Origin of the sequence: Phytoamicus setariae (genome assembly GCF_016722925.1) — a bacterium.
Taxonomy (GTDB): domain Bacteria; phylum Pseudomonadota; class Alphaproteobacteria; order Rhizobiales; family Rhizobiaceae; genus Rhizobium_E; species Rhizobium_E setariae.
Genome location: NZ_JAEQNC010000005.1, coordinates 1 through 112,381, shown reverse-complemented (window position 1 = coordinate 112,381; position 112,381 = coordinate 1). Strand labels below are relative to the sequence as shown.

Annotated in this window: 109 protein-coding genes, 2 tRNA genes and 1 pseudogene (1 of these 112 cut by a window edge); 50 read left to right on the top strand and 62 right to left on the bottom strand. The window is 59.3% G+C overall.

Annotated elements, in window-relative coordinates; genetic code table 11:
• From JJB09_RS10380 to JJB09_RS10350, 7 genes are all read left to right on the top strand, one after another.
• Window positions 1-609, top strand: the 3' portion of a protein-coding gene (locus JJB09_RS10380; RefSeq protein ID WP_201657154.1) for a mandelate racemase/muconate lactonizing enzyme family protein. The gene continues 513 nt to the left of window position 1, outside the view; 609 of the gene's 1,122 nt are visible here — the last part of the coding sequence; the start codon falls outside the window, past its left edge; its stop codon occupies window positions 607-609.
• Window positions 610-939, top strand: coding sequence for an L-rhamnose mutarotase (locus tag JJB09_RS10375; protein WP_201657151.1), 330 nt, complete (start codon window positions 610-612; stop codon window positions 937-939).
• Between the two features lie 149 nt (window positions 940-1,088).
• Window positions 1,089-2,156 carry a Gfo/Idh/MocA family protein gene (locus JJB09_RS10370; RefSeq protein ID WP_201657148.1) on the top strand — a complete coding sequence of 356 codons (1,068 nt, stop codon included), beginning with the start codon at window positions 1,089-1,091 and terminating at the stop codon, window positions 2,154-2,156.
• 1 nt (window position 2,157) lies between these two features.
• Window positions 2,158-2,610, top strand: a complete 453-nt coding sequence (locus JJB09_RS10365) for a MaoC/PaaZ C-terminal domain-containing protein (RefSeq protein ID WP_201657145.1) — start codon at window positions 2,158-2,160, stop codon at window positions 2,608-2,610.
• Between the two features lie 79 nt (window positions 2,611-2,689).
• On the top strand, window positions 2,690-3,424 hold the full coding sequence (locus tag JJB09_RS10360; RefSeq protein WP_201657143.1) for an SDR family oxidoreductase: 735 nt from the start codon (window positions 2,690-2,692) through the stop codon (window positions 3,422-3,424).
• Between the two features lie 26 nt (window positions 3,425-3,450).
• Entirely contained in the window at window positions 3,451-4,296 is an 846-nt protein-coding gene (locus JJB09_RS10355) for a fumarylacetoacetate hydrolase family protein (protein ID WP_201657140.1), read from the top strand.
• A gap of 29 nt (window positions 4,297-4,325) precedes the next feature.
• Entirely contained in the window at window positions 4,326-5,603 is a 1,278-nt protein-coding gene (locus JJB09_RS10350) for an L-fuconate dehydratase (protein ID WP_201657137.1), read from the top strand.
• Between the two features lie 110 nt (window positions 5,604-5,713).
• On the opposite strand, the gene JJB09_RS10345 is transcribed toward JJB09_RS10350, so the two are convergent.
• The 9 genes from JJB09_RS10345 to JJB09_RS10305 all read right to left on the bottom strand — a co-directional run bounded on the left by JJB09_RS10345 (window position 5,714) and on the right by JJB09_RS10305 (window position 14,951).
• On the bottom strand, window positions 5,714-6,097 hold the full coding sequence (locus JJB09_RS10345) for a YciI family protein (RefSeq protein ID WP_201657134.1): 384 nt from the start codon (window positions 6,095-6,097) through the stop codon (window positions 5,714-5,716).
• A gap of 373 nt (window positions 6,098-6,470) precedes the next feature.
• Entirely contained in the window at window positions 6,471-8,192 is a 1,722-nt protein-coding gene (locus tag JJB09_RS10340; protein ID WP_201657131.1) for an ABC transporter substrate-binding protein, read from the bottom strand.
• A gap of 76 nt (window positions 8,193-8,268) precedes the next feature.
• The gene (locus JJB09_RS10335) at window positions 8,269-8,550 is read right to left on the bottom strand and encodes a DUF2160 domain-containing protein (protein WP_201657128.1); all 282 of its coding nucleotides are present in this window, start codon (window positions 8,548-8,550) and stop codon (window positions 8,269-8,271) included.
• A gap of 15 nt (window positions 8,551-8,565) precedes the next feature.
• A complete protein-coding gene (locus JJB09_RS10330; RefSeq protein ID WP_201657125.1) occupies window positions 8,566-9,381 on the bottom strand; it encodes a carbohydrate ABC transporter permease in 816 nt (271 codons plus the stop codon).
• Between the two features lie 10 nt (window positions 9,382-9,391).
• Window positions 9,392-10,258: a carbohydrate ABC transporter permease gene (locus tag JJB09_RS10325; protein ID WP_201657122.1), complete on the bottom strand. Its 867-nt coding sequence runs from the start codon at window positions 10,256-10,258 to the stop codon at window positions 9,392-9,394.
• 2 nt (window positions 10,259-10,260) lie between these two features.
• A complete protein-coding gene (locus JJB09_RS10320; RefSeq protein ID WP_201657119.1) occupies window positions 10,261-11,331 on the bottom strand; it encodes an ABC transporter ATP-binding protein in 1,071 nt (356 codons plus the stop codon).
• A gap of 16 nt (window positions 11,332-11,347) precedes the next feature.
• A complete protein-coding gene (locus JJB09_RS10315) occupies window positions 11,348-12,430 on the bottom strand; it encodes an ABC transporter ATP-binding protein (protein ID WP_201657116.1) in 1,083 nt (360 codons plus the stop codon).
• A 61-nt stretch (window positions 12,431-12,491) separates the two neighbouring features.
• Window positions 12,492-14,018, bottom strand: coding sequence for a glycerol-3-phosphate dehydrogenase (glpD, locus tag JJB09_RS10310; RefSeq protein WP_201657113.1), 1,527 nt, complete (start codon window positions 14,016-14,018; stop codon window positions 12,492-12,494).
• A 162-nt stretch (window positions 14,019-14,180) separates the two neighbouring features.
• On the bottom strand, window positions 14,181-14,951 hold the full coding sequence (locus tag JJB09_RS10305) for a DeoR/GlpR family DNA-binding transcription regulator (RefSeq protein ID WP_201657110.1): 771 nt from the start codon (window positions 14,949-14,951) through the stop codon (window positions 14,181-14,183).
• A 164-nt stretch (window positions 14,952-15,115) separates the two neighbouring features.
• Here JJB09_RS10305 and JJB09_RS10300 point away from each other — a divergent pair, with 164 nt between their 5' ends.
• A complete protein-coding gene (locus JJB09_RS10300) occupies window positions 15,116-16,048 on the top strand; it encodes a UDP-glucuronic acid decarboxylase family protein (RefSeq protein ID WP_201657107.1) in 933 nt (310 codons plus the stop codon).
• A gap of 58 nt (window positions 16,049-16,106) precedes the next feature.
• Here the strand turns inward: JJB09_RS10300 and JJB09_RS10295 are convergent, their stop codons facing one another.
• A complete protein-coding gene (locus JJB09_RS10295) occupies window positions 16,107-17,120 on the bottom strand; it encodes an NAD(P)-dependent oxidoreductase (RefSeq protein ID WP_201657104.1) in 1,014 nt (337 codons plus the stop codon).
• Between the two features lie 126 nt (window positions 17,121-17,246).
• On the opposite strand from JJB09_RS10295, the gene JJB09_RS10290 reads away from it, so the two are divergent.
• Window positions 17,247-17,876, top strand: a complete 630-nt coding sequence (locus tag JJB09_RS10290; RefSeq protein ID WP_201657101.1) for an AAA family ATPase — start codon at window positions 17,247-17,249, stop codon at window positions 17,874-17,876.
• 74 nt (window positions 17,877-17,950) lie between these two features.
• Here JJB09_RS10290 and JJB09_RS10285 read toward each other — a convergent pair whose 3' ends face one another.
• Together JJB09_RS10285 and JJB09_RS10280 are read right to left on the bottom strand one after the other, a co-directional pair.
• Complete coding sequence (locus JJB09_RS10285) at window positions 17,951-18,160, bottom strand: cold-shock protein (RefSeq protein ID WP_201657098.1); 210 nt, start codon at window positions 18,158-18,160, stop codon at window positions 17,951-17,953.
• A gap of 289 nt (window positions 18,161-18,449) precedes the next feature.
• A complete protein-coding gene (locus tag JJB09_RS10280; protein ID WP_201657095.1) occupies window positions 18,450-19,469 on the bottom strand; it encodes an aldo/keto reductase in 1,020 nt (339 codons plus the stop codon).
• 178 nt (window positions 19,470-19,647) lie between these two features.
• On the opposite strand from JJB09_RS10280, the gene JJB09_RS10275 reads away from it, so the two are divergent.
• From JJB09_RS10275 to JJB09_RS10260, 4 genes are all read left to right on the top strand, one after another.
• Complete coding sequence (locus JJB09_RS10275) at window positions 19,648-20,454, top strand: BtpA/SgcQ family protein (RefSeq protein ID WP_281431823.1); 807 nt, start codon at window positions 19,648-19,650, stop codon at window positions 20,452-20,454.
• A gap of 13 nt (window positions 20,455-20,467) precedes the next feature.
• Window positions 20,468-21,571, top strand: a complete 1,104-nt coding sequence (locus tag JJB09_RS10270; protein ID WP_201657090.1) for a M42 family metallopeptidase — start codon at window positions 20,468-20,470, stop codon at window positions 21,569-21,571.
• Window positions 21,568-23,064, top strand: coding sequence for an FGGY-family carbohydrate kinase (locus tag JJB09_RS10265; RefSeq protein ID WP_201657087.1), 1,497 nt, complete (start codon window positions 21,568-21,570; stop codon window positions 23,062-23,064). Before JJB09_RS10270 ends, JJB09_RS10265 begins: the two co-directional genes overlap by 4 nt.
• Before the next feature lie 165 nt (window positions 23,065-23,229).
• Entirely contained in the window at window positions 23,230-24,651 is a 1,422-nt protein-coding gene (locus JJB09_RS10260; RefSeq protein WP_201657084.1) for a peptidoglycan-binding protein, read from the top strand.
• 73 nt (window positions 24,652-24,724) lie between these two features.
• Here the strand turns inward: JJB09_RS10260 and JJB09_RS10255 are convergent, their stop codons facing one another.
• From JJB09_RS10255 to JJB09_RS10245, 3 genes are all read right to left on the bottom strand, one after another.
• Entirely contained in the window at window positions 24,725-25,633 is a 909-nt protein-coding gene (locus tag JJB09_RS10255; protein WP_201657913.1) for an ABC transporter permease subunit, read from the bottom strand.
• Window positions 25,634-25,684: 51 nt separating this feature from the next.
• Entirely contained in the window at window positions 25,685-26,809 is a 1,125-nt protein-coding gene (locus tag JJB09_RS10250; protein WP_425523705.1) for a carbohydrate ABC transporter permease, read from the bottom strand.
• A gap of 124 nt (window positions 26,810-26,933) precedes the next feature.
• Window positions 26,934-28,538, bottom strand: a complete 1,605-nt coding sequence (locus JJB09_RS10245; protein WP_210341709.1) for an extracellular solute-binding protein — start codon at window positions 28,536-28,538, stop codon at window positions 26,934-26,936.
• Window positions 28,539-29,053: 515 nt separating this feature from the next.
• On the opposite strand from JJB09_RS10245, the gene JJB09_RS10240 reads away from it, so the two are divergent.
• From JJB09_RS10240 to rbsK, 3 genes are read left to right on the top strand one after another with little or no spacing between them, the layout of a single operon-like run.
• The gene (locus JJB09_RS10240; protein WP_201657078.1) at window positions 29,054-30,115 is read left to right on the top strand and encodes an ABC transporter ATP-binding protein; all 1,062 of its coding nucleotides are present in this window, start codon (window positions 29,054-29,056) and stop codon (window positions 30,113-30,115) included.
• 54 nt (window positions 30,116-30,169) lie between these two features.
• Window positions 30,170-30,625, top strand: coding sequence for an RbsD/FucU family protein (locus tag JJB09_RS10235; RefSeq protein ID WP_201657075.1), 456 nt, complete (start codon window positions 30,170-30,172; stop codon window positions 30,623-30,625).
• A gap of 12 nt (window positions 30,626-30,637) precedes the next feature.
• On the top strand, window positions 30,638-31,561 hold the full coding sequence (gene rbsK, locus JJB09_RS10230; protein ID WP_201657072.1) for a ribokinase: 924 nt from the start codon (window positions 30,638-30,640) through the stop codon (window positions 31,559-31,561).
• Window positions 31,562-31,751: 190 nt separating this feature from the next.
• Here rbsK and JJB09_RS10225 read toward each other — a convergent pair whose 3' ends face one another.
• The gene (locus tag JJB09_RS10225; protein WP_201657069.1) at window positions 31,752-32,393 is read right to left on the bottom strand and encodes a calcium-binding protein; all 642 of its coding nucleotides are present in this window, start codon (window positions 32,391-32,393) and stop codon (window positions 31,752-31,754) included.
• Window positions 32,394-32,816: 423 nt separating this feature from the next.
• Window positions 32,817-33,161 (bottom strand): flagellar export protein FliJ, encoded by a 345-nt coding sequence (locus JJB09_RS10220; protein ID WP_201657907.1) that lies wholly within the window; start codon window positions 33,159-33,161, stop codon window positions 32,817-32,819.
• A 443-nt stretch (window positions 33,162-33,604) separates the two neighbouring features.
• Between JJB09_RS10220 and ctrA the strand changes: the two genes are divergently transcribed.
• The gene (gene ctrA / locus JJB09_RS10215; RefSeq protein WP_201657066.1) at window positions 33,605-34,306 is read left to right on the top strand and encodes a response regulator transcription factor CtrA; all 702 of its coding nucleotides are present in this window, start codon (window positions 33,605-33,607) and stop codon (window positions 34,304-34,306) included.
• Between the two features lie 76 nt (window positions 34,307-34,382).
• On the opposite strand, the gene JJB09_RS10210 is transcribed toward ctrA, so the two are convergent.
• Window positions 34,383-34,835: a MarR family winged helix-turn-helix transcriptional regulator gene (locus tag JJB09_RS10210; protein ID WP_201657063.1), complete on the bottom strand. Its 453-nt coding sequence runs from the start codon at window positions 34,833-34,835 to the stop codon at window positions 34,383-34,385.
• Window positions 34,836-35,027: 192 nt separating this feature from the next.
• Between JJB09_RS10210 and JJB09_RS10205 the strand changes: the two genes are divergently transcribed.
• Window positions 35,028-35,753: an alpha/beta fold hydrolase gene (locus JJB09_RS10205; RefSeq protein WP_246748677.1), complete on the top strand. Its 726-nt coding sequence runs from the start codon at window positions 35,028-35,030 to the stop codon at window positions 35,751-35,753.
• Window positions 35,754-35,869: 116 nt separating this feature from the next.
• Here the strand turns inward: JJB09_RS10205 and JJB09_RS10200 are convergent, their stop codons facing one another.
• The gene (locus JJB09_RS10200; protein ID WP_201657057.1) at window positions 35,870-36,238 is read right to left on the bottom strand and encodes a response regulator; all 369 of its coding nucleotides are present in this window, start codon (window positions 36,236-36,238) and stop codon (window positions 35,870-35,872) included.
• Window positions 36,239-36,374: 136 nt separating this feature from the next.
• A complete protein-coding gene (chpT, locus tag JJB09_RS10195) occupies window positions 36,375-37,025 on the bottom strand; it encodes a histidine phosphotransferase ChpT (RefSeq protein ID WP_201657054.1) in 651 nt (216 codons plus the stop codon).
• Between the two features lie 318 nt (window positions 37,026-37,343).
• Between chpT and JJB09_RS10190 the strand changes: the two genes are divergently transcribed.
• Window positions 37,344-37,859, top strand: a complete 516-nt coding sequence (locus JJB09_RS10190) for a DUF1134 domain-containing protein (protein WP_246748676.1) — start codon at window positions 37,344-37,346, stop codon at window positions 37,857-37,859.
• A 241-nt stretch (window positions 37,860-38,100) separates the two neighbouring features.
• Window positions 38,101-39,276, top strand: coding sequence for a hypothetical protein (locus JJB09_RS10185; RefSeq protein WP_201657048.1), 1,176 nt, complete (start codon window positions 38,101-38,103; stop codon window positions 39,274-39,276).
• A 30-nt stretch (window positions 39,277-39,306) separates the two neighbouring features.
• Here JJB09_RS10185 and JJB09_RS10180 read toward each other — a convergent pair whose 3' ends face one another.
• On the bottom strand, window positions 39,307-40,194 hold the full coding sequence (locus JJB09_RS10180; RefSeq protein WP_201657045.1) for a LysR family transcriptional regulator ArgP: 888 nt from the start codon (window positions 40,192-40,194) through the stop codon (window positions 39,307-39,309).
• A gap of 225 nt (window positions 40,195-40,419) precedes the next feature.
• Here JJB09_RS10180 and JJB09_RS10175 point away from each other — a divergent pair, with 225 nt between their 5' ends.
• A complete protein-coding gene (locus JJB09_RS10175) occupies window positions 40,420-40,761 on the top strand; it encodes a hypothetical protein (protein ID WP_201657042.1) in 342 nt (113 codons plus the stop codon).
• A 21-nt stretch (window positions 40,762-40,782) separates the two neighbouring features.
• Here JJB09_RS10175 and JJB09_RS10170 read toward each other — a convergent pair whose 3' ends face one another.
• Together JJB09_RS10170 and JJB09_RS10165 are read right to left on the bottom strand one after the other, a co-directional pair.
• Window positions 40,783-41,616, bottom strand: a complete 834-nt coding sequence (locus tag JJB09_RS10170; RefSeq protein ID WP_201657039.1) for a TrmH family RNA methyltransferase — start codon at window positions 41,614-41,616, stop codon at window positions 40,783-40,785.
• Between the two features lie 5 nt (window positions 41,617-41,621).
• Window positions 41,622-42,005 (bottom strand): hypothetical protein, encoded by a 384-nt coding sequence (locus JJB09_RS10165; protein WP_201657036.1) that lies wholly within the window; start codon window positions 42,003-42,005, stop codon window positions 41,622-41,624.
• Between the two features lie 28 nt (window positions 42,006-42,033).
• On the opposite strand from JJB09_RS10165, the gene JJB09_RS10160 reads away from it, so the two are divergent.
• Both JJB09_RS10160 and rpoH read left to right on the top strand, forming a co-directional pair.
• Complete coding sequence (locus JJB09_RS10160; protein WP_246748662.1) at window positions 42,034-43,056, top strand: RluA family pseudouridine synthase; 1,023 nt, start codon at window positions 42,034-42,036, stop codon at window positions 43,054-43,056.
• Between the two features lie 159 nt (window positions 43,057-43,215).
• A complete protein-coding gene (rpoH, locus tag JJB09_RS10155) occupies window positions 43,216-44,121 on the top strand; it encodes an RNA polymerase sigma factor RpoH (protein WP_201657030.1) in 906 nt (301 codons plus the stop codon).
• Window positions 44,122-44,236: 115 nt separating this feature from the next.
• On the opposite strand, the gene JJB09_RS10150 is transcribed toward rpoH, so the two are convergent.
• The 12 genes from JJB09_RS10150 to JJB09_RS10095 form a co-directional block, all read right to left on the bottom strand.
• The gene (locus JJB09_RS10150; RefSeq protein ID WP_201657029.1) at window positions 44,237-46,105 is read right to left on the bottom strand and encodes a calcium-binding protein; all 1,869 of its coding nucleotides are present in this window, start codon (window positions 46,103-46,105) and stop codon (window positions 44,237-44,239) included.
• Window positions 46,106-46,317: 212 nt separating this feature from the next.
• Window positions 46,318-47,274, bottom strand: a complete 957-nt coding sequence (locus tag JJB09_RS10145; RefSeq protein WP_201657027.1) for an AraC family transcriptional regulator — start codon at window positions 47,272-47,274, stop codon at window positions 46,318-46,320.
• Window positions 47,275-47,475: 201 nt separating this feature from the next.
• Window positions 47,476-47,551, bottom strand: a tRNA-Phe gene (locus JJB09_RS10140).
• A 153-nt stretch (window positions 47,552-47,704) separates the two neighbouring features.
• On the bottom strand, window positions 47,705-47,917 hold the full coding sequence (gene yacG / locus JJB09_RS10135) for a DNA gyrase inhibitor YacG (RefSeq protein WP_246748661.1): 213 nt from the start codon (window positions 47,915-47,917) through the stop codon (window positions 47,705-47,707).
• Between the two features lie 2 nt (window positions 47,918-47,919).
• The gene (locus JJB09_RS10130) at window positions 47,920-48,537 is read right to left on the bottom strand and encodes a Maf-like protein (protein ID WP_210341703.1); all 618 of its coding nucleotides are present in this window, start codon (window positions 48,535-48,537) and stop codon (window positions 47,920-47,922) included.
• 30 nt (window positions 48,538-48,567) lie between these two features.
• The gene (gene infA, locus JJB09_RS10125; RefSeq protein ID WP_003545338.1) at window positions 48,568-48,786 is read right to left on the bottom strand and encodes a translation initiation factor IF-1; all 219 of its coding nucleotides are present in this window, start codon (window positions 48,784-48,786) and stop codon (window positions 48,568-48,570) included.
• Window positions 48,787-48,940: 154 nt separating this feature from the next.
• Window positions 48,941-49,411, bottom strand: coding sequence for an arsenate-mycothiol transferase ArsC (locus tag JJB09_RS10120; RefSeq protein ID WP_201657023.1), 471 nt, complete (start codon window positions 49,409-49,411; stop codon window positions 48,941-48,943).
• Between the two features lie 5 nt (window positions 49,412-49,416).
• Window positions 49,417-49,893, bottom strand: coding sequence for a UPF0262 family protein (locus tag JJB09_RS10115; protein ID WP_201657021.1), 477 nt, complete (start codon window positions 49,891-49,893; stop codon window positions 49,417-49,419).
• 4 nt (window positions 49,894-49,897) lie between these two features.
• A complete protein-coding gene (gene hisD / locus JJB09_RS10110; RefSeq protein WP_201657020.1) occupies window positions 49,898-51,196 on the bottom strand; it encodes a histidinol dehydrogenase in 1,299 nt (432 codons plus the stop codon).
• A gap of 27 nt (window positions 51,197-51,223) precedes the next feature.
• On the bottom strand, window positions 51,224-51,661 hold the full coding sequence (locus tag JJB09_RS10105) for a DUF2948 family protein (RefSeq protein ID WP_201657018.1): 438 nt from the start codon (window positions 51,659-51,661) through the stop codon (window positions 51,224-51,226).
• 111 nt (window positions 51,662-51,772) lie between these two features.
• A complete protein-coding gene (gene murA / locus JJB09_RS10100) occupies window positions 51,773-53,065 on the bottom strand; it encodes a UDP-N-acetylglucosamine 1-carboxyvinyltransferase (RefSeq protein ID WP_201657016.1) in 1,293 nt (430 codons plus the stop codon).
• A 131-nt stretch (window positions 53,066-53,196) separates the two neighbouring features.
• The gene (locus tag JJB09_RS10095) at window positions 53,197-53,421 is read right to left on the bottom strand and encodes a hypothetical protein (protein ID WP_201657013.1); all 225 of its coding nucleotides are present in this window, start codon (window positions 53,419-53,421) and stop codon (window positions 53,197-53,199) included.
• Window positions 53,422-53,609: 188 nt separating this feature from the next.
• Between JJB09_RS10095 and JJB09_RS10090 the strand changes: the two genes are divergently transcribed.
• Window positions 53,610-53,684, top strand: a tRNA-Thr gene (locus JJB09_RS10090).
• 173 nt (window positions 53,685-53,857) lie between these two features.
• On the opposite strand, the gene JJB09_RS10085 is transcribed toward JJB09_RS10090, so the two are convergent.
• Window positions 53,858-53,995 carry a hypothetical protein gene (locus JJB09_RS10085; protein ID WP_201657010.1) on the bottom strand — a complete coding sequence of 46 codons (138 nt, stop codon included), beginning with the start codon at window positions 53,993-53,995 and terminating at the stop codon, window positions 53,858-53,860.
• A 47-nt stretch (window positions 53,996-54,042) separates the two neighbouring features.
• A complete protein-coding gene (locus tag JJB09_RS10080) occupies window positions 54,043-54,564 on the bottom strand; it encodes a DUF6428 family protein (RefSeq protein WP_201657008.1) in 522 nt (173 codons plus the stop codon).
• Window positions 54,565-54,606: 42 nt separating this feature from the next.
• Between JJB09_RS10080 and JJB09_RS10075 the strand changes: the two genes are divergently transcribed.
• The 8 genes and pseudogenes from JJB09_RS10075 (at window position 54,607) to JJB09_RS10040 (ending at window position 61,138) form a co-directional block, all read left to right on the top strand.
• Window positions 54,607-54,963 (top strand): ArsR/SmtB family transcription factor, encoded by a 357-nt coding sequence (locus tag JJB09_RS10075; RefSeq protein ID WP_201657005.1) that lies wholly within the window; start codon window positions 54,607-54,609, stop codon window positions 54,961-54,963.
• On the top strand, window positions 54,960-55,400 hold the full coding sequence (gene arsN2, locus JJB09_RS10070) for an arsenic resistance N-acetyltransferase ArsN2 (protein WP_343229008.1): 441 nt from the start codon (window positions 54,960-54,962) through the stop codon (window positions 55,398-55,400). Before JJB09_RS10075 ends, arsN2 begins: the two co-directional genes overlap by 4 nt.
• A gap of 2 nt (window positions 55,401-55,402) precedes the next feature.
• Window positions 55,403-56,461 carry an ACR3 family arsenite efflux transporter gene (arsB, locus tag JJB09_RS10065; RefSeq protein WP_201657002.1) on the top strand — a complete coding sequence of 353 codons (1,059 nt, stop codon included), beginning with the start codon at window positions 55,403-55,405 and terminating at the stop codon, window positions 56,459-56,461.
• A gap of 3 nt (window positions 56,462-56,464) precedes the next feature.
• Window positions 56,465-56,890 carry an arsenate reductase (glutaredoxin) gene (gene arsC, locus JJB09_RS10060; RefSeq protein ID WP_201656999.1) on the top strand — a complete coding sequence of 142 codons (426 nt, stop codon included), beginning with the start codon at window positions 56,465-56,467 and terminating at the stop codon, window positions 56,888-56,890.
• Between the two features lie 38 nt (window positions 56,891-56,928).
• Window positions 56,929-57,081, top strand: a pseudogene (locus JJB09_RS10055) (arsenical resistance protein ArsH); the annotation flags it as partial.
• Window positions 57,078-58,289, top strand: coding sequence for an arsenite efflux MFS transporter ArsK (gene arsK / locus JJB09_RS10050; RefSeq protein WP_201656996.1), 1,212 nt, complete (start codon window positions 57,078-57,080; stop codon window positions 58,287-58,289). The pseudogene JJB09_RS10055 and the gene arsK, both read left to right, overlap by 4 nt.
• 357 nt (window positions 58,290-58,646) lie before the next feature.
• Window positions 58,647-59,582: a Hint domain-containing protein gene (locus JJB09_RS10045; protein ID WP_343229007.1), complete on the top strand. Its 936-nt coding sequence runs from the start codon at window positions 58,647-58,649 to the stop codon at window positions 59,580-59,582.
• 299 nt (window positions 59,583-59,881) lie between these two features.
• On the top strand, window positions 59,882-61,138 hold the full coding sequence (locus JJB09_RS10040; protein ID WP_425523704.1) for an alpha/beta hydrolase: 1,257 nt from the start codon (window positions 59,882-59,884) through the stop codon (window positions 61,136-61,138).
• A 58-nt stretch (window positions 61,139-61,196) separates the two neighbouring features.
• Here JJB09_RS10040 and JJB09_RS10035 read toward each other — a convergent pair whose 3' ends face one another.
• The 12 genes from JJB09_RS10035 to JJB09_RS09980 all read right to left on the bottom strand — a co-directional run bounded on the left by JJB09_RS10035 (window position 61,197) and on the right by JJB09_RS09980 (window position 74,578).
• A complete protein-coding gene (locus tag JJB09_RS10035; protein ID WP_201656991.1) occupies window positions 61,197-62,300 on the bottom strand; it encodes a M24 family metallopeptidase in 1,104 nt (367 codons plus the stop codon).
• Between the two features lie 15 nt (window positions 62,301-62,315).
• Window positions 62,316-63,131, bottom strand: coding sequence for an aspartate/glutamate racemase family protein (locus JJB09_RS10030; protein ID WP_201656988.1), 816 nt, complete (start codon window positions 63,129-63,131; stop codon window positions 62,316-62,318).
• A 13-nt stretch (window positions 63,132-63,144) separates the two neighbouring features.
• Complete coding sequence (locus JJB09_RS10025) at window positions 63,145-64,161, bottom strand: zinc-dependent alcohol dehydrogenase family protein (protein WP_201656985.1); 1,017 nt, start codon at window positions 64,159-64,161, stop codon at window positions 63,145-63,147.
• A gap of 133 nt (window positions 64,162-64,294) precedes the next feature.
• Complete coding sequence (locus JJB09_RS10020) at window positions 64,295-65,956, bottom strand: hydantoinase B/oxoprolinase family protein (protein WP_201656982.1); 1,662 nt, start codon at window positions 65,954-65,956, stop codon at window positions 64,295-64,297.
• Between the two features lie 12 nt (window positions 65,957-65,968).
• On the bottom strand, window positions 65,969-68,041 hold the full coding sequence (locus JJB09_RS10015; RefSeq protein WP_201656979.1) for a hydantoinase/oxoprolinase family protein: 2,073 nt from the start codon (window positions 68,039-68,041) through the stop codon (window positions 65,969-65,971).
• Window positions 68,038-68,538, bottom strand: coding sequence for a GAF domain-containing protein (locus tag JJB09_RS10010; protein ID WP_246748660.1), 501 nt, complete (start codon window positions 68,536-68,538; stop codon window positions 68,038-68,040). Before JJB09_RS10010 ends, JJB09_RS10015 begins: the two co-directional genes overlap by 4 nt.
• Complete coding sequence (locus JJB09_RS10005) at window positions 68,531-69,343, bottom strand: ATP-binding cassette domain-containing protein (RefSeq protein WP_201656973.1); 813 nt, start codon at window positions 69,341-69,343, stop codon at window positions 68,531-68,533. The genes JJB09_RS10010 and JJB09_RS10005 overlap by 8 nt, the downstream gene beginning before the upstream one ends.
• The gene (locus tag JJB09_RS10000) at window positions 69,340-70,230 is read right to left on the bottom strand and encodes an ABC transporter ATP-binding protein (protein ID WP_201656970.1); all 891 of its coding nucleotides are present in this window, start codon (window positions 70,228-70,230) and stop codon (window positions 69,340-69,342) included. Before JJB09_RS10000 ends, JJB09_RS10005 begins: the two co-directional genes overlap by 4 nt.
• On the bottom strand, window positions 70,227-71,060 hold the full coding sequence (locus tag JJB09_RS09995; RefSeq protein WP_201656967.1) for an ABC transporter permease: 834 nt from the start codon (window positions 71,058-71,060) through the stop codon (window positions 70,227-70,229). The genes JJB09_RS10000 and JJB09_RS09995 overlap by 4 nt, the downstream gene beginning before the upstream one ends.
• Window positions 71,057-72,082, bottom strand: a complete 1,026-nt coding sequence (locus JJB09_RS09990; protein ID WP_201656963.1) for an ABC transporter permease — start codon at window positions 72,080-72,082, stop codon at window positions 71,057-71,059. The genes JJB09_RS09995 and JJB09_RS09990 overlap by 4 nt, the downstream gene beginning before the upstream one ends.
• 217 nt (window positions 72,083-72,299) lie before the next feature.
• Window positions 72,300-73,886, bottom strand: a complete 1,587-nt coding sequence (locus JJB09_RS09985) for an ABC transporter substrate-binding protein (RefSeq protein WP_201656960.1) — start codon at window positions 73,884-73,886, stop codon at window positions 72,300-72,302.
• Complete coding sequence (locus tag JJB09_RS09980; RefSeq protein WP_201656957.1) at window positions 73,883-74,578, bottom strand: cupin domain-containing protein; 696 nt, start codon at window positions 74,576-74,578, stop codon at window positions 73,883-73,885. The genes JJB09_RS09985 and JJB09_RS09980 overlap by 4 nt, the downstream gene beginning before the upstream one ends.
• A gap of 202 nt (window positions 74,579-74,780) precedes the next feature.
• Here JJB09_RS09980 and JJB09_RS09975 point away from each other — a divergent pair, with 202 nt between their 5' ends.
• Window positions 74,781-75,050: a DUF4189 domain-containing protein gene (locus JJB09_RS09975; RefSeq protein ID WP_201656954.1), complete on the top strand. Its 270-nt coding sequence runs from the start codon at window positions 74,781-74,783 to the stop codon at window positions 75,048-75,050.
• Between the two features lie 31 nt (window positions 75,051-75,081).
• On the opposite strand, the gene JJB09_RS09970 is transcribed toward JJB09_RS09975, so the two are convergent.
• The 5 genes from JJB09_RS09970 to cyoA are packed head-to-tail and all read right to left on the bottom strand — an operon-like array spanning window position 75,082 to window position 80,134.
• Window positions 75,082-75,828, bottom strand: coding sequence for an SURF1 family protein (locus tag JJB09_RS09970; protein ID WP_201656951.1), 747 nt, complete (start codon window positions 75,826-75,828; stop codon window positions 75,082-75,084).
• Window positions 75,829-75,874: 46 nt separating this feature from the next.
• Window positions 75,875-76,276 carry a cytochrome o ubiquinol oxidase subunit IV gene (gene cyoD / locus JJB09_RS09965; protein WP_201656948.1) on the bottom strand — a complete coding sequence of 134 codons (402 nt, stop codon included), beginning with the start codon at window positions 76,274-76,276 and terminating at the stop codon, window positions 75,875-75,877.
• Window positions 76,273-76,896 carry a cytochrome o ubiquinol oxidase subunit III gene (gene cyoC / locus JJB09_RS09960; protein ID WP_201656945.1) on the bottom strand — a complete coding sequence of 208 codons (624 nt, stop codon included), beginning with the start codon at window positions 76,894-76,896 and terminating at the stop codon, window positions 76,273-76,275. Before cyoC ends, cyoD begins: the two co-directional genes overlap by 4 nt.
• A complete protein-coding gene (gene cyoB / locus JJB09_RS09955; protein ID WP_201656942.1) occupies window positions 76,893-78,902 on the bottom strand; it encodes a cytochrome o ubiquinol oxidase subunit I in 2,010 nt (669 codons plus the stop codon). The genes cyoC and cyoB overlap by 4 nt, the downstream gene beginning before the upstream one ends.
• Before the next feature lie 59 nt (window positions 78,903-78,961).
• Window positions 78,962-80,134, bottom strand: a complete 1,173-nt coding sequence (cyoA, locus tag JJB09_RS09950; protein ID WP_201656939.1) for a ubiquinol oxidase subunit II — start codon at window positions 80,132-80,134, stop codon at window positions 78,962-78,964.
• Between the two features lie 386 nt (window positions 80,135-80,520).
• Between cyoA and JJB09_RS09945 the strand changes: the two genes are divergently transcribed.
• A complete protein-coding gene (locus JJB09_RS09945; RefSeq protein ID WP_201656936.1) occupies window positions 80,521-81,870 on the top strand; it encodes an MFS transporter in 1,350 nt (449 codons plus the stop codon).
• Window positions 81,871-81,956: 86 nt separating this feature from the next.
• Here the strand turns inward: JJB09_RS09945 and JJB09_RS09940 are convergent, their stop codons facing one another.
• The 3 genes from JJB09_RS09940 to JJB09_RS09930 all read right to left on the bottom strand — a co-directional run bounded on the left by JJB09_RS09940 (window position 81,957) and on the right by JJB09_RS09930 (window position 86,284).
• Window positions 81,957-82,625 (bottom strand): HAD family hydrolase, encoded by a 669-nt coding sequence (locus tag JJB09_RS09940; RefSeq protein WP_201656933.1) that lies wholly within the window; start codon window positions 82,623-82,625, stop codon window positions 81,957-81,959.
• Window positions 82,626-82,697: 72 nt separating this feature from the next.
• The gene (locus JJB09_RS09935) at window positions 82,698-84,929 is read right to left on the bottom strand and encodes a hypothetical protein (protein WP_201656930.1); all 2,232 of its coding nucleotides are present in this window, start codon (window positions 84,927-84,929) and stop codon (window positions 82,698-82,700) included.
• 56 nt (window positions 84,930-84,985) lie between these two features.
• Window positions 84,986-86,284 (bottom strand): adenylosuccinate synthase, encoded by a 1,299-nt coding sequence (locus tag JJB09_RS09930; RefSeq protein WP_201656927.1) that lies wholly within the window; start codon window positions 86,282-86,284, stop codon window positions 84,986-84,988.
• A gap of 179 nt (window positions 86,285-86,463) precedes the next feature.
• Between JJB09_RS09930 and JJB09_RS09925 the strand changes: the two genes are divergently transcribed.
• The gene (locus JJB09_RS09925; RefSeq protein ID WP_201656924.1) at window positions 86,464-87,357 is read left to right on the top strand and encodes a DMT family transporter; all 894 of its coding nucleotides are present in this window, start codon (window positions 86,464-86,466) and stop codon (window positions 87,355-87,357) included.
• Between the two features lie 29 nt (window positions 87,358-87,386).
• On the opposite strand, the gene galE is transcribed toward JJB09_RS09925, so the two are convergent.
• Window positions 87,387-88,379, bottom strand: a complete 993-nt coding sequence (galE, locus tag JJB09_RS09920) for a UDP-glucose 4-epimerase GalE (RefSeq protein ID WP_201656921.1) — start codon at window positions 88,377-88,379, stop codon at window positions 87,387-87,389.
• 154 nt (window positions 88,380-88,533) lie between these two features.
• Here galE and JJB09_RS09915 point away from each other — a divergent pair, with 154 nt between their 5' ends.
• The 4 genes from JJB09_RS09915 (at window position 88,534) to JJB09_RS09900 (ending at window position 95,062) form a co-directional block, all read left to right on the top strand.
• On the top strand, window positions 88,534-89,400 hold the full coding sequence (locus JJB09_RS09915) for a uracil-DNA glycosylase (protein ID WP_201656918.1): 867 nt from the start codon (window positions 88,534-88,536) through the stop codon (window positions 89,398-89,400).
• Window positions 89,401-90,050: 650 nt separating this feature from the next.
• A complete protein-coding gene (locus JJB09_RS09910; RefSeq protein ID WP_246748658.1) occupies window positions 90,051-91,268 on the top strand; it encodes a polysaccharide biosynthesis/export family protein in 1,218 nt (405 codons plus the stop codon).
• 38 nt (window positions 91,269-91,306) lie between these two features.
• Window positions 91,307-93,331, top strand: coding sequence for a capsular polysaccharide biosynthesis protein (locus tag JJB09_RS09905; RefSeq protein ID WP_201656915.1), 2,025 nt, complete (start codon window positions 91,307-91,309; stop codon window positions 93,329-93,331).
• A 306-nt stretch (window positions 93,332-93,637) separates the two neighbouring features.
• A complete protein-coding gene (locus JJB09_RS09900) occupies window positions 93,638-95,062 on the top strand; it encodes a capsular biosynthesis protein (protein WP_201656912.1) in 1,425 nt (474 codons plus the stop codon).
• An 87-nt stretch (window positions 95,063-95,149) separates the two neighbouring features.
• On the opposite strand, the gene cysQ is transcribed toward JJB09_RS09900, so the two are convergent.
• Genes cysQ through cysD form a run of 3 tightly spaced genes read right to left on the bottom strand, consistent with a single transcriptional unit; the run spans window position 95,150 to window position 98,730 of the window.
• Window positions 95,150-95,929, bottom strand: a complete 780-nt coding sequence (gene cysQ, locus JJB09_RS09895) for a 3'(2'),5'-bisphosphate nucleotidase CysQ (RefSeq protein ID WP_201656909.1) — start codon at window positions 95,927-95,929, stop codon at window positions 95,150-95,152.
• Window positions 95,930-95,936: 7 nt separating this feature from the next.
• Entirely contained in the window at window positions 95,937-97,829 is a 1,893-nt protein-coding gene (gene nodQ, locus JJB09_RS09890; RefSeq protein ID WP_246748657.1) for a bifunctional sulfate adenylyltransferase/adenylyl-sulfate kinase NodQ, read from the bottom strand.
• 1 nt (window position 97,830) lies between these two features.
• Entirely contained in the window at window positions 97,831-98,730 is a 900-nt protein-coding gene (gene cysD, locus JJB09_RS09885) for a sulfate adenylyltransferase subunit CysD (RefSeq protein ID WP_201656906.1), read from the bottom strand.
• A 349-nt stretch (window positions 98,731-99,079) separates the two neighbouring features.
• Here cysD and JJB09_RS09880 point away from each other — a divergent pair, with 349 nt between their 5' ends.
• From JJB09_RS09880 to JJB09_RS09865, 4 genes are read left to right on the top strand one after another with little or no spacing between them, the layout of a single operon-like run.
• Complete coding sequence (locus JJB09_RS09880) at window positions 99,080-100,330, top strand: sarcosine oxidase subunit beta family protein (RefSeq protein ID WP_201656904.1); 1,251 nt, start codon at window positions 99,080-99,082, stop codon at window positions 100,328-100,330.
• 14 nt (window positions 100,331-100,344) lie between these two features.
• Window positions 100,345-100,623, top strand: a complete 279-nt coding sequence (locus JJB09_RS09875; RefSeq protein WP_201656901.1) for a sarcosine oxidase subunit delta — start codon at window positions 100,345-100,347, stop codon at window positions 100,621-100,623.
• Entirely contained in the window at window positions 100,620-103,577 is a 2,958-nt protein-coding gene (locus JJB09_RS09870) for a sarcosine oxidase subunit alpha family protein (protein WP_201656898.1), read from the top strand. The genes JJB09_RS09875 and JJB09_RS09870 overlap by 4 nt, the downstream gene beginning before the upstream one ends.
• An 11-nt stretch (window positions 103,578-103,588) precedes the next feature.
• Entirely contained in the window at window positions 103,589-104,122 is a 534-nt protein-coding gene (locus JJB09_RS09865; RefSeq protein ID WP_201656895.1) for a sarcosine oxidase subunit gamma, read from the top strand.
• Here JJB09_RS09865 and JJB09_RS09860 read toward each other — a convergent pair whose 3' ends face one another.
• Window positions 104,123-105,325 (bottom strand): multidrug effflux MFS transporter, encoded by a 1,203-nt coding sequence (locus tag JJB09_RS09860; protein WP_201656893.1) that lies wholly within the window; start codon window positions 105,323-105,325, stop codon window positions 104,123-104,125. It abuts the gene before it with no gap.
• Between the two features lie 128 nt (window positions 105,326-105,453).
• Between JJB09_RS09860 and JJB09_RS09855 the strand changes: the two genes are divergently transcribed.
• The 7 genes from JJB09_RS09855 to JJB09_RS09825 all read left to right on the top strand — a co-directional run bounded on the left by JJB09_RS09855 (window position 105,454) and on the right by JJB09_RS09825 (window position 112,115).
• Window positions 105,454-106,089 carry a TetR/AcrR family transcriptional regulator gene (locus JJB09_RS09855; protein WP_201656890.1) on the top strand — a complete coding sequence of 212 codons (636 nt, stop codon included), beginning with the start codon at window positions 105,454-105,456 and terminating at the stop codon, window positions 106,087-106,089.
• Between the two features lie 484 nt (window positions 106,090-106,573).
• Entirely contained in the window at window positions 106,574-107,476 is a 903-nt protein-coding gene (locus JJB09_RS09850) for a branched-chain amino acid ABC transporter permease (RefSeq protein ID WP_201656887.1), read from the top strand.
• A gap of 4 nt (window positions 107,477-107,480) precedes the next feature.
• A complete protein-coding gene (gene livM / locus JJB09_RS09845; RefSeq protein WP_201656884.1) occupies window positions 107,481-108,872 on the top strand; it encodes a high-affinity branched-chain amino acid ABC transporter permease LivM in 1,392 nt (463 codons plus the stop codon).
• Between the two features lie 20 nt (window positions 108,873-108,892).
• Complete coding sequence (locus JJB09_RS09840; RefSeq protein WP_201656881.1) at window positions 108,893-109,729, top strand: ABC transporter ATP-binding protein; 837 nt, start codon at window positions 108,893-108,895, stop codon at window positions 109,727-109,729.
• Window positions 109,729-110,454: an ABC transporter ATP-binding protein gene (locus tag JJB09_RS09835; protein WP_201656877.1), complete on the top strand. Its 726-nt coding sequence runs from the start codon at window positions 109,729-109,731 to the stop codon at window positions 110,452-110,454. The genes JJB09_RS09840 and JJB09_RS09835 overlap by 1 nt, the downstream gene beginning before the upstream one ends.
• Before the next feature lie 70 nt (window positions 110,455-110,524).
• A complete protein-coding gene (locus JJB09_RS09830; protein ID WP_201656874.1) occupies window positions 110,525-110,878 on the top strand; it encodes a DUF6867 family protein in 354 nt (117 codons plus the stop codon).
• A 112-nt stretch (window positions 110,879-110,990) separates the two neighbouring features.
• Window positions 110,991-112,115, top strand: a complete 1,125-nt coding sequence (locus JJB09_RS09825) for a branched-chain amino acid ABC transporter substrate-binding protein (protein WP_201656872.1) — start codon at window positions 110,991-110,993, stop codon at window positions 112,113-112,115.
• Window positions 112,116-112,381 lie beyond the last annotated feature (266 nt).

The following is a 112,381-nucleotide window of genomic DNA, read 5'->3' as shown; positions in this document are numbered from 1 at the left end:
CCGCATGGCTCGGAGGATTTCGCTCGCCTCGAGGCCGTCCGCAAGGCGGTCGGTGACGGCTACGAGATCATGACGGATGCCAATCAGGGTTTCAGGCTCGACGAGGCGATCCGCCGTTCATCACGGTTGCGGGACATCGATCTCGCTTGGATCGAGGAGCCGCTTGCGGCCGACGACATCGACGGTCACGTCCGGCTGTCGGCCAGCACATCGACGCCGATTGCAGTGGGCGAATCGCTCTATTCCATCCGGCATTTTCGCGAATATATGCAGAAGGGTGCCTGCTCGATCGTGCAGGTGGATGTCGGCCGTATCGGCGGCATCACGCCGTGGCTGAAGGTCGCGCATGCCGCAGAAGCTTTCGACATACCCGTGTGTCCGCATTTTCTCATGGAACTGCATGTGAGCTTGGCCTGCGCCGTGCCGAACGGCAAATATGTCGAATACATTCCCCAGCTCGACGAGATCACCGGCAAGCACATGGTGATCGAGGACGGCCATGCGCTCGCGCCAAGCGAGCCGGGCATCGGCATCGACTGGGACTGGGACGAAGTGAAGAGACGTTCGATCGGCGAGTTCAATGCCGTCGTGACGCAAAGGGAGATTTGAATGCAAAGGATGGGTCAGGTCATCGGCCTCAACGCCGAGAAGATCGAGGAATACAAGCGCCTGCATGCGGATGTCTGGCCGGGTGTGCTCAAGACGATCGGCGAGTGCAACATCAAGAACTACTCGATCTACCTCAAGGAACCCGAGAACCTTCTCTTCGCCTATTTTGAATATCACGGCACGGACTATGCCGCCGACATGGCCAAAATGGCCGCAGATCCTGTGACGCAGAAATGGTGGTCCGTTTGCGAGCCCTGCCAGAAGCCGCTTGAAACCCGCAAGGAAGGCGAATGGTGGGCGAGGATGGAAGAAGTGTTCCATCTTGATTAGTGTATCGAACTTGCCCCTCACCCTAACCCTCTCCCCGCAGGCGGGGAGAGGGGACTTGTTTCGAGTTTTCCGGGAGTCCTTTCTCCCCGTTTTAACGGGGAGAAAGTGGCCGGCAGGCCGGATGAGGGGCACGTTCCAAGTGAGATGCCATGACATTTGACCCATCCAACCTGACCCAATCCTGGCCGATGCCGGCAAGCCCGCGTCCGATCGTCACCTTCGGGGCGGGATCGATCGTCGGCGATGCGCATTTTCCGGCTTATCGGAAAGCAGGTTTTCCCATCGCTGGGCTTTACGATCCGGACCATGCCAAAGCCGGGAAGCTGGCGGCCGAGTGGGGCGTGAAGGCGTTTGGCTCCGCCGAGGAAGCTGCGGCCGTCGAAGGCGCCATTTTTGACCTGGCCACGCCGCCCGCCGCCCACTCTGCTGTGTTGAAAGGGCTGCCTGACGGGGCCGCCGCGCTGATCCAGAAGCCGATGGGTGCCGATCTTTCCGGTGCGACGGAGATCCTCAAGATCTGCCGCGAAAAGAACCTCAAGGCTGCCGTCAATTTCCAGCTGCGGTTTGCGCCAATGATGCTGGCGTTGAAGGACGCAATCGCCAAGGGATTGCTCGGCGAGATCGTGGATTTCGATGCAGCTCTTCAGGTCGATACGCCCTGGACGCTCTGGCCCTTCCTCAAGGGCCTGCCGCGCATCGAAATCGCCATGCACTCCATCCACTATCTCGATGTGATCCGGCAGGTGCTGGGCGATCCGCAGGGCGTGCACGCCAAAACCATCGGCCACCCCAATCACGACGTCGCGCAGACCCGCACCAGCGCCATCCTCGATTACGGCGATGCTGTGCGATGTAACTTGTCGATCAATCATGACCACAAGTTCGGCCGCCGCCATCAGGTCTGCGAGTTCCGGATTTCGGGAACGCAGGGTGCCGCCTATCTTCAACTCGGCCTCAATCTGAACTACCCTGACGGCGAGCCGGACATTCTGGAAATCTATCCCAGGGGCGGTGACAGCTGGGTTGCCGTGCCGCTTCAGGGTGCCTGGTTTCCGGATGCGTTTGTCGGTCGTATGGCCAACCTGCAGCGATTTGCATCGGGCGAAGACAGCGAACTGATAAGCTCCGTCGAAGACGGCTGGAACACAATGGCGCTGGTGGAAGCGGCCTACAGGTCATCGAGCCTGCCCGCCACGCCGCTCGAAAGGAAGCCGTGAAATGGAGCGCACGATCTACTTCGAGGACTACGAACTCGACCATATCAGGATCACCACCGGGCGAACGATCACCGAGACCGACTTTGTCGTTCATGCCGGCCATACCGGAGATTTCTTTCCGCACCACATGGATGCCGAATTCTGCAAGACGACGCCGTTCGGCCAGCGGATTGCGCATGGGACGATGGTGTTCTCTATCGGCGTGGGCCTGACCGCAAGCCTCATCAATCCTGTTGCCTTCTCCTACGGATATGACAGGCTGCGCTTCATTCGCCCGGTGTTCATCGGTGACACGATCAGGACGAGGGTGACGATTGCCGCCAAGCAGGATGATCCCAAACGTGCCGATGCCGGTCGCGTGATAGAGCGTTGCGAGGTGCTGAACCAGCGCAACGAGGTGGTGCTGGCGGCCGATCACATACTCATTGCCGAAAGGCGTATTAAAACGGCTTGACCGAATTGGTAAGGCCAAAATAAAGACATGTGGCCCCTCTAGGCGAGTGTCCCCAGTCGAAGTCGGAAGGACGAGTAGAATGGAACAGAAATTCAAGGGCAAGTCGGTACTGGTGACCGCAGCGGCGCAGGGAATCGGCCGCGCGATTGCACTCGGTTTTGCCGATGCGGGCGCCAAGGTGCTCGCAACCGATATCAACGAAGCGGTGCTGAAGGAAATCGATGGCAAGAACGGTATCCGGACGCTGAAGCTCAACGTGCTTGACGATGCCGCCGTCAAGGCGGCGATCGCCGCGGAAGGCCCGTTCGACATTCTGATCAACAGCGCCGGTGTCGTCCATAACGGCTCGATCATGGAGATGAAGGACGAAGACCTCGAATTCGCCTTCGATCTCAACGTCAAGTCGATGGTTCGCACCATTCGCGCCGTGCTGCCGGGCATGCTGGAAAAGGGCGAAGGCGCCATCGTCAATGTCGCTTCCGTCGCCTCCTCGATCAAGGGCGTGCCGAACCGGTTTGCCTATGGCGTGACCAAGGCTGCGGTTATTGGCCTGACCAAAGCAGTTGCCGCTGACTATGTCGGCAAGAACATCCGCGTCAACGCGATTTGCCCGGGAACCGTGGAAAGCCCCTCGCTTCAGGATCGCATGCGCGCCCAGGGCGATTACGACACGGCGCGGGCCGCCTTCGTGGCCCGCCAGCCGATTGGCCGTCTGGGTACGCCCGAGGAAATCGCCGATCTTGCCCTGCATCTCGCGGGCGCCACCTATACGACGGGCCAGGCGATCGCCATCGACGGCGGCTGGACCATCTGAACTGATATCAAACTGAGGAAAACACTATGAAATTGATGCGAGTTGGTGCCGTTGGCGCCGAAAAGCCCGCCATTCTTGCCGCCGACGGCACGATCCGCGATCTCTCCGCCCATGTCTCCGATATTGCCGGCGCGGCGATTTCGCCGGAAGGCCTGAAGAAGATCGCGGCTATCGATACGGCCACGCTGCCCGTTCTCAGCGCCGATCAACGCATCGGCGCCTGCGTTGCCGGTACCGGCAAATTCATCTGCATCGGGCTGAACTATTCCGACCACGCCGCCGAATCCGGCATGGCCGTGCCGCCGGAACCGGTTATCTTCATGAAGGCCACCTCGGCTATCTGCGGCCCGAACGACAACGTGCTGATCCCGCGCGGTTCCGAGAAAACCGACTGGGAAGTCGAGCTTGCCGTGGTCATCGGCAAGACCGCGAAATACGTCTCCGAAGCAGACGCACTCGATTATGTAGCCGGCTATGCCGTTGCGCACGACGTTTCCGAGCGTGCCTTCCAGACCGAGCGTTCCGGCCAGTGGACCAAGGGCAAGTCTTGCGACACGTTCGGCCCGACCGGCCCGTGGCTGGTGACCAAAGACGAAGTGGCCGATTCGCAGAACCTCAACATGTGGCTCAAGGTCAATGGCGAGCAGATGCAGAACGGCTCGTCGGCCACCATGGTCTACGGCGTAAAATTCCTGGTCTCCTATCTCAGCCAGTTCATGAGCCTGCATCCGGGTGACATCATTTCCACCGGCACGCCTCCGGGCGTTGGCATGGGCATGAAGCCGCCACGCTACCTCAGGGATGGCGACGTCGTTGAACTCGGAATCGAGGGCCTCGGCACGCAGAAGCAGACTTTCAAAGCCGACGCCTGATCGGCACGACAAGAATTGGTGAGGCTAACTTGACCAAGATTACCCAACTCAAGACGCTCGACATCCGCTTCCCGACTTCGCAGAGCCTCGACGGCTCGGATGCGATGAATCCGGATCCGGACTACTCGGCGGCCTATGTCATTCTCGAAACCGACAAGGAAGGGCTCGAAGGTCATGGCCTCACCTTCACGATCGGCCGCGGCAACGAAATCTGCTGCGCGGCGATCGAGGCGATGAAGCACCTCGTGGTCGGCCTCGACCTCGACTGGATCCGAGAAAGCCCGGCCCGCTTCTGGCGGCATGTGACATCTGACAGCCAGTTGCGCTGGATCGGCCCCGACAAGGGTGCGATGCATCTTGCCACCGGCGCGGTCGTCAATGCCGCGTGGGACCTGCTGGCCAAGCAGTCCGGCAAGCCGGTCTGGCGGCTGGTTGCCGACATGACGCCGGAAGAGATCGTTGACATCGTCGATTTCCGCTACCTGACCGATGCGATCACCAAGGAAGAGGCACTGGCCATCCTCAAGAAAGCCGAGCCCGGCAAGGCCGAACGCATCGCCAGGCTCGAAGAGAAGGGCTATCCCTGCTACACGACTTCGGCTGGCTGGCTGGGCTATGACGACGCCAAGCTGCGCCGTCTATGCCAAGAAGCAATCGACGAAGGCTTCAACCACATCAAGATGAAGGTTGGCCGTGATCTCGAGGACGATATCCGCCGCCTGACCATCGCCCGCGAAGTCATTGGCCCGGATCGCTATCTGATGATCGACGCCAATCAGGTCTGGGAAGTCGATGAGGCCAAGGACTGGGTGAAGAAGCTTTCGTTCTGCAATCCGTTCTTCATCGAGGAGCCGACCAGCCCGGATGACGTGTTCGGTCACAAGGCGATCCGCGAAGCCATTGCGCCCGTGAAGGTCGCGACCGGCGAGATGTGTCAGAACCGTATCGTCTTCAAGCAGATGATCGCAGGTGGCGCCATCGATATCGTCCAGATCGATTCCTGCCGCATGGGTGGCCTGAACGAAGTGTTGGCCGTGCTGCTGATGGCGGCCAAATACGGCCTACCGGTCTGGCCGCATGCCGGCGGCGTAGGTCTCTGCGAATATGTCCAGCATCTGTCGATGATCGACTATGTCGCGGTGTCGGGCACGATCGAAGGCCGCGTGATCGAGTTCGTCGATCACCTGCACGAGCATTTCCTCGAACCCTGCGTTATCAAGGACGCGGCCTACATGCCGCCCAAGATGCCGGGCTTCTCGATCGAGATGAAGGCGGAATCGCGCGAGCAGTATCGCTTCAAGGGCTGAACGACGCGCCTTCGTGTTCATTCTTCTGCGCAAGCTTCTCCCCGCACAGGCGGGGAGAAGAAGACAGCGTCTGCAAGCAGCCTCGTCATCGCCTGGGGTGAGGAGTGGAACTAATCGGCAGCCCTGGATTCCAAAGGGGCGCCCGGCAGGTAAAGCAGGATCGGCCTGATTTCATAGACTGCCGTCGGATTTGCGCGGCGCAGGTCACGCGCTGCTGCGACAGCCGCTTCAAGCGTTGGAAAATCCACCACGTAAAAGCCCAGCAACTCTTCCTTGGTCTCGGCAAACGGGCCGTCGGTTATCATGCCGTCACCCTTTCCCCGCAGGGTTACGGCGCGTTGCGTCGGGCCGAGCCGTGCAGCGGGCCCCAATGACTTTTCGCCGACGAGGCGATCATTGACCGCGAGCAGTTCGGCCATCAGCGCCGCATCCTCCTCCTCGGTCCAGGATTCGACCACTCCCTCCGCGTGATAGGCGAGTATTGCGTAGTACATATATTGCCTCCCTCGGATGGCGATTTCGCCGATGCGCTATATCGTGCATTTCTTTTCCTGTTGACCGGCCGACAGAAGCTCGGAATCCCTTCAGATGCGGCTAGCCAAATCTACGCGAGGGTCCGCGCGCAAGTCACGAAATTGTGGCCGTTGATTTCGATGATGTTTTGTCGGGGTCGCGAATGTAGAACTGGGGGAAGCAGGGCGATGTCGCTGACGATGACCGATACGTGATGTAGGGCAAGCAGGGGCATTGCACTTCCTCCATCGATGATTGCAGTAGAATTATCCGGTTGTGTCGTCACCTGCAAGCGCAACAAAAAAGCCGGGGCATTGCTGCCCCGGCCGGAAGAGACGTGAAGTCCTTTTCTTGTTATTTCTGCCAGCTCTTGACCAATTCGTCGTAGTTGACGGTCAGTGGCTTTTCCTTCTCGTTCTCGATCTTCAGCTGGGGCGCGAGATTGCCGTTCTTGACGGCATCCGCATTCCAGTAAGCGAGATCGTGCTCTTCGGCGAGTTTCGGACCGATATCGCCGAGGATGCCGGCGCGTTCGAGGCGGCCGAGCACCTTTTCCTGTTCGGCGCACAGCGAGTCCATGGCTTCCTGCGCGGTCTTGGCGCCGGAGGAGGCATCGCCGATCGCCTGCCACCAAAGCTGGGCCAGCTTCGGATAGTCAGGAACGTTGGTGCCGGTCGGCGACCATTGCAGACGGGCCGGCGAGCGGTAGAACTCGACCAGACCGCCGAGTTTCGGCGCGCGTTCGGTGAAGCTCTTGTCGTCGAGCGTCGACTGGCGCACGAAGCTGATCGCCGTATGGCTCTTCTTCAGGTCGATCGTCTTGGAGACGACGAACTGCGCATAGAGCCACGCTGCCTTGGCGCGGTCGTCCGGGGTGGACTTGAGCAGCGTCCAAGAACCGACGTCCTGATAGCCGAGCTTCATGCCGTCCTTCCAGTAGACGCCATGCGGGGAGGGGGCCATGCGCCACTTGGGCGTCCCGTCGTCGTTCATGACGGATGTGCCGGGCTTGAGCATGTCGGCGGTGAAGACCGTGTACCAGAAGATCTGCTGGGCGACGTCACCCTGGGCCGGTACCGGGCCCGCTTCGCCGAAGGTCATGCCCTGGGCTGCCGGAGGAGCATAGGCGTTCAACCAGTCCAGATACTTCTGGATGGAATAGACAGCTGCCGGGCCGTTGGTGTCGCCACCGCGCGCCACGCAGGAGCCGACCGGACGCGAGTTGGCATCGACCTTGATGCCCCATTCGTCGACCGGCTTGCCGTTCGGGATGCCCTTGTCGCCGTTGCCGGCCATCGACAGCCACGCATCGGTGAAGCGCCAGCCGAGCGACGGGTCCTTCTTGCCGTAGTCCATATGGCCGAAGACCTTCTTGCCACCGACGTCGCGGCCGGTGAAGAATTCGGCGATATCCTCATAGGCAGACCAGTTGACCGGAACGCCGAGGTCGTAGCCATACTTCGCCTTGAAATCGGCCTTGTTCTTCTCGTCGTTGAACCAGTCGTACCGGAACCAGTAAAGGTTGGCGAACTGCTGGTCGGGCAACTGGTAGAGGTCGCCATCCGGCGCAGTGGTGAACGACGTGCCGATGAAATCCGGCAGGTCGAGCATCGGGTTGGTGACGTCCTTGCCTTCGTTGGCCATCCACTTGGTCAGGCTGCGGGCCTGCTGGTAGCGCCAATGCGTGCCGATCAGGTCGCTATCGTTGACATAGGCGTCGTAGATGTTTTCGCCCGACTGCATCTGGGTCTGCAGCTTTTCGACCACGTCGCCTTCGCCGATCAGGTCGTGGGTGACCTTGATGCCGGTGATTTTTTCAAACGCAGGGGCCAGCACCTTGGATTCGTATTCGTGTGCGGTGATGGTCTCCGAAACAACCTTGATTTCCATGCCGGAGAATGGTTTTGCAGCGTCCACGAACCACTGCATCTCCTTTTCCTGATCGGCGCGGGAAAGCGTTGACAGATCCTTGACTTCGCTGTCTAGGAACTGCTTGGCTTCGTCCATTCCCGCATATGCCGAGCCTGTAAAGGCGAGCAGCATCAAAGCCGTAGTCGTTAGAAATTGCTTTCGCATAAGAATCCTCCCTGGGTTTTTGCGATTGCGATAGGAGCGGTCCGGTGGCAGCCGGATCGCTCATTTCCTGCATGCCCTAGACCGTCTTGAATACGCCGATGGCGTAGACCACGGACAGGGCAAGAGCCCACCACAGATTGGGCCCGATCAGACCCAACCATGCGAGATGAATGAAAGCGCTGCCGAGCAGCGATATGAACAGACGATCCCCCCGCGTCGTCTCAAATCTCAAGATACCGACGCGCGGATTGCCACCCGGCGACATGTATTCCCACACCCCCATGCCGATCAGCAGCAGCAGGATGGTGATGAAAAAGAGAGCGGTCGGCAGCGTCCAGGCCATCCAGGCAAAATTCATGGCATGCTCCCTTTCTCAAACCCGACCCAGGGCAAAGCCCTTGGCGATGTAGTTGCGGACGAAGTAGATGACCAAGGCGCCGGGGATCAGCGTCAGCACGCCGGCGGCTGCCAGCACGCCCCAATCCATGCCGGCGGCGGACACGGTGCGGGTCATGGTTGCGGTGATCGGCTTGGCATCCGTGGTCGTCAGCGTGCGGGCCAGCAGCAGTTCCACCCACGAGAACATGAAGCAGAAGAAGGCTGCGACACCGACGCCCGAGGCGATCAGCGGCATGAAGATCTTGATGAAGAAGCGCGGGAACGAATAGCCATCGATATAGGCGGTCTCGTCGATTTCCTTCGGTACGCCGGACATGAAGCCTTCGAGGATCCACACTGCCAGCGGCACGTTGAACAGGCAGTGGGCAAGGGCCACGGCGATATGCGTGTCGATCAGGCCGAATGCCGAATAGAGCTGGAAGAAGGGCAGGGCGAAAACGGCGGGTGGCGCCATCCGGTTGGTCAGCAGCCAGAAGAACAGATGCTTGTCGCCGAGAAAGCGATAGCGCGAGAAGGCATAGGCCGCGGGCAGGGCTGCTAGCACCGAGATGACGGTGTTCATCGCCACATAGATGATCGAGTTGATGTAGCCGTTGTACCACGAGGGATCGGTGAAAATCACCGTATAGTTGCGCAGCGTCGGATTGTTCGGCCACAGCGAGAACGTGCCGACGATCTCGCTGTTTTCCTTGAAGCTCATGTTGACGAGCCAGTAGATAGGCAGCAACAGGAAGAGGATGTAGAGCGTCGAGACGATGACGGGTGTTAGATTTACGCGGTCCTGGTTCATGTTCGTCTCCTCATGCCTGCTGGTCGCTTGACGTCATCACGGTGTAGAAGACCCATGACAGCAGCAGGATGATCAGGAAGTAGATGATTGAGACGGCTGCGGCCGGACCGACGTCGAACTGACCGATTGCAGTCTTGACCAGATCGATCGACAGGAACGTCGTGGAGTTGCCGGGGCCGCCGCCGGTGACGACGAAAGGTTCGGTGTAGATCATGAAGGAGTCCATAAAGCGCAGGAGAACGGCGATCAGCAGCACCCGGTTCATCTTCGGTAGTTCGATGTAGCGGAACACCGACCACCGAGAGGCGCCGTCGATCTTGGCGGCCTGGTAGTAGGCCTGCGGGATCGAGACGAGACCGGCATAGCAAAGCAGCACGACAAGGCTGGTCCAATGCCAGACATCCATGACGATCAGCGTCACCCAGGCATCGAGCGGATCCTTGACGTAGTTGTAGTCTATGCCAAGCCCATCGACCGCATAGCCGAGAAGGCCGATATCGACGCGGGCGAAGATCTGCCAGATGGTGCCGACGACATTCCACGGAATGAGCAACGGCAGGGCCATCAGCACGAGGCAGATCGGTACGCCGATACCTTTCTTGGGCATGTTGAGCGCGATGAAGATGCCGAGTGGTACTTCGATCGCCAGAATGATCAGCGAGAACAACAGGTTACGCTGAAGCGAATCCCAGAAGCGGCTGGAAGCCAGCGTTTCTGAAAACCACTCGGTGCCGGCCCAGAAGAACTCGTTGTTGCCGAATGTATCTTGCACCGAATAGTTCACCACCGTCATCAACGGGATGACGGCCGAAAAGGCGACCAGCACCAGCACCGGCAGCACCATGAACCAGGCCTTGTTGTTCCAGGTCTTTTGCATGTTCAGGCCTCCGTCTTCACGCGCCAGGAATCGGCATAGATGTTGATCGCTTCGGGAGCGAAAGTGACGCGCGGATCTGAAGGAATCTCGTCATCTTCCGGCACCACGATCGTCAAGGGTTGGCCGGCCAGCGTGGAGCGCGCCACTTTGTGGCGGCCGACGTCTTCGACCTTGGTGATCGTCACCGGCATTCCCTCGGCGCTCAGGCGGACGAATTCGGGTCGGATGCCCAGCTCGGTCTTGGCCCCGGCAGACACTGTCGCCGCGGCGGGCAAGGCGATCTGCAGATCGCCGATCGTTGCCGTCGCCCCGTTCAGCTTGACCGGCAGCACATTCATGCCGGGCGAGCCGATGAAATAGCCGACGAATGTGTGGCTCGGACGATCGAACAGTTCGGCTGGCGTGCCGATCTGGACGATCTCGCCGTCATACATCACCACCACCTTGTCTGCGAAAGTCAGCGCCTCGGTCTGGTCGTGGGTGACATAGACCATCGTGTAGCCGAACTGGCGGTGCAGCAGTTTCAGCTGCGAACGAAGCTGCCATTTCATGTGCGGGTCGATCACCGTCAGCGGCTCGTCAAACAGGATCGCGCTGACATCGGAGCGCACCAGCCCGCGGCCGAGCGAAACCTTCTGCTTGAGGTCGGCGGTCAGGCCCTGCGCACGGCGATTGGCCATGGCGCGTAGATCGATGACGTCGAGAATTTCCTCGACCTTGCGTTTCACCTCTGCTTCGGCGACGTGCCGGTTGCGCAGGGGGAAGGCGAGATTGTCGAACACCGTCATCGTGTCGTAGACGACCGGAAACTGGAACACCTGGGCGATGTTGCGGTCTTCAGTTCTCAGCCGGGTGACATCCTTGTCGCCCAGCAGGATCCTGCCATGCGAGGGCGTCAGAAGCCCGGAAATGATATTGAGAAGCGTGGTCTTGCCGCAGCCGGAAGGGCCGAGCAGCGCATAGGCGCCGCCGTCCTCGAAGACATGGTTGACTTCCTTCAGCGCATAGTCGGACGGCGCTTGCGGTGTGGCCGTATAGGCGTGGCGGATATGATCGAGATCGATGCGTGCCATTTCTTCGTTGTTCCTTTCACGCCGCTCGGTTCAGCGGTGTGGCCGCATTCGTTCCATCCTCGCGGAAGGCAAGCAGATGGCGCGTATCGAGGAAGACAGTCATGCTGGTGTCGGGTGCGATGTCATGTACGCCCTTGGTGAGCATCACCCATTTGTCTGTTCCATGAACCAGATGAATGAAGCTTTCCGAGCCGGTGATCTCGGTCACCGTCACGCGGGCGTTGAGTACGGCCATGTTCATGCTCTGGGCGGACGGTGAGAGGTGATGGGGACGAAAACCTATGGTCACAGCGCCGTCGGAAAGCGCTTGCATATCTGTTGGAACCGGAACTTCCGCGCCACCCGGCAAAAGAAAACGCTGACCATCCTTGACGGTCTTGATGGTGTTGAGCGGCGGGTCGGAAAAGGTCTGTGCCGTGACGAGGTCAGCAGGCTTGCGGAATACGTCGACCGTCGGTCCGTACTGTGTGACACGGCCTTCGGAAAGGGTTGCGGTATTGCCGCCGAGCAGCAGTGCTTCGGTTGGTTCGGTTGTCGCGTAAACGAAGATTGCGCCGGTTTCGGCGAATATCTTCGGCAGCTCGGCGCGCAATTCCTCGCGCAGCTTGTAATCGAGGTTGGCAAGCGGTTCGTCGAGCAGTACCAAGCCGGCATTTTTGACCATGGCGCGTGCCAGTGCCGTGCGCTGCTGCTGGCCACCGGACAGTTCCAATGGCAGGCGCTTGAGGTAAGGCCCAAGCCGTAGCAAATCGGCTGCCTTCATCACCTGCCTGTCGATTTCAGCCGCGGATGCCCCCGATACGCGCAAGGGCGAAGCAATGTTCTCGTAAACGGTCATTGCCGGATAATTGATGAACTGCTGGTAGACCATCGCCACCTTGCGGGCTTGCACCGGTACGCCCGTGACATCGCGGCCATCGAACCAGACCGTGCCCCTGGTGGGCCGATCAAGGCCTGCCATCAATCGCATCAACGAAGTCTTGCCCGACAGTGTCGGCCCAAGCAGCACGTTGAGGCTGCCTTTCTCCAGGCGTATCGAAATGTCGCGGATATGCATGTCCGCGCCAACCTGTCTGGATACGTCCCTCAATTCAAGCATGCTATCCCCCTCCCAGAAGACATACGGCCGATCCGGCTTCGCCGGCGCGAATATCTGCCCCCTATTGTGCCGCCTGTCGCAATCCGTTGCTCACGCGGCTCTTCATATATGCATCCAGGGCTTCGACACCCTGTTGGTCGAATTTCAGTCCAAGCTTGGTCCGTCTCCACAGGACATCCTGCGGCTGGCGGGCCCACTCTTCATCCATCAGATAATCGACTTCCCGGACGGTCAAACCGGCACCGAATTCGGTGCCGAGATCCGCTGCTGAACGCGCACTCGAAAGGATTGTCTTGGCGCGTGTGCCATAGAGGCGGACCAGCCGCTTCGCCTGAATGTCGCTTAGAAACGGATATTGCTGACGTATCTGCGCAAGCAGGCCGTCGAACCCGTTTCTGTCGAAGTCTCCCCCTGGCAATGTCGCGCCTGACGTCCATGCCTTGCCGCGTACGCCGAGTGCCGCCTCGATCTTTTCAAGCATCGATTCCGCCAGGCGGCGATAGGTGGTGATCTTGCCGCCGAAGACGTTGATCAACTGTGGCTCGTCGGCGGTGCCATCGGATTTCAGCACATAATCGCGGGTTGCTTCCTGTGCCTTTGTTGCACCGTCGTCGTAGAGCGGCCGCACACCGGAATAGTTCCACACCATGTCGGCGCGGGTGACGGGTTCGCGGAAATACTCGCTGGCGCCAGCACAGAGGTAGTCGATCTCCGCATCGGTGATCTTCACATTGGCCGGATCGCCCTTGTAGTCCTGGTCGGTCGTGCCGATCAGGGTGAAATCTTCCTCGTAAGGAATCGCAAAAAAGATCCGGCCGTCATTGTTCTGGAAAAAGTATGCGTTGGGGCCTGCAAACTTCTTGCGGATGACGATATGGCTGCCCTGCACCAGCCGGACATTGTGGACATTGCTGCCGGCGGTGCCCTGCAGCAGTTTGTCGACCCAGGGGCCGGCGGCGTTGACGAACAGTTTTGCCCGCACGGTCTCCGTCCGGCCGGTGACGCCATCCTCGATCTGGATGGACCAAGCACCGTCTTCTCGACGCGCGGATATGACTTTGGTCCGGGTACGGATTACAGCGCCGCGGTCGGCGGCATCGCGTGCATTGAGCACCACCAGCCGGGCATCGTTGACCCAGCAATCGGAATATTCGAATGCGCGCGCAAAACGATCCTTGAGCGGACGTTCAGCCGGGTCCTTCTTCAGGTCGAGCGTCCGGGTGGCCGGCAAGGCTTTGCGGCCGCCGATGTGGTCATACAGGAACAGCCCGAGGCGGATCAGCCAGCCCGGACGCATGTCCTTGTGCAGCGGCAGGACGAAACGCAGCGGCCAGATGATGTGCGGCGCCATCGACCACAGCACTTCGCGCTCCATCAGAGATTCACGCACCAGACGAAATTCATAATGTTCGAGATAGCGCAGGCCACCGTGAATGAGCTTGGTCGATCCGGACGAAGTGCCCGAGGCAAGGTCGTTCATTTCGGCGAGAAAAACGGAGTAGCCGCGACCCACCGCATCACGTGCGATTCCGCAGCCATTGATGCCGCCGCCCGCAATAAAAATGTCATGGATCACATGCGTCGTCACGTTTTCATGTTCCTTTCGCAATGCAGTATATTTCGCAATTGCGAAACTAAAAGCATTCAAAGCGAAAACAAAACGAATGTCAATCGAAAATAATACGAGTCAGATGCGCGCGTTTTCTCACTCAAAGCGGGAAAGGAAATTGCTTCGCGCAATCCAGTCTGCTCAGCTTTCGGGATCGGTCTCGATCAATTGCACATCGTTGTCTCGACAGATCTTGCGAATGTTTTCCACCACGCAACGATCGGTCACGAAGGAATGGACCTGTGATAGATGGGCGATACGAACCGGGGCGGTTCGTTCGAACTTGGTGGAATCTGCGACCAGAATGACATGGCGGGCGTTGGCGATAATCGCCTGGGCGACCTTCACTTCGCGAAAGTCGAAATCCAGCAGCGCGCCGTCGTCATCGATCGCCGAGGCGCCGATTACCGCATAGTCGACTTTGAATTGCCTGATGAAATCGACGGCAGCTTCCCCGACGATCCCACCATCGGTGCCGCGTACCACGCCGCCGGCAATAACCACCTCGAACTGCGGGTAGACTCTCAATCTATTGGCAACATTGATGTTATTGGTGATGATCATCAACCTGCCATGGTCGAGAAGCCCTTGGCTGACCGATTCCGTGGTCGTTCCGATATTGACGAACAGCGATGCATTGTCGGGAATAAGCCGGGCTGCGGCCCGCCCGATCGAATCTTTTTCGGGGGCTGCGATCTGGCGCCGTTGCTCATACTGCATGTTTTCCATGCCGGATGGAAACACTGCCCCGCCGTGGATGCGGTTGAGCAGCTTCTTCTCGCACAGATCGTTCAGGTCCTTGCGGATGGTCTGGGGCGTGATCTCAAACCGGTTTGCCAGTTCCTCGACGAGCACCTTGCCCTGCGTCTTGGCAATATCGAGGATTTCCGTGTGACGCGGTGACAAAAACATTCGCTTAACCTGTGATCGAAACTGTAAATGACGATAGAACGAAAATAACGAAAGTAAAGCCCGGGAGGGGAGGCGCAGGCTTCCTCCGGTGATTTTTCGGCATAAGGTCCGCGCCATGCCGCTATTCTACCAAGTGCTGATTCGATAATGGAGCAACGATTTCAATGAAAAGAATTCTGGTGACGGGTGGTGCGGGCTTTCTGGGTTCCCATCTTTGCAGTCGACTGCTTGAGCGCGGCAATTTCGTCACCTGCCTCGACAACTATTTTACCGGCTCGGTCGACAATATCGCCAGGCTCAGAGGCAACCAGAATTTCGCCGTCATCGAGCAATCGGTTATCGATCCCGTGGATGTGAAGTTCGACGAGATTTTCAACCTCGCCTGCCCGGCATCACCAGTTCACTATCAGACCGATCCGATCTACACGTTCAAGACCAGCATTGTCGGGACTTTGAACCTGCTGGAACTGGCATCGAAAACCGGTGCCAAGATCTTGCAGGCATCGACATCAGAGATTTACGGCGATCCGCTCATCCATCCGCAGACCGAAGCCTATTGGGGCAACGTCAACACGATGGGCGTTCGCTCCTGCTATGACGAGGGCAAGCGTGGCGCCGAGACCCTCATGCACGACTATCACCGTACGCGTGGCGTCAATATCCGCGTCATGCGGATTTTCAACACCTTCGGTCCCGGCATGAACCAGTCGGATGGGCGCGTGGTGTCGAACTTCATCGTCCAGGCGCTGAAAGGCCAGGACATCACCATTTTCGGGGACGGCAACCAGACCCGCTCCTTCTGCTATCGCGACGATCTGATCGAAGGCATGATGCGGCTGATGGATGCGCCCAACGAGGTGAACTATCCGGTCAATATCGGCAATCCAGGCGAATTCACCATGCGCGAGCTTGCCGAGATCGTGCTGGAGTTGACCGGCTCGAAATCGAAGATGGTGTTCATGCCGCTGCCGCAGGACGATCCGATGCAGCGCTGCCCGGACATTTCCCGCGCCCGGGAAATCCTCGGCTGGGAGCCGAAAATCCCGCTACGCGAGGGGCTTGAGCGCACCATCGAATATTTCAAGTCGGTGATTTGAGGGGCATTCCCCTCCCAAACCCTGCCCACAAGGGGGGGTGGGAGGGGTTTTTACCCGGTCACGACTTGTCGATCGGCTTGCTCCTCAGTCGGCTGACGGTCTCGCGCTCTGCTCGTTTGCAGGCAACAGGTGGCAAGTGGCGTGCGAACTGTCCGAGATCCTCGAGCACCAGCTTGCCGATGTTCTGCAGTGCCGAGGTCAGGGCGCCCGCCCGATGGGCCGAAAACAGGATATTCGGCACGTTGCGGATCGGGTCGTTGGCGGCGACCGGCTCTTCCGGGAACACATCCGTGGCGACTTGAATGCGTCCAGAGCCGGCAAAGTCCTTCAACGCTTCGAAATCCGCCACCGCGGCGCGGCTGAGCAGCAGCAGCTTGGCGCCCTTCTGCATTAGCGACAGTTTGGCGGCATTCAGCAGATGGGCGTTGTCGGTGGTGATCGTGGCGACGACGAAAACGAACCGGCTCTTCGACAGGACGTCGTCGAGCGAGGCGGGTTCCACGCCCAGGCGAGACAGCACGCCGTCCGGCAGCCAGGGGTCATAAGCCCGAATTTTCGGCTGAAAGCCCGCCAGAAGTTTATGCAGGGCGCGGCCGAGATCGCCGAAGCCGACAAAGCCCACATCGGCACCGGCCAGCAGTTCGGCTTCGGTATTGCCGTCGAGACCGTAGAGCTCGCGGCCGACGACGAAATCGCCATGCGCCGTGTGGATGCCGCGTGCCAGCGACAGAGCCATGCCAAGCCCCATTTCGGCGACCGGCGCGGCAAACACCGAGCTCGGTGCGACCACGTGAATGCCGCGCTGGAAGCAGGCGTCGTAATCGACATTGGGTAGGAAATTGGTCTCGACATTGACGATCGCCCTGAGCTTCGGTGCGATTTCGAGTTGCTCATGCTCCATCGGCTGCTGGCTGATGACCACTTCGGCCGTGGGTAGATACCGGTTGTAGAAGTTTGGACGATCCTCGCCATTCCACGAGACGACATCGTAGCTCGAGAGGAACCGGTCGTAATCTGCCTTGCTGAAAATGTCTTCGGCGGCGCGCGGATCCGGATCGAAAAGAATGCGCATGATAAAACCCTCCACTGCTGTCTGCATTATTTAACTGGGCGAGCCGGGCTTGGAAAGCGGCGATCTTGATTGACAGCCAATCGGCCGACTGTACCTTCCTCATCCGCAGAGCAATGAGGAAAAGCGATGAGCAAGGACATCAACATCAAGGAACTGGTGGATATCGTTCGCGCTCGCGGCGCCAATGGCCGCTCTATCACGGCGATCGCCGGGGCGCCGGGCTCGGGCAAGTCGACCCTTGCCGAGCAAGTGGTGGAAGCGCTGAATGCCATGGAGCCGGGATCGGCGGCTGTCTTTCCCATGGATGGCTACCATCTCGACGATCTGGTTCTGGTTCCGCGTGGATTGCGTCCGCGCAAAGGCGCGCCCCAGACGTTCGATGTCGCCGGATTTTCGCACGTGCTGGGACGGTTGAAGCAAAACAGGGAGCGCGAAATCGCGGTGCCGGTGTTCGACCGGTCCATCGAGATCGCCAGAGCCGGTGGACGGCTTATCCCACAGACGGTTCGTCATCTGATCGTAGAAGGAAACTACATCCTGCTCGGCAGCGGCGACTGGTCGGACTTGCATCGTCACTATGATACGACAGTGCTGCTCGTCGTATCGGAGGAGGAGTTGCGCCGGCGCCTGTCAGAGCGCTGGAAGGATCTGGCGCCCGCAGACTTTGCCTTCAAGATGGAAGAAAACGACCTGCCGAACGGCCGTCTGGTAATGACAGGGAGCGTCGAGCCGGAGTTCGTGCTCCGGCAGGGATGAGACCCCCGGAAATGGAAAACGGCGGCGTGGAATGATCCGCGCCGCCGCTTTCTTGTCGATATCGAAAGGCTCGATTAGGCAGCGCGCAGGTTGCCAGCCGAAGACTTGCCGGTGCGGCGGTCTGCGAGGACTTCGTAGGAGATCTTCTGGCCTTCGTTGAGCGTGGTCATGCCAGCGCGTTCAACGGCGGAGATGTGAACGAAAACGTCCGGGCCGCCGGCATCCGGCTGAATGAAGCCGAAGCCCTTCTGCGAGTTGAACCATTTTACGGTGCCAGTGTTCATCTGGTGTTCCTTTCGAGGACATTGCACGCATTGTATTTTGCCGGCCGAGAAAGCTGACGTTTATATCGATATATTCGTCTGCTGAGAGGTCGTGGGCCGCGCACCGGGCGGGTGGGGAGCCAAGCCATTCGGCCAAAAAAAATCGATGCGACTCAAATGGCAGAAAAAAACGAAGGTTACAAGATAGTCGGTTGGCGTTTTTTCCAAATCCTGGGCGAGCCGGCTCTCGTAACGTCATGTCGGATCGCGCGTGCCGCGGCGATCCGACATGGAGGTCTCAACGTCAGGTTCAGACGGGCGCATCCTGCCGCATCAGGCCCTGTGCCTTGAGGTCGGCCCAGAGTGCGGAGGGGATCTGCTTGCCAAGGATTTCCCGGTTTGATTTGACTTCCGCGACGCTCTGCCCGCCCGGAATAACCGACACGACGGAGGGGTGGAGAAGCGGGAAATTAAGGGCTGCCTCGATCATTCGTACGCCGTGCTTTTCGCAGGTCGCGTGGATCTTGCGGACCTTCTCGATCACCTCTTTTGGCGCATTAGAATAGTTGTACTGAGCGTCATCCGAGGGGCCGCGTGCCAAAATGCCTGAGTTGTAGGGGCCGCCAAGTGCGATGCCGATGCCGCGCTTCTGGCAAAGCGGCAGGAAGCTGTCGAGCGCTTCCTGCTCGAGCAGCGTGTAGCGCCCTGCAAGCAGGAACAGGTCGAAATCGCCACGCTCGGCCAGCGTCTGGCAGACCTGCCACTCGTTGATGCCGCCGCCGAACGCCTTGATGACGCCCTGGTCGCGCAGCGCCAGCATGGCGTAATATCCGCCCTTCATGAACTCGGCGATGCGGGCGTCCGATGCTTCCTTGCTGCCGTGCGTGAAGATATCGACATCGTGTACGTAAAGGATGTCGATGCGGTCCAGGCCCATGCGCTCGAACGAAGCCTCGAAGGAGCGCATCACGCCATCATAGGAATAGTCGTAGACCTCGCGACGGTTGGGTGTGTTGAAGAACTTGCCGATGCCGGTGCGCTTTTCGGGCGGGCAGACTTCCAGCAACCGGCCACCCTTGGTCGAAAGGATGTAGTCGTCGCGATTTTTGGTTTTGAGAAACCGGCCGACGCGGCTCTCGGACAGACCAAGGCCGTAAAGGGGCGCTGTATCGAAATAGCGGCAGCCGCCATCCCATGCCGCTTCCAGAACCTGATGCGCTTCCTCGTCCGAAATCGCCTTGTAGAGATTGCCCAGCGGCGCCGCTCCGAAGCCGAGTTCGGTGAAGTTCAGGCCGCCATTTCCGATACGATCCCAATGTCGGATCTGCATGTTGTTCCTCCCAGGAGCGGGTGCTCTCAATCGTGTATTTCGTGAAGGGTGTTTTCTGGATTAGAAACAGTTGGATTGGGGAAAGCAATTGTTTTTATTCAGTTTCAAAGGACCAATGATGACAAGGGATGAACGAAATGCCAATGTGCCGCCGTAAGTTTATATGGAGGAATTCGCGTTGAGTAAGAAGCTGAAGGGCATTTTCGGGGACAAGAAGCCGGTCATTGCCATGGTGCATATCGGAGCGCTGCCCGGCGCGCCGCTTTATGACAAGGACGGAGGGCTCGATGCCCTGCTGGATGGCGCGCGCAAGGACCTGCATGCACTTCAGGATGCCGGCTTCGATGCTGTCATGTTCGGCAATGAAAACGATCGTCCCTACGAATTCAAGGTCGATATGGCCTCCACCGCGACGATGGCATTTCTGATCGGTCAGCTCCGCTCCGAGATCAAGATTCCCTTCGGCGTCAACGTGCTGTGGGATCCGGAAAGCTCGATCGCGCTGGCTGCTGCGACAGGGGCACGTTTCGTCCGCGAAATTTTCACCGGCACCTATGCGTCCGACATGGGCCCCTGGACACCGAACGCCGGCAAGGCGATGCGCTATCGCGATCGTCTCGGCCGCGAAGATCTGGCGCTGCTCTACAACATCTCGGCGGAATTCGCACATTCGCTCGACCAGCGCAGCGTTGCCGACCGGGCTCGCAGCGCGGTGTTCTCGTCGATCCCGGATGCCGTCCTGGTTTCTGGTACGATCACCGGCGAAGCCGCGGCGATCGGCGATATCGATGCCGTCAAGCGCGTGCTGCCGGACACCTATGTGTTTGCCAATACCGGCGTGAAGCACGCCACGGTGCGCGATACGCTGAAGATTGCCGATGGCGTAATTGTCGGCTCATCTCTGAAGGTCGACGGCCATACGTGGAATGCCGTGGATCCCGAGCGGGCCAAGGAATTCATGCGTCTGGTGAACATGGATCGTTGAGAAGGTTTCGCTCATGAAAACTCGTCTCAGGACGCTTCTCACCGACCTCATGCGCATCCCCGGCCTTTCCGGCCACGAAGGGCGGGTGCGCAAGTATCTAAAGGCTGAAATGCAGGCGATCGGTCTGTCCACCCGGACAGATCGTCTCGGCAACCTGATTGCCACGATCGAAGGCGCGCCGGGCGCGCCTTCCGTCATGCTGTTCACCCACATGGACCAGCTCGGCCTTGTGGTGCGCAAGATCGAGAAGAACGGTTATGTGAGGGTCGAACGGCTCGGCGGCGTACCGGAGCGGGCGCTGGCTTCGCAGGCCGTGCTGTTCTCCATCGGCGAAGGCCGCGATGTGCCGGGGCTGATTGCCAACAAGTCCCATCATGCCACCCAGCCAGACGAGAAGTACAAGGTTGTCCAATATCCGGACATTTACATCGACACCGGGTTTACCAGTGCCGAAGAAGTGCTGGCCGCCGGCATCGATGTCGGTACCCCCATCGTCTACCAGCCGAACGTGGTGGAACTCGCCGGCGAGCGGATCGCCGGAACCGCGGTTGACGACCGCGCCGGTTGCGCCGTCGTGGTCGAGGCCGCGCGTGCATTGGCAAAGGCCGACAAGCGGCCGACCGTGCATATCGTCTTCTCGACGCTCGAGGAGTTCAACCTGCGTGGTGCGTTGACGGCCGCACAAACCCTGCAGCCCGACATCGCCATCCAGATCGACCTCATCCTCGCCGCCGATACGCCTGACATGGGCAGTCGCGGCGATGTCAGGCTTGGCGAGGGGCCGGGCATGGCGATGTTCTCGTTCCATGGGCGCGGGACGCTGAACGGCACGATCCCGCATCCGGCGCTGGTGGCGCTGTTTGAAAAGACAGCCAAGGCCGAAAAGATCAATCTACAGAAGAGCGCCCATATCGGATGCCTGACGGATTCATCCTATGTGCAGCTGGTCGGGCAAGGCGTCGCATCGATCGATATGGGCTTTCCCATGCGCTATTCGCATTCCTCGCTCGAACTTTGCGATCTCGGCGATCTCGAAAAGCTCACCCGCCTGCTGGTTTCGGCAATCACGGATATCGGCCCGGATTTCAGTATCGACAGGGACGACTTCGAACAATGAGATACTATCTCGGGATCGATATCGGAACATTCGAATCCAAAGGGGTATTGGTTGACGAGAGCGGCGCCATCGCAGCGCTCGCCACCCGCCCGCACAAGATGCTCGTGCCCCAGCCCGGTTGGGCGGAGCACGATCCGGATCAGGATTGGTGGGGCGATTTCTGCTTCCTGTCAAAGAAGCTGATCGCTGACAGCGGCATCGATCCGAAGGACATCAAGTCCGTCGGTGCGTCGGCGATCGGGCCCTGCATGCTGCCGGTGGATGCCGAAGGCAACGCCTTGATGAACGGCGTGCTCTATGGCGTCGATACGAGAGCGGCCAAGGAGATCGAGGACCTGAACGCCGAAATCGGCGTGGAGCGTATCCTCGAAGTTTCCGGAAATGCGCTGACGTCGCAGTCGGTGGGACCGAAGATCCTGTGGCTGAAGAACAATCGCCCGGAGATCTACGAAAAGGCCGCCAAGATCGTGTCTTCCACGACCTATCTCGTGCAGAAGCTGACCGGCAATTGCGTCATCGATCACTACACGGCTGCGAATTTCTCGCCGCTCTACGATGTCGGTGCGCAGCGGTTCTCCGACGATCTGACAAAGAGCATCCTGCCTCTGGAAAAGCTGCCGAAGCTACTCTGGACGACCGAGGTCGCCGGAACAGTGACATCTGCGGCATCTGCGGCAACCGGTCTTGACGAGGGCACGCCCGTCATCTGCGGCACGATCGACGCGGCCGCAGAAGCGTTTTCAGTCGGTGTGCTTTCGGCCGGCGACATGATGGTGATGTATGGATCGACCATCTTCATCATCCTGCTTTCCGAACAGCGCGTGCGCGACAGCCGGTTGTGGTACGCGCCCTGGTTTTTCCCCGGCGAGCATGCCTCGATGTCGGGCCTCGCCACCTCTGGCACGCTGACCCATTGGTTTCGCGACCAAATCGGTCGCGATCTGGACCCTGCCACTGCCTTCGGCGTGCTGGCGCAGGAAGCCGCCAGCTCCAAGCCGGGCGCCAACGGTCTGGTTTTCCTGCCGTATTTCTCCGGTGAGCGGACGCCGATCCACGATACCCATGCCAAGGGTATGTTGTTCGGGCTCAACCTGACGCATACACGGGGCGACATCTACCGGGCGTTGATCGAAGGTATCGCCTGCGGCACCAATCATATCTTCGAGACCTATGCAGCAGCCGGTGCGCGGCCCGCCCGGCTGATTGCGGTCGGCGGTGGCACCAAGAACCAGATATGGCTTGAGGCGACGTCGAATATTTCCGGTCTGCCGCAGATCATGACCGAAAAATCGATGGGTGCTTCCTACGGCAACGCTTTTCTCGCCGCACTCGGCATCGGTGATGTCAGTCGTGACCAGATCAAGACGTGGAATCCAGTCGAGCGTGAAGTGCCTGCCGTTCATGATCCGGCATATGACCGCCAGTATCAGATCTTCCTGCGGCTCTATCAGCAGACAAAAGACCTGATGGCGGAGCTCGACGCTCCTCTCTGACATTCGTCAGCAAGCATGAACCGTTTCACCGGCCGTTGGCAACAACGCGCCGGCGAAACGGCGGTTGCATATTTACTAAGATGTAGTATCGTATAAGTAGCTTTTCAATCAATTGCAACCTTAAATGCATTGCGTGAACTTACCAGCGGGACGGGAGGGCCGGTGATGGTTGAGTATACCGACGCATTGGAGAAGGAGTACAACAAGCTCATTGCAACGGCGCGGTTGAGACCTGAAAAACTCGCGCAAATAGACGGCGTCCTCCGGCGCATCTTCTTGGACGAGAACTGGCAACGCTATCAGGAAGTCGCTGAGCGTACCGGGATTCCGGCGCATGTCATTGCCATCATTCATTCGCTGGAAGCTGGGGGTCGATTTGATTGCCATCTGCACAACGGCGATCCGCTGACGGCAAAAACCAGAAACGTTCCACGCAACCGGCCCCGAACCGGTTCGCCGCCCTTCAGCTGGGTCGCCAGCGCCATCGATGCGTTGGAAGAGGTATCGGAGGGCGACGACTGGAGCCTTTCACGGACCGCCTACGTTTTCGAACGCTTCAACGGCTTCGGCTACAGAAGCCATCATCCGCATGCGAAGAGCCCCTATCTCTGGAGTTTCACCAACATCTACGCGTCGGGAAAATACACATCCGATGGGCGCTGGTCAGAGACGGCGGTTTCCAGGCAATGCGGCGCAATGGCGTTGCTCCTGCGGATGATCCAGAAGGAACTGATCCCGGCTGCGGTTCCACAATCGACTGACGAAGACGAACCGCCGGGTCGCCCGCTACCGCCAGTTCCTGCGCCCCGTTATCCCGGACGCATGCTGCGCAGGGATTCTCATGGGCCCAATGTCACGCGCATCCAGGAAAGGTTGAAAATCCTTGGTATCCAGGAGGTGGGGCCGGTCGATGCGGATTTCGGTGAGCGAACGGAGTGGGCAGTCAAGTTGTTCCAGGCCCGTCACGAGGATGGCCAGGGCGAGCCTTTGGAAATAGACGGTGTCGTCGGACCGATGACCTGGAACTCGCTGTTTGAGATAGAGCCAGCCGGCAGCGGGGAGACTGAAGTATCGGTGGCCGATAATGATCTCGCGTCGGCGGCGCTGGACATCGCGGCAAACCAGATTGGCGTGCTGGAGCAGCCGCGCGGCAGCAACCGCGGGCCGATGGTCGATGAATATATGAACGCGGTCGATGGGGGCCTGCGCGGTCAGCCATGGTGCATGGCTTTCGTGTACTGGTGCTTCAGGCAGGCCGCGCAGCAAAATGGTCTGCCACTGCGCGTGCCCAAGACAGCCAGTGTGTGGCGCTCCTGGGAGATGGCGCAAGCTGCGGGGCAGGGTGAAATCCTGACCGCTCGTGAAGCCCGCGCGGATCCAGATCGAGTGAGGCCCGGCATGGTCTTCTACATCGATACCGGCGGGCGCAACGGCCATACCGGTTTTGTCAGGGACATCATCGACGGCAAGCTGGTGACGATCGAGGGCAACACCAACAATGACGGCAGCCGCGAAGGTTATGGCGTCTTCCAGCGGTCGCGCCGGCGCATCGACAGCATCAATCTCGGCTTCATAGCCTACGACTGAGCGTACAGCATAAACGAAACCGGCCGCCTCGCGGCGGCCGGTTCAAAAATTCTGCTTTGATGGCTGGTGGCGGCTATTTCACCGAACCCGCGGTCATGCCCTTGATGATGTAGCGCTCGAGGAAGATACCGATGACCACCAGAGGTGTGATCGCGGCCGTCGATAGTGCTGCCATCGCCCACCAGTTGATCCCTTGCGAACCCGTCTGGCTGGCCACCATGACCGGCACGGTCTTGGCGTGGGTGGCGGTCAGCAGGGCCGCGAAGAAGTACTCGTTCCAGCAGAGAACCAGTGCCAGGATGAAGGCGGCGACCATACCCGGGGCGGCAAGCGGAAAGACGATGCGGAAGAAAGCACCCCAGATGGAGAGGCCATCGACAAGCGCAGCTTCCTCAAGCTCGATCGGTATGCCGCCGAACTGGTCGCGCATGATCCAGATGACGATCGGCAGCACCATCAGCGTATAAAGCATGATGAGCGCGATGGTGGAATCGAGCAGTGCCAGTTCCTTGAACAGCACGAGGAACGGCAGCGCCAGCACCACCGGCGGCAGGATCAGCTGCGACAGGAAGAAGAAGGAGATGTCCTTGTTGCGCATCCAGCCGATCTTGTAGGAGAAGCGGCTGAGGCCATAGGCGGCGAGCGATCCGATCAGCACGGCCAGGAGCGAGGCGCTGACCGAGGTCACGACGCTGTTGAGGAAGCGCTTGAGGAATTCGTCGCGCACTGTGGACGGTGCAAAGAGCGTGTCCGGCGACAGGCCCAGCGAACGCCATCCCAGCCAGTTTGGCTGGTAGCCGACCCAGGGGATGATGGCGCCCTTCTGCACATCACGGGCCACCTTGAACGAAGTCGTGACTGTCCAGTAGAGTGGGAACAGGCAGACAATCGTCCACAGCGTTAGCGCGCCGTAGATGAAAAAGCGGCTGAAATAGAACTTCGCGGTTGCCTCGCTGCTGTTGGAAGCATCGGCAGCGCGGATGGTTTCGGTAAGGCTCGTCACGTCAAAAGTTCCTGTTTCAATCGATCCGCGTCAGTCCTGGCCGCTGGTGTTCCAGCGACTTGCAATTTTCAGAAGTCCGGTAACGAACAGGATGATAAGCACCAGGTAGACAAAGGCGAGCATCGTCCCGTAGCCGACATTCGAGCGTTCGCGGTACTCCCGGAAAATGAAGCTGGTGACCGTGTCCGTCGCGCCGCCGGGGCCGCCCGAGGTCACGTTGATGACGATGTCGGCGAGCTTGAGCTTGAAGATGACGCGCAAGATGATGGCGGTGATGGAGACCGGCAGCATCAGCGGGAAGGTGATCTTCCAGAAAGCCTGCCAGCCGGTGGCGCCATCGACGCGGGCGGCTTCCTGGACTTCCTTTGGCATGGCCTGAAGACCGGCCAGCAGCATGATCAGCATGAATGGGATATAGGTCCACGCGTCCATCACCATCATCGAGATACGGGCGATGATCGGCGAGGTGAAGAAGGCGGGCTGGTCCCAGCCAAGGAAGCGGGCGAACGACGCCAGCGGTCCGAACCGGTATTCGGCAAGCGACTTGCCGACCATCCACGATACGGCGACGGGGCTCAGCATGAACGGCAGCAGGAACGCCACGCGGAAGAATTTGCGCGCGCGGATCTCGGCGTTCAGCAGCAGTGCCAGGCCGAAAGCGATGGCGTATTCGACGATGATCGCCAGAACATAGTAGACCATGTTGAGTAGCGCGTTCCAGAAGTAAGGATCGTGCCACATGGCGACGAGATTGTCGGTGCCATTGAAATGCTGGCCGTCGAACGAGGAAAGATTCCAGTCGGTGAATGCGATGTAGAGCCCGAAAATGGTCGGGAAAATCACCATGAATACGGTGAACAGGAATGCCGGGAGCACGAAAAGCAGTTTCTTGCCGGCCTCACCCTTGATCATCACCTGCGTTAGGCCAAGCGCCAGAGACCAGAGAATGACCGCGTAAAGCACTGGCCGCCAGTTTTCGAAGCCGACGGAAATCATTCCCAGCTTGTAGAGCAACTCCAGAATGAAGGAGCCGACGAGAAGCAGCGTCGCCGCCCAGAAGATCAGGCGGCCCAGTTGCTTTCGCCCGGCCGGAACATCGGCGTCGGTGCTGACCGTATAGAGCCGGTCGATCATCAAGTCAGAATTGCTTGCCATGCAAACGTTAGTCCCGTGGTGAATGCTGCTGAGTGTCGGTCGTATATTGCCCCCGCAATATACGAAATCGGGCTGGCGGCGTTTTCGCCGTCGCCAGCCCTTTATATGCGTTTCAGATCAGATCTTAAAGGCCCAGAGAAGCCTTGTAGAGAGCGATCTGCTTTTCGCGACCGATCTGGTCGGTCAGCTTTTCCCAGGCAGCGGCGATCTTGTCGGCGCCTTCCTGAGCCGTCATCTGGCCAGCGAAAATCTTGGACAGTTCGTCTTCCGCGATCGAATAGTACGAGAAGATGCCCGGGATACGCGGTTCGATGGCTGCGTTCGGATGGTTGTAGGAGTCCTTTTCCGAATTCAGGTAGGACGTGATGAACGCCTCGTCGTAGCCTGCCTCGACCCACTCAGGAATGTTGAAGTGGGAGTTGCGGTAAGGCTGCATGCCCGACGGATATGCCGAAGTCCACAGCGAGATGTCCTTGCCGCCGAGATGGGCAGCAGCAGACCAGGCGGCCTTCTGCTTGACGGGGTCGGAATCGACGCGGGACATGACGTAAACGCCCCAGCCGAGATATGCCATGTTCGGAGCATAGTTCGGGCCGGATGCCAGCTTGTCCCACTGACCGGTCTTGGAGTTGTAGACGTCGTCGGAACCCGGAAGGATCGAGAAGCCGCATGTGTCGCCGATGACCGAGCTGTCAGAGGTCTTGGCCATCGAGCCAACGTCACCCCACCAGGAAACCATCGAGCCGGTGCCGGCGAGGAACTGCTGGAAGGCAGTCGTGCCGGGGTCGGCGTTCAGCTGGTCGGCCGGTTCGGACGGTAGGGCGTCGATGACGTCCTGAATGGTGCGAACCCAGGCCGGGTTGTTGATGCGCGGCTTCATGGTATCGGCGTCGAACAGCCATGCCTTGTCGTCCGGGTGCTTGGCGTAAGCCGTCGCACGGCTGGCAAGGAAGTAGAAGCCGAAACCGCCCCAACCCTTGGGGGCGTCGAGGTAGCCATAGACGTCCATGCCGTCGTGCTGCTTGCCCTTGAGGAACTTGGTGGCTTCCTGAACCTGCTGCCAGGTCTTCGGCACAGCCCACTCGCCCTGATGGCCTTCGTCCTTCCAGGCCTTGGCCAGGTCAGCGGACGAGAACACGTCGGTGCGGTAGTTGAAGTTGTGGCAGTCGCCGTCGACGGAGACGCGGTAGGTCTTGCCATCCCAGGTGCCGACCGGCGCCTGCAGGTAGCCGACGTAGTCGTCCATCTCGATCTGGGCCTTGACCCAATCCGGCATCACGGATGCGAGACCCTTGCCGCAGACATCGCCTTCGAACGGTGCGCCCATTTCGAGAATGTCGAAATCGACGGTGCCGGTGGCGATCGACTGCTGCAGGCGGGCGTTGTAGTCAGCCTGCGCCAGGTCGATCCAGTTGATCTTGGCGCCGGTATAGTCTTCCCAAGCCTTGAGCAGGCCGCGGAACAGCACGTTATGAAGGTTCTGGTTGTTGAGGCCCATGAAGGACAGCTCGACGCCCTTGAATTCACCTTCCTTGACGTTCGCCTTGGTGGCGCCGAGGCACATTTCACCGACCTTCTGCCAGTCAGCGTCGGTCGGGGAGCCCTTGCCGACGCCCGGAACCTGCAGGATTGCCTTGCGCAGATCGGCATCGGCGAGCGCTGGTGTCGCCATGCCCATGAATGCCGGTCCGGCCATCGCCATGGCGCTGACGCTTGCGGCGCCCTTCATCAGGTTGCGACGGCTGATTGCCTTCTGGGCCAAAAGTTCATAAATTTCAGTTTTCACGCCTTTACCTCCCGTAATGGTTGCTCAAACGGAGATCTTACTCCCAGTCTCCCCGCCATTGTGTTGCAGTCTTGCACGGCAATCACGCCCGACGCAAATTGTATTTTATCGCCATCGTTAAGGACAGTGCTTGCAATTGTTTGCGCCGGTTCGAAATAAACAATCCCGTCCGACAGGCATAAAAGTAAAACCTTCGGGCAACATGCGTCAATCGCCTTTTTCCCCGGATGTATATTGCGTTGCAATATTAGAATGATGCGGCGCATGGGGGCTAGACTGCAAAATAAGTAGACAACGTTTGTGGCCTCCGCTAGAGGAAAAATGAAGCATGCGCCTTTGCACTTATGCGACCGGCGCGACATCAGAAGTCACAGGTCGGACGTTGTGCAACCCTTTGTTGAAAATGCAATTGCGGCACGGTCTAGATTTGTAGCGCGGCGATAATTCGGGGAGGGTAGATGTCTCAGGTTCTGGTTAAGGATGTGCGCAAGGCTTATGGTGCTGTGAATGTCATTCATGGTGTCGACATCAACATTGCGGACGGCGAGTTCGTTGTTCTGGTCGGTCCGTCCGGTTGCGGAAAATCAACGCTTCTTAGGATGATAGCCGGCCTCGAGAGCATCACCGGTGGCAATATCTCGATCGGCAACAGGGTCGTCAACAACGTGCCACCGTCGGATCGCGACATTGCCATGGTGTTCCAGTCCTATGCACTTTATCCCCATATGAAGGTGCGGGAGAACATGGCTTTCTCGCTTAAGCTGAAGAAAACCGAACCAGCGGTTATCGAAGAGCGTGTGAAGTCCGCGGCAGGCATTCTGGGCCTGACGCCCTATCTCGACCGCTATCCGCGCCAGCTTTCAGGCGGCCAGCGGCAGCGCGTGGCGATGGGCCGTGCGATCGTGCGCAACCCGCAGGTCTTCCTTTTCGACGAGCCGCTGTCCAATCTCGATGCCAAGCTGCGCGTGCAGATGCGTACGGAAATCAAGGAGCTTCACCAGCGCCTGAAGACCACGACTGTTTATGTGACGCACGACCAGGTTGAGGCCATGACCATGGCCGACCGTATCGTCGTGCTGCAGGACGGGCACGTGGAGCAGATCGGTGCGCCGCTCGAACTCTACGACAACCCTGCCAACCTGTTCGTCGCCACCTTCATCGGCTCGCCGTCGATGAACCTGATCAAGGGCAAGGCGAAGATCGTCAATGGTGAGATCTTCGTCCAGGCGGGCGATGTGCTGCTGCCTGCGGGTACACACCATACGGTCACCGATGGCCAGGACGTCACCTATGGCATCCGCCCCGAGCACCTCGAGCTGGCCGACGACGGCTTCGAAGCGAAGGTCGGCGTGGTCGAACCAACCGGTTCGGAGACCATGGTGTTCACCACAGCCGGCGGCAAGGATATCCTGGCGCTGTTCCGCGAACGGCACCATTTCTCGCCAGGGCAAACGATCAAGCTCAGGCCGCGCAAGGATGTAGCCCATCTCTTCGACGGCACAACCGGCAAGCGAATCTGAGCCGGGCGTTACTGGCTCTCCTTCGGGGGAGCCTTTTCATTCAGGGAGGAAACAATGCTCAAGGGTATTTCGCCGCTTCTCAACGCGGATGTTCTTTATGCGCTCAAGGCCATGGGCCATGGCGACTATCTCGTGCTGTCGGACCTTAACTTTCCGTCTGATTCGGTTGCGCAACAGACCACCTACGGCAGCCTGCTCAGGATGGAGAACACGACATCGGCCGAGGCTGCCGCAGCCATTCTGTCATTGATGCCACTCGATACTTTCATCGATAATGCCGCGCAACGCATGGAAGTCGTCGGTTCTCCCGACGAGGTTCCGGTCGTGCAGCAGGAAGTGCAGGCGGCGATCGACAAGGCCGAGGGCAAGCACTGGCCGCTGGTGGCCGTCGAGCGGTTCGATTTCTACGAAGTGGCCAAGAAGGCTTACTGCGTCGTCCAGACCGGCGAGCGGCGCTTTTATGGCTGCTTCGTGCTGACCAAGGGCGTCATTCCGCCGGATGCGAAGTAAGGCGGGTTTGCCATGAAGCACGACATTGTTATTCTCGGCGTGTTTGTCGCCGATACCGCCTATCGCGCCAGCCGTCAGCCCAAAATGGGCGAAACCCTGCTCGGCAACGGGTTCGCGCTCGGACCGGGCGGCAAGGGTTCCAACCAGGCGGTTGCCGCAGCGAAAGCTGGCGGCGACACGGCTTTCCTGTCGAAGCTCGGCAAGGACGCCTTTGCGGACATGGCGCTGAAGACCTGGAAGGAGGCGGGGGTGACCCCGGCTGTCACCCAGGATCCATCCAGCTACACCGGCGCGGCCTATATCTTTATCGAGGAAGGTACGGGCAACAATGCCATCATCGTTGCGCCTGGCGCGGCTGCGACCATTTCGCCGGCCGACATGGATGCGAATGCCGAGTTGATCGGGTCGGCCAAGGTTTTCGTTACGCAGCTCGAACAGCCACTTGATGCGGCGGTACGAGCGCTGGAGATCGCGCGGGCAGGCGGAGCGACGACCGTCCTCAATCCAGCTCCGGCCCAGAAGCTCGACGCCGCAGTCTTTGCGCTTTGCGACTATGTCACGCCGAATGAGACGGAAACTGAAATCCTGACGGGGCTGCCGGTTACCAATGTCGATCAGGCGAAAGTTGCCGCCGACAAGCTGCTGGACATGGGCGTCAAGACCGCGATCATCACCCTGGGTGCTATGGGTGCACTGTATCACAGCCGGACGGAGAGCGTGCTGGTCCCAGCCTTCAAGGCCGGGCCAGTCGTCGAGACGACCGGCGCGGGCGATGCCTTCAATGGTGGCTTTGCAGCAGCCATAGCCCGCGGTACGGCGCCGGTGGATGCCGTGCGTTTCGGTTCGGCCGTGGCGGGCATTTCCGTCACCCGGCCGGGCACCGCGCCCTCCATGCCTTCGCGGGCGGAAGTCGAAGCGCTACTCGCGAAGGGCTGAGCAGAATTGCAGGCAAAAGCGGCAAAGCAGCAGGCTTTGCCGCACCGCGCATGGTAGCCGCGCATAAAAGGGGATCGTCTGACAACGCCAGTTGGCGGGCCCGAAAGGCTGAGGCCGTCATTCAGTCGGGCAATATGCTTTGGCCGAGCGCTTGGCGTATCGATGTCTTGCCGCTTCGGAGCCCGCAAGCTCATACGAATTCTATATCTGGCGCAGTCGTCAGTCCGTTGAGGACAACGAAACCAAAATCGGCACCTGCATTTCTTGAATACTGAATGAACCAAGAAGAAACGCCCATACTGACGATCTGGAACGAGAAGTCGATGGACGAGCCCGTCGGTAGTTGCAGGACGTCACCACCGGCGCCGGCGATCTGTTCGAAATCGGTGATGATGTCGGCATTTACAACACCGGTCGGAGTCTGCTTGCCAGGAACGAAGCGGAAAACATCGTCGCCCAGGCCTCCCGTCATCACATCCGTACCCTCGCCTCCGATTAGAATGTCTTTGCCCAGGCCGCCAGAGAGAACGTCGTCGTCCTTGGCACCGTTCAACGTATCGTTTCCCGCGCCGCCAATCAGGTTATCCGATCCGACGCCGCCGGTGATATTGTCGTTGCCCGCCGCACCGCTCAGGACATCATCGCCCAGGCCGCCGGTCATGTGATCGTTTCCAGTGCCGCCGTTTAGCTCGTCGTCGCCTGCGCCACCGTCCATCGTGTCGTTGCCAGCATTGCCGAAGAGGAAATCATCTCCCGCCAGACCGAAGATGTTGTCACTCGCGGATGTGCCAAAGAGGTTGTTGCCGTTGCTGTTGCCCCGAATGGTCGCCATGGCCTTGCGTCCTCTGCTGTGTTCGACAAAGAGAAGGCAGTTCTCGTTGCTAGCGTAATTGACGAGAAGAAATTCGATATCGGTGAGGTCATCCTCGCCCGCATCAGCGAATGTACATCAGTAAAATCTAATATAAAAATCACGAATAATAATGCGGGGGCGGACACCCGATTTCCGACACGTCTGCGCCTAGTCGTTCACTCGGCGAAACTACGCGTCACACAGCCTCGTGATTGTCTTGATTCGGAACCAAGCGCTTGCAATCGGGCGGTGGAGACACAACAGCAATCCTGTCAATGACAAGGGCCCCGCTAGCTCAGTAGCGAGGCCCTCGTTGGTTGACGGCATCTGTTAGGCCACACGCCTTCAGCCTCGCATATGCGAGGCTCCGGCAATGCGGTGGAGCGAGAACTCAGCGCGCTGTCAGGCGCGCAATCTCATATCCCGTTCTTCGATTGCAGAGGCCTTGTCAAACTCGGCTTGCAATTCATCGACAGTTGCCTCTGCGGCATCCTGCTGCACCTTCAATTCCTTAATGGAGACCTGCAGATTGTCGGACCGCTGTCGGGCGGCTTTTGCAAAGGTCGAATAGGCGAAGTGGCTGGGATCGGTGATGCCCGACTTCTTCTCTTCGTAGACAATCTGGTTTTCCAGATCCTTTGCCATACGCTCAAACTCGGCCATCATCATCTGAAGCTGTTTCAACTGACGGCGTTTTTCCCTCAGTTGGAATTCCTTCAGACGTACTAGGCTCTCACGCGACTTCATACGCAATACTCCGTGGATAGCGAGACCCCGGTTAACAGGAACAACCCGTTTTGGCGCCGCTTTCATAGCGTGCCAAAAAAAAGTTCACCGACGTTAACGAATTTCTAACGACGGTAACCTTTCATTTACGGGCATCGTTAATGATAACGACGATCATTTAAGGGTCGGTAAATGCCGGAGAAAGTTCACAACAATTCGGCAAAGCATGAGTCTAAGGAGTCGGTTGATGCAGTTTGTTAATGTGAACTGTTAAGAGTTCTGTATAAGAAATTGTGATGAAAATCAGGGGGCTGGGAAATTTAATTAACAATTCCGATACATCTTGCCAGGGTGAATCAGAATTTGTTAACCATTCCATGGCAACCTCCAAATCAGGTAACAGCTGGATCCTGGCCGGATAGGGAGCTTGCAACCTTTCAAGGCGGCGGAAAAGGGGATTAAGAATGCGGGTTCTTTTAATTGAAGACGACAGCGCGACAGCGCAGAGCATCGAGTTGATGCTCAAATCTGAAAGTTTCAACGTTTACACCACCGACCTGGGCGAGGAAGGTGTCGATCTCGGTAAACTGTACGACTACGACATCATCCTGCTCGATCTCAATCTGCCCGACATGTCGGGTTACGAGGTCCTCAGGACGTTGCGGCTGTCCAAGGTCAAGACGCCGATCCTGATCCTCTCCGGCATGGCCGGCATTGAGGACAAGGTGCGCGGCCTCGGCTTCGGCGCGGACGACTATATGACCAAGCCCTTCCACAAGGATGAGCTCGTCGCACGCATTCATGCAATCGTGCGCCGGTCCAAGGGCCATGCCCAGTCCGTCATCATCACCGGTGACCTGATCGTCAATCTCGACGCCAAGACGGTCGAAATCGGCGGCCAGCGCGTCCATCTGACGGGCAAGGAATACCAGATGCTGGAGCTTCTCTCGTTGCGTAAGGGGACGACGCTGACGAAGGAAATGTTCTTGAACCACCTTTACGGCGGCATGGACGAGCCTGAACTGAAGATCATCGACGTGTTCATCTGCAAGCTGCGCAAGAAGCTCGCTGCAGCTGCCGGCGGCGCAAATTATATCGAGACGGTCTGGGGCCGCGGCTACGTGCTGCGCGAGCCGGATGGCGCCGAGTTGATGGAAAGCGCCTGACCTCGCAATACCCCTTTCTGAATGCGCCTTAGCAAAGCCCGTCCCGTTTTAGGGGCGGGCTTTTCGATTCCGGCTATCAGTCGCGTTGCGTGCCGCGCGCCATCCGATCCCTCAGAAGCTGCAGCTTTTCATTGAGAGCTGCAAGCTCCTTGACCTCGAAGCCGGAGCGCTGCAGCAGCGTATCCGTCAGGCAGCCGGTTTTCGCATGCAGCTCCTTGCCTTTCTCGGTCAGAAACGCTTCGACGAGTCGCTCGTCGTCCTTGCTGCGGCGCCGTGAAAGAAAGCCTGCGGCCTCCAGCCTCTTGACGGCTGGGGTGATTGTGCTCGGCTCCAGCGCGAGGCGTTCAGCGATCGTGGATATGCTCAGGCCGTCATGCTCCCAAAGCGCACTCAGCACCAGATACTGCGTATAGGTAACTCCCAGCTCGTCGAGCAGCGGCTTGTAAGTTCTGTTGATGGCGATGGCTGTCGAATAGACCGAGAAGCAGAGCTGGTTGTCCAGCGGCAGGGGTGAGGGGGCGTCGGTCATTCAAGAACTCCATTTTTTGTCGAGGCGCTTCAATGTGTTATTGATATAATCATTGTCGCGATAAATAAACAGTAGACGAGGCGGAATTTTCGAGTTACTTTTAATTATCGCGATAATGAATATCGTGAAATTCAAAACGGAGTAACGAAAATGACCACGAATAGATTGCTTGCTGCTGCTGCCTCCGTCGTCATGGCTGCCACCGGCGCCGGATCCGGCATCGCCGCCCCTGCGGGCGTCAAGAATGTTGTTCTCGTACATGGTGGTTTCGTCGACGGAGCCGGTTGGAAAGGCGTCTACGATGTCCTGAAAAAAGACGGCTACAACGTAACTATCGTGCAAAATCCAACGACGTCGCTGGCGGATGACGTTGCCTATACCAAGCGGGCAATCGCAGCGCAGGACGGTCCGGTCGTGCTCGTGGGCCATTCCTATGGCGGCGCTGTTATCAGTGAAGCCGGGACCGACGACAAAGTGAAATCGCTCGTCTACGTTGCCGCATTTGCTCTGGACAAGGGTGAGTCCGTTTCGACGCTCATCGCCAATCCCCCGGCTGGAGCCCCGGTGCCGCCAATCCTGCCGCCGGTTGACGGCTTTCTATCGCTCGACAAGGCCAAGTTCGCTGCCTCCTTCGCCGCCGATGTCGATGCGGAAACTGCAGCCTTCATGGCCGACTCCCAGGTTCCATGGAGCGTGAATGCCTTGACGGGCGCGGTCACGGATCCAGCCTGGAAACACAAGCGCAGCTTTTACCTGGTGGCGACCGATGATCGGATGATTCCTCCAGACGCCCAGCGGATGATGGCCAAGCGCGCAAATGCACGCGTGAACGAAGTGCCCGGCAGCCACGCCATTTACGTGTCGAACCCGGCAGCTGTGGCTGATCTCATCAAGCAGGCTGCAACAGACGCCGAATGAGTGTGCAGTGATCCACCCCGCAACAGCTACGAGGGAAACCCGCTCCGATGACGTGCGGGTTTTCGTCGTGATTGGCCGGTTGTCAAAAATGCCCGCAAGTTGGCGGCCCGGCGCAATTAGGCGGCGGCAGATGCCGCGATATTGGCAAACACGGCGCTCAAGACCTTGCGATCGAATGGCTTGAGAAGAACATCGCTGGCGCCCGCCAGTTTGGCTTCCATCAGGATCCGCAAGTCAGCCTTGGCAACGCTGTAGAATATGTGGACGGCGTTCCCGTTCGGCAGAGCGCGGATATTCCGGATGACATCCAAAGCTCCATGCAGGGCGGAATCGATGACGAGTACGTCAGGGAGATCGGCTTCGCAGCGGGCGAAGACGTCAAGTGCACCGGAAGATTCCGAAACGTTAAAGCCCAATCCGGTCAGGATCAGCGCGCCGATAGTGCGGATGGCATCGGACTCATCGGCAATAAGCACATTCGGCATAGCTTCCTCATCGCCTCATGACGGGGCGTTCTGCAAAATCTCAACCGAACCTAGGGTAAAGAGAAAAGCATAACAGATCCTTACCGGCTGTATCAGCGCGGTACTCCCGTGGATCTGAACGGAACAGGTGACCGGTTTATTCGGTCGCTGCCATCTCGGCGGTGTAGACGAGTGCGTCTTCCGTCTGGACTGCATGCATGCGCATGCCAGCTTCTTCGGCTAGCAGCACAGTGTAGTAGGGCTGGATGGTGTGAGCATCGACCGCTTCCTCGACATGCCCGGAATTGATTTCCATGAACTTGGGCGGAAGGCGCATGATGCGGCCCTTGGCGACAAGCGTGAACTTGGCGTCGGTTTCGGGATTTTCGAGCGTGACGTCGATGGAACCGCCGCGCGGTACCGAACCGTAGGCCACCAGGAAGAGGTTCATCAGCATCTTCACGCGGTTCTTGGCAATGATCGCGCGTGGGCCGTTCCAAGTGATTTCCGTTTTCTTTTCGGCGGCTGCAAAATCCCGGATGGCCTTTTCGGCTTCACCCGTGTCGATCGAGGCACCGACGGAGCCGGACGCACCGAAGGCGAGGCGGGCAAATTTCAGCCGTACCGAAGCATTGTGTGCCGAAGTGCGGATCAGGTCTAGAGCGTCGGCATCGGAGCCGCCCTCATCGAGCAGTTCGAGGCCGTTATTGATGGCACCGACGGGGGAGATCACATCGTGGCAGACCCTGCTGCATAACAATGCCGCGAGATCGGATCCTGTGAGGGTCAGATTCGGGTTCTTTGCCATGCTTTTCTCCTGGTGCCGCCGGCCGGTTTGCCGATTGGCCGGTGAGCGGGTCGTTTGATAATTTCGGGCAGAACCCGGCTTAGACAGAATCAATTCTGACAGCCCGGATAGCCTGCTTATGCCTGCCATAAAGACACCACATTTGGTAAACCGATTGTTAATATGATCGGCTCAAAATGTAGTTAATTCGGTTCGATTGCCTTTTTCAATGCTGGGAAAGGCTCGGACACCCCAAACGGACGGGATGGAACCAAAATGCAAATGTTGGCGGGCTCCTTTGCGAGATATCTGAAAGTTCTGGTCGCTCTTGCTGGCCTGATGGCGCTGGCTCAGCCGACGCAGGCGGCGAATGCGCAGTATTCGATGCAGGAAATCGTCGATGCCGGCCACGGCTTCTTCGGTTCGACGACAGGCGGTGTGGCGAAGGTCATTGAGAAAGCTTTCCAGACCTACGGCCTGCCGAACGGCTATGTGCTGGGCCAGGAAGGCGCCGGTGCCTTTATTGCCGGCGCGACCTATGGCGAGGGCGACCTCTACACCAAGAATGCCGGTCAACATTCGCTCTTCTGGCAGGGTCCGTCGCTCGGGATCGACTATGGTGGCCAGGGCAGCCGGGTCATGATGCTCATCTACAATCTTCCCGATGTGAAGCTGATCTATTCGCGTTTCGGCGGGGTCAGTGGGCAGGCCTATGTCGTGGCTGGGGCAGGGATGACGGTGCTGAAGAGCCACAATGTGGTGATCGTTCCCATCCGCACCGGCGTTGGCGCCAGACTGGGCGTGAATGTCGGCTACCTCAAGATGACACGCAAAAGCACCTGGAATCCTTTCTAAGGCGATTAAGCCAGCGTCTCTGGTTGCGGAAACTAGCGCCGTGCATCCTCTACAGGGATGCACGGCGTGGTATTTATATATCTATTCTCACTAAAATTAACTCAGGTGATGAATATTGGCAGTGGCTGTACCGTGTGTAACTTGCCGGGCGGTTCTGCCCATGGTTTAAATCGTCCATGGAAACGCGGGTGACAGTTCTTGCTCCCATAGTGTTGGCGGACAGAGTTTCTACGGGTTTGTCGTGATAGAATATGCGCTTCTGTTTGGACTTGGATTTCTGACTGCAATTCTGACGGGGATGCTGTTTGCGCCGGTCATACACCGGCGCATCGTCAAGTTTACCGAAGATCGCATCATGGCAACCATGCCGGTCAGCCCGCAGGAACTGCGGGCGCAAAAGGATATGGTTCGGGCGGAAATGGCGGTTGCGGTAGCGCGAACCGGTCATGACCTCAAGGAAATACGGCATAAGGCGGCAGGACTTTCCATCCGCAATGACGCGCTTGTGGACGAGGCGAGCCGACTGCATGGCGAAAACGTCGATCTCCGGACGATGTGCGAGGAACTCAATGTCCAGGCCGGCGAATTGCGCGCCAGCGTGCGCAAGGAGGAAATGCGGGCGGAGCAGATACGCGGTGTGCTTGTGGCGACCCAGCATTCCGAGCGAATGAAAGAAGCGCGCATCGATGAGTTGCTGCATCGTGTCCAGCGCTTGTCTAGCGATGTCGACAATCTGAAGATCGATCTTGTCACCCGTGATACGGAGGCAGAAAGTTTCCGGGCGCGGATCAACGCTTTGCGCGACGAGCGCGAGTCACTCCGAACGGATGTCAGGGCGCTGACTCAACGCACCAAGGACGCCGAATTGCGGCTCGCCAGGGAAGAAAACCGGGCGATCAAGCTGGCGGACAAGCTGAATGCCGAAGTGTCAGGCAGCGTCGACAAGGATACGATCATCGAACGCCGCGTCAGTGAGATCAATCGTCTCAAGGAGCGGCTGAGAAGTGCCAATGCCGGAGCTCGCGAAGCGGCAAGGGCGTCCAGGACCAATACCGAGGGGCAACCCGATATTACAGCAAGGCTTCGGCCAGGTTCACCGGTTATGCCTAACGAGCTATCGGCGTATATTGCGCCGGAACCCATCATTTCACCGGAGCGCGCAGCAGAATTGTCCGACGATGTTAGAACCCATGCGGCGGCTGCCGCCGACGTACTCCTTCGCTTGACCGATGAAGAAAGCGACGAGGCGATGCGCACGGAGATTGCAGAGATCGCCGCCAAAATGGTCGCTGTCGTCGGCCAGAAGGACGGCGCGAACTCGCCTATTCACAAAATAATTGCGGGCAAGCGGGGCAAGGGGCAGAGCGGGCGCGTGGCGCTGGCCGAGCGAGCGTCAAAGCTACTGTATCAGGAATAGTGCCGTACCGGTTTGGCAAGGCGTCCCGCATTACAGGCCGGCCGTCAATCCCAATCGGGCTGCCTTGACAATCGATGCTGTGAGGTCTGACATGGCATGCTGTACCGAACGGGCCCAATGCCAATGCAGTCTTACGTCAAGCCGCAACCCCGGCGGCAGCTCGACAAGGCTTCCGTCGCGCAACGCCGCTTCTACCAGGGGCAACGGGTTCATGCCCCAACCGATTCCATCCATCGCCGCTCGGACCAGCGCTTGAGGCGCGGGAATCCAGTGCGTCGGCGGGATCAGGCTTAACTGCAACGCTTCCCGCACCCAGCGGATATTGAATTCGTCGTCCGCGTTGTAGGCGAGCGCGGGCGCGGACCGTAGCGCCCCTTCCGTGATGCCCTCGGAAAACCAGCGCTGCATGAAGGTGGCGCTGGCCGTTGCCACATAGCGCATGGTGCCGAGCATCTTGCTATTGCACCCTTGCAGGGGACCCGGGCTGGCGCTGATGGCGCCGCTGACCTCACCCTTACGCAACCAGTCGGCATTCCTGCGTTCGTCATCCAGTATGATGTCGAACAGGCGGCCGTCGATTTCCTTCATCGCATCGGGGAACCATGTTGCCAAGCTGTCGGCGTTGACCGCAATCCGCAGGACGGCCGCCGTTCCGTCGTTCGCGTCGAAACCCAGTTCCCGGTTCAGCGTATGTTCAAGCAGGCCGACCTGGTCGTAATGCTGACACAGGCGCGCGCCGGCCTCGGTCGTCCTGCAGGGCTGTCCGCGAATGACGAGCGCAACGCCCAGTCGCTCCTCCAGCAGCCTGACGCGTTGTGAAACTGCGGAGCTGGTGATGCCAAGTTCACGCCCTGCTTTTTCGAATCCGCCAGTCCGTCTTATTGCCGCGACCGCAGCCAGAAGTGCATAATCTATCATTAGAATTTCTTAAGTCCCGATAGAAATATAAATTTTGATAATGACGGCACACAGATTAGTCAACGCGAAAACGCGGAGACGAAACATGCTGCCCAGCCCATTAGAAAACGTTCTTGCTACAATTGCTTGCCTTAAGGACGGACGCCCTGGTCACACCCGCCTATGCCCATACCAGCCGGGGAGACTTTATCCCGCGTTCGTCGTTGGTCGTTGGGAAATATGGGGATGAGCGGACATGCATGGCCAGCGCTGGCCGTTGCGGCGGGCGCGGCATTTCTGGCAGGCGCCGCAGCGCCGATTGGTATCGCCGCAATTTCCGAGGTCTCGGTGGAGCTTGCGCTGTCGTCACTACCGGTCGGCGTGCAGCCCGCATCGCCGCGTGCGCCTGGCCGGATGACGGAAAACCGCGTTGCCCAGCTTGATGGCTGCGGCGTCTCTTCCTATTGCGGTGCAGCCATAGCCTATCGCGGGATTGCCATGGGTAATCTGCGCGATGAGCCTTCACGTACTCAGGGCGCCACGCAGTTCAGGCCGGTTTACGAAAGGCTGGTGGACGCTATCGAGTAAATGCGGTGTAGGACGCGCCACTTAGATACGGAGCATGGCCGAAGCGATCGAATAGAGTGCGATGCCGGTCGCTGTTGCGGCATTCAGACTGTCGAGCCCCGGCGCCTGGGCGATCCGAGCGGTGCGAACCGAGGCCATGACATGCTGGGGCAGGCCTTCGCCTTCGGTTCCCGTCAGCAGCGCCATGCGCGCCGACGCAGGAATTGCCCTGATGTCGAGTTCACCTCGTGGCGAAAGGCCCCATAGCGCGAAGCCGCGATCATGAAGCAGGCTGATCAGCGTCCCTGTCGTGTCCGTTATCGCATAGGGCACTTTCAGAGCCGCGCCGACCGAGACGCGGATGGCCTTGCGGTACAGCGGGTCGCAGCATTCCCCGTCCAGAAGCACGGCATCCGCCCCGAAGGCCGCGGCGTTGCGAAAGATCGAGCCGATATTGTCGTGGTTCGAGATGCCGGCAGCAGCCACCACGAGCGCACTTTCCGGCAGGCTCGTGACAAGCTCGGAGGCAGATCGGGCATTCGAGCGCGTTCCAAGCGCAAGCACGCCGCGATGGATGTCGAAGCCGGCAATGGCATTCATCACCTGTTTGCCGGCGATGTAGACCGGCACGTCGCCGCGCATGTTCGCCAGGATTTCCGTCAAGCCGTCCAGCCTGTTTTCAAGCAACAGGACAGCCTGCATCTGAAAGCCGGATGCGGCGCGCAGGTCTGCGTCGGCAAGCATGCGCAGCACGACAGTGCCCTCGGCAATGAACTGGCCGTGCTGGCGTCTCAGGTCGCGTTCGCGAATATCCGAAAACCCCGCGATCCGGGGATCGGCGGGGTCGTCGATGCGGATCGCGCGATGTCCGCTCATCTCGGCTATTGGGTCACGATGCTGATTTCGGTCAGCGTCTTGCCGGTGCTGATGTCATGCACGATCATCAGATGCTTGCCGTCCGCGCCGGTGCCCATGAACCAGATCCTGTTGCCATCAACCGTCGTCGTCTCGATGGCAAAGCCCTTCGGCAACGTGGCGGTCTGCGCCGCCGCCACAGGCGCGTTGACAGCAACGGCGGCTGTCGCCTCCTTGGCTGCGGTTGAATTCTTGTTGGCCTTGTAGACAATCGAGCCGAGGACGGCCATAAGGGCCAGAACAATCGCCGAACTCGAAATGAAGAGCAGGCGCACCATTTTCCGGCGGACATTCTCCATAGCCGGATCGAGTGGCTTGTCTTCTTCTTCCTGGATATTCGGGTTGGTCATGGCAATTCCTGAACTGGATTTCATATCGATGTCAGCTTCCTTTAACGGAGACGATGCAATTGGAAAAGTGCTTGTTGCCGATGAAGCGGCAACGGGGCGGCTGGATGCATGGCTGGCAGCCGCACTGGGTGGCGAATTCTCGCGAAATCGCATCAAGGCGCTGATTGAGGGCGGCGATGTCCGGCTCAACGAAAAGCCGGTCATGGAGCCAAAGCACAAGGTCCATCCCGGCGACCGTATCGAGATCGTGCTGCCCGAGCCGGAGGATCCTATTCCGCAAGGCGAGGACATTCCCTTGTCGGTTCTGTATGAGGACGAGGATGTCATCGTGGTGGTCAAGCCCGCCGGACTGGTGGTGCATCCCGGCGCCGGCAATTGGACGGGCACGCTCGTCAATGCGCTGATCCATCATTGCGGCGCAACACTCTCTGGTATTGGCGGTGTTCGTCGTCCAGGAATCGTCCATCGGCTGGACAAGGAAACCAGCGGCGTCATGGTTGCCGCCAAGAACGACCTTGCCCACCGCAGCCTCGCCGACCAGTTTGCCGATCATGGCAAGACGACCGCCCTGGAAAGGGCCTATCACGCCGTCATCTGGGGCTTGCCGCGACCGTACAAGGGCACAATTGACGCAGCCCTCGGCCGCTCCAGCGACAGGGTCAAGCGGGCGGTGAAGAAAGACACCAGCCCCGATGCGCGTCATGCGGTGACTCACTACGAGGTTGTCGAGCGCTATCATGAAAAGCCGGATGCGACAGCGCTTGCCGCCAGCGTCCGCTGCCATCTGGAAACCGGACGGACGCACCAGATCCGCGTGCATATGGCGCATATCGGTCACCCGCTCGTCGGCGACCCGGAATATGGCGGTGCGTTCCGCACCAAGTCCAACCGGCTGCCGGATGCAGCCAAGTCGGTCGTTTCGAGTTTTCCACGACAAGCACTTCACGCCTATCTGCTGCAGTTCGAGCATCCGAGGTCAGGTGAGATCATGCGTTTCGAGGCGCCGCTGCCTGAGGATATGCTGGCCCTTATCGAGGCGCTAAAGGGCTGATAGCATACGGAATAATAAGGTTTTCTTATATTTCACAAATTTGTGAAGTCTTGTGCCTTGAAAGTGCCGCATGTAGACCATAAATCAGACACGTGGACCGGGAGAACCCCCGGCCAATTACGGCTTGCCTAAAAGGAAGCCGAAGGAGAGGGGTGCTTAATGGCCCGTAGTTCGATGCCGATGTTGACTGCCGGAGAAGGCGGTCTCAATAGATATTTGGATGAAATCCGACGTTTTCCGATGCTTGAGCCGCAGGAAGAATACATGCTGGCCAAGCGTTATGCGGAACACGAAGACCGCACTGCCGCGCACAAGCTGGTCACCAGCCATTTGCGTCTCGTTGCCAAGATCGCCATGGGCTACCGTGGTTACGGCCTGCCGATCGGTGAGGTGATCTCCGAAGGCAATGTCGGCCTCATGCAGGCGGTCAAAAAGTTCGAACCCGATCGTGGTTTCCGTCTCGCTACATATGCTATGTGGTGGATCAAAGCGGCTATTCAAGAGTATATCTTGCGCTCGTGGTCGCTCGTGAAAATGGGTACCACTGCGAACCAGAAACGTCTGTTCTTCAATCTGCGACGGCTGAAGGGCAAGATCCAGGCGATCGACGACGGCGATCTGAAACCCGAGCAGGTCGCGGAAATCGCCACCAAGCTCAAGGTGTCCGAGGAAGAGGTCATTTCGATGAACCGTCGCCTCGGCGGTGATGCCTCGCTCAACGCCCCGATCAAGGCTGCGGACGGCGATGCCGGTCAGTGGCAGGATTGGCTGGTGGACGACCATGACAGCCAGGAACAGATCCTGATCGAGCAGGACGAGTTGGATACGCGCCGCGCCATGCTATCCAACGCGCTCAAGGTGCTGAACGACCGCGAAAAGCGCATCTTCGAAGCACGCCGCCTTCGCGAGGAGCCGGTGACGCTGGAAGAATTGTCGTCGGAGTTCGACATCAGCCGCGAGCGTGTGCGCCAGATCGAAGTTCGTGCGTTCGAAAAGGTGCAGGAAGCCGTAAGGCAGGCAGCGCTGGATCAGGCAAAGGCGCTGCGCGTCGTCGAGCCGAGCTGAGCTTTACCTATCGAGATACCCAAGCCGCCCGGGCGAAAACCCGGGCGGCTTTTTGTTGACCGAAGGTCGGTCCGACGGCGAACGGGACAAAGTTTCTCCACCGGACCACCGCCGGTCAAAGGTCGAAGCTGCTCGCCCGAAAAGTTACGGCATCGTCCAGATGGATCATGAAGTCGGCCTTGCCGTCGCCATTGGTGTCACCCATCACCCAGGTGTCGCTCCTTTCATTGACCACACGCAACTGGCCGGCTTTCTCCGAAAAAGCTTTGGACCCGATGAAGCTGAACTTGTCGTCACTGGTGGTCGCGGATCTGGCGTCGATGTCGGAGAGATCGATCAAGTCGCCCTGGGCGTTGCTGAAGTCGTAGATCGTATCAGCAGCCTTCTTGCTTGTCGCCGTATCGCCTGTGGCGAAAACGAAGCTGTCGGCAGAGGCGCCTCCATAGAGCTTGTCGGTGCCGCCACCGCCAAGGAGCACATCCTTGCCGGCATTGCTTTCGATCGTGTCGTTTCCGGCCAGCCCGTAGAGCCAGTTGGCACCACCATTGCCGGCGAGCCGGTCGGCAAAGGTAGAGCCCGCGAGATTCTCTATGGAATTGAAGGTATCGCCCATTGCGTCGCCGGTGTTGAGGGCCGAATTCGTCAGGCTCACGGTCAGCCCACCGGTCGCGTAGGAATAGGCGACCGTGTCGTTGCCGCTACCGCCGATCAGGCTGTCTGCACCGCCAATTCCGTGCAGGGTGTCGTTGCCGCCGCCACCATCCAGCGTATCCGCCAAAGCCGTGCCGACATAGTACTCGTCCTTGTCGGTACCGACCCAGTTTTCAGCGCCCTGACGCACATCGACCATCCGTGAGAGCAGCTTGTAGCCATTGCCTGCACTGTCCCAGGTGACGACGACGCGCCCGTCCAGCATCTCGGAGGCTTCGACACGAGAAATATCGGTCGAGGTCTGGTCGGAGATCTGGAACTCGTCGCCGATCTTTTCTCCGGTTGCGCTGAACAATTGCCCGAGCACGTCGTCATTGCCGTCGAAGCCGCCATCGTACCAGACGACAAGGAAGTTGCCGGATTTCAAGCCGACGACCTGCGGCATTGTAGTCCAATGCTGGTGAGCTGATGTATTGACCTTGAATTCAGGTCCGTCGTTGATCGATCCACGAATTTCATAGGCGCCGGATGAAACGAATTCGCTCCAGACCGTCATGAAATTGTTGCCGGTCGAGTATGCAACATCAGGCGTGCCGTGGAACTCATGGTAAGTTCCCTCGTCGGCGCGATAATCACCGAGGCCACCAAATTCGTAGCCCTTGATGCCGTCCGTGTCGTTGCTTCCAGTTCCACTGAGATTGTCATCCCATACGACATTGATCCGCGTGCCGTCTCGGTTGATGGCGATCGCGGCGTTGGAGTCGGCGCCCCAGTCGTCGCCTAGCCGGGTTGGCAGGTCAAGCGGCTGGCCATCGGCCCCGAAGTGCTGGATCCGCGGCACATAGGTCCGTGTGACGCCTGGGCCAGGATCGTTGTCATAGCCATTGTCGTCCCACACGACATAGAACCCGCCTTGCCCGTCACCGGCGATGTCGGGTCGCTTTGCCAGCGCTTCGGGCGGCACGTCGGCATTCGTGTGAACGGGCTCGCCAAGCGCATTGCCGTCGGCGCCATAGACGCGGTGATACACGTTCTCGCCGGCGCCGGCGCGTGTCGACCAGACGATGGCAAACCCTCCGCCCTTCAGGGCGGCGATGTTTAAGTTGCCGTGATCGATGATGCCTTCGTCGTTCGGATTGGCGATCGTCTCGGTTTTGGAGATCGTTCCGTCGGCATTGTAAATCACAAAGGCGAGGGAGCCCTCGGCAAGCGAACTGCTCCGGTAGATCGCGACGTAGCGGCCATCGTCAAGCGCGGTAACCGCCGCAGCGTTCTGCCCTCCTATTGCGGGGCCGATCTGATATGAGGATCCAGTGAATGTCGGTGTCGGCAATGTGGTTTCTCCGCGTAACTGGGTTGTTCCGTTGGCCCACGCGGTCGCGCCACGTCGAGCCAGTTGGCTCGTATACGGCAGTCGATGAATATGTCTCTTGGTCCAGAGCGCACCGATCCTGCACAAAGCGAACTCTGCGGCGATCGGTTGAGATTTGAGACGAAATGGCGAATGCTCAGCGGACTGGCGCTGGCGGCTGGACAAGCGGCTTGTTAGCGCGGCTTGCGTATGGCGGCTGCCCTCACATCCGACGGCGTCATGCCGTAGCGGCTACGGAAGGTGCGGTTGAAATAGGACAGGTCGCTGAAACCGCACTCGTAGGCGATGGCCGAAATAGCCAGTCGGGGCGGGTCCGACTTTTCGAGACGGCGCAAGGCGAGTTCGAGCCGGCAGTTGCGCAGGTACTCGGAAAATGTCGAGCCCTCTGTCTCGAAAAGCCTCTGCAGGTAACGCGGCGAAATCGCCTGGGTCTGGGCTATCGCTGCAATGACGAGGTCGGGTTCGTGCAGGCGTTTGGAAATCGCCTGCTTTGCGAGCGCCAGCCGCGCTGCGCCAATACTGCGCTCGCTGCGGCCGGTATCACCCGTCGCGACCCCCGACAGCGCCAAAGCAGCAAGCTCGTAGAGATGGTTCGATACAAGGCCGGCGGCCTTGTCGTCATGAGCGGGCGCCTGGCGAAGAAGATTGGCATAGCCAGCCAGCAAGCCAAGCCCCGGTGTATCGGTGGGGACGCGGTAGTATGGTTGGCTGTCGATGCGCGGAAAAAGCCTGGAGAGTTGTTTCCGGCCAAGTGAGATGACGGAGACCGTTGTCTGAGGAAGCCAGAACTCCGACAGATGTGCATCGCTGACAAGCATCATTTCGCCAGCGCGGACCTTGATCGGCTGTTTTCCTTCGATGGACAAGTCATGGTCCTGGTCGTGGATGGTCAGCAGATAGTCCTCGCAACCGTCGGCGATGAGTTCGCGGCTGCGCTTGCCCGCCAGAGGGGAGTAGCGCCCCGTGCCAATGGCTGCGCCTTTGGCAAGACGCATCGCCGCCAGCTCTATGCGCATCTCGCGGCCGTCGAGTGGACTGAACTGACGCCGTGCCACATGCCGACCGATGAAATCGTGCAGCACCGCCATCCGATCGCGTTCCGGTACATGATCAGTCGAAAAATACTGCATGCTCGAATCACCCGATAAGATTGTTATGTCAGCGACGTCATGGCTGGGATACGCGTTGCCAGCTACAGGAAAACTAGTAATGGCGGTCGCGCACGTTGACAATCAGTCGATACGAAATCGGCACGTGCCAAAAGTGGTTCGATGAAAACGAACGCCCTTCAGGAAAGAGTAGGCCAAAACAAAAAGTGGAGAAAATTGTAGTGGTGCCCAGACGCGGATTTGAACCACGGACACGCGGATTTTCAATCCGCTGCTCTACCAACTGAGCTATCTGGGCATCTTTGCTTACTGCAAACTTCTCTGTGAGAGTGTTTGCCGGGGCTTGGTTTTCCCCGGGAGCGAGCGGGGTTATAGCAGCTTGTCGGAGAGTCGCAACCCCCCTGATCGTTTTTTTTCAATTATTCTCAAGGCGATGAAAAGGCACGGTTTTTCAGCTGCGGTCGCGGCCACTGTCGTCAAATTCGTCGTCGGCTTTCGTCTCATCCTCAGTGACGGGAATCGCATAGGAGCCCGACAGCCAGCGTGACAGGTCGAGGTTGCGGCAACGCTCCGAACAGAACGGATAGGAATCGCGCGACGACGGCTTGCTGCATTCGGGGCAGGGGCGCGGCTTGCGCAAGGGGGCTACGGTGGCATCGGCCATGATCAGCCCTCCTGCCATTTCTCGTGAAAGCGGAAGCCTTCCCCGGTCAGCAACTGGATGGTTTCGCTCAACGGCAAACCGACAACGGCACTGTAAGAGCCCGAAAGCTTCTGGATGAAGGTTCCTGCGAATCCCTGGATCGCGTAGCCGCCGGCCTTGCCGCGCCACTCGCCGGACGCGAGATAGAACTTCAGTTCCTGCATCGTCAGCCGCTTGAAGCGAACCTTGGTCTCGATCACCTTGACGCGGGACGTACCCTGCGGCGTGATCAGGCAGATACCGGTATAAACCCAGTGGCTGCGACCGGACAGAAGATGCAGCGACGAGGACGCCTCTTCCAGATACTCCGGTTTGCCGAGAATGCGCCGGCCTACCGCCACGACGGTATCGGCAGCGAGAATAAACGAACCCGCCCATTGCGGATCTGTTCGCAGGGACTGAAATGCAGCCTCGGCCTTGTCATGGGCGAGCCGACGCGCCAACGACCGTGGATGCTCGGCACGCCGGGGCGTTTCGTCGAGATCCATGGGCAAAAGCTTGTCGGGCGTAATGCCGGCCTGCGCGAGAAGATCCAGCCTTCTCGGCGAACCCGATGCCAATATCAGCCGCTGTGTCAGCAAAACCGGTTTCCTGCGCTCGTCTCTGATCGTTTACTTGAAGCGATAGGTGATACGGCCCTTGGTAAGGTCGTAAGGGGTCATCTCGACAAGCACCTTGTCGCCGGCGAGAACGCGGATGCGGTTCTTGCGCATGCGGCCGGCAGTGTGCGCGATAATCTCGTGCTCGTTCTCCAGCTTCACGCGGAACGTGGCGTTTGGCAGCAATTCAGTGACGATTCCCGGAAATTCCAGTACTTCTTCTTTCGGCATATTTGGGGTGTCTTCCTAGAGTTTTTATCGAGGATGCCCGATCGGCTCCTCGCGAATTCGCGCGGAAACTACACAAAAGTCATGGCTTTGTGAACTGCCCGGGCAGCGGTATTTATGACTAAATGACTGGTTGTGCAAGTAATCGGCGGTATTTTCAGGGCGAGACCTCAACCGGGGACTTTGCCAGCCGTTTGAGGATCAACTGCGTGAGGTGATCGCGAACGCCCCGATAGGCATCCAGGATCTGTTCGCGCGTGCCTGTGACCACGGTTGGATCGGGGGTTGGCCAGTAGGCAACATCCACTGCCCACGAGCGGGTCATTTCAAGCGCGGCATGGTGAGCTTCGGGGGCAAGCGTGACGATGAGGTCGAAATAGTCGTCTTCGAGATCATCGAGCAGATGCGGCTGATGGCGGCCGATCGTCAGCCCGATCTCGTCGAGCACCGCATCCACGAACGGGTCCCTCTCGCCGCGCCGGACGCCCGCCGAAGCGACGTAAACACTTTGCGGCAGGTAGTGGCGGGCGATTGCTTCGGCCATCGGCGAACGGATGGAATTCATGCCGCACATGAACAGGACGGCACTGTGAGGCCTGTCAGGAGAAGGTGCTCCGGGAAGCTCCATCCGGCTCAGCCCCGCCAGTAGAGCACGCAAACCAGCGTGAAGAGCCGGCGCGCGGTGTCGAAGTCCAGCGTGATCTTTCCCTTCAGTCGATCTTCGAGTGTCTGCGACCCCTCGTTATGGATGCCGCGTCTGCCCATGTCGATCGCTTCGATCTGGCTCGGCGTCGAGGACCGTATCGCCTGGTAGTAGCTTTCGCAGATCATGAAATAATCGCGAATGATGCGGCGGAAGGGCGTGAGTGACAGGATATGTGTCGCAACAGCCCCGCCCGATTCCGTAAGGATTGTGAAGACGAGCTTCTTGTCGATCAGCGAGAGTTTAAGATGATAGGGACCGCCGGCATGGCCGTTCGGTGCAAACGAGTTTTCCTCCAGCAGATCGAAGATCGCCACCGCACGCTCATGTTCGACATCGGGGGTCGAGCGGCCGATGGACTCGTCAAGAGTCACATCGGTCAGCCGGTAGGCGCCGTTTGCGGCCATCAAGTCACTCCCCCGGATTGAGCCTTATTGCCACCGATCTTGCATGGGCATCCAGCCCTTCGCAAGTCGCAAGCGTCACCGCAGCCGGTCCCAGCGCCCGCAACTGCTCGGTGCCCAGCTTGAGGATGGAGGACCTCTTCATGTAGTCCAGCACCGACAAACCGGAAGAGAACCGTGCCGAACGCGCCGTTGGCAAGACGTGGTTGGAGCCTCCGACATAATCGCCGACGACTTCGGGCGTGTGCCGGCCGAGGAAGAAGGCGCCGGCATTGCGGATCTTTGCCATCAGCGCCTCGGGATCGGCGGTGGCGATTTCCAGGTGCTCGGCGGCGATGCGGTCTGCGAGCGGCGCTGTAGCTTCGAGATCCGGAACGACGATGATCGCGCCGAAATCGCGCCAGGAGGCGCTGGCAGTCTCGGAGCGCGACAGTAGCTTCAGCTGGCGCTCGACAGCGGCTTCTACCGCGCGTCCGAAATCCGCATCGTCGGTGATCAGGATCGATTGGGCGCCGGTATCGTGCTCTGCCTGGGCAAGAAGGTCGGCGGCGAGCCAGTCCGGATCGTTGTCGCGGTCGGCGATGACAAGCACTTCGGAGGGGCCGGCGATCATGTCGATGCCGACTGTGCCGAACACATGGCGCTTGGCGGCAGCCACGAAGGCATTGCCGGGGCCGGTGATCTTGGCGACCGGTGTGATCGTCTCGGTGCCGTAAGCGAGGGCAGCGACAGCCTGGGCGCCACCGATCCGGTATATTTCGTCGACGCCGGCGATCTTGGCGGCCGCCAGTACCGCTGGATTGATGGTGCCTTCCCGCGCCGGAACGACGATGACGATGCGTGGCACGCCGGCGACCTTTGCCGGTATGGCGTTCATCAGGACCGAGCTTGGATAGCTTGCCATGCCGCCCGGGACATAAAGCCCCACGGCCTCGATCGCCGTCCAGCGGGACCCGAGCGTCACCCCGAGCGCGTCCTCGTAGATGTCGTCCTTCGGCAATTGCCGGCGGTGGTGTTTTTCGATGCGTTCGGCGGCGAGATGCAGGGCGTCGCGCACCGATGGTTCGATGCTGGCATAGGCGGCATCGAGATCTTCTGGTGCCACGCGCATCGGCACCCGGTCGAAATCCAGGGCGTCGAATTTTAGCGAGTATTCCTTCAGCGCTACGTCGCCTCGGGCAACCACATCGGCGATGATGGCGCGCGCGGCCACATTGACGTCTTCGGACGCTTCGCGTTTGGTTGTCAAAAAGGCGGCGAAGCGCTGTTCGAAATCGTCCGCCTGCCGGTCAAGCCAGATCGCCAAGGAATGCCCTCACTCTATGCACTGTACTTAAGCCGCGCCCGGATGGCGCGGTTTCATCGTGGTTTCCCACGTGCCGCCCGTATCTGCAAGCTGAACTTCGATACAGTCCACATCGAGCAGGATAGAGCCGCCCCCGGCTAGCACCAGTTCGATGGAGCCTTCCGGGCCTTCGCCATCGCGTTCGTAAAGCACGGCAAGCAGCGACAGCACCTTTTCGGGCGCCTTTCGGTCGACGCCGATCGAGCGTACGCCTTTGACCTGCTTGAAACAGAGCGCGGAGCGGCTGCGTTCGAAACCCTTGGCGTTTCGGTCGGTTTCTTCCCAGTCGAACCGGTTGGCGGCGAGGGTGAAGTGCTTTTGTTTGGGGGTGTAGTCGACATCGGCAATGCGGAATACAGCATCCTGCATGTGCGCCGAAATCACCGTCAGATCCTCGTCATCGAGGGCAAGCAGTTTCATGGTCATCTTTACAGTCCAGCGTTTGTCGCCGGTCAGCGCCTGCCGGCCAGCATTTTCATACGCTTGAGATAAGATGCGCCAAGGCGGTTCGCAACCGCCCGGGCGATATCAAGTTGCCTATTCGCTGACCCGCTCGACGATTGCGCCGCAGCGCGTCAGCTTTTCTTCAAGCCGCTCGAAGCCACGATCGAGGTGGTAGACGCGTGACACGACCGTTTCGCCCTCGGCCGCGAGGCCCGCGATAACCAGGGATACCGATGCCCGAAGGTCGGTGGCCATGACCGGCGCGCCCTTCAGGCGCTCGACACCCTCGATGCGGGCCGTCTGGCCATTGAGCGTGATCTTGGCGCCGAGGCGGGCAAGTTCCTGCACATGCATGAACCGGTTTTCAAAAATCGTCTCGGTGATGTGGGAGGCGCCGCTGGAGCGGGTCATCAGCCCCATGAACTGCGCCTGGAGGTCGGTCGGAAAGCCCGGATAGGGATCGGTAACAACATCGACCGGCTTCAGAAGCTCGCCGTTGCGACGGACCCGGATACCGCGTTCGGTGCGGGTGATCTCGGCGCCGGCGCGGCGGATAGCCTCGATCGCCGTCTCCAGATAGGTCGTGTCGGTATCGACGATCTCCACATCGCCGCCGGTCATCGCAACCGCCATGGCATAGGTGCCGGTTTCGATCCGGTCGGGCATGACGCGGTGGCGAGCGCCCGACAGCAGGGAAACACCTTCGACGGTGATGGTCGACGTGCCCTGGCCGGTGATCTTGGCACCCATGGCATTCAGGCAGTTGGCCAGATCGACGACTTCAGGCTCGCGGGCCGCGTTGCCGATCACTGTGGTGCCGCGGGCAAGGCTCGCGGCCATCAACATCACGTGGGTCGCACCGACAGAGACCTTCGGGAAGGTGTAACGGGCGCCGATCAGGCCGCCCTTCGGGGCGCGCGCGTTGACATAGCCGCCGTCGATTTCCATTTCGGCGCCAAGTGCCTTGAGGCTTTCCAAAAACAGGTCGACCGGTCGTGTTCCGATGGCGCAGCCGCCCGGCAGCGAAACACGCGCCTGGCCTTCACGAGCGAGCAACGGCCCGATTACCCAGAAGCTGGCGCGCATCTTCGAGACCAACTCGTAGGGTGCGGTCAGATCGGCGATGGTGCGGCAGGTGAAGTGAATTGTGCGGGCATAGGAGCCATCTTGATGCTCGCGCCGGCCATTGACCGAAACATCGACGCCGTGATTTCCGAGAATGCGGATCAACTGCTCGACGTCTGCCAGGTGCGGCACGTTTTCAAGCGTCAGCGTGTCCGATGTCATCAACGAGGCGATCATCAGCGGCAGGGCCGCATTCTTGGCACCGGAGATGGGAATGATGCCATGCAGCGGGCGGCCGCCGACGATTCTGATACGATCCATAGAGTCTTGTCCCCTTGGCGCCCAGAAGGGGCGCCGTCAAACCTGCGGCCCCCTTAGCGCATTGCGAATATACATTCAAGAAAAGGCCTGTGTTGCTGTTTAGGCCGGTAAATTGGGGGAAATTGCGGCAATCAGTCCTTGTCGACAGGCTTCGGTGCGGAAAGAAGATCGCCGGGGCGGTCGTCCTCCTCGCCTTCGCGTCGCGCCCGCGCTTGGACTTTCCGGCGCGCAAGGTTTGCCCGAAGCTCGCTCTTCAGCCGCTCGGCGCGCTTTTCGGCAGCGGATTTTCCGACGCGTCGGGAATCATCGGTGCCCTGATTTGCGCCAGGTACGGACTGTGATTCCTTTTTCTGCATGATCTTGCTGCCAATTTGCGTCGTTATGCCGTTGCATAGCGCAAATGACAGGGGCGCGCAAAGCCCGGCATTGCAGGGGCTTTGGATTTTCTTTACGAAAAGTGAGCGATTGGCGCTTGCGCTCGGGCAAAAGCTATGGCAATAGCCGCCTCGCCCAACCGGTTTAACTGAATTTTCCGGTCCACGATGCTGCTATAGCTCAGGGGTAGAGCACTCCCTTGGTAAGGGAGAGGCCGAGAGTTCAAATCTCTCTAGCAGCACCATTTTTCTCCCTTTGAGATCAATGACATACCTATAAATCAATGGGTTAGGCTTCCGTTTGCTACAGCACACTGCTACAGCGGAGCTGTGGGCGACGTGCCTCTACCTATCGACTTATCCGTCGTGGAAACGTCTATCACTTCCGTTGTGCGATCCCCCGTGACATCATCGGCGCCTAGGCGGCGGATCTCTCTCGGTTCAGGGGATGGACGTGGCCGACCAGCGCTCCGGTCGTCACGGCTTCGGTCAGCAGATCAACCAGCAGCTCGATGTGTGTGGGTGCTTGATTCTCATTGATGACCGCGATCTGCATCGAGCACTCTCCGAGCGATGACCTCAAGGGATTGCGACAGCGCTCGATCAGGCGCAACAAGAGGATTTGGTCGAGGGACCGCAGCAAGCGGCAACCGGGGCCTGCTGCTCGGCCAGCCATCGGTCACGAGGCTTGCAGCTCGCTGGGCGAGGTCCGAGATCGACCCTGATTGCCTGTCCTTCAACGTATGGGAAGTCAGCTGAGAAAAGCTGCATGGGCTGGACACCGTCGCTGACTTCGAAGGTCAGCTTGGCAGAGCTGTCGAGACCAACATGTTCGGACACCTTCCTGATGATGGCGGTAAACTTGCTCGCCCTCATATGGGTCCGTTGATCCTCGTCGATATCCCAGAGTTGAACGAAAATCTCGCTCCATGCTTCCGGGTTCGCGCCGCAGTCCAAAGCCGAGAACTGCCCCGCCTTGACCTCCGTGATGTGATAGCCGGCCCTGATCGGTCGGCCTGCGTAATGAAAGACCAGCGGCATCTCAGGCCTTTCGTCGAGGGCCGTGAGCAGCGCCCCGAGCGAAATGTCGGTCTGTGAAAATTCCATCTTGTCGAGCGTCAGCATTTCAGCTACTCCATATTTCAACATTATTAGGAATATCGAAACATGGAAGAACGTCAAGCCCTCGGCGCGTTCGGTGCCCTCTCGCAAGAGACCCGCCTTCAGGTCATCCGCCTCCTCGTTGTTGCCGGTCCCGAGGGCATGGCCTCCGGCCAGATTGGTGAGCGACTTGAGGTGTCGCCCTCGAATGTTTCGTTTCATCTCAAGGAACTGGAGCGGGCTGGCTTGGTGACGATGGAACGCGAGTCCCGGTCGATTATCTACCGCGCCGACTATGCGGCACTCGGCGCATTGGTCCGCTTCCTGATGGAGGATTGCTGCGGTGGTCATCCCGAAATCTGCGCCCCGGTCGGTGCTTCGAACGTCTGCTGCTCGCCTGCGCTGAAGGAGAAGATGCGGTGACGGGCTTGGTTATGACTTCAATCCCCGGCAACGATCAGGGCTTTGTTGAAGCACTTTCGTCCGCCGCGCTGCCTGCTGATGATCTCGTGGAACAAGGTCGATGCTTCTTCAGGTTCGAGCAGGAAGGCAAGCCGGTCGGCTATGGGGGCTACGAGCTTCACGACCAAGATGTTCTCATTAGGTCGCTGGTGGTCATCCACGGTCATCGCGGCGGCGGGCTGGGGAAAATGGTTGCGGAAGCGCTCCTGCTGCAAGCGAGGCTCAGCGGGGCAACGACGGCTTACCTGCTGACCACGTCCGCGTCGGCTTTCTTCCGGCGCTTGGGCTTCAGCGAAATCGACCGCTCAGCGGCGCCCACCACCATCCTCCAAACCCGTCAAGCGGCAAGCCTCTGCCCATCCACTGCCGCGCTGATGATGCTCGAACTTCAGGAGTGACCATGTCCACTTTCGAACGCTACCTCACCATCTGGGTCGCGGCCTGCATCGTGGTCGGCATCGCACTTGGTCAAGCCTTCCCCACTGTGTTCCACGCCATTGGTGGCGCCGAGATCGCCAAGGTCAATCTGCCGGTGGCAGGTTTGATCTGGCTGATGGTCATCCCGATGCTGCTCAAGATCGACTTCTCCGCCTTGGGACAAGTTGGCCGCCACTGGCGGGGCATCGGCGTGACGCTGTTCATCAACTGGGCTGTCAAGCCGTTCTCGATGGCATTGCTCGGCTGGCTGTTCATTGGTTGGTTGTTTCGCCCGCTGCTTCCCGAGACGCAGGTCGGCTCCTACATAGCGGGTCTGATCATCCTTGCTGCAGCACCCTGCACGGCCATGGTGTTCGTCTGGTCGAACCTGACCAAGGGCGAGCCCCATTTCACGCTGTCGCAGGTGGCGCTCAACGACAGCATCATGGTGATCGCGTTTGCGCCTATCGTAGCACTTCTGCTTGGTCTCTCCGCGATCACCGTTCCTTGGGACACACTCATTCTCTCGGTGGTGCTCTACATCGTCCTGCCGGTTATCGCAGCGCAAATGCTTCGGCGCATCCTCCTCATCGGCGGATCGACACGTCGATTGGATGGCCTGCTGGCGAGGCTACAGCCTCTGTCTCTGGTCGCCCTGCTTGCCACCCTCGTGCTGCTGTTCGGTTTCCAGGGTGAGCAGATTCTGGCGCAGCCTGCTGTCATCGGTCTGCTCGCCGTGCCGATCCTCATACAGGTCTACTTCAACGCTGGGCTCGCTTATCTCCTGAACCGACTGAGCGGGGAGGAGCACTGTATTGCCGGTCCCTCCGCCTTGATCGGAGCCTCTAATTTCTTCGAACTTGCCGTTGCCGCTGCGATTAGTCTGTTCGGGTTCAATTCCGGTGCGGCGCTTGCCACGGTCGTCGGCGTTCTGATCGAGGTGCCCGTCATGCTCACTGTGGTCTGGATCGTGAACCACAGCAAGGGCTGGTACGAGCGCGGTCTGCCAGCTCGAAAACCCATTGCCTCCGAAAGGGTCTGATTCATGCAAGTCACCATCTACCACAATCCCGAATGCGGGACGTCCCGAAACACGCTGGCGCTTATCCGTCACGCAGGCATCGAACCGTCTGTAATTGAATACCTCAAGACGCCGCCGTCTCGCGCCGCGTTGGTGAAGATGATCGCTGACGCTGGACTGACAGTGCGGCAAACCATCCGTGAGAAGGGCACACCCTATGCAGAACTCGGGCTCGACAAACCCGAGGTGACGGACGCGCAGCTTCTCGACGCGATGCTTGGACATCCGCTCCTGATCAACCGCCCCTTTGTCGTCACGCCGCGTGGGACGCGCCTTTGCCGTCCGTCGGAGTTGGTGCTCGATATCCTCCCGGCCGACGCCTTCAAGGGGTCGTTCGTCAAGGAAGATGGTGAACGGGTGCTGGACGACGAGGGCAAGCGCATTGCCTGATTTGCCTGCAGCCGGTCTCGAACATCTGCGGATGCCGGACCTATTATGATCGGGTTGTTGACGTGATGGAGGAGTTGATGAAGTTCACGCTTCTCACGCGTGACGTCTCGGGCTATCTGACCGATCGATACAGCGAGCGGAAGGAAGAAGCCGCAAAGCTTGAGCAACGGGTGGGCCTGAAGTCGATATGAGACAGCATTATGAGCGCGTTCCGGTTGCCATCGTGGTGGCGCTGGGGCTCACCCAAATCATCGGCTACGGGACGCTTTATTACAGCTTCAGCATTCTTGCGCCGGATATGGCCAAGGACCTTGGCTGGTCCGTCGATCAAGTCTTCGGCATCTTCTCGGGTTCCCTGCTGGTGGGCGGTGTCATTGCGCCGCTGCTGGGGCGATACATGGACAAGTTCGGAGCTGGTCGGCTCATGACGATTGGTTCGATGGTTGCGGCGTTCACGCTTCTGCTCTGCGCCTATTCGAACTCTGCGCTCGCTTTCGTCGCTGCCATCGTTCTGCTGGAAATTGCATCCGGGATGGTTCAGTATCAGGCGGCTTTTGCAGCGCTTGTCGAGACCCGACCGCACGCAGCCGGAAAAAGCATCACGTACCTCACCCTGATTGCGGGTTTTGCCTCGACATTGTTCTGGCCGATAACCAGCGCTCTTCACTTGCATCTATCCTGGCGGGAAATTTACCTCATCTATGCAATATTGAACCTGATTATCTGTGTGCCGATCCACTTCTGGATAATGCGCAGCCGTTCGCGGTCAAACCTCGGAAGCACGGTCGAGGAGCCACCTGTCAGGCATTTGCAGGGCGCGCTGCCAATGGCAGGACGCCGCTCGGCTTTTTTTGTGGCCTCGGGTGCCTTTGCCCTGCAAGGCTTCGCCTTGTCGGCAATGCTTGTGCACATGGTGCCGATGCTGACCGGCCTGGGACTCGGCGGAGCGGCGGTGGTCGTCAGTGCGATCTTCGGTCCCTCGCAAGTCCTGAGCAGATTTATCAACATGATCTTCGGCAGCAACCTTTCACCGCCGCTGCTTTCAATCCTGTCGGCATCCTTTATCGTGAGTGGTATCGTTGTGCTGGTGGCCTCGGGTGGCTGGCTTGTCGGCGCAGTCGCCTTCGCAATCCTTCTGGGGCTGGGCTCGGGGCTCAACAGCATTGTGCAGGGCTCACTGCCGCTGTGGCTATTCGGCTCGGAAGGCTACGGGGCCTTGACCGGGAAAATGGCCGCGATCCGCCTGGTTGCAGGGGCTGCTGCTCCATTTACGTTCGCGGCCTTCACGGAGAACCTGGGCATCAGCATCTCGCTCACATTGACGGCATTGCTGGGCGGTGTCGGGCTGGTTGGTTTCGAGGCGGTGCGAAGGCTGGCAGGAAGGTCGGTTGCCGCGTGACGTCCGTGTGTTGATGATCGTCGGGTGATCAACGGCATCTAGCTGCGGTTTCGCACCGGCTCGCTCATCTCCACGTGCTACGGCAAAGATCCTCGCAACTTCCTCTCTGCCGCCAAACTCGTTGCAGCGGCGCATCTGGATCAGGTCGTTATGAATCTGTACCCTAGAAACCCAAGTGTTAAACGCGGACGTGAGCGCTAAAGGAAAGTGTTTAAGATGAGTTGTAGCTAACATCATTCAGCCACCTGCCAGCTCCGCGCGTCTCTGGAGCGCGGGCAATCACAACCTCCATCCATTTGTGGTACGACACGTCTCCAAAAGCAGGTGGTCTTCCATCTGTTGCTGTAGCAACGCCGGTTGCTGCAGCAACAAACAGAATCCAATGAAGCGATTTCCTTAAATAGCAAACTGATGCAGGGTGATAGGGCACATTTAGTAAAGCGTTTTGTAAACAAGAGGGAGGCTGCCATGGCGTCTAAAAAATATCCCGCCTCAAAAATAAACCGGGCAAGGCGGCATTTCCTCGGTCTGACTGCAGCGGCAACTGCCAGAGTTGCGGCAATCGGCGTCTCCGTCTCGACGGCCGTTGCCCCTTCGGTTACGCAAGCCCTGGGAAGGAAGTGGTGGAACAAAGGAGGCAACACGGGTGGGGGCGCAAACTGCTTCCTTCGCGGCACATCGATCATGACATCGACGGGCGAGGTGCGTATCGAGAATCTCAGGATTGGTGACCTCGTTCAAACGGTTCGTGGATATACCATGCCGATCAAGTGGATCGGCCGCCAAGTGTATCGGAAAGCAGGCGAGACCTGGCCGACGGGCGCACTGCCAGTCTGTATCGCGCGGCATGCCCTTGATGATGTCATCCCTCACCGCGATCTCTATCTGTCCCCCCGCCATGCGCTGTTGATTGACGGTGTGTTGATTCAGGCTCTTGATCTGGTCAACGGAACGTCGATCACAGTAGTTCCTCGGACGGATAGCGACACCATCGAGTACTTGCACATCGTACTCGATACCCACGAAGTGATTCTGGCCGAAGGTGCCCCGGCAGAAACATTCCTTGCCGTGGCCAATAACTATGAACGCTTTTCCAATTTCGCTGAGTTCTCTGCTCTCCGCAGCGGTACCTCACATGCCACCATGTCCCCCTTCGCGCCGATCGTCGGCGAAAGCGGCCGGACACATCTCAAGGCGCTCCTCAAATTGGCGGGCTTTGGCGCCCCCACATCCGAGTTGCTTGAGACGGCCTATGACAGAATCGCAGAGCGTGGCGAAAAGATCTGCGGATGACATCAGACCAGCCGCAGTGTGAATGAAGGTGCCAATCGGCTCGGCCAAATCTCCTCCCTCAGGGCCAGTCTGAGCGGGCATTCCTGATCATGTCGACCATTCCGTTGCGCCTGCTGCCACATTGGGGCTGTGCGGCTTTGCAGGCTCTAAACCTTCACCTTTTGCTTCGACGAAATGCCCGTCAAATCCCGGGCGGCCAAGAAATGCGCCAAGGATCTGCGGCAGTTGCGGGTTACTTCGAGGCTTGGATATGCTATTCGCCTAAGGAGCAGGTGTGCTCGAAGGGTGGAATGGGCGGCATGTTTTCTGTTTGGGGTGGTGTTCGACGGGTCCACGCAAGTGGCAGCAGTAAATGTCTGTCCGTCTTGGTTCTGGCAGCAGCGTTGTTGCTTCAGTCCTGCGGCGGCCGTCCGCAAGGGGTCATGTCGCCGGTTGCAGGCGACACGTCAGGAGCCGAGGCTGTGGTCGACATGCTGGTGGTCACCAGCCGGCAGAGGTCGCAGGACCCCGGACAATTGTTCTCCGGTGAACGAAGCGCCTCACCGTCGGTGACGGAGGTGTCGATTTCGATCCCGCCAAAGCGCGAGGCCGGCACGGTGCAATGGCCGAAGAAGCTGCCTCCGGATCCGAAGACCGACTTTTCGGTAGTTCGCGTCCAACCGCTGACCAGCCGCACCGAAGCCCTGAGCTGGATCAACCAGCATAGCCGCAACGGCCACGCCATGGTGTTCGTCCACGGCTTCAACAATACCTACGAGGATGCCGTCTTTCGCTACGCGCAGATCGTTCATGACTCCGGTGCGAGCGTGACGCCCATCCTGTTCACCTGGCCGTCGCGGGCCAGCGTGTTCGACTACAACTACGACAAGGAAAGTACCAACTTTTCCCGCACGGCACTCGAACAGGCCCTTCGCGCGTTGTCGCAGGACAAGAAGATTACCGACATCACGGTGCTCGCCCATTCCATGGGCACATGGCTGGCGATGGAAGCGCTCAGACAGATGTCGATCCGTGATGGGGCGATTTCGCCGAAAATCCAGAATGTCATTCTTGCGTCGCCGGATATCGATATCGACGTTTTTGCCAAGCAATGGACGGAAATCGAGGGCAAGCGGCCGAGTTTCACGGTATTCGTCTCTCAGGACGACAAGGCGCTTGCGCTGTCCAGGTTCATTTCGGGCGACGTGATGCGGCTGGGTGCGATCGATGCCTCCACGCAACCTTACCGGAGCGATCTCGAAAAGGCAGGCATCCAGATCGTCGATCTCACCCAGGTCAAGACCGAGGACCGGCTCAACCACGGCAAGTTTGCCGAGAGCCCGGAAATCGTCCAGCTCATTGGCAAGCGCCTCGTCAACGGCCAGACGCTGACCGATTCCAATGTCACGCTTGGCGAGGGCATCACAGCTGTCGTTGCTGGTACCGCCGGAAATATCGGCAAGGTCGCCGGTACGGCCGTATCGACGCCGGTGTCGATTCTTGAACAGAAGAAGAAGTCGAAAAAGGTCGAGGACCTCGACGAGACCTTGAGCGACGCCCCGTCGGTCCTTGAATAGCTGAGTTAGAGACCGTCAGGATTGAATGGTTCCATTCGACCCTGACGGGTTCCAGCAATCAGACCTGGACGAAATGCGCGTCGCGCGGCAGATCCGAGAGAATCTCCGGGCCGTCCTCGCGCAGGATGACGATATCCTCCAGGCGGATGCCGAAACGTCCAGGTAGGTAAATGCCGGGCTCGATGGAGAACACCATGCCTTCTTCCAGCACGGTTTCTGAAGTTGCTGTGATATAGGGCGGCTCATGGCCGTCGATGCCCATGCCATGGCCGGTGCGGTGGACGAAATACTCGCCATAGCCGGCATCGGTAATGACTTTACGCGCGGCGGCATCGACCTCCTTGGCCAGCACACCCGGACGGGCTGCCTTGAGCGCGGCCTGCACGGCCTTTTCGACGATCGTGTGGATCTCGCCATAGCCTTCCGGCGGCAGGCCGATGACCGCCATGCGGGTGATGTCGGAGGGAAAACCCTGCTTGCGGCCGCCGATGTCGATCACGACTGCATCGCCTTCCTGGACGACGCGCTCGCTCGCGGAATGATGCGGAAAAGCGCCGTTGCTGCCGGCGCCAACGATCCAGAACTGCGGTTCGGCACCTTCGGACGTGAAGTGCGCGCGGATTTCGGCTGCGACCTGGTTCTCGGTCATGCCCGGCTTGATCGTGGCAAAGGCCGCCTGAATTGCGCGGTCGGCGATGCCGGCATTCATTTTGAGCTTTGCGTATTCGGCGCTGTCCTTGCGCATCCGCAAACCGCCGAGCGTGTTGGGTGTGAAATCGCGCTTGGTGTCGGCGGGCAGGGCGTCGAGCAACAGCAGTGCGAAATCGGCGCGCATGGTTTCATCGAGCGCCACAAGGCCGGGGGCGGTTGCGTCAATACCGGCAAGCGCGTCATTCAGTGCCGCAACTGGGCCCACGTCGTCAGCCCAGTTGAAGAATTCGATCGCTGTGAATTCACGACTACCTTCAGCATTCAGCGCCGGCATCAGGAAGGCTTCCTTCTCGGCAGCAATCAGCAACAGGCACGGACGCTCATCCGGATGCGGATGAAAGCCCAACACCCAGTCCATATGCGAGCCCGGCGCGATGGCGACAAGGCCGGTGCCGGTGTCTGCCATGCGCTTGCGCAGTGCGGCGAGGCGGGCTGTGGTTTGTTCGGACATGGAAATCATCCTTGATCAGTTGGCGGGAATTACGATGCGGCTGCCGAACACGGGTTCGTCGCCGGCAAAAACGTTGAAGGCCGCAAGTTCGGCCTCGGGAGGAGATTCGCAAGAACCCTTCCGGCTCGGCACCCAGCCGGCCTGACGCTTGAGAATGGCGGCATATTCCGCCCGCTTCAGCGCTGCGATCGACGGGTCGATCACCGGCACGCCGAGTTCCTTCTCGATTTCCTTGTAAAAGCCGATCTCCATCGTGCAGCCGAGGATCAGCGATTCCGCGCCGTCTTCCTCAACCGCCTTGCGACCGGCAGCCAGCAGACGGCGGTTGGTCTCGGCATGGTCCTTCTGGAAATCGTCGACGCCCAGGCCGACATCGTAAAAGCCGGCGAGGCGTTCGGCGTGGCCATAGGAATGCACGGTTGCCTGCATCTGGTGGATCCACTTGCGGCGGCCGACGATGATGCCGAAGCGGTTCGACAGGCTGGCTGCGATTTCGCAGGCTGCGACGCAGGGGCCGGTGATGATCATGTCGCCCGAGATCTCGCGGGCATCATGTAGTGCAGTGTCGTAGAAGCAGCCGATCGCCAGCGCGTCGAAGCCTTCTTCGGCGGCGGCGCGGACGGCGCGCAGGATCCCGCGTGTCACCATAGCTTCGTAGGTGCGGAACTCGATATGCGAGAAGGCATAGTGCTCCTTGGGCAGCGCCGTCACATGCACTTCCGTTCCCGGCAGCTTGTGATCGCGCGCCATGTCGGCAAAGATCGGATCGACGACAGCATCATCGCCGACCGGGTTGAGGTACATGATCTTCAATGGCTTCTTGTCAGTCATCCGTCGTTTCTCCTCAGTTTCCCGCATCGTCGGTTACCCGGACGACGATTTTTCCACACTGGCTGTTGCCGAGCATATGGTTGTAGGCATCCATGGTCTGATCGAACTGGAAGATGTGGTCGATGACCGGCCGGAACCGGCCTTCGGAGATCTGCCGCATGACGAAAGCGATACCCTCGGCGAGTTCGTCAGGGAACATCACATGGTTGAACATCGAATAGGGATGGATCGTCCCCTTGACGCGGGTTATCGGCAGGATCGGAAAGATCGGGTCTTCGTCGTCGAGTTGGCCGTAGTTCAAGATCTTAGCGGCCCAGTTGAGCCCGTGGCAGTAATCTTCGGCGAAGCGGCCGCTGACCGGATCGAAGACGACGTCTACCCCCCTGCCTTGTGTCGCAGCGCGGATTTCGAGCGAGAAGTCCACGCCTTTCTTGGTGACGATCACATGATCGGCGCCGACGCTTTTCAAAAAGGCAATTTTCTGTTCCTGGCGGGTGGTTGCGATAACGTTGGCACCGAGCGCCTTGGCCATCTGGATCGCGCCGACGCCAGCACTGGAGGCCGCAGCCGCGATCAGCACCGACTTACCGATGGAAAGCTCTCCTACGGTGACGAGTGCAAAATAGGCAGTCAGGTATTGCATCCAGACCGAGCATGCCTCGGTGGCGGTGAAGCCCTCGGGCCAGGGAGCGACGTACCCGGCGGGGACGATGGCGAATTCGCCCTGAACGCCATGCCGTTCAGACTGGGTGGTGAAGAAGGGGACTGTGGAAACCCGGTCGCCGACCTTGATGTGATCGACGCCCGGACCAACGCTGTCGACGATGCCGGCGGCCTCTGAGCCGATGCGCGAGGGGAGCTTGAGCTCGGTGTAGTGCGAGCCGGTGATGTAGAGGATATCGGCACGGTTGAGCGCGAAGGCATCCACTTTCAGACGGACTTCGCCGGGGCCTGGCTCTGCGAGCGCCGCATCATTGATAGTCAGAAACTCAGGGCCGCCGAGCTTTTCGACGTGAACGATCCTAGGCATTTCAAATATTCCTCCCTATTTGATATGTCTTGTTGGCCAAGTGCAGGCAAAGTCACCCCGTCGGTGGCATCGCAAGCGATGCCACCTTGTCAAAACGGGATAACGGAGGTCGTGGAGCGTCGGTGACTGCGTCTCAGGAGACGCCGTACACCTCGCGGGCGCGCTCGGCGGTGATCAGGCCGTTGCGAATATCTTCCTGCACGAGTGCCGGATCGCGATCCTTCGGGTTGCCGATGCCGCCGCCGGCACCGGTGATGACGCGGATGACGTCATCGGTGTCGACGCGGATACCCGAGGCAAATGCATAGCGCTCGCTGGTGCCGTCCTTGCGCATGACGAGCGCGTAGTTGGCGGAGCCTTCATTGCCGCCGTCAAGCGACCAGGGCAGGATTCGCGAGCGGGTATAGCCGAGCGTCAGGAACGAGTTGTCGCGACGGATGCGGTAGTCGAGCTTGATGCCATGACCACCGGTCCACTTGCCTTCGCCGCCCGGCTCGGTGTTGAGCTCCATGCGGTCGACGAACAGGCCGTTGCGGGCTTCGGAGATTTCCGCCGGGCAGTTATAGGTTTCCCCATGTACGCCCGAGAAGATCGCACTGTTGCCGTCGCTGCCTGCCGATGCACCCCAGCCGCCGATCTGCGGCTCGATGATCGTGTATTGGCGGCCGGTGTCCGGATGGATGCCACCGATAAAGGTGCCGGCGATCGACGAGAAATGACCGGCTGGCAGCTTTTCCGGCATGTGTGGCGCAAGGCAGCGCCAGACAAGGTCATAGGCGCGGATGCCGATTTCATAATAGAAGCCGACGGCTGCCGGTTCTTTGGCGTGGAAGCAGGTGCCTTCCTTGGTCAGCACCTTGAGCGGCCGGAAGGAGCCTTCATTGGCCGGTGAGGTCGGGTCGGTCAGCGCCTTGAAGATCACCTGCATGCTGACCAGCGTGTCGTCATGACCGGCATTCGATGGGCCCGCGTCCTGATCGGGATTGTCCCGGAGGTCGATGACGAATTCGTCGGCCGAGATCTTGATTTTGACGTTGAAGAAGCGACCGTCGTCCTGCTCTTCGGTCAGCTCGAAGTTGCCATGCGGCAGCTTGGCGAGCTCGGCGACCGCGATCTTTTCACCGTGGTTCATGAAACTGTCCATCGCGGCCTCGAAGGTGGCCACGGTGTACTTTTCAGCCAGCTCGGCCAGGCGCTTGGCGCCGATGCGCACCGATGCGATGGCCGCCCAGAGGTCGCCCTCGAGGAAGTCGGGCATGCGCGAGTTGACGGTGATGATGTCGAAGATGCCGGGGATTGCCTCGCCCTTCGAAATCATCTTGATGGCTGGTAGGCGCAGGCCTTCCTGGAAGATTTCGGTCGCATCGGCCGACAGCGAGCCGGGTGATTTGCCGCCGACATCGGAGTTGTGGGCGATGTTGGCCGTCCAGGCGATCAGCTTGCCGCCAACGAAGACGGGCATGCATACCACCAGGTCGTTGAGGTGCGTCACACCGCCATAATAGGGGTCGTTGGTGATGAAGACGTCGCCCGGCTCGATCTGGCCGGGCTTGTCGAACTTCTCCAGCAGCACCTTCACGGATTTGTCGAGCACGCCGATGAAGCCGGGGATGCCGGCGCCAGAGGAGGCGAGGCGGCCTGCCGCGTCGGTAATGCCGGTGCCCATGTCGAGCACTTCGTAGATGATCGAGCTCATAGCCGTCTTGCGCATGGCGGCAAACATTTCATCAGCCGTCGCCTGCAGCGAGTTCTGGATGATTTCGAGCGTGATCGGGTCGTGGGAAACTGAAGTCATGTCTCGCACTCCTCAAGCCTTGAGATGGATATGGATGTTGCCGAAGCCGTCGACCTCGACGCGATTTCCGGGATGAATGACGATCGTCGTGCCCGGATCTTCGATGATCGCCGGGCCGGTGAAGTTCATCCCGGGCTCGAGCTTCTCGCCGTTGTAGATCTGGGCCGTGTGAACGCCTTCCAACGCATAGTCGACGTCGCGTTCGCCCTTCAGCGCGGCAGATGCCGGCGTCGAGCCGAGCGGGTGTTCCTGCATCTTCAGCTTGCCAACCTCGGCGGAGGCGACGAGATGGATGCCGACCAATTCCACGGGTGCATCGAGGCGATAGGTGTATTCGCGTTCGTAGGTTTCGTGGAAGGCAGTCTCGATGCCGGCAAGGCTGGCATCCGTTATCACGCCTTCGATCAGCACTTCGGTCGTGTGTTCCTGGTTCTGGTAGCGGAACTTGCCGTAGCGCAGGAATTTGACCTTGGCCTTGTCCACGCCTTCCTCGCCGAACTGGCTGAGCGCCAGGGCTTCGGTTTCGGCAAACAGGGCTTCGATGGCAACCGCTGCGCCGGCATTGAGGTCGGCGAGCTTGGTGACGAAGTAGTCGCGGCGCAGGTCGGACATCATCATGCCCCAGGCTGAGAAAACCGCAGCGCCAGCCGGGATGACGACCTTCTTGACGCCCAGTTCCTGTCCCAGCGCTGCAGCATGCATAGCGCCGCCACCGCCGAAAGCAACGAGCGTGAAGTCGCGCGGGTCATGGCCGCGGTTGAGCGACACGAGCTTGAGCGCATTGACCATGTTGTTGTTGGCAATGCGGATGATGCCGCGGGCCACGTCGCTGGCCGATGTGCCGAGTTTCGCGCCGACATCGGTCAATGCCTTCTCGGTCGCGGCCATGTCGGCGACGACGGAGCCGCCGCAGAAATAATCGCGGTTGATGCGGCCGAGCCAGAGATTGGCGTCGGTGGTGGTGGCGCTGGTGCCGCCACGGCCGTAGGCGGCCGGGCCGGGCATGGCGCCTGCGGATTTCGGGCCGACATGCAGCTTGCCGAAGTCATCGACCCAGGCGATCGAGCCGCCGCCATTGCCGATTTCGACGAGATCGACGACCGGCACCATGATCGGGTAGCCGGCCGACGTGCGGTCGCGCTCGATCCAGTAGTCGGTCATGATCTTGACCTTGCCGTCCTCGATCAGCGAGCACTTGGCGGTGGTGCCGCCGATGTCGAGCGCCAGCACGTTCTTTTCGCCGATCAGCTTGCCGAGTTCGGCAGCGCCCCAGAAGCCCGAGGCCGGGCCGGATTCGACCATGGTGATCGGGATCTTTTTGACGGAATCCAGCGAATCCACGCCGCAGTTCGACTGCATGATGAACAGGTTGCCATCGAAGCCCTTGGCTGCGAGCCCCTCGTTCAACCGCGTGAGATAACGCTCGGCGGTCGGCTGCACATAGGCCGACATGACTGCGGTGTTGGTCCGCTCGTACTCACGCCACTCGCGGGTGATCTGGTGCGACGCGACCGTGGCGATTTCAGGCCACAGGCGCTTGATTTCGGCAATCGTTGCCTGCTCGTGGCTCGGATTGGCGTAGGAATGCAGGAAGCAGACGGCAATCGCTTCCACGCCATCGGCGCGGTAGGCATCGAGGATCGCGGGCAGGCCCGAAAGATCCAGCGGCTTCATTTCCTCGCCGTGGTAGTTGAAGCGGCCCGGAAGTTCGCAGCGCAGGTAGCGCGGCACGAAAGGCTCCGGCTTCTTGTAGTGCAGATTGAAGAAATCCGGCCGGTTACCGCGGGCGATCTCGAGGCTGTCGCGGAAGCCTTCGGTGGTGATCAAGCCGACCTTTACGCCCTTGCGTTCGGTCAGCGCATTGATGACGACCGTGGTGCCGTGGGCCAAGAAATCGACAGACTTGGGATCGACGCCGCCCTTCTCCAGTACATTAAGTACGCCCTGCTCGAAGTTGGGCGGCGTCGTGTCGGATTTCGCGGTGGTAATCCGCGAAACGCCGGTCTGATGATCTGTCTCGAAACATACGAGGTCGGTAAACGTGCCACCAACGTCGGTGGCCACGCGAATGGTCTTTCCGCTCATGCTTCACTCCCTTTGCGCTTCTTTTCGTGCAACAGCATGCAGACCGCGCCCGGCAGCTTCAGGGCTTCGGCGGCACGCACCTTCTCCTCGGTGTAGAACCCCCTGTCATGCAGGCAGTTCAGCGTGCCGATGACTTCGCCATCGACGATGATCGGCACATTGATGACGGATTCGCATCCAAGCGACTTGATCAGCTCGTGGTCGTCGAAGACCTCGGCGATCTCTTCGATCGTGTTGGCAACGAATGTCTTCTTCTGGTTCAGGGTGATCTCGGACCAATGCGTCTCGTTGTAAGGCTTGGTCCCCGAAACCGGGTAGACGTCCGGCATGTTGGAATAGGTGCGCTCGGACAGCTTGTCGGTCGTATCTGACGTCATGATGGTGAACAGCTTTACGCCGACGAGCGCCTTGGTCAGGGCTTCGAGCGCGGCATAGGCTTTTTCGGGCTGTCCGCCGGCTTCAGCAACGGCGGCGACGAATTTTGCGTATTCAGGCATTTCCATTCTCTTGCTCCATGATCCTGTCGCGGAGGATAGCTTCCTCCTGGCTCACGACAGGGACTGCGCCGATCAGCCGGCGCGTATAGACGTGTTGGGGGTTGGCGAAGATGTTTTGCGTATCGCCGAGTTCGACCAGCTTGCCCTTTTCGAAGACGGCGACGCGATCGGCGATGTTGCGCACCACCGAAAGGTCGTGGGTGATGAAGACGTAGGTCAGGCCGCGCTTGTCTTTCAGGTCCTTGAGAAGCCTGAGGACACGCGCCTGGACGAGGACGTCGAGCGCCGAGGTCGGCTCGTCGAGAACCACCAGCTCGGACTGGCAGGCGAGCGCACGCGCAATGGCCACGCGCTGGCGCTGGCCGCCCGAGAGTGCCGAGGGCGAGCGGGTGCGGAATTCCGCTGGCAACCCGACTTCCTCCAGCAATTCGCCGGTGCGCGCGGCACGCCCGGATTTGTCGCCGATATCGTGCACGTCGAGCGCCAGCCGGAGGGAGGCGCCGATCGAGCGACGCGGATTGAGTGACGACAACGGATTTTGCTGCACCAGCTGGATCGCGCGCCGATGCTCCTGCATACGCCTGGCGGGCAGTTCGGTGCCGTTGAAAGCCAGACGACCGGAGGTTGCCCCGTAGATGCCGAGAATGATGTTGGCGATGGTCGACTTACCGGAGCCGGATTCGCCGACGATTGCCAGACATTCACCCTTCGCTACATCGAAGGAGACGTTGTCCAGCGCCTGAACGGTGCGGCCATTGACGTCGAACTGCTTGGAGACGTTGGCGACGGAAAGAAGCGTGCTCATGCCAGGAGCTCCTTTTCGCTATAGCCCTGATGCGCCACCAGCGGCGCGAGGAACTGTTTCGGATCGTCGTCGAGATCGGGAATGCCGCCGCCGGTGATGCGCGGCACGGCTGACAGCAGCGCACGCGTGTAGGGATGCTGCGGATTGGCGAAGAGGTCCGCCGTCGGACCCTGTTCGACGATGTTGCCCTTGTAGATCACATAGACCCGGTCGGCGAATTCGCGCACGACGCCGAGATTGTGCGAGATGAACAGCACCGAGGTCTGGTGCTTCTCGACCAGCGCGCTCATCAACTTCAGCGTCTGGGCCTGCACCGTCACATCGAGCGCGGTGCCCGGCTCGTCGGCCAGTAGCAGCGCCGGATTGTTGGCGAGCGCCATGGCGATCATCACGCGCTGGTTCATGCCGCCCGAAAGCTGGAAGGCATAGGAGTCGAGCACGCGTTCCGGTTCGTTGATGGCGACATCGGCAAGTGCCGTGATTGCCTTCTGGCGTGCCAGTTCGTTCGTGATGCCGGGTTCGGCGCGTTCTAGGACTTCCTTGAACAGGGTGAAGATCGTGTAGACCGGATTGAGCGAGGACGTCGGATCCTGGAATATCATCGACATCTTGGTGCCGCGCAGCGCGTGGCGGGACGCGGGCTTCAGGGTTTCGAGGTTGGTTCCCTCGAACTCGACCGTGCCGGAGATCCGCGCACTCTTCAACTGCTGCAGCATGCCGAGCACGATGCGCGCCGTCACCGACTTGCCGGAGCCGGACTCGCCGACAAGCGCGACGCGCTCGCCCTTCTGGATGTGCAGGGAGATGCCGTGAAGGACCTCCAACGTACCGGACCAGGTCTTGAAACCAAGCTTGAGTTTGTCGATCTTGAGTGTGGGTGTGGTCATTGCTCGCCCCCCAGGATTTCGCGCAGTGCGTCACCGATCAGGTTGAAGCCGAAGACGGCGATCAGGATGGCGAGGCCGGGGAACACGGTCAGCCACCAGCTGTCCGGCAGGTACTTCGCCCCTTCCGCCACCATCGAACCGAGATCCGGTGTCGGCGGTTGCACGCCGAGGCCGAGGAACGACAGAGAGGAGGCGATCAGGATGACGAAGCCGAAATCGAGCGTCATCTTGGTGAGGATCGAGGGCACGCAGTTCGGCAGGATCTCGCGGAACATGATGTGCATCTTCGACGCACCGATGACCTCGGCGGCCAGCACGTAGCCTTCTTCCTTTTCCGAGCGGACGAGGTTGTAGACAAGACGGGTGTACCAGGGCCACCACATCGCGGTCACGGCGATCATGCCGTTGGTCAGCGTCGGCTCCAGCAGACCCATGACCGACATGGCCAGCACCAGCGGCGGGATCGACAGGAAGACGTCGGTGATCCGCATCAGCAGATATTCCGTCCAGCCGCCGAGATAGCCGGCAGCAAGCCCGATGGCGACGCCAATCGGCACGGCGATGGCCAGCACGACGATGCCGAGGATCAGAGAAATCCGGTAGGCATAGACGACGCGAGTGAACAGGTCCCGGCCGACAAGATCGGTGCCGAAGATGTTCGGCCATTGCGGTGGCTTGTTGAAATTGGTGAAATCGACCACTGCACCGACATGCTCGGGGAAGGGCGTGATGAAGTCAGCGAAGATGGCGGACAGCACCACGATACCGACGAGAATGAGGCCGATCAGCGACAGCGGGTTGTGCGTGAGCACGACGAGGGTTTTCTTCATGATGCCCTCTGCGACAGACGGATGCGCGGATTGATGATCGACACGAGAAGGTCGACGATGAGGTTCACGATCAGGAACATGGCGGAAATGATCAGCACCGTGCCGACGATTGCGTTGAGATCCTTGCGCAGGATTACGGCGACGCCGTAGCGCGACAGGCCGGGCCAGGCATAGACGGCTTCGACCAGGAAGGCGCTGCCCAGCATGGCGGCGAAATCCAGTCCGATGATCGTCAGCGACGGGATGAGCGAGGGGCGGAAGGCATAACGCCGGGCAATGCGCTTTTCCGGAAAACCGTAGGCTTCAGCCATCTCGATATAGGGCTTATCGTAGGTCTCGACCATGTTGGAGCGGACCAGCCGTGCGGCCTGACCAATGCCGGACAAAGCCAGCGCGAAAGCCGGCAGGATAATGTGCCATACGGCATTGCCGAACGCCTTGAGATTGCCCGCGATCAGCGTGTCGAGCAGCAGGAAACCGGTGATGCTCTGGATGCTGAACGTATCGGAGATGCGCCCGGCAATCGGGAAGATCTTGATGAAATAGGAGAAAACCAGCATCAGCACCACCGCCCAGACGAAGGCGGGCGCCGATACGCCGAGCAGCGTGACCAGCCGAATCGTGTGATCGACCCAGGTGCCGCGGTAGCGCGCCGAGAGAATTCCGAGCGGCAGGCCGATGGCCACCATCATGATGCCGGAGACGATGACCAGTTCCAGCGTTGCCGGAAGGAACAGGGTGATATCGGCCATCACGGGGCGATTTGTATAAAGCGACATGCCGAGATCGCCGCGAAACAGATCGGAGACGAAGTAGCCATATTGGGCAAGGAAGGAATCGTTGAGATGCAACTTATCCCTGAGCGCAGCCACGGCTTCGGCCGTCGCATTCGGGCCGAGCGCGATGCGCGCGGGATCGCCGGGGATTACCCGGGCAATCGCGAAGATCAGTAGGGAAACCCCGATCAATACGATCAAAGAGGTTCCCAACCGCTTCGCAAGGAGGCGGACTAAAGGAGACATGGCTGGTTCTTTCCGTTTCGAAGTCAGTCAGGAGGAAAACCCCTCCCAAACCCTCCCCGCAAGGGGGAGGGCTTAGCCTGTCGAACCGTCTCTTCCGAACCACTAAGCTCGGATGTACGGCACTGCTTCATTGCTAGGCGAGAGGGTGCCCGGCCTTAAGCCCTCCCCCTTGTGGGGAGGGATTGGGAGGGGCCTTTCACTCGCCCGGCGACTGCACCTAGTCCTTCATTTCCATCAGGCGGAAGTTGAAGCCGAAACCTGCAAGGGCGAATGCCTTGGACGGATCGGAAAGTGCCGGCACCGACACGCGGTTGGAGGCGGCGAACACGGCCGTCTGGTCCTGTGCGAAGATCGTCGGAGCCAGCGCGCGCAGGCGTTCGTTCAGCTCGGTGTAGATCTTGGCGCGTTCGGCGTCGTCGGTCGTGGTGCGGCCCTTTTCGAGCAGCGCGTCGACTTCCTTGTCCTTCAGGTATTCCGGAGACATCCAGGTGCCGCCGGCGGTCGAGTGATACATGCCGTAGAGCAGCGTATCGGGATCGCCAGACATGGTGTTGACGAAGACCTGCGAGATTGCAGGTGTGTTCTCCGGCTTGGAGATCTGTTCGACGAACAGAGCCCAGGGCAGCTTCTTGACTTCGGCCTTAATGCCGAGCTCGGAGAAGTTTGCTTGCATGAGTAGGGCGAAACGCTCTTCGAGCGGGACTTCGCCGATCCAGGAAAGCTCGACCTTCATGTCTTCAGGCTTGTACTTGCACTTGGCGAGATGTTCCTTCGCCTTATCGATGTCCTTCTTCATCGCCTTGTCGGCAGGAAGCGCACCGAGCATGCCGACGGGGATCGCGCCGGTCGCCGGGCTGCCCTGCGAGACGGTGTCGGTGACGCCGACCATCTTGACGCCGGATTCGTAATCGAAGGCGTAGGAAACCGCGAGGCGGCATTCGATGTCGTCGAAGGGGGCCTTGGTCGTGTTCATCTTGATGTAGAAGCCGGTCGTGCCCTTCTCCTCAAGCAGCTGGGCGCCTTCGGCGGCGAGCGACTTCAGGACTTCCGGCGGCAGCCAGGACGAGGAAATGTCGTGTTCGCCCTGAGAAATCAGCGTGCGGACCGTTGCCGCTTCCAGGCCGTAGCGGAAGCGGACGGTATCCGGCGCCTTTGCCGGGACCTTCAGGAAGTAGTCGGCGTTCTTCGCCATGACCGTTTCTTCCTGCGGATTGTGCGAGACAACCTTGTAGGCGCCCGAGCCGGCGGCGTGCCCGGTCAGATAAGCCTGTCCCCAGTCCTTCATCTCGCCATCGCCGGCAGCGAGGTTTTCCATCACCAGTTTCTTGTCGACGATCGGCAGGCGAGTCAGCGCCGAAATGAACGGCGCATAGACTTCCTTGAGCGTGAACTTGACGGTCGCCGGATCGACGGCTTCCGCCTTCTCGACATTGGTGAAGAGGTAGGAAAGGCCCTGGCCGAGCGCCATCATGCGGTTGTAGGAGAACACCACGTCATCAGCAGTGAGGGCGTTGCCGCTCTGGAACTTCACATCGTTGCGAAGCTTGAACGTGTAGGTCTTGCCGTCAGTTTCCCAGCCGGATGCCAGGAATGCGTCGTAGCCGGGTTGGCCCTGCTTCGGAATGACGAGCGTGTCATAGATGTTGAACATCAGGATGGAGTCGGCATAGTCAGATGCCTTGGCCGGGTCGAGTTCGCCAACCGGCACTTCATCGAGGCGGAGAACGGTTTCCGCAGCGGCGTAGCTGTGCAGCGAAGCCGCGGCCAAGAGAGCGGCGGCGACTGTCTTCAAACTCTTTTTCATTTGGGGTTCCCCTTGTTTACAACAGGTTTTGGCGCGCTGCGCCTGTTTGCAGCTCTTGTCACGACAAGGCTGGAATCGGCATCTCCAGATTGTTCGGCGTCGCCGAACACGTCCATGGTGCAGGTGTGGAAGACCGTCGTCGGGTTGACGGTGTGGTTCCAGACCACGTGGGTCCGGGTCGACGGGAAATGTGCGGTGTCGCCTGCATGCAGAACCAGCGGTTCTCCATCGAGTTCGATCGTCAGCTCTCCCGCGACGATGTAGAAGATCTCCTCGCCCTCATGCGACATGGGTTCGCTGCGGAAGCCCGGTGGCTCGTGAATGAGGGTGCTGCGCAAGATGTTTCCCGGAAAAGAGGCCGAAAGCCGCTCGTAGGTCACGTCCCTGCCGGCGGCGCCAAGGCCGTAAACCGCGCGTCCGTCGCCGCGCGTCACTGGTGCGGCGGATTTCGGCTGTTTGAAAAACGAGCCGACATCGACTTTCAGGACACGGCACACGGAAACCAGGGAAGTCAGGGAAGGCACGGTGATGCCGCGCTCGATCTGCGAGATGAACCCGACCGAGAACCCCGCCTGATCCGCGATGTCCTGCAGGGTGAGCTTCAGTTGCTTGCGGCGATCCCGCAAGCGCTCGCCGAGCGGCGCTAGCTGATGCTCGCTTTCATGCGTTTCTGCTTTACCATTTGGCGCCACGTTCCCACACCTTTTTTAGTATTACTTCAATCAAATGACATTCCGGTGAAATGTCAAGATTTTTTTAGTCGGACTAAAAAAATGACACATTTTTCACTCGGGTCGATGTGCTTCGCTCTCCATCCCTCTACGCGACTGGATGAAATCTGGACTCAATTCCTGCGAACCATTGCGAATTATAGCAAGCATACTATAGATGATAATGTGTAGTAAATTCAATAAAACTAATGGTATCAAGCAATTGAATATTATAAATAAGAAATATATTTATGCGGCATTCGGTGCAATCCTGACGGCTTCCTTTTCGTCTCAGGCGTTGGCGTGGGGATGCATTGCAGTCGCAGGCGATGGAACCTACGGATACAGTTACAACTTCAGTAAAAAGCGCGATGCGAAGCAACGGGCCAAGGCGGAATGCGATATCCGCACGCGTGAGGCCTGCTACATCGATTCCTGCGATCCGAACGGTTGACGTGTCTGCACGGACAGGCGTGCCCTTGATTTCAAGATCTTCGGGCGTGCCGTTCCGTCGCGATCAGATAAGCAGCAGCTGCCGCAACCATGGCCGCCAGAACGAACCAGGTGAGGGCATAGACCTGGTGGTTGTTCCGGAACGTCACCACGGTCAGCCCGCCCACGGGTAATCCCCCCGGATTGGGCGCCGAATCCGCATCGATGAAATAGGGTGCAATGAGGGCTATGCCGCGCTTGTCGGCAATTGCGGCGACGTCGCGGCTGTACCAGCGATCGTTGACCGGGTCGTTGGACCGGATGAACGTGCCGCCCGGTTCGGGGAGGCGCAGCAGTCCGTTGATCGTGACGGGGCCGGTTGGCTGACCATTTGGCCGGCTGATCGGATCGCGCGACGCTGTCGGCACAAAACCTCGGTTGATGAGAATGCTGCTGCTGTCAGCCAGCATCAGCGGCGTGATCACCCAGTAGCCTGCACCGCGTTCGGTCGATGCGTAGACGTAGGTTTCCTTGCTGTTGTCGAAAGTGCCGCTGACGCGGACGCGTCTGTATTCGACATCGGCCGGTTTGCTCGCCGCCCATTCGGATCCGCTCGGCGGTGCGACCGGCTCTGCATGGATGCGAGTGTCGATGCGGCTGATCAGGTCGAGTTTCCAGGAAAGGCGCTCCAACTGCCAGGCGCCAAGCGCGATAAATACCGCCGTGAGCAACAGCAGCAGGCTGCAGATTGTGGCGGTCAGCAGGTGCGATCGCTGTCTTGAGGGGTGGGCGTCTATCATGTCGCTCCAATTGAAAAGGGCGGCGTTTCCGCCGCCCATTTTTGGGTCAGGGCATGTTCTTCATCATTTCCGGCGTCATGGGCATCATGTTTGCATTCATATGATGCATGACCCAGAACGAGCCCGAGAGCGCAATCGCCACGATCAGCAAGGTGAAGATCAGGGCAAGCAGCGTCCAGCCACCTTCCGACTTGGCGTTCATGTGCAGGAAGCAGACCATATGGACGACAATCTGGATGGCGGCGAAGATCATGATCACCACAGCCGTGACGATCGGGCTCGGGATGACCTTGGCCATCACCAGCCAGAACGGAATGGCCGTCAGGATTGCGGCAAGAACGAACCCCGTCATGTAGCTCTTCATGGTGCCATGAGCCGCTTCATGACCGTGGCTATGAGCGTGATGCGCCTCGAGGGCGTCTTCGTGTGCGGGTGCTTGCGTCGTCATCCGACAACTCCCATCAGGTAAACAAAGGAAAAGACGCCGATCCAGACGACATCGAGGAAGTGCCAGAACATCGACAGGCACATCAGCCGACGCTTGTTCTCGGCGATCAGGCCGTGCTTGGACACTTGAATCATCAGCGTGACCAGCCAGATGATGCCGAAGGTGACGTGCAGGCCGTGCGTGCCGACCAGCGTGAAGAACGACGACAGGAACGCTGAGCGGGTCGGGCCCGCGCCTTCGTGGATCAGGTGCGCGAACTCGTAGAGCTCGATGCCGAGGAAAGCGGCGCCGAACAGGCCGGTGATCGCCAGCCAGATCAGCACGTTTGCCTTGTCACCCTTTTCCATCTGCAGCATGGCAAAGCCATAGGTGATGGAGGAAAGCAGCAGCATGCTCGTGTTCAGTGCCACAAGCGACAGGTCGAAGAGATCCGCCGGCGAGGGGCCGGCCGCATAGTTGCGGCCGAGCACGCCGTAGGTGGCAAACAGCACGGCGAACATCAGGCAGTCGCTCATCAGGTAGAGCCAGAAGCCCAGCATGGTGCTGTTTTCCGGATGATGCTCTTCCGTCAGGTAGAACTGCGGGTTCTCCGCCGTGGTATCAATAGCGGGGCTGCTCATGCGGTCACCTGCGCTTCCAGCTGTTTCGTGCGCGCTTCTTCCGTTTCGGTCACGACCTCGGCCGGAATGTAGTAATCGCGCTTGTAGTTGAAGGTGTGGGCGATCGCGATGCCGATCATCAGCACGAAGGTGAGTGCTGCCAGCCACCACATGTACCAGATCATGCCGAAGCCGAAGGCGACGCTCAGCGCACTGAGAATGACGCCTGTGCCGGTGTTCTTTGGCATGTGGATCGGCTTGAAGCCACTGACCGGGCGTTCATAGCCACGACGCTTCATGTCCCACCAGGAATCGTGGTCGTGCACGACCGGGGTGAAGGCGAAGTTGTATTCGGGTGGCGGCGACGAGGTCGACCATTCCAGCGTGCGGGCATCCCAGGGGTCACCCGTCTCGTCGCGCAACTGGTCGCGCTTGTAGTAGCTGACCACCAGCTGGATGAGGAAGGAGGCGATGCCGAAGGCGATCAGGACGGCGCCGAAGGCGGCGATGACGAACCAGATCTGCAGCGACGGGTCCTCGAACTGGCTGACGCGGCGGGTCACGCCCATCAGGCCGAGCACGTAGAGCGGCATGAAGGCGAAGTAGAAGCCGATGAACCAGAACCAGAAGGACATCTTGCCCCAGAACGGATCGAGCTTGTAGCCGAACGCTTTGGGGAACCAGAAAGTGACGCCCGCCATCAGCCCGAACACCACGCCGCCGATGATGACGTTATGGAAGTGGGCGATCAGGAACAGCGAATTGTGCAGGACGAAGTCGGCCGGGGGAACTGCGAGCAGCACGCCCGTCATGCCGCCGATCACGAAGGTGATCATGAAGCCGATCGTCCACAGCATCGGCACTTCATAGCGGATGCGGCCGCGATACATCGTAAACAGCCAGTTGAACAGCTTGGCCCCGGTGGGGATCGAGATGATCATCGTGGTGATGCCGAAGAAGGCGTTGACGGATGCGCCGGAGCCCATGGTGAAGAAGTGGTGCAGCCAGACGAGATAGGACAGGATGGTGATGACCACCGTGGCGTAAACCATTGAGGCGTAGCCGAACAGGCGCTTCCCGGAGAAGGCTGCGACGACTTCGGAGAAGATGCCGAAGCAGGGCAGGATGAGGATGTAGACTTCCGGGTGACCCCAGATCCAGATGAGGTTGACATACATCATCGGATTGCCGCCGAGGTCGTTGGTGAAGAAGTTGGTCCCCACGTAACGGTCGAGCGACAGCAGCACCAGCGTCGCGGTCAGGACCGGGAAGCTGGCGACGATCAGGATGTTGGTGCAGAAGGCGGTCCAGGTGAAGATGGGCATCTTCATCATGGTCATGCCGGGCGCACGCATCTTGATGATGGTGGCGATCAGGTTGATACCCGACAGCGTCGTCCCGATCCCGGCAATCTGCAGGCCCCAAATATAGTAATCCATGCCGACGCCCGGACTGTAATCCGCACCCGAAAGAGGCGGATAGGCAAGCCAGCCGGTGCGCGCGAACTCGCCGACGAACAGCGACATCATGACGATGACGGCGCCGGCGGTTGTCATCCAGAAGCTGAAATTGTTGAGGAACGGGAAAGACACGTCGCGCGCGCCGATCTGCAGCGGCACGATGTAGTTCATCAGGCCGGTGACGAATGGCATCGCCATGAAGAAGATCATGATCACGCCGTGTGCCGTGAACACCTGATCGTAGTGGTGTGGTGGCAGATAGCCTTCCGAACCGTTGAAGGCCATGGCCTGCTGGGCGCGCATCATGATCGCGTCGGCAAAGCCGCGCAGCAGCATCACCAGCGCCAGGATGACATACATGATGCCAATCTTCTTGTGGTCGATGCTGGTGAACCACTCTTTCCAGAGGTAGCCCCAGAGCCGGAAATAGGTGAGCGCCACGACCAGTGCGAGACCGCCGATCACGACGGCCGCGAAAGTCGCCACCAGGATCGGCTCATGGTAGGGAATGGCCTCGAGCGTCAACCGGCCGAAGATCATCTTCAGAAGGTCAGGATTGGAAGACATGGAATATTCCGTTCATTGATGTCGTGAACCGGCCGGCGCAACGATGCCCGGCCTCGATTTCAATTGTTTGTTTCAGCCGGTGCAGCGCCGTGCTGGCTATGATCCATGCCGGGCATCTGATGTCCCTTGTGCTGCATGTTCATGTCCTGCATGCCGTTTTCGTCCTTCGGCTTTTCCTCGGTGCTTGTCGGCGTCGCTTCTGCTGCTGGTTCTGCATGCGGCGTACCATGTCCAGGTGAAACGGACAGGTCGCCTTGAAGGCCGTTGCGGTTGTCGTATTCGAGCTTTTCGCGGTTTTCGGCACTCTCCTTGCCGGCACCGCCCATGTGGTTAATGTGCATCACATCGCTCATGCACATCTTGCCGGGGGTGACGCAGAGATTGAGGATCCGTTCGTAAAGTCCATCTTCAGCCGTCGCATAGTAGCGGACCGGTTCCTTCTCGCTCGGTTTCTCGAGCTTCAGGTAGGCATCGCGGTTGAGCGCTGTACCTTGCGACTTGACCCTGGCGATCCACTGGTCGAAGCCCGCCTGATCCACACCGTGGAACTTGAAGCGCATGTGGGAGAAACCCGCGCCAGAGTAGTTCGCCGAGATGCCCTCGAACTCGCCCGGCTTGTTGATCACGGCGTGCAGCTTGGTCTGCATGCCCGGCATGGCGTAGATCTGGCCTGCCAGTGCCGGCACGTAGAAGGAATTCATCACGGACGAGGCGGTAATCTTGAACTCGATCGGGCGATCGACGATGGCGGCCATCTCGTTGACGGTGGCAATTCCGTATTCCGGATAGAAAAACAGCCATTTCCAGTCGAGAGCGACGACCTCGACGATCAGCGGCTTGGTGTCTTGCGGGATTGTACGCTCAGCATCGATGCGATCGAGCGGCCGGTACGGATCAAGCTTGTGGGTGCTGATCCAGGTGATGGCGCCCAGCGCGATGATGATCGCCAGCGGTGCCGACCAGATCACCACCTCGAGCATGGTCGAGTGGTGCCAATCGGGATCGTATTTGGCCGACGTGTTCGAGCGGCGGTAGCGCCAGGCGAACAGCAATGTCAGGAAAATCACCGGCACGATGATCAGCAACATCAAAACGGTGGAAATGATGATGAGATCCCGCTGCTGGAGCGCGATATCGCCTGAGGGGGACATGACCACCATGTTGCATCCTGCCAATGCGAAAAAGACGGGCAGAGCCAACAGAAGGCGGGCAAACTTAGGTACTTTTTTCACGTCGCTAAGCTCTTCTGGTTACTTTGGGACTGCGACTAAAGCACTTCAGTGATATGTGATATGAGGTGGAATGTCGCAGTGCAAAACAAATTGCCGCAGTGCGGCGTGACGAGAGGCAAGCTGTAACGTCATTCGATATGTACGATCCCTGCGGCCTGATCCCGCATCCATTTTCTATGGACAGGACAAGTTTTCGCGGCCCGGCAAACCTACACCCGCCATCGGGAAATGGGCAACTGGCACACGATTGTTTTTTGGGCAGGGTCTAATATTCGGAAATGGAGATGAACAAAATCTACAATGCGCTCTTGATATCCTGTCATCTTCGATCACAATCCGGGTGAAGCGTTCCGCAAGAGCGCTTCGGGACGTGGGAGGCGTTTAGAATGAGCAGTGCAACCAATTACAGGCCATCTTCTTCAACAATGGAGCAGGACGCGCGCCGGATCCATGATGACAGACCGGTTTCGCCAGGCAGTATCGCCATCGGTGTTATCATTGGTCGCATGTCGGAATTTTTTGATTTCTTCGTCTTTGGCATCGCGTCCGTCATCGTCTTTCCCCAGTTGTTTTTTCCCTTTGCGCCAGACCGCCTGACGGCGACGCTGTATTCGTTTTCCATCTTTGCGCTTGCCTTCATCGCCCGGCCGGTCGGTTCTATCGTCTTCATGACGATCGACAGGCTCTACGGACGCGGCACAAAGCTGACCATCGCCCTCTTCCTGCTGGGAGGCTCCACGGCATCGATCAGTTTCCTGCCCGGCTATGAAAGCATCGGGTACTGGTCGATCGCGCTGCTTGCACTTTTCCGACTTGGGCAAGGGTTTGCACTGGGCGGCGCATGGGATGGGCTGGCATCGTTGCTTGCGTTGAATGCGCCAAAGAATCACCGTGGTTGGTATGCGATGATCCCGCAGCTTGGCGCACCCATCGGCTTTGCGTTGGCCAGCACGCTGTTTGGCTATTTCGTTGCCAATCTTTCCAGCGCAGACTTTCTCAGTTGGGGTTGGCGCTATCCATTCTTCGTGGCGTTTGCGATCAATGTCGTCGCACTGTTTGCTCGACTGAGGCTGGTCATGACCAAGGAGTTCGGCACGCTGCTTGAGCAACATGAATTGCAGGCGGCGCCGATATCCGAAGTGCTGCGATTCCATGGCCGGGACATCCTGATCGGGGCATTCGTGCCGCTGGCCAGCTTTGCCATGTTCCATCTGGTCACGATCTTCCCGCTCGGCTGGGTCAGCCTGTTCGGCAACATGCCGACTGGGGAATTCCTGTTTATCCAGGTGCTGGGAGCAGCCGTCGGTGTCGCCGGGATCATCACATCGGGATTGCTCGCCGATCGTATCGGCCGACGCAGTCAGCTTGCAGTCTGCGCAGTCATTATCGCCGTCTTCAGCTTTGCCGCCCCAATGCTGTTGTCGTCCGGAACGCGTGGTCAGGAGGCCTTCGTGATCATCGGTTTCGGCGTTCTCGGCCTGTCCTTCGGCCAGGCGGCGGGCTCGGTGTCCTCGCGCTTCAGCCTGCGTTACCGCTATACCGGCGCCGCGCTGACCTCGGATCTCTCCTGGCTCATCGGTGCGGGTTTTGCGCCGCTTGTCGCGCTCAGCCTGTCGACCAATTTCGGTCTGGCATTCGTGGGCTACTACCTGCTGTCGGGCGCGATTTGCACATTGCTGGCGATCTATTTCAGCCGCACGCTGGAAGCCGGCGGTCCGGAACAGACATTGAGGTAAGCGGGCTACAAAGCCAGAAAACAAAAGAGGCGGGTTCTCGTGGACCCGCCTCTTTTGTCGTCAGTCTATAAAGCCCGCCGAAAAGGTCAGATCTTCGTTTCGGTGATCCGAATTCGGCCCTGCTCATCGAGATCAATCTGGATCAGGCTGTAATCATGGACGGAAGCGTGCGGCGTTTCCATGGGGTGCTGGTGTGTGGCCTTGATGACCATGACATCGGCGCCTGCTGCTTCGGCCGCCTGAATGCCGGCTGGCGCATCCTCGAACACGAGGCATTCGCTGGCGCTTACACCCAGCCTGTCGGCTGCCGCCAGGAATGGATCCGGGTGAGGCTTGCCTTTGGTCACGTCTTCGGCGGTGATGAAGACTGGCGGAGGCGTTACGCCAGCAGCCTTCAGGCGCTTGCTCGCCAGTGCCAGCGATGCGGAGGTGACAATAGCCCACCGGTCAGGCGGCAGGGACTTCAGGAAGGCGGAGATGCCGCCGATCGGCATGATGCCTTCGACATCCTCTATTTCGGCTTTGGTCACCCATTCGACTTCGGCCTCGATATCGATGTCAGCCAGATTCTGGCGACGGATGGTGTCTTCAGCGCGCACGCCGTGAATGGTCGGCAGGAAGGCTTCCGCATCGAGGCCGTGGCGCTCGGCCCAGCGGCCCCAGACGCGCTCGGCTGCGGCAACCGAACTCAGGAGCGTGCCATCCATGTCAAACAGAAGGGCGGCATAGGACTTGCTTGTGACGTGCTTGAGCATGGAATTTCCGGGAAGAATACATGTATTGCCGAAGGCGCAGCGGCTGACGGTAAGTCTGCCGCTGCTTTCCTATCAGTTGACGGATTGCGGTCCCAGCGCATTCCACTCGCTGAACACCTTGTCGAAGATCGCGGTGCCCGTCGCGCCCTTCTCAAGGGTGATCAGGGCCCGACGACCATTACGATAGGTGATCGGTATATCGATCCACGACCGGGTCTTCATCAGATCCAGGTTGGTGCTGCGTGCCTCTGCGTCGTCATTGAGGGCCACCATGTGGAAGTCGTCGGTAATCTTTGCGGGTACGGCAATCAGCGGGTTGCCGCGATCCTGTTCCGTCTGCTTGAACGCTATCCGCTGGATGCTCTCGATATTGCCTTCGGGAAAGTCCTTGGGCAGAGCGAAGACGATTTCGATGATGTGGCTCGCCGGCAACGAGGGATCGGTGTTGCGCTTGATCGACAGCAGCGCCGAGATCTTCCTGTCCGGGATATCAAGCTTTGCCTCGATCGAGGGATCGGGTTTGCCGTCCTTGGTATCCGACTTTTCCGACCACACAATCGTGCCGGTGGCGGCAACAGGCGAAGTCTGCCCGAGACGCTCCTCATAGAGGAACATCTTCTGGGTTACACCCAGCGACGGGGTCTCGGCTGTTGGTTTGTTGTCCACCGGCTTGGTGTCGTTGGTGGCCACTTCCTTGCCAGGATCGGTTTGTCCCGCGACGGACTTGCCTTCTTTGAGGCCCTGATCAACCGCCACCGTTTCCGCAAGTGAAGCCGTTTCCGTCCCGTCGATATTGAGGCGCTGGGTGAACTTCTGCGGTCCGGCGCCGTCCACGGCAGCGACCTCGGCCTGCTTGTTGGCATCGGCGGGCTTGGCATCGATCGCCGCCTTTTCCTTTGCATCCGTTGCCGCCTTGTCATTGCTGACCGGCTTTGCCGGCTCTCCGGCAGGGAAGATATCGGCGGCAAGCCGCGATACGTCGTCCCGGAAATGCCACAGCGCATAGGCGCCGCTGGCGACAACCAGCGCACCGGCCACGCCAAGCGCCAGAAACAGCGGCTTGACCCCGCCTTGCCTGTTTTTCTTTTTCTTGTTGTGCATCCGGAAGGATTTTCCTTCCAGCTTGTTTACCGCCCGCGTAACCTCGGGCGGCAGCTCGGCCGCTGTTGTGCTCGACGACCCAGCAGCCTCTGCCGTCGTCCTGTCGAAGCCGATGAGATCCTCGAGCTCTGCGCGTGCGCTTGCGCCCGACGTCTCGATTTCCTTCTGCTTGGCCTCCAAGGCCTTTTCGAAGGAAGCGGGCTTCGGAATATCCGGCAGGTCGTCGAAAGGTGCGTCCCACGAAAAATCGTCGCGCTTTTCCGCCTTCTGCTGAAGTGGCGGCACTGCGGTCCGGTTGAAATCCTGCTGGACGAAATCATTGAATCCGGAAACGACATCCGTTTCGTCGTACGAGGCCTTCGGCATGGAAGCCGTCGGCTCATCGATGACTTCCGGCGTTGCTTCCGGTTCCTGATCGAGCTCGACAGGCCAGGCGGGAGACTGTTCGACAGCAGCGCTCACCGCATCGTCATTTCGCGCCGCTGCAGCGGTTTGCTCGCCGTCGATTTCTGGCAGGTACTCCTCGATATTGTCGGGGTGCGCCAGATGCTCTGCATTGTTTGGCTGGCCAAAATCCGTGGCTGCGGGGGCCTGTTCCGCGGTCTCGGCCCCAGGGCCGTCATCCGGTGTCGCCTGCTCCGGTTCGGCATGCGGCGCAAGCGCTACTTCATCGTCATTCTGGGCATAGTTTGTGGAGTGGGTGCCATCAGACGGATAATCAGTGGCTGCAGGCTCTGCGACCTGTTCGGTGTGATGCTCATCCGGCGTCCGGACAGTCTCTTCGTGCGCATGGGAGCCGAGCTGTTGGTGGTCCTGCTCGGGATGAACGGCTTCCTGTGTCTCAGTCTCGGGCTCGATCGGCTGTGCGACCGGTTGCGCGGACTGAACCACGTCGGCGTCCGCCGCAGGTTGCGCCGGAGCGCTCTCGATCTCCTTGGAGTCGGCGTAGGCAGGTGCTTCAGCCTGCCCGACTGGAGCCTCTGAAGGAAGAGCCTCGGCATGTTCCTCCTCGACCTGGCGGATGGCGGCATCCAGCTTGTCGAGTTGCTTCTGAAACATTACTTCCGGTGGCCGCGGCTTCATGTTTTCCAGCTGCCGGACAACGGCCGACCGCGCGCGTTCGTACACCTTCGCACGCATTTCGGGTGTGTTGTCGCTCAGGCCGTCAACGGCGCGTCGGATGACTGCTATAAAATCCGCCATATGGTCTTTCTCAAATCTTTACGCCGGGTGGAGCGATCCCCGCCCGGCGTACCGGATTAATCTTCAAAAGGATCGGTCACCAAAATCGTATCGTCGCGTTCCGGGCTGGTCGACAAAAGCGAAACAGGAGCGCCAATCAGTTCTTCGACCTGGCGCACATACTTGATCGCCTGCGCCGGAAGGTCGGCCCACTTGCGCGCGCCGACTGTCGATTCCTTCCATCCCTCCAGCGTGATATAGATCGGCTGGATACGGGCCTGAGCCGCCTGGCCCGCTGGCAGATGGTCGATTTCCTTGCCGTCGAGCAGGTAGCCGGTGCAGATCTTCAGCTCTTCCAGCCCGTCAAGCACATCGAGCTTGGTCAGCGCGATGCCGGTCACGCCGTTCGTGGCAACCGCCTGGCGCACCAGGGTGGCGTCGAACCAACCGCAACGTCTCTTTCTACCGGTAACTGTGCCGAATTCATGACCACGCTCGCCCAAAAACTGGCCGACCTCGTCCGTCAGTTCGGTCGGGAAGGGGCCTTCGCCAACGCGGGTGGTGTAGGCCTTGGTGATTCCAAGCACGTAATTGAGCGAGGAAGGGCCCATGCCGGAACCCGCCGCGGCCTGGCCGGCGACGGTGTTGGACGAGGTCACGAACGGGTAGGTGCCGTGGTCGACGTCAAGAAGCGTGCCCTGTGCGCCCTCGAACAGGATACGCGCACCCTTGCGGCGTTCGCGGTCCAGAAGGGCCCACACGGTTTCGGAATAGGGCAGGATGAGATCAGCGACCGAGGTCAGCTCAGTCATGATTGCTTCATGGCTGATTTCGGCTTCGCCAAGCCCGCGACGCAGCGCATTGTGATGGGTCAGCAGTCGGTCGACCTTGAGGCCAAGCGAAGAGGGGTCGGCGAGATCGGTCACACGGATTGCACGACGGCCGACCTTGTCCTCGTAGGCGGGGCCAATGCCGCGCCGGGTGGTGCCGATCTTGGTGCCCGAGTTGGATGCCGCGTCTTCGCGAATACCGTCGAGTTCGCGATGCAGCGAAAGGATAAGGGTGGCGTTGTCGGCAATGCGGAGGTTTTCTGGCGTGATGGTTACACCCTGCTTGCCGAGCTTTTCGATCTCCGCGATCAGCGCGTGCGGGTCGATGACCACACCGTTGCCGATGACTGCGAGCTTGCCCGGACGCACGACGCCCGACGGCAGAAGCGAAAGCTTGTAGCTTACGCCATCGATCACCAGCGTATGGCCGGCATTATGACCACCCTGGAAACGGACAACGATATCCGCGCGCTCGGAAAGCCAGTCGACAATCTTGCCCTTGCCTTCGTCGCCCCATTGTGAGCCGACTACCACCACATTCGCCATTTGATGCTTCCTGTAAAAGATCCGGGCGGGAGGCCGCCCTATACAAACCCGCGCACATATACTTGGTTCAAATCAGGAAATCGACCCCGTATTTATACGCATTCCGGCTTTTTGCGTGACAAAAACCGGCTCCGGACGCTATTGCTGGCGGCATATTGCCAGATTGGTAGCCTGATTCCATGCATCCTTCCTTCAAAGCCTATATTTTCCTTCTTATCACAGCATTCGGTTGGGCGGGAAACGCAGTTATTGCAAAGTTCGCAGTGGGGCACATCGGGCCGTTCGGTTTGTCGGCGGCACGGTGGATGCTGGCCCTTGTATTGATCATAGCCATCTCTGTTCCGCAGATCCGCCGGGACTGGCCAAAGATCCAACAATACTGGCCGCTGCTGCTGGGCTATGGCGCGGTCGGCTTCGCAGGTTTCAATGCTTTGCTTTACTCGGCGCTGCAATACACCTCGGCGATCAATTGCGTGATCGAGCAGGCCGGCATTCCCGGCATCATCTTCATCAGCAACTACCTGCTTTTCCGGATGAAAGTCTCCATCGCGCAGATCGCCGGATTCTCGCTGACCTTGCTGGGTGTCGGGCTGACGGCAACGAACGGTTCGTTTGCTTCCATAGGGGATCTGCATCTCAATTTCGGCGATGCGCTGATGTTGGTCGCAGCTGTCGCCTATGCCGGTTATACAGTGTCGTTGCGTTGGAAACCAGACATTCACTGGAAGAGCCTGATGGCGGCGACAGCGACAGGCGCTGTGCTCGCTTCGGTCCCGCTGGCGGGCGTTGAAATCGCTTCCGGCAAATTCATCGTGCCTGACACGATCGGCTGGATCGCCATACTTTATACGGGAACCATTCCGTCGCTGCTGTCGCAGATATTTTATGTGCGCGGCGTCGAACTGATCGGCCCCAATCGCGCCGGGCTGTTCATCAACGCGGTGCCCGTGTTCGGGACGCTGCTTTCGGTGATGCTCCTGAGCGAACAGCTTCAGCCTTTCCACATCGCGGCTCTGGCGATGGTGCTGAGCGGGATTGCAATCGCGGAAAAGGGGCGGCCCCGAGCCGCCTGATCGCGTGCAGCCGAAGCGCGGGTATTTTATTAACGCTGGTTGCGCCTGGCCAGATGCGCTTCCCAATCCAGTGCCGTTTTGACGATGAATTCGAGATCGTCGTATTGCGGAACCCATTGCAGTTCGCGCTTCGCAAGCGACGGATTGGCGACGATCGTGACCGCATCGCCGGGGCGGCGTCCGGCAAGGTGTATCTCGAACTCCTTGCCATGCACCTTCTTAACCGTTTCCAGCACTTCGAGGACGGAGAAGCCGCGACCGTAGCCGCAATTGGCGATAATCGATTCACCTCCGGCGCGCATCCGTTCCAGTGCCTTGAGATGGGCATTGGCGAGGTCGCTGACATGAATATAGTCGCGCACGCAGGTGCCGTCGGCGGTCGGGTAATCGGTGCCGAAAACGTCGATATGGCTGCGTTTGCCAAGCGCCGCTTCGCCCGCCACCTTGATCAGATGGGTCGCACCGACCGTCGACTGCCCAGTACGGCCTTTCGGATCTGCGCCGGCGACGTTGAAATAGCGTAGTGCCGTGTAGACGAAGTCATAAGCGCGGGCCGCATCACGCAGCATGATCTCCGTCATCAGTTTTGACGAGCCATAGGGCGATTCCGGATCGAGGCGGGCGGTCTCCAGCACTGGCTCCGGTGTTTCCGGCGTGCCGTAGACCGCAGCCGTCGATGAGAACACGAAGTGCGGAACCTTGTGTCTGATGGCGGCGGCGATCAATGCCCGCGACTTGACGGTGTTGTTCTCGTAGTAGGCCAGCGGGTCGGAGACCGATTCCGGGACGATAATCGAACCCGCGAAATGGATGATCGCGTCGATGTCGTTCTCGGCGAAGACCTTCTCATGCAATGCCTCGTCGGCGATGTCGCCTTGGTAGAATTTCACTTCCGGCGGAAGCGCCCAGCGAAAGCCGGTCGAGAGGCGATCAATAACCGCGACATCTTCGCCCGCATCAAGAAGGGCCCACACCATGTGGCTGCCGATATAGCCTGCTCCGCCGGTCACCAAGACTGTCATATGAGAATTCCAGATCTGAATTGTTTCCGCTCGGGGTTCTATAGGGGAAATAACTTACCGTAAACATTGATCAGGGTGGTGTGGAAGGTTGATAACCTCACCGGACATCGAGAAAGACGTTTCCAACCGGGTCACCAACGACTATCCTTGACCTATGAATAGTGTTCCCGTCGCCCAGTTGAGTTCACCCGAACTCGCGCAACTCATGCATTTCTACGCTGAATCCGGCGTCGAATGGATGCTGGAGGACGTTTCCCAGGATCGGTTTGCGGAATTCGAGGCATTCGAAGCCCGGCGATCGACCCAAACCAACTCTCCGGTCGCCGATCGTCCCGTTCCCGTTCCCGCTCCTGCCACCCCGCGGCAGCAGGCGCAGGAGCGTGGACCCACCCCGCATGCGCCGCAGATCGCCGTACCGGCTGCCGAAGTTATTGTGGAGGCTCAGCGAATCGCAGCATCTGCAACGACGGTTCAGCAACTTGCCGAGGCCGTTTCCGCCTTTGGTGGGTGCAATCTGCGCAACAGTGCTCGCAGCACCGCCTTCATGGCCGGTAATCCGGCGGCGCGCATTGTTGTTGCCGGTGGGCTACCGGGTGCCGACGACGATCGGGAGGGAGCGCCATTTTCCGGTGTCACTGGCGGGATCCTGACGCGTATGCTGGCGGGAATATCTATCGCCGCTGATGAGGTGATGATGTTCAATTTCATTCCGTGGCGACCGCCGGGCAGCCGCCCACCCACTTTGCATGAGGTGGAAATCTGCAAACCCTTCGGGCTGCGTCTTATCGAACTCGTGCGCCCAGTCGCGGTTCTTGCGCTCGGAAACTATCCGGCCAGGTATCTCTCCGGTTCGGATGAAGGGATCCATTCCCTGCGCGGTCGCTTTATCGACATAGAGGCCGGAACCATCAGCACGAGACTGTTTGCCACATTTCATCCTCAGGACTTAATCGCAGCCCCCCTCAATAAGCGCCTTGCATGGCAGGACCTGCTTGCTTTCAATTCGGAAATAAGTAATTGAAATTATTTGGTTATGTGTCGATGTGCAGGCTGTGGCCGCTATGACACGAGCCCTGACACAAAGCAGACACCTTCCCATCCTATCGATAAGGCCGGTTTGAAGTTTGCTGCAATGCAGTGTATATTGCTGCAATGCGATAAGCAGATTCGGTTCGGGAGGAATGGAAGGAAAGGTTGCCATGCGCGATATACGCCGACCCATTCATTCGGCCTTCGAAAGCCTCAGGACCAGATGCTATCCACAGAATCGCGAGGCGCGGTTTGGTCACGGGGTATTCCCCACCAACGAGCAGTTGACGGCGCTTGGGCTTGCAGTCAGTCGTCAGAGGAATGATTTCCTGATGCCGGGTTATTCAAGATAGGCAACAGGGTGTAAGAAAGAGTAATTGCTGCCTTGCGCTGTTTTTGCCGCACTCGGTTGAAAACATTTGTTTTAAGGGGGTTTCAACACATATTTTCGCCGGTCGATGCTTTTTTTGGCTTAACGAATGTGCAAGAGAATTGTTGCAAATTCGAACGTAAGCGTGAAATACGTCTGATCGAAATTTTGGAGTCTGAAGCGAACTTTTCAAACGGAGTTCATTCAGGCTCTGACTGCCTGCCGGGAACGGGGCGGATGCGACATGCTCCGCTGGAGGGAATTTGAGTGAAATGCGTCATACGGTAATGAGCACAGCGCGGCTGACTGGACTTGCGAAAATTGCATTGGGTGTCGCCACCGCCGTGTCGCTTTCTGTGACGGCAGGATGCAATGCTGTGCCGAACGATGGTCCGCTTGCATCCGAGGTTCAAAAGTCTTCGGCAGGCGGTAAGACTTATGAAATCCCCGAGGGCCGGATAAAGTTCGATGTCGTCCAGGTGGACCAGCGGGTTGCCAATTCAGCCACGCAGCTTGGCCAGCCGTCGCTGGTAAAGACCTTCGGTGTCGGCGGCGCACCCAGTACACCGGTAATTGGCGTGGGCGACGAGCTTCAGGTGACGATTTTCGAAGCCGGCCCTGATGGGCTGTTCTCGACCACCAACAGCAAGGCCACCAACATTCCGGTGATGGTGCAGCCAGATGGCCATGGACAGATCCCCTATGCCGGCTCTGTCCGGTTTGCAGGCAAGACTCTCGAAGGCGCGCGCCAGGAGATTGTCGGCGCGCTCAAAGCGAAGGCGGTTGAGCCTGACGTTATCGTGACAATGACGAAGAACCTTTCTCGCACGGTTTCCGTGCAGGGGGCGGTGAATAATCCACAGATGGTCCAGATCGGACTGGCGGGTGCGCCGCTAACGAGCGTGGTCGCGCTGGCCGGCGGTGCGGCAAAGCCTCCGTTCGACACCTATGTAACGTTGACGCGCGGTCGCAAATCAAGCACCGTCCTGCTGCAGAGCGTGATCGACAATCCGAAGGATGATGTCTACATCAATCCGCTCGACAAGATCTTCCTGACCTACGATCCGCAGACATTTACCGCGCTTGGTTCGACGTTGAAGGCGGGCAAGATTCCATTCGAGGCTGGCTCTCTGAGCCTTATCGAAGCGGCGGCGCTCGCAGGCGGCAGCCGCGCCGATCTAGCCGATCCCAGGGGCTACTTCGTGTTCCGTTACGAATATGAACCGGTCTATCGGCAGGTGGTCGGCGAAAGCCGGTTCCGTGACTTGCTGTCCAAGGGTATGATGGCCAACAAGGATGGCCGCTATCCCATCGTTTATCGTATCGATCTGACTGATCCGCAGAGCTATATCGTCACCCAGTCGTTCCCGATCCGTAATAAGGACGTGCTCTATTTGTCGCGGCACCCGTCCACGGACTTCGTGAAGTTCATGGCGTTGGTTTCCTCGCCGGTCCGGATTGCCCGCGATGTCGATGCGATAATGCGCTGATCGGCTCCCGTCGGAGCGCAAGGGCATGGAGCCCTGAGATGGAATTTGCTGAAGTTCGCCCCCGCTACGCAGTAACGTCGTGGGGGCTCTGGGAACTGCGATCAGACCTTGCCGTGCTGCTCGGCGCGGAAATCCTGCTTTGGCCGTTCTGTTCAGCATCGTCGGTCGATGGTTTCATCGGCTGGGGACGCCGTCCATCGGGACTGAAAGCGCAACGGCTCGCTGTAGCCCATGCAAAGCCGGTTTTGACGTTCGAGGACGGCTTTCTCAAGAGCTACGCACCCGGGCGCGGCGATCCAGCTCACAGCTACATCATCGACCGCAAGGGCATCTATTTCGATGCAGCTGGCGACAATGATCTCAAGGATCTAATCGACGAGACGGAAACGACGCTCGCGATGACAGCGCGTTCGCAGGCCGCGATCGCCTTTATCCGCGAGAATCGCCTGTCGAAATACAACAATTCGCCTATTCGCAGTCTTGCCGACGCCGGCATGCCGTATGGCAAACCGTATGTCCTGCTGGTCGATCAGGTCGCCGGGGATGCATCGATTTCCGGTGCAATGGCGGAAGATTCCACATTCGGACGGATGATCGAACATGCGCGCCAACACTATCCGCATGCCGCCCTGGCGATCCGGACACATCCCGCGGCGAAAAACAGTCTGCTCCTGGAGGCCGCGCGGAAGCTCGGAGTCGATTTTGTCACTCCGGGACGCATGAATCCCTGGCCGCTCATTGAGGAGGCCGACGCTGTCTATACGGTATCAAGCCAGCTTGGTTTCGAAGCGCTGATGGCCGGGAAAATCGTTCATTGCTTTGGCGCCACCTACTACTCCCATCGCGGCCTGACGCAGGACTATTGCGCCCTGCCTTCGGCGCGCAAGAATGCGAGCCTCGTGCAGGTGTTTCATGCCGCCTATATCGGCTACTCCAGCTACCTGGATTTGCACGAGCGCAAGCCTGTCGAAATCGAAGTGGCGCTGCAGCAGATGCAGACGGTGCGCGACCAGCGCAACCGAATCGAGCGCCGCGTTTATACCGGCGGCCTTTCGCCATGGAAACGCAAGGCGTTGCAGCCATTCATACAGGGGCCCGCGGGGACGCCTATACAGGTGCGTAACTTTGGTCGGGCCGTGGATCTCGCTCGATTGCATGGCGGTCAGATCGCGGTCTGGGGATCGGGCAGGGCACTGCCTGACGGAATACCTGCGGTTCGGTTCGAAGACGGGTTTATCCGTTCGCGCGGCCTTGGCGCCAATCTGGCGTTTCCGTGTTCGCTCGCGATGGACGATGAGCATGTGTATTATGATGCACGCGGCGAAAGCCGGCTGGAGCGCCTGATCGCCGCGCACGAATTCCCGGATGCCCTCACGCTAAGGGCGCGAAAGCTCATTGACACAATTGTCGCTCGCGGCGTCTCCAAATACAATATCGGCACGGACATAGAGGTGCCTGATGTCGCGCCCGGCCGTCTCAGGATCCTGATACCGGGACAAGTCGAGAGAGATGCGTCGATCCGATTTGGCTCACCGCAGATCAGAACCAACAGGGAGCTGGTAGCGGCGACGCGCAATCTCTATCCCGATGCCTTCCTTGTCTACAAGGAGCACCCCGATGTGACCTCCGGTTTGCGGTCCGGCGGGGAAGTCCCCACGGATGCGGACACGATCGTGCGCGAGGGGGACATCAAGCACTGGATTGACTGGTGTGACAGGGTCGAAACGATGACGTCGTTGGCCGGATTCGAGGCTCTGATCCGGGGCAAGCAGGTGGGGGTGCATGGAGTACCGTTCTACGCCGGCTGGGGGCTGACGGATGATCGCCTAGACGTGCCGCGCCGGAAGCGCCGCGTCACCGTGGAAATGCTGGCTGCGGCAACGTTGATTCTCTATCCTTTCTACATCCACCCATTGAGCGCAATGCCCTGCACGCCCGAGGAACTGGTCGAGGAGATTGCACGCAAGCGAATAGTGCCGGTCAGCGGCTTTACGCGCTTGAAGCACGCGATTTTTCAATCAATTAATCGCACAGCCGTCAAAATACGTGATAGTCGAAACTGATCCCGCAGCAGGATGATATGCACGGACTGGGTGTTGAAGACGGTCCAGAAATAGAACTGACCCCCGGCTGGTTGTCTGTTTAAAATTTTGAATATCAATGATTTAAACGCTAAGGTTCGGCTCAGGCTCCGGTGCGCGTTTAAAAAGTGGCGCAACTAGCCTTGCGGTTGCGCAGATGGAAAGGGTTGTGGCTTTGTTACATCAAGTGCTTCCGGTCTGTTTCCGACAGGTTGAAAAACAGAGGCCGTTGTGCAAAGAGCAGTCCAAGCTGTCCTGCATCCGAAGAAGGCGTGAAGCAAAGTCGACATGACCATACCCGATGATGAGAAAAGCAAAGGCGGGGTGACTTCGCGTCAGAAGGCGAGAAATCCCAGCGGCAAGACCAAGAGGTTGATGTCGCTGCCTTTCATCGGCCGTGTCCGCCGCAGGTTCCCCAACAAGAATTCTCCGCGTGTCGTGCTTCTGCAGGGACCTGTGGGTAGTTTTTTCCGCCGCGCGCAGGATCACCTCAATGCCAATGGTTTTGATGCGTGGCGTGTATGCTTCAACGCCGGCGACCGACTCTTCTCGCGCGGTGAAAAGTCGCTGAATTTTTCGGGCAGTGCCGAAATCTGGCGCGCCTGGTTTAACGGGATCCTTAGTGAACACGGCTTCGACGCCGTCGTGCTGTTCGGTGCTGACCGTATCGTCCATCGCATCGCGCTGGAATGCGCTGAACAGGTGGGCATTCCCGTCCTATGTCTCGAGGAGGGGTATATCAGGCCCGGCTACGTGACGATGGAACTCGGCGGTAACAACTGGCGTTCGCCGATCGCGGGACAATTGCCCCCGGATCATTTCAATTCGCCGCGCAAGGATGGTCCCAAGGCTGTTCCCGCACCCGGTTCCTTCAGCGCCATGGCTTGGTGTGCGTTCCAGTATTTCACGCTGCGAGCCCTGATCTCGACGCCCGGCGAGAGAAAGCTGTTCCACAAGCAGAAGCGTACGCTTCTGTCAGAGGGCTTTTACTGGTTTAAGAACTACTATCGCAAGTTTGCTCATGTTGGCCGGAACTACCGCATCTCCGAGCGTCTGCTCGAACATCACGACAAGCGGTTCTTCATCGTTCCGCTGCAAGTCCATGATGATACGCAGCTCGGGCGCGCCGCCAACAGCTGGAACAACCAGAAGCTCATTCTGAAGACCATTGTTTCCTTTGCCCGCAATGCGCCCGAGGATCATCAACTGGTCTTCAAGATTCATCCGATGGAGCGCGGCCATACCCGCGATCGGAATTTCATCCGGCAGGTGAGCGCGCTCAACGATGTCCGCGACCGGGTGCATGTGCTGGACGGCGGCTCGCTCAGCCTGCTAACGCGTCATTCCGCCGGGATGATCACCATTAATTCCACCTCGGGCCTTTCGGCGCTACACCACGGGGTGCCGCTCGCAGTCATGGGGCAGGCGCTCTATCGGCACAGCGAATTGGCGTTCTGCGTCGAGCGCGGCATGGACCTCGACCGGTTCTGGAACGACGGCTGTGCCGCCCCGGACGCCGTACGGCAGCGTTATCTCAGCTGGATCCAGCATGAATGCCTGGTGGGTGGTGACTTCTACGCCAAGGACGGCATGGAAGCTGCAGTTGGGGCGCTTCGCCTGAAGATCGAGAGTGCGCTGGAAAACAGGGCACCCGTTGGCGGCGCGGCCGGACAGGTCATCGTCGCCGCGTTTGGGCAGACTGGCAAAGAATAATGGTCCTGGGGCTTGGTCCCCGGTCTGCCCTTCATGAAAAAGGCCCGCTGTGCGGGCCTTTTGTCTATTTGTTTCTTGCCGTGGATATCAGCGCTTTGCGCCCCAGGCAATGAAATGGCCGTTGGCAAAATCGCTGTCGCTTGCCTGGTCTGTCTTGCCATAGGCGAAGGGGTTACCTTCTGTATCGAGCGTCGTGCCACCTGCGGCGCGCAGGACCGCGTCGCCGGCGGCCGTATCCCACTCCATCGTGCGTCCGAACCGCGGATAGACGTCGGCACTGCCCTCGGCCACCAGGCAGAACTTGAGCGACGAGCCGACGGACTTGGTTGCGGTGATTCCCTGCTCTGCCAGAAAGGCTTCCGTCTCGGGTGAATTGTGGGAGCGGCTGGCGACAGCGGTTAGGGTCTCGCCACGCAGGCGACACCCGATCCGGCTACGCGAGGCGATGGTGAGATTGTCCGTGATGTCGAGTTTCTCTGCCGTGCCATTGATGCCGGTATAGGCAACGTTGCGAGCCGGCGCATAGACGATGCCAGCCGTCGGCACGCCATTTTCGACAAGCGCGATGTTGACCGTGAAGTCGTCGCGCTTGTTGATGAATTCCTTCGTGCCGTCCAGAGGATCGACGAGGAAGAATCGCTTGCCGGAGACATCGGGGATGTTGCCAGCGGCGGCGGCTTCTTCCGCCACGACCGGAATATCCGGGAAGGCCTTGCTCAGCCCTTCCAGGATAATCGCTTCGGCACGCTCGTCAGCTTCGGTTACGGGCGAACAGTCGTTCTTGTAGGTGACGTTCGGGCCAGCCCGATAGACGTCGAGAATCGCTTTACCGGCGGCAAGCGCAAGGGTTTCGAGTGTTTCGATCATCGTTGGCCTATCGCTTGTTCAGGTAACTGTCGATCAGGATCGCCATTTCGGCTGGTTCGTGACCGAGCGTATGCAGGTGCACTTCCGGATTTTCCGGTGCCTCATAGGCCGAGCTGATGCCGGTGAAGTTCTGTATCTCGCCTGACTGGGCCTTCTTGTAGAGGCCCTTTGGATCGCGCTTGATGCATTCTTCGAGCGGCGTATCGACAAAGACTTCGACAAACTCGCCGTCGCCAAACAGATCGCGGGCCATCTGGCGCTCGGAACGGAATGGCGAGATGAAGGACACGATCACGATGAGACCGGCATCCACCATCAGCTTGGCGACTTCCGAAACGCGCCGGATATTTTCCACGCGGTCGTCGTCGGTAAAGCCAAGATCGCGGTTGAGGCCATGGCGGACGTTGTCGCCATCAAGCATGAAGGTGTGCTTGCCCTGGGCGTGCAGCAGCTTTTCAAGGTTGTTGGCGACGGTCGATTTTCCGGAGCCGGAGTAGCCGGTAAACCAGACCACTGCCGGTGACTGGTTCTTGATCTCGGAACGTGCGTCCTTGTTGACCTCCATGGCCTGCCAATGGACGTTGGACGCGCGGCGCAGTGGGAAATCGATCATGCCTGCGCCGACCGTCGCATTGGTGAAGCGGTCGATCAGTACGAAGTGTCCGCTGACACGGTTCGATTTGTAGGAGTCGAATGCGATCGGCGCCTGGGTCGAGATATTGCACTCGCCGACCTCGTTCATGTTGAGGTGCTTGGCGGCCTCATGCGAGAAGGTGTTGATATTCACCTGATGCTTGAGCGCCGTGATCGTTGCGCTGACGCTATCGACCTCTGTGCGCAGGATATAGGAGCGTCCGGGAATCATCGGCTGGCTGTCGAACCAGATGATGTGAGCCTGGAACTGGTCCGCAACATGGGGGCGGTTGGTCGGATCGACCAGCATGTCGCCGCGCGAAATGTCGATTTGGTCTTCGAGAACGACCGTGACCGCCTGGCCCTCGATGGCGTTGCTGAGATTGCCACCATGGGTGACGATCTCCTTGACCTTCGATTCCTGGCCGGATTTCGCTACGATGACCTTGTCGCCGACGGCAAGCTTGCCGGATGCGACCTGACCGGCAAATCCCCGAAAGTCGAGGTTCGGGCGGACGACATACTGCACCGGGAAACGGAACGGCTTGTCGAGATAGTCGTTCTCCACCCGCACCGTTTCCAGATGACCGAGAAGGGTGGGGCCGCTGTACCAAGGGGTCTTTTCGGATTCCATCGTGACATTGTCGCCGAAGCGGGCAGACATCGGAATCGGCTGGATCGAGGCAAAGCCGAGATCCTTGGCGAACTCCATATATTCGGCCACGATGGTGTCGAAGACCTCCTGGGAATAGTCCATCAGGTCGATCTTGTTGACCGCAAGCACGATATGGCGAATGCCAAGCAGCGAAGCGATGTAGGAGTGGCGACGGGTTTGCCGCAGGATGCCCTGGCGCGAATCGACCAGCACGACTGCGAGGTCTGCCGTGGAGGCGCCGGTCGCCATGTTGCGGGTATACTGTTCGTGGCCTGGCGTGTCGGCGACGATAAACTTGCGCTTGGAGGTAGCAAAGAATCGGTAGGCGACATCAATGGTGATGCCTTGTTCGCGTTCGGCCTCAAGCCCGTCCACCAGCAGAGCGAAGTCGATATCCTCGCCCACTGTGCCATGCTTGGCGCTGTCGCGTTCAAGCGTCGCGAGCTGGTCCTCGAATATCAGCTTGGTATCATAGAGTAGCCGGCCGATCAGGGTCGACTTTCCGTCGTCCACGGATCCGCAGGTCAGGAAGCGCAGCATGGATTTCTTTTCCTGCTCGCGCAGGTATTCGATCATATCGCCGGAAACGTCGGCAGGGTTCGTTACGTTCATCTCAGAAATACCCTTCGCGCTTCTTCTTTTCCATCGAGCCTGCTTCGTCCTTGTCGATCATGCGGCCCTGGCGCTCTGACGTGCGTGCTGTCAGCATCTCGCGGACGATGTCCTGCAGATCAGCTGCGTCGGAATCGATCGCGCCAGTCAAAGGATAGCAGCCGAGTGTACGGAAGCGGACGAGGCGATTTTCGACGACATCGTCGGGACCGATCGGCATACGCTCGTCGTCGACCATGATCAGCATCCCGTCGCGTTCGACCACGGGGCGTTTGGCCGCGAAGTAGAGTGGCACGATCGGGATATTTTCCTTCATGATGTACTGCCAGATATCGAGCTCGGTCCAGTTCGACAGCGGGAAGACGCGGATGGATTCGCCAGGTCCGACGCGGGTATTGTAGGTTTTCCACATCTCCGGACGCTGGTTCTTGGGGTCCCAGGTGTGCTGCGCGTTCCGGAAAGAGAAGATTCGCTCTTTGGCGCGGGACTTTTCCTCGTCGCGGCGCGCGCCGCCGAAAGCGGCGTCGAACCCGTATTTCTCAAGCGCTTGGCGAAGGCCAAGCGTCTTCATCACGTGCGTATGGGTGTTGGAGCCGTGGGTGAAGGGGCCGACGCCCTGGGCAATGCCGTCCGGATTGATATGGACGAGGAGATCGATGCCGAGCTCCTTGGCCATCCGGTCGCGGAACGCCGTCATCTCCTTGAATTTCCAACCGGTATCGACATGGAGGAAGGGGAAGGGCGGTTTGGCCGGATAGAAGGCCTTCATCGCCAGATGAAGCATCACGGAGGAGTCTTTTCCGATCGAGTAAAGCATAACGGGATTGGAAAAGCTGGCCGCCACTTCCCGGAAGATGTGGATGGCCTCAGCCTCGAGGCGCTGAAGGTGAGTCAATGACATGGTAGGCGTTAGCTCCGCTTATTTTAGCTCATGCATCTGATTAACGACGCGTTTATTGATTTTGTCCCGGCAAGGCAACTCCTTCGGCTGCAAATGAGGCGTTTTGGGGGTCTGAATTGTTGTGAGAAATGAAACATGTTGTTACCGGAATAGCCTGTCCAGATCCTGGCTGCCGGCCATTTCCTGACCAGCCACGGAAAAATTCGTACCGCAGACGTTGCCGGCCAAAATTGACGATAGGCCTATATTGTCAATAAAATGTCCCGCTGCGTATAGAGTTTGCCAAGGCACTAGGCCATGTTCGATGCATGCGGGCACCCCGCAAAACCGAAGCAAGTGGATAATCAGAATGCGGTTTTCGGCCTTTTCCATTTTCAAGGAAGCCCTTGGCGGCAATCGCGGCTGGAAGCCGCAATGGCGCGACCCGGCTCCCAAGCCCCACTACGACGTGATCATCGTCGGTGGTGGTGGGCATGGCCTCGCAACGGCATACTACCTTGCCAAGGAATTCGGGATTGCCAATGTGGCGGTGCTGGAAAAGTCTTGGCTCGGATCCGGCAATATCGGCCGCAACACCACTATTATCCGCTCCAACTACATGCTGCCGGGCAACGAACCGTTCTACGAGCTGTCGATGAAGCTGTGGGAAGGGCTGGAGCAGGACTTCAACTTCAATGCCATGATCTCGCAGCGCGGCGTCATCAATCTCTTTCATTCAGACGGCCAGCGCGACACCTACGCCCGGCGCGGCAACTCGGCCCTGCTGGAGGGGGCAGACGCCGAACTGCTCAATCCGGGGCAGTTGAAGGAAATCGCACCCTTCCTCAATTTCAACCATGCGCGCTTTCCGATCTTTGGCGGCCTCATGCAGCGTCGTGGCGGCACCGCCCGCCATGATGCTGTCGCCTGGGGCTATGGTCGCGGCGCCGACATGCGCGGCATCGATATCATCCAGAATTGCGACGTGACCGGCATCATCCGCAAGAACGGCCTGGTGACGGGCGTGGAAACCAGCAAGGGCACGATTGGCTGCAACAGGCTGGCACTCGCTACCGCTGGCCATTCGACAATCACCGCAAACATGGCTGACCTGCGCCTGCCCATCGAAAGCCACGTGCTGCAGGCTTTCGTCAGCGAGGGCCTCAAACCGGCAATCGACAACGTCATCACCTTCGGCATGGGCCACTTCTATATCTCGCAGTCCGACAAGGGCGGCTTGGTGTTCGGCGGCGATATCGACGGCTACAATTCCTATGCGCGCCGTGGCGGTCTCTACACTGTCGAGCATGTGTTCGAGACCGGCCTTTCGATGATCCCCGGCCTGTCGCGTTCGAAGGTGTTGCGCACCTGGGGCGGCGTCATGGACATGAGCATGGACGGCTCGCCGATCATCGACAAGACGCCGGTGCCCAATCTCTATCTCAACACCGGCTGGTGCTATGGCGGCTTCAAGGCCACACCGGCATCGGGCTTCACCTTCGCGCATCTGATCGCCAAGAACGAGCCACATCCGGTGACGCGCCAAATGCGGCTCGACCGCTTCGAGCGCGGCTATTCGATCGACGAGGGCGGCAAAGGCCCTCAACCCAATCTGCATTGAAGGCGTGAAATAATATGGCGAGCCTTATCCACTGCCCGCATTGCGGCGTGCGTCCTCGGGACGAATTTACCATCAAGGGCGATGCGACCGTGCATCGGCCCGCTGTTGAAGCGTCAGACAAGGACTGGGCTGACTATGTGTTCATCCGCACAAACCCGGTCGGTCTTCATAAGGAATACTGGCAGCATCTGGCCGGTTGCCGTCGCTGGCTGATCGTTGAACGGGATACGGTGACACATGAAGTGTTTTCCGTTTCCGATGCGCAGGCCACCTATGTGGGAGGCGAGGCATGACCGCTTATCGTCTTTCCACCGGCGGTGTCGTTGACCGCGGCCACGAAGTTTCCTTCAAGTTCGATGGCAAGTCCTACAAGGGCTTCGCAGGCGACACGCTGGCTTCGGCACTCATGGCCAACGACGTGCTGCTCCTCGGCCGAAGCTTCAAGTATCACCGCCCGCGCGGCGTCATCACGGCAGGATCGGCTGAACCCAACGCGATCGTGACGATCGGCGAGGGCGGCCGTTCGGAACCGAACGCGCGCGCTACGATGGCCGAACTGCATCAGGGCATGATCGCCGCCAGCCAGAACCGCTGGCCGTCGCTGAAATACGATATCGGCAGCGTCAACTCGCTGCTGTCGCCATTCCTGTCGGCCGGCTTCTACTACAAGACCTTCATGTGGCCGAAGGCGTTCTGGGAGAAGGTCTACGAGCCCTTCATCCGCAAGGCAGCGGGCCTCGGCAAGCTGGCGATCACAGAGGCTGATCCCGACGGTTATGAGAAGTGCTGGGCGCATTGCGATCTTCTGGTTGTTGGTGCCGGACCAACGGGCCTGAACGCGGCACTGGTTGCTGCGCGTACGGGCTTGCGGGTCATCATCGCGGATGAAAGCTTCCGTTTGGGCGGCTCGCTGCTGTCCACTCGGTCTTCGATCGGTGGGGTGTCGGCTGCGGACTATGCCGAGAACATCGTCTCCGAACTGAAGTCGCTCGATAATGTCAAGCTGATGGCGCGTACGACCGTGTTCGGCTGGTACGACGATATGGTGTTCGGAGCTGTCGAACGCGTGCAGAAGCATGTGGCTCTGCCATCGGCCGATCGTCCGGTCGAGCGCTTGTGGCGCATCGCGGCCAAGCGGGCAATCCTTGCCAGTGGCGCCGAAGAGCGGCCGCTGGTGTTTGGTGGCAACGATCGTCCGGGCATCATGACCGCGTCGGCGATGCGCACCTATGCCAATCGCTACGGCGTCGCGGCTGGCAAGAAGGCAGCAATCTTCACCAACGGTGCCTCAGGCTACGAAACGGCGCGTGACCTTGCTGCGCAAGGCATAGATGTCGCGCTGATCGATAGCCGCTCGCGGAGTGCCGATGTCGCACCGGCAGGCGTTCGCACGCTACTGGGCGGTAAAGTGGTCGATACGAAGGGCAGCCTTCGGGTCAAGGGATTGATGCTGGACCGCTCCGGCTTCGAGGACGTTCTGGAATGCGATGCGATCGCCTCGTCCGGTGGCTGGAGCCCGATCATTCATCTTCTCTGCCAGCGCGGTGCAAAACCGATCTGGTCCGACGAACTCGCGGGCTTTGTCGCCCCGGTCAGCGAGCCGGCCTTCCAGCCGGCGGGATCGGCGGCAGGCGAGTATGGTCTCGGCGGATGCATTGCCGACGGCTGGGCCAAGGGTGTTGCGGCCGTCGAAGCGCTTGGCAAGACAGCATCGGCGTTTGAAAAGTCTGAGGTCGAGGGCGAGGCAGGGCAGGGGTTCTCGGCCCTCTGGTATGTCTCGGGCGCCAAATCCAAGGCCTTCGTCGACTATCAGAACGACGTGCATGTCAAGGATCTGAGCCTCGCATTGCGCGAGGGATACGGCCACGTCGAACACGCCAAGCGTTATACGACCAACGGCATGGCCACGGATCAGGGCAAGCTCGGCAATGTCAACGTGTCGGCGATCCTCGCATCGATGCAGGGGCTTTCGCCGCGCGACACCGGCACCACGACGTTCCGGCCGTTCTATACGCCAGTGACGTTTGGCGCGCTGGCGGGCATGTCTAAACACGAGCACGCGATGCCCGACCGTATGTCGCCGCTGCACCGCTGGGCAAAGAAGAATGGTGCGGTGACCGTCGTTGCCGGCCTGTGGCACCGTTCGTCCTGGTTTCCGCGTCAGGGCGAGACAAGCTGGCGCGAGAGCGTGGACCGCGAAGTCCGTACCGTGCGCGAGCATGTCGGCATCTGCGATGTCTCGATGCTCGGCAAGATCGAAATTGCCGGACCGGATGCGGCCGAGTTCGTCAATCGCCTCTACAGCAATCCGATGCTGAAGCTACCCGTCGGCAGGGCACGCTACGGCCTGATGCTGCGCGAGGACGGCGTGGTTTACGACGACGGCACGGTCAGCCGTCTTTCGGAAAACCACTTTTTCATCACCACCACCACGGCCTATGCCGCCGAGGCGCTGGCGCATCTGGAATACTTCCACCAGACCAAATGGCCGGATCTGGATGTGCGTTACATCTCCGTGTCCGACCAGTGGGCGCAGATGTCCGTCGTCGGACCCAAGGCGCGCAAGGTGTTGCAGGAACTGATCTCTGATGATCTGTCGGACGAGGGTTTTCCGTTCCTGGCAGCCCGCGAAGTGACGCTGAAGAGCGGCGTGGTCGGGCGGCTCTACCGGATCTCGTTTTCGGGCGAGCTTGCCTATGAGCTCGGCGTCCCCGCCGGCTACGGCGAGGCCGTCGCGGACGCGATCATGGAGATCGGCAAGCCCGAGGGTATCTGCGCTTACGGCGTGGAAGCGCTCAACGTCATGCGCATCGAAAAGGGCCATGTCACGCATGCCGAGCTCGACGGTCGCGTTACCGCCGACGATGTCGGTCTCGGGAAGATGGTGTCTGCCACCAAGGCGGATTTCATCGGCAAGCGCCTGCTCGAGCGTCCAGGCATCAAGGCATCCGATCGTGCCCAACTCGTCGGCCTCAAGCCGATCGATCCCAAGGCGGACATCAAGTCGGGCGCCCATATTCTCCGAAAAGGGGCGACCCCTTCCACCGAAAACGATCAGGGTTGGGTTTCGTCCGTCTGCTTCTCGCCGGCTCTTGGACACATGATCGCGCTCGCTTTCGTCAAATCGGGACGCGAACGGACGGGCGAGACGGTGCTGGTATGGGACAAGATCCGCGGCATCGAAACAGAGTGCGTGATCGGCCCAACAGTCTTCTACGACCCCGAAAACACCAAGCTCAATGGATGAGGTGACCCGCGATGCAGGATATGATGATTTCCCGCCACCCGCTGACCGACAGCGCTGTCCACGGCATAGAGATGCCGGGGGCCAACCACCTCGAACTGGTTGAATCGGCGCGCATCTATACCGTTCAGGCGTTTCGTGGCCAGAATGCCGCGATCAAGAGCCAGCTGCTCAACGCGCCTGACGTCAGCCTGCGTTTTGTCGGTCCGGGCGACTGGCTGGCCGTGACCTTCAACGCGTTGCCGAAGGTCGATCCCTCCGCTGCCCTGGTTGTTGATCAGAGCCATGGCCGTACGCTCTTCCGCCTTAAGGGGCCTGATGTGGTGGACATCCTGATGAAGGGCGTTGCCATCGATATCGCCGGCGAAGCGCTGCCCGTGGGCATGTCGGCGAATATGGCCTTCGGTCACCTGACGATCAATGTCGCCCGCACCGGCGAAAACGAATTCGAAATCGTCGGCGCGCGCAGCTTTGCCGAGAGCCTTTATCACGACCTGAAAATGGCAGGCCGTGAATTCGCGCTCTCGTTTGCGGTGGTCGATCGCTGATCAGGCCCGTTCAGGCTGCGCCAACTTGGCGTCCCTGAACGTGAGATGGGCGACAAGCGTGGAGGCGACGGCGCAACCGGCGATGACCGCGATCATTGGCAGCGCCGTGCCATCGTCAAACAGGCCGATGGCGAAGCTCGAGGCCGCGCCGGCGCCGAAGCCGAGAGCGCCCATCAAGGCGGCGGCCGTGCCGGCAATCGCGCCATGCGATTCCATCGTCAGGATGTTGCAGGACGGCATGATGCCGCCAAGCGCGGTGACGAGGACAAACAGCAGAGTGCAGACGGAAATCAGGTTCGCAGCGCCGCCCAACTGCATTGCGAGAAGCAGGACTGCGGCACCGGCGTAGACCAGAGTGCAGGCTTTGACGATGGAACGCGTACCAATCCGCTGGGAAAGCCGGGCGGCAATCTGCGTGCCGATCCCCAGACCCACGGCATTGAAGCCGAAGACCAGCGAATAGACGAGCGGCGAAAGCCCGTAGACGTTGATCAGCACGAAGGACGAGCCTGCGATATAGGCGAAGAAGCCGCCCTGCACGAGTGCGAGTGTGCCCGCATAGGGAATGAAGCTGCGGCTGACGAGCAAGCGGCTATACCATTTCAACGCATCGGCCGGCTTGCTGTGGATACGGAGTTCCTGCATGCGCGTTTCCGGCAGGAGTGCCGAGACCAGAATGGCGCAAAGCACGGCGAAGCCTGTGAGGACTGCAAAGATGACCCGCCAGGTTCCAACTTCGAGAATCAGGCTGCCGACCAGCGGAGCAAGGATGGGGGATATGCCCAGCACCAACACGACGAGCGACATCAGTTTGGTAGCGGCATGTCCGGTGAACAGGTCACGGATGACGGCGGTGCTGATGACCATGCCGATCGAACCGCCAATGCCCTGCAGGAAACGCAAGGCGAGCAGCTGGTCGGCCGTTGCTGCAAAGAGGCATCCGAGCGAAGCGATCGCGAAGATGGACAGGGCGACGTAGACCATCGGCTTGCGGCCGGTGCGATCCGAGATCGGGCCATAGAACAGTTGGCCGAGCGTGAAGCCGGCAAAAAATGTCATGACGCTTAGCTGCATGTCCGCGTCCGTGCCGCCGAGGTCCGAGGCCATGCTGGGCAGGGCGCCGAGATACATGTCGGTGGCCAGCGGCCCGAGGGCGCTGAGTGCCCCGAGTGCCAAGCCGATGAGTAGGGTCTTCCTGTCCATCTTCCAATTCTCCGATGTCTTGAAATCACGCAATGGAAACGATATCGTTTCTTATCGTCGCTTTGGAAACGGAATCGTTTCCAAAGTCAAGAATGAAAATCAGAAGCAGTTCGAGCCGGGAGCGATGGATGACCAGCGATACGCGTATGAGTGGCCGTCAACCGGCCATGCCGGAAGGCGATCGTCGAGGCTTGATCCTGCAGGCTGCGGAAAACGTGTTTGCGCGGGAGGGTTTTGGCGCGGCGACGATGGAGGAAATCGCCCGTGAATGCGGCATGGCGAAGAAGACCCTTTACCGTTTCTTTCCCGACAAGCTCGCACTGTTCAGTGCTCTGATAGAAAGCCATGACAATCCACGCTTCCCATGGGCGGACAAGTCGGAGGCCGTGCTCAGGCCCGAAAAGGATCTTCGCAGCTTGCTGGTCGAGTTGGCGCAATTCGTTCTGTCGCCGCGTCAGATCAGGCTCACGCGACTGGTGATTTCGGAGGCGCACAAGACCCCGGAACTGGCGCGCCGCTTCTATGAGGAATGTCTCGTCAAAAACAGGGCTATCGTGGCTGCGCAGATCGCCGGCAACTGCAACGTACCTGCGACGATCGGAGTAGACTCGATTGCCATTGCCGACACATTCGTGGGCAGTACGTTGGGCATCCTGCAGCTCAAGGCGTTGATGCTCGACCTTGATCATGATGCGATCGAAAGGGAGCTCCAGGATCGTGTGACGGCAACGCTTGCCGTCTTTGGTGTTGCAGCCAGCCCCTGAGCGCTTGTCTTGACGTACACAGGTTAACGACGACAAGGCATGTCTTTTGAATGCACGGCTCCGCAGGAGGACCCATAGGGAGGTCGCCGGTGAAGCGGCGCGGGACTGATGCCCGGACGGCACCGGGACAAGAATCCGGGCGTCGCCCTGTTGGGGAAATTACGAAATCTCTGAATTTGCACTGCCTTTTGGAATTTTCTCTCCTGAGAATTGCTCCCTGACAATGCTAATGGACACAAGCTTCGTGAATGGGTGCATTATGGAAAGCGATCAATACACCAGCACAACCAGACTAAATTTCCCTCATTCTGCAGAAAAATGCACCGGAATCGGACGTCAGACTAAAGTTTTTTTGAATAACCAACTTTTTAGCTTCACATTTTAGCCGAAAGCGTTATGGAATCCTTGAACCAGAAGAGCTCTTCAAGGGCCGGTTCTAATAAAAAATGTGCAGCATCAAACGACTGCATGCAGGGGAAAACGGATGGAGTATTTTATCCAGCAGCTCTTAAACGGGCTGACGTTGGGCTCGATTTATGGCCTGATCGCAATCGGTTACACTATGGTCTACGGCATTATCGGCATGGTCAATTTTGCCCATGGCGATATCTTCATGCTTGGCGGCTTCGCAGCCCTGGTGGTCTATCTTCTTCTTACCGCAGCCTTTGTAGGCTTCCCGGTCGCGCTTTCTTTGCTGATCATGATGGTGGTTGCCATGGCGGTGACCAGCCTCTGGAACTGGTCGATCGAAAAGATGGCCTACAGGCCGCTGCGCGGCTCGTTCCGGCTGGCGCCGTTGATTACCGCCATCGGCATGTCGATCCTGATTTCGAACTTCGTCCAGGTGACGCAGGGGCCGCGCAACAAGGCGATCCCGGGCATGATCACCGATGTCTATAGCTTCGGAAAAATCACCGTTTCGCTCAAGCAGATCGTCATCGTTGTTCTGACCGCCGTGCTGTTGACCGGCTTCTGGTATGTGGTCAATCATACCTCACTCGGTCGGGCCCAGCGCGCCACCGAACAGGACAGAAAGATGGCGGCGTTGCTCGGCATCAATGTCGACCGGACAATCTCGATCACATTCGTCATGGGCGCGGCGCTCGCCGCCGTCGCCGGCACGATGTATCTGATGTACTATGGGGTCATCTCGTTTGCCGACGGCTTCGTGCCGGGGGTCAAGGCGTTTACGGCAGCTGTTCTCGGCGGTATCGGCTCGCTACCGGGCGCAGTGCTGGGCGGATTGCTGATCGGCCTGATCGAGGCGCTCTGGTCGGCCTATTTCACCATCGACTACAAGGACGTCGCGACCTTCTCGATCCTGGCGATCGCGTTGATCTTCAAGCCCTCGGGCATTCTCGGGCGACCGGAAGTCGAAAAGGTCTGATCCCATGCACAATACCCAAACCACTTCCAAGGCGGCCAAGACCAATCTGACCGCCCACGCTATTCGTGAATCAATTTTTGCCGGCATCGTGGCGTTCGGCCTCTTCGTCCTGTTCGTCGGACTCGAGACCACCCAGAACATCCGCAACGAACTGGTCATTGTCACCCATTGGTACAAGCTGGCTTTCGTCGTGGCGCTGGTGATGGCGGTGCGATTCCTGCTGATCACGGTCATCAGGCCGTATTTTGCGAGCCGCAAGGAGGCGAAAGGCAAAGCCGCGCTGACCGCGGCTCCGAAAGAGGAAAGCTTCTTTCGCAGGAACTTTACCAAGATCGGTATTCTGGCGCTGGTCCTGTACCCGCCGGTCGTGCTTTATTTTGCCGGCACCCAGGGTTCCCTGAAGTATATCGACAATTTCGGGATCCAGATCCTGATCTACGTGATGCTCGGTTGGGGCCTGAACATCGTCGTCGGTCTCGCCGGTCTGCTGGACCTTGGCTATGTCGCCTTCTACGCGGTCGGTGCCTATTCCTACGCGCTGCTGTCACAGCACTTCGGTTTCTCCTTCTGGATCCTGTTGCCGCTGGCCGGCATCCTCTCGGCCTTCTGGGGTGTGATCCTCGGCTTTCCGGTCCTGCGGCTCAAGGGTGATTACCTGGCGATCGTCACCCTGGCATTCGGGGAAATCATCCGGCTGGTGCTGGTCAACTGGCGTGAAGTGACCAACGGCGTGTCAGGGATTTCGGGTATTCCGAAGGCAACACTCTTCGGTCTCAAGTTCGACGCATCGCCAACCGGCTTTGCTGCAACCTTCGGCCTGATGCCGTCATCGGCCTATTACAAGATTTTCCTCTTCTACGTCATTCTTGGGCTTTGCCTGGTCACTGCGTTCGTCAGCATAAGGCTGCGCCGCATGCCGGTTGGCCGTGCCTGGGAAGCGTTGCGCGAGGACGAGATTGCCTGCCGTTCGCTGGGGATCAACACGACCAACACCAAGCTGACAGCATTTGCGATCGGCGCGATGTTCGGTGGCTTTGCGGGCTCGTTCTTCGCCGTCCGCCAAGGCTTTGTGTCACCTGAATCCTTCGTATTCCTTGAATCGGCGATCATTCTTGCGATTGTCGTGCTCGGCGGGATGGGCTCGCTGGTGGGCATCGCGGTTGCCGCAGTGGCCATGATCGGCGGCACCGAACTGCTGCGCGAAATGGAATTCCTCAAGCAAATCTTCGGCGAGAACTTTACGCCGGAACACTACCGCATGTTGATTTTCGGCCTCGCAATGGTCGTTGTGATGGTGTGGAAGCCCCGTGGCTTCGTAGGCAGTCGTGAACCGACAGCCTTCCTGTTCGAACGCAAGGCGGTTTCGAGCAGTTTCACCAAGGAAGGCCACGGCTGAGGCGGCGAGGGAAAGCGTATATGACTAGGAACACACTGCTCGAAGTCGAGCACCTGTCGATGAAGTTTGGTGGGCTGATGGCCATCAACGACTTGTCCTTCAATGCTTATGAAGGGGAGATCACGGCTCTCATCGGACCGAACGGCGCAGGCAAGACAACCGTCTTCAACTGCATTACCGGCTTTTACAAGCCGACGATGGGGATGATCCGGTTCAAGCACAGCGAAAACAAGATCTACCAGCTCGAGCAGATGCCGGATTTCCGCATCACCGCTCACGCCAAGGTAGCGCGCACGTTCCAGAATATCCGGCTCTTCTCTGGGATGACGGTTCTGGAAAACCTGCTTGTTGCCCAGCATAACAAGCTGATGAAGGCGTCGGGCTTTACCGTGCTTGGCCTTGTCGGGATCGGACCTTATCGCAAGGAAGCAAAGTCGGCGATTGAACTCGCTCGCTTCTGGCTGGAAAAGGCCAACCTGACCGAGCGCGCCGACGACCCGGCCGGCGATCTGCCGTACGGTGCCCAACGGCGTCTTGAAATTGCCCGCGCCATGTGCACCGAGCCACGGCTATTGTGCCTCGACGAACCGGCGGCCGGTCTCAACCCACGGGAATCGCATGCCCTCAATGAATTGCTCAGGGCTATCCGTACGGAGACGGGCACCTCGATCCTGCTGATCGAGCACGACATGTCCGTCGTGATGGAGATTTCGGACCACATCGTGGTTCTGGAATACGGCCAGAAGATTTCCGATGGCGATCCGGCGCACGTAAAGAGCGATCCCAAGGTCATTGCCGCCTATCTCGGCGTCGATGATGAAGAAGAAGCGGTCAAGATCGTGGGAGGCATCGTCTAATGTCCCAGCCTCTGCTCAAAGTACAGGGTGTCGAAACATTTTACGGCAATATCCGCGCCCTCGGTGGTGTGGACGTCGAAGTCAACAAGGGTGAAATCGTCTGCCTGATCGGCGCCAATGGCGCCGGCAAATCGACGCTGATGATGACGATCTGCGGTAGTCCGCAAGCCCGCACCGGCACCGTCACCTTCGAGGGGCACGACATCACGCGGATGCCTACGCACGAGATCGCAAGGTTGCGTATCGCGCAGTCGCCGGAAGGCCGACGGATCTTCCCGCGCATGACGGTCTATGAGAACCTGCAGATGGGAGCCGGGCTCGACAACCAGCGTCACTTCAACGACGACGTCAAGCGCATCTTCGAACTGTTTCCGCGCCTGCAGGAACGCCAGCAGCAACGCGGCGGCACGCTCTCGGGCGGCGAGCAGCAGATGCTGTCCATTGGTCGCGCGCTGATGGCGCGCCCCAAGCTCCTGTTGCTGGACGAGCCGTCGCTTGGCCTCGCACCGTTGATCTCAAAGCAGATTTTCGAGGCGATCGGCAAACTGAACAGAGCCGAAGGCCTGACTGTGTTTCTGGTCGAGCAAAACGCCTTTGCCGCGCTCCGGCTTGCCCATCGCGGCTACGTGATGGTCAACGGCCTGGTGACCATGAGCGGCACGGGACAGGAACTGCTCGCCAATCCGGAAGTGCGTGCGGCCTATCTCGAAGGCAGTCATCATTAAGTTGTAATTGGGCGGGAATGCTTGCGTGCTGCATACAGTTCCGTAGATTTCCGCCAGTGGGAGCTTTGAAATGCAAGGTATTCTCTACGAAGAGCCCAGCTTCTGGTCGTTCGCGATGGTGACTGTGCTGATTGGCGGCTGGACAGCGTGGCGTACCGGCAAAAGCGTTGCTGATGGCTGGGGCGAAATCATCCCGCATGTTCTCATCTATACGCTGTTGCTTGGTATCGGTATCCGGTTCGTCCATCATGCGTTGTTCGGCGGCACAATGTTTTCACTGCACTACTACGCGATCGATACAGTTTTCCTGTTGGTGCTTGCCATTATGGGATTCCGTTACACGCGCGCCAAGCAAATGGCGACGAAATACTACTGGCTATACGAAAAGGCCGGTCCATTCGCGTGGAAGAAAAAGAGTGTTTGACAAGTTTCCGCCCGCTATGAACAGATAGTCGGACGGGGAAATAGCCCTTGGCGCGAAAGACGGGCGGCAAGGGAAAAGAGGAACAGACCGTCTCAAATTTTGGGAGTTAAAAATGAAAAAAATGCTTCTCTCAGCTGTGGCGTTGTCGGCCATGGTCGCATTCGGCGGTACCGCCTGGGCTGACCTTCTGGTCGGCGTGGCTGGTCCGCTGACTGGACCGAACGCCGCCTTCGGTGCACAGCTCCAGAAGGGTGCGGAACAGGCTGCCAAAGACATCAACGAAGCCGGCGGCATCAATGGTGAGATGGTGAAGATCGTGCTCGGCGACGACGTGTCGGACCCGAAGCAGGGCATTTCGGTCGCTAACAAGTTCGTTGGTGACGGCGTCAAGTTCGTCATCGGCCACTTCAACTCGGGTGTTTCGATCCCGGCGTCGGAAGTATATGCCGAAAACGGCATCATGCAGATCACGCCAGCTTCGACCAACCCGAAGTTCACTGAGCGTGGTCTGTGGAACACGTTCCGTACTTGCGGTCGTGACGACCAGCAGGGCGCCGTTGCCGGTCAGTACATCGCCGACCATTTCAAGGACGCCAAGGTAGCCATCGTGCACGACAAGACCACCTACGGTCAGGGTCTTGCTGATGAAACCAAGAAGGCGATGAATGGTCTCGGGATCACCGAAGCCGTCTACGAAGGCATCACTGCCGGTGAGAAGGACTACTCGGCGCTGATCGCGAAGATGAAGGAAGCCGGCGTTTCGATCGTCTATTTCGGCGGTCTGCACACTGAGGCTGGCCTCATCATGCGTCAGATGGCCGACCAGGGCCTGAAGGCAACGCTGATGTCGGGCGACGGCATCACCTCCAACGAACTTGCTTCCATCGCGGGCGACGCCGTCAACGGTACGCTGATGACCTTCCCGCCGGATCCGCGTAACAACCCGAACGCTGCCGACGCCGTCAAGAAGTTCCGCGAAGCGGGCTTCGAGCCGGAAGCCTACACGCTCTACTCCTACGCTGCTCTGCAGATCTTTGCCGATGCTGCGAAAGCCGCTGGCGCCAACGACCCGATGAAGGTCGCTGAATCCGCCAAGGCCAAGGGTCCGTTCAAGACAGTCATCGGTGACATCGGCTTCGATGCCAAGGGCGACATCACTCGTCCTGACTACACCATGTACCAGTGGAAAAAGGGCGAAGACGGCAAGTACAACTACTTCGAAATCGGCACCAAGTAAGCCGTTTCACCGTCTGAGAGAATTGAGAAGCCCGGCCATGTGCCGGGCTTTTTGCATGATGAAAATCAAGGAGCACAGGCGCCTCACCCTGCTTCCAGCCTCATCTGCGGCCCTGAGGACGGGAGCTTCCGAGGAGACACAAGAAGTCATGACCTCCACCAAAGGTGGAGGTTTGAAACGCTGCGCTTGAACCGCTAGAAGCGGTTTTGCTATAGATTAGTAGCTACGATTAAAGAGGTCGGTAAAGTCGGAAGCTTTGTCGACCT

What these genes read in the sequence shown, in the direction of transcription:
- JJB09_RS10250 (WP_425523705.1), bottom strand. Translation starts at nt 26,809, where the DNA reads ATGGCAAGCAATTCTGACTTGATGATCGACCGGCTCTATACGGTCAGC.
- cysQ (WP_201656909.1), bottom strand. Translation starts at nt 95,929, where the DNA reads ATGATCGAAACACTCGAAACCCTTGCGCTTGCCGCCGGTAAAGCGATT.
- JJB09_RS10145 (WP_201657027.1), bottom strand. Translation starts at nt 47,274, where the DNA reads ATGCAGTATTTTTCGACTGATCATGTACCGGAACGCGATCGGATGGCG.
- galE (WP_201656921.1), bottom strand. Translation starts at nt 88,379, where the DNA reads ATGACAGTCTTGGTGACCGGCGGAGCAGGCTATATCGGCAGCCACATG.
- JJB09_RS09915 (WP_201656918.1), top strand. Translation starts at nt 88,534, where the DNA reads ATGAATAGTGTTCCCGTCGCCCAGTTGAGTTCACCCGAACTCGCGCAA.
- JJB09_RS10010 (WP_246748660.1), bottom strand. Translation starts at nt 68,538, where the DNA reads ATGCCTGAATACGCAAAATTCGTCGCCGCCGTTGCTGAAGCCGGCGGA.
- JJB09_RS09945 (WP_201656936.1), top strand. Translation starts at nt 80,521, where the DNA reads ATGAGCAGTGCAACCAATTACAGGCCATCTTCTTCAACAATGGAGCAG.
- JJB09_RS10040 (WP_425523704.1), top strand. Translation starts at nt 59,882, where the DNA reads ATGTTTTCTGTTTGGGGTGGTGTTCGACGGGTCCACGCAAGTGGCAGC.
- murA (WP_201657016.1), bottom strand. Translation starts at nt 53,065, where the DNA reads ATGGATCGTATCAGAATCGTCGGCGGCCGCCCGCTGCATGGCATCATT.
- JJB09_RS10025 (WP_201656985.1), bottom strand. Translation starts at nt 64,161, where the DNA reads ATGCCTAGGATCGTTCACGTCGAAAAGCTCGGCGGCCCTGAGTTTCTG.
- JJB09_RS10160 (WP_246748662.1), top strand. Translation starts at nt 42,034, where the DNA reads ATGTCAGCTTCCTTTAACGGAGACGATGCAATTGGAAAAGTGCTTGTT.
- JJB09_RS10105 (WP_201657018.1), bottom strand. Translation starts at nt 51,661, where the DNA reads ATGACCATGAAACTGCTTGCCCTCGATGACGAGGATCTGACGGTGATT.
- cyoB (WP_201656942.1), bottom strand. Translation starts at nt 78,902, where the DNA reads ATGTCTTCCAATCCTGACCTTCTGAAGATGATCTTCGGCCGGTTGACG.
- JJB09_RS09975 (WP_201656954.1), top strand. Translation starts at nt 74,781, where the DNA reads ATGTGTAGTAAATTCAATAAAACTAATGGTATCAAGCAATTGAATATT.
- JJB09_RS10245 (WP_210341709.1), bottom strand. Translation starts at nt 28,538, where the DNA reads ATGAAGGGCGCCGCAAGCGTCAGCGCCATGGCGATGGCCGGACCGGCA.
- JJB09_RS10175 (WP_201657042.1), top strand. Translation starts at nt 40,420, where the DNA reads ATGAGCGGACATGCATGGCCAGCGCTGGCCGTTGCGGCGGGCGCGGCA.
- JJB09_RS09910 (WP_246748658.1), top strand. Translation starts at nt 90,051, where the DNA reads ATGCGTCATACGGTAATGAGCACAGCGCGGCTGACTGGACTTGCGAAA.
- JJB09_RS10240 (WP_201657078.1), top strand. Translation starts at nt 29,054, where the DNA reads ATGTCTCAGGTTCTGGTTAAGGATGTGCGCAAGGCTTATGGTGCTGTG.
- JJB09_RS09835 (WP_201656877.1), top strand. Translation starts at nt 109,729, where the DNA reads ATGTCCCAGCCTCTGCTCAAAGTACAGGGTGTCGAAACATTTTACGGC.
- JJB09_RS10305 (WP_201657110.1), bottom strand. Translation starts at nt 14,951, where the DNA reads ATGTTTTTGTCACCGCGTCACACGGAAATCCTCGATATTGCCAAGACG.
- JJB09_RS10165 (WP_201657036.1), bottom strand. Translation starts at nt 42,005, where the DNA reads ATGACCAACCCGAATATCCAGGAAGAAGAAGACAAGCCACTCGATCCG.
- yacG (WP_246748661.1), bottom strand. Translation starts at nt 47,917, where the DNA reads ATGGCCGATGCCACCGTAGCCCCCTTGCGCAAGCCGCGCCCCTGCCCC.
- arsC (WP_201656999.1), top strand. Translation starts at nt 56,465, where the DNA reads ATGCAAGTCACCATCTACCACAATCCCGAATGCGGGACGTCCCGAAAC.
- JJB09_RS09840 (WP_201656881.1), top strand. Translation starts at nt 108,893, where the DNA reads ATGACTAGGAACACACTGCTCGAAGTCGAGCACCTGTCGATGAAGTTT.
- JJB09_RS10360 (WP_201657143.1), top strand. Translation starts at nt 2,690, where the DNA reads ATGGAACAGAAATTCAAGGGCAAGTCGGTACTGGTGACCGCAGCGGCG.
- JJB09_RS09825 (WP_201656872.1), top strand. Translation starts at nt 110,991, where the DNA reads ATGAAAAAAATGCTTCTCTCAGCTGTGGCGTTGTCGGCCATGGTCGCA.
- JJB09_RS10030 (WP_201656988.1), bottom strand. Translation starts at nt 63,131, where the DNA reads ATGACTGACAAGAAGCCATTGAAGATCATGTACCTCAACCCGGTCGGC.
- JJB09_RS10320 (WP_201657119.1), bottom strand. Translation starts at nt 11,331, where the DNA reads ATGGCACGCATCGATCTCGATCATATCCGCCACGCCTATACGGCCACA.
- JJB09_RS10300 (WP_201657107.1), top strand. Translation starts at nt 15,116, where the DNA reads ATGAAAAGAATTCTGGTGACGGGTGGTGCGGGCTTTCTGGGTTCCCAT.
- JJB09_RS10080 (WP_201657008.1), bottom strand. Translation starts at nt 54,564, where the DNA reads ATGCTGACGCTCGACAAGATGGAATTTTCACAGACCGACATTTCGCTC.
- JJB09_RS09940 (WP_201656933.1), bottom strand. Translation starts at nt 82,625, where the DNA reads ATGCTCAAGCACGTCACAAGCAAGTCCTATGCCGCCCTTCTGTTTGAC.
- JJB09_RS09830 (WP_201656874.1), top strand. Translation starts at nt 110,525, where the DNA reads ATGCAAGGTATTCTCTACGAAGAGCCCAGCTTCTGGTCGTTCGCGATG.
- JJB09_RS10260 (WP_201657084.1), top strand. Translation starts at nt 23,230, where the DNA reads ATGGTTGAGTATACCGACGCATTGGAGAAGGAGTACAACAAGCTCATT.
- JJB09_RS10180 (WP_201657045.1), bottom strand. Translation starts at nt 40,194, where the DNA reads ATGATAGATTATGCACTTCTGGCTGCGGTCGCGGCAATAAGACGGACT.
- JJB09_RS09880 (WP_201656904.1), top strand. Translation starts at nt 99,080, where the DNA reads ATGCGGTTTTCGGCCTTTTCCATTTTCAAGGAAGCCCTTGGCGGCAAT.
- JJB09_RS09995 (WP_201656967.1), bottom strand. Translation starts at nt 71,060, where the DNA reads ATGAAGAAAACCCTCGTCGTGCTCACGCACAACCCGCTGTCGCTGATC.
- JJB09_RS10035 (WP_201656991.1), bottom strand. Translation starts at nt 62,300, where the DNA reads ATGTCCGAACAAACCACAGCCCGCCTCGCCGCACTGCGCAAGCGCATG.
- JJB09_RS10075 (WP_201657005.1), top strand. Translation starts at nt 54,607, where the DNA reads ATGGAAGAACGTCAAGCCCTCGGCGCGTTCGGTGCCCTCTCGCAAGAG.
- JJB09_RS10370 (WP_201657148.1), top strand. Translation starts at nt 1,089, where the DNA reads ATGACATTTGACCCATCCAACCTGACCCAATCCTGGCCGATGCCGGCA.
- JJB09_RS10190 (WP_246748676.1), top strand. Translation starts at nt 37,344, where the DNA reads ATGGCGCTGGCTCAGCCGACGCAGGCGGCGAATGCGCAGTATTCGATG.
- cyoC (WP_201656945.1), bottom strand. Translation starts at nt 76,896, where the DNA reads ATGAGCAGCCCCGCTATTGATACCACGGCGGAGAACCCGCAGTTCTAC.
- JJB09_RS09860 (WP_201656893.1), bottom strand. Translation starts at nt 105,325, where the DNA reads ATGGACAGGAAGACCCTACTCATCGGCTTGGCACTCGGGGCACTCAGC.
- arsB (WP_201657002.1), top strand. Translation starts at nt 55,403, where the DNA reads ATGTCCACTTTCGAACGCTACCTCACCATCTGGGTCGCGGCCTGCATC.
- JJB09_RS10000 (WP_201656970.1), bottom strand. Translation starts at nt 70,230, where the DNA reads ATGACCACACCCACACTCAAGATCGACAAACTCAAGCTTGGTTTCAAG.
- JJB09_RS10200 (WP_201657057.1), bottom strand. Translation starts at nt 36,238, where the DNA reads ATGCCGAATGTGCTTATTGCCGATGAGTCCGATGCCATCCGCACTATC.
- JJB09_RS09970 (WP_201656951.1), bottom strand. Translation starts at nt 75,828, where the DNA reads ATGATAGACGCCCACCCCTCAAGACAGCGATCGCACCTGCTGACCGCC.
- JJB09_RS10280 (WP_201657095.1), bottom strand. Translation starts at nt 19,469, where the DNA reads ATGCAGATCCGACATTGGGATCGTATCGGAAATGGCGGCCTGAACTTC.
- livM (WP_201656884.1), top strand. Translation starts at nt 107,481, where the DNA reads ATGCACAATACCCAAACCACTTCCAAGGCGGCCAAGACCAATCTGACC.
- JJB09_RS09990 (WP_201656963.1), bottom strand. Translation starts at nt 72,082, where the DNA reads ATGTCTCCTTTAGTCCGCCTCCTTGCGAAGCGGTTGGGAACCTCTTTG.
- JJB09_RS10295 (WP_201657104.1), bottom strand. Translation starts at nt 17,120, where the DNA reads ATGCGCATTCTTTTCGATCCGGATCCGCGCGCCGCCGAAGACATTTTC.
- JJB09_RS09905 (WP_201656915.1), top strand. Translation starts at nt 91,307, where the DNA reads ATGGAATTTGCTGAAGTTCGCCCCCGCTACGCAGTAACGTCGTGGGGG.
- JJB09_RS10330 (WP_201657125.1), bottom strand. Translation starts at nt 9,381, where the DNA reads ATGAACCAGGACCGCGTAAATCTAACACCCGTCATCGTCTCGACGCTC.
- JJB09_RS10210 (WP_201657063.1), bottom strand. Translation starts at nt 34,835, where the DNA reads ATGACCGACGCCCCCTCACCCCTGCCGCTGGACAACCAGCTCTGCTTC.
- JJB09_RS10365 (WP_201657145.1), top strand. Translation starts at nt 2,158, where the DNA reads ATGGAGCGCACGATCTACTTCGAGGACTACGAACTCGACCATATCAGG.
- JJB09_RS10020 (WP_201656982.1), bottom strand. Translation starts at nt 65,956, where the DNA reads ATGACTTCAGTTTCCCACGACCCGATCACGCTCGAAATCATCCAGAAC.
- JJB09_RS09850 (WP_201656887.1), top strand. Translation starts at nt 106,574, where the DNA reads ATGGAGTATTTTATCCAGCAGCTCTTAAACGGGCTGACGTTGGGCTCG.
- JJB09_RS10325 (WP_201657122.1), bottom strand. Translation starts at nt 10,258, where the DNA reads ATGCAAAAGACCTGGAACAACAAGGCCTGGTTCATGGTGCTGCCGGTG.
- infA (WP_003545338.1), bottom strand. Translation starts at nt 48,786, where the DNA reads ATGCCGAAAGAAGAAGTACTGGAATTTCCGGGAATCGTCACTGAATTG.
- JJB09_RS10265 (WP_201657087.1), top strand. Translation starts at nt 21,568, where the DNA reads ATGAGATACTATCTCGGGATCGATATCGGAACATTCGAATCCAAAGGG.
- JJB09_RS09865 (WP_201656895.1), top strand. Translation starts at nt 103,589, where the DNA reads ATGCAGGATATGATGATTTCCCGCCACCCGCTGACCGACAGCGCTGTC.
- JJB09_RS09935 (WP_201656930.1), bottom strand. Translation starts at nt 84,929, where the DNA reads ATGGCGGATTTTATAGCAGTCATCCGACGCGCCGTTGACGGCCTGAGC.
- JJB09_RS09925 (WP_201656924.1), top strand. Translation starts at nt 86,464, where the DNA reads ATGCATCCTTCCTTCAAAGCCTATATTTTCCTTCTTATCACAGCATTC.
- arsK (WP_201656996.1), top strand. Translation starts at nt 57,078, where the DNA reads ATGAGACAGCATTATGAGCGCGTTCCGGTTGCCATCGTGGTGGCGCTG.
- JJB09_RS10225 (WP_201657069.1), bottom strand. Translation starts at nt 32,393, where the DNA reads ATGGCGACCATTCGGGGCAACAGCAACGGCAACAACCTCTTTGGCACA.
- JJB09_RS09855 (WP_201656890.1), top strand. Translation starts at nt 105,454, where the DNA reads ATGACCAGCGATACGCGTATGAGTGGCCGTCAACCGGCCATGCCGGAA.
- JJB09_RS10345 (WP_201657134.1), bottom strand. Translation starts at nt 6,097, where the DNA reads ATGTACTACGCAATACTCGCCTATCACGCGGAGGGAGTGGTCGAATCC.
- JJB09_RS10005 (WP_201656973.1), bottom strand. Translation starts at nt 69,343, where the DNA reads ATGAGCACGCTTCTTTCCGTCGCCAACGTCTCCAAGCAGTTCGACGTC.
- JJB09_RS10095 (WP_201657013.1), bottom strand. Translation starts at nt 53,421, where the DNA reads ATGCAGAAAAAGGAATCACAGTCCGTACCTGGCGCAAATCAGGGCACC.
- JJB09_RS10085 (WP_201657010.1), bottom strand. Translation starts at nt 53,995, where the DNA reads ATGCAGATCGCGGTCATCAATGAGAATCAAGCACCCACACACATCGAG.
- JJB09_RS10355 (WP_201657140.1), top strand. Translation starts at nt 3,451, where the DNA reads ATGAAATTGATGCGAGTTGGTGCCGTTGGCGCCGAAAAGCCCGCCATT.
- JJB09_RS10220 (WP_201657907.1), bottom strand. Translation starts at nt 33,161, where the DNA reads ATGAAGTCGCGTGAGAGCCTAGTACGTCTGAAGGAATTCCAACTGAGG.
- JJB09_RS10205 (WP_246748677.1), top strand. Translation starts at nt 35,028, where the DNA reads ATGGCTGCCACCGGCGCCGGATCCGGCATCGCCGCCCCTGCGGGCGTC.
- cyoD (WP_201656948.1), bottom strand. Translation starts at nt 76,276, where the DNA reads ATGACGACGCAAGCACCCGCACACGAAGACGCCCTCGAGGCGCATCAC.
- JJB09_RS09875 (WP_201656901.1), top strand. Translation starts at nt 100,345, where the DNA reads ATGGCGAGCCTTATCCACTGCCCGCATTGCGGCGTGCGTCCTCGGGAC.
- chpT (WP_201657054.1), bottom strand. Translation starts at nt 37,025, where the DNA reads ATGGCAAAGAACCCGAATCTGACCCTCACAGGATCCGATCTCGCGGCA.
- nodQ (WP_246748657.1), bottom strand. Translation starts at nt 97,829, where the DNA reads ATGAACGTAACGAACCCTGCCGACGTTTCCGGCGATATGATCGAATAC.
- JJB09_RS10335 (WP_201657128.1), bottom strand. Translation starts at nt 8,550, where the DNA reads ATGAATTTTGCCTGGATGGCCTGGACGCTGCCGACCGCTCTCTTTTTC.
- JJB09_RS10375 (WP_201657151.1), top strand. Translation starts at nt 610, where the DNA reads ATGCAAAGGATGGGTCAGGTCATCGGCCTCAACGCCGAGAAGATCGAG.
- JJB09_RS10115 (WP_201657021.1), bottom strand. Translation starts at nt 49,893, where the DNA reads ATGGCCGCAAACGGCGCCTACCGGCTGACCGATGTGACTCTTGACGAG.
- ctrA (WP_201657066.1), top strand. Translation starts at nt 33,605, where the DNA reads ATGCGGGTTCTTTTAATTGAAGACGACAGCGCGACAGCGCAGAGCATC.
- JJB09_RS09930 (WP_201656927.1), bottom strand. Translation starts at nt 86,284, where the DNA reads ATGGCGAATGTGGTGGTAGTCGGCTCACAATGGGGCGACGAAGGCAAG.
- JJB09_RS10285 (WP_201657098.1), bottom strand. Translation starts at nt 18,160, where the DNA reads ATGAACACTGGCACCGTAAAATGGTTCAACTCGCAGAAGGGCTTCGGC.
- JJB09_RS09900 (WP_201656912.1), top strand. Translation starts at nt 93,638, where the DNA reads ATGACCATACCCGATGATGAGAAAAGCAAAGGCGGGGTGACTTCGCGT.
- JJB09_RS10340 (WP_201657131.1), bottom strand. Translation starts at nt 8,192, where the DNA reads ATGCGAAAGCAATTTCTAACGACTACGGCTTTGATGCTGCTCGCCTTT.
- JJB09_RS10290 (WP_201657101.1), top strand. Translation starts at nt 17,247, where the DNA reads ATGAGCAAGGACATCAACATCAAGGAACTGGTGGATATCGTTCGCGCT.
- JJB09_RS10270 (WP_201657090.1), top strand. Translation starts at nt 20,468, where the DNA reads ATGAAAACTCGTCTCAGGACGCTTCTCACCGACCTCATGCGCATCCCC.
- JJB09_RS10315 (WP_201657116.1), bottom strand. Translation starts at nt 12,430, where the DNA reads ATGCTTGAATTGAGGGACGTATCCAGACAGGTTGGCGCGGACATGCAT.
- rbsK (WP_201657072.1), top strand. Translation starts at nt 30,638, where the DNA reads ATGAAGCACGACATTGTTATTCTCGGCGTGTTTGTCGCCGATACCGCC.
- JJB09_RS09870 (WP_201656898.1), top strand. Translation starts at nt 100,620, where the DNA reads ATGACCGCTTATCGTCTTTCCACCGGCGGTGTCGTTGACCGCGGCCAC.
- JJB09_RS10015 (WP_201656979.1), bottom strand. Translation starts at nt 68,041, where the DNA reads ATGAGCGGAAAGACCATTCGCGTGGCCACCGACGTTGGTGGCACGTTT.
- JJB09_RS10170 (WP_201657039.1), bottom strand. Translation starts at nt 41,616, where the DNA reads ATGAGCGGACATCGCGCGATCCGCATCGACGACCCCGCCGATCCCCGG.
- JJB09_RS10120 (WP_201657023.1), bottom strand. Translation starts at nt 49,411, where the DNA reads ATGGAGCTTCCCGGAGCACCTTCTCCTGACAGGCCTCACAGTGCCGTC.
- rpoH (WP_201657030.1), top strand. Translation starts at nt 43,216, where the DNA reads ATGGCCCGTAGTTCGATGCCGATGTTGACTGCCGGAGAAGGCGGTCTC.
- cysD (WP_201656906.1), bottom strand. Translation starts at nt 98,730, where the DNA reads ATGTCATTGACTCACCTTCAGCGCCTCGAGGCTGAGGCCATCCACATC.
- JJB09_RS10235 (WP_201657075.1), top strand. Translation starts at nt 30,170, where the DNA reads ATGCTCAAGGGTATTTCGCCGCTTCTCAACGCGGATGTTCTTTATGCG.
- JJB09_RS09985 (WP_201656960.1), bottom strand. Translation starts at nt 73,886, where the DNA reads ATGAAAAAGAGTTTGAAGACAGTCGCCGCCGCTCTCTTGGCCGCGGCT.